The sequence below is a fragment of the Bradyrhizobium sp. AZCC 1719 genome, from assembly GCF_036924525.1.
Classification (GTDB): domain Bacteria; phylum Pseudomonadota; class Alphaproteobacteria; order Rhizobiales; family Xanthobacteraceae; genus Bradyrhizobium.
Genome location: NZ_JAZHRU010000001.1, coordinates 5790274 through 5899490 on the forward strand (window position 1 = coordinate 5790274; position 109217 = coordinate 5899490).

Annotated in this window: 117 protein-coding genes and 1 pseudogene (1 of these 118 running past the window's edge); 63 read left to right on the forward strand and 55 right to left on the reverse strand. The window is 63.0% G+C overall.

Translation table 11 applies throughout. The features are described 5' to 3' along the window. Positions 1-134: 134 nt before the first annotated feature. On the reverse strand, positions 135-884 hold the full coding sequence (locus tag V1292_RS27350) for an SDR family oxidoreductase (protein WP_334375717.1): 750 nt from the start codon (positions 882-884) through the stop codon (positions 135-137). A 160-nt stretch (positions 885-1044) separates the two neighbouring features. Between V1292_RS27350 and V1292_RS27355 the strand changes: the two genes are divergently transcribed. After that, entirely contained in the window at positions 1045-3126 is a 2082-nt protein-coding gene (locus V1292_RS27355) for a methyl-accepting chemotaxis protein (protein WP_334375718.1), read from the forward strand. Positions 3127-3282: 156 nt separating this feature from the next. Continuing rightward, positions 3283-4263 (forward strand): glycerophosphodiester phosphodiesterase family protein, encoded by a 981-nt coding sequence (locus tag V1292_RS27360; protein ID WP_334375719.1) that lies wholly within the window; start codon positions 3283-3285, stop codon positions 4261-4263. Between the two features lie 3 nt (positions 4264-4266). Here the strand turns inward: V1292_RS27360 and V1292_RS27365 are convergent, their stop codons facing one another. Continuing rightward, positions 4267-5889, reverse strand: coding sequence for an ABC-F family ATP-binding cassette domain-containing protein (locus V1292_RS27365; protein ID WP_334375720.1), 1623 nt, complete (start codon positions 5887-5889; stop codon positions 4267-4269). Positions 5890-6149: 260 nt separating this feature from the next. Here V1292_RS27365 and V1292_RS27370 point away from each other — a divergent pair, with 260 nt between their 5' ends. The 5 genes from V1292_RS27370 to V1292_RS27390 all read left to right on the forward strand — a co-directional run bounded on the left by V1292_RS27370 (position 6150) and on the right by V1292_RS27390 (position 7849). Next, complete coding sequence (locus tag V1292_RS27370) at positions 6150-6599, forward strand: DUF2267 domain-containing protein (RefSeq protein ID WP_028346376.1); 450 nt, start codon at positions 6150-6152, stop codon at positions 6597-6599. Positions 6600-6696: 97 nt separating this feature from the next. Continuing rightward, on the forward strand, positions 6697-6879 hold the full coding sequence (locus tag V1292_RS27375) for a hypothetical protein (protein ID WP_065729655.1): 183 nt from the start codon (positions 6697-6699) through the stop codon (positions 6877-6879). A 15-nt stretch (positions 6880-6894) separates the two neighbouring features. Then, entirely contained in the window at positions 6895-7119 is a 225-nt protein-coding gene (locus tag V1292_RS27380) for a hypothetical protein (RefSeq protein ID WP_334368622.1), read from the forward strand. Next, the gene (locus V1292_RS27385) at positions 7116-7613 is read left to right on the forward strand and encodes a hypothetical protein (RefSeq protein WP_334375721.1); all 498 of its coding nucleotides are present in this window, start codon (positions 7116-7118) and stop codon (positions 7611-7613) included. Before V1292_RS27380 ends, V1292_RS27385 begins: the two co-directional genes overlap by 4 nt. A gap of 11 nt (positions 7614-7624) precedes the next feature. Next, complete coding sequence (locus V1292_RS27390) at positions 7625-7849, forward strand: hypothetical protein (RefSeq protein ID WP_334375722.1); 225 nt, start codon at positions 7625-7627, stop codon at positions 7847-7849. A 33-nt stretch (positions 7850-7882) separates the two neighbouring features. Here the strand turns inward: V1292_RS27390 and V1292_RS27395 are convergent, their stop codons facing one another. The 3 genes from V1292_RS27395 to V1292_RS27405 form a co-directional block, all read right to left on the reverse strand. Then, positions 7883-8260, reverse strand: coding sequence for a response regulator transcription factor (locus V1292_RS27395; RefSeq protein WP_334375723.1), 378 nt, complete (start codon positions 8258-8260; stop codon positions 7883-7885). Next, positions 8257-9156 (reverse strand): S1C family serine protease, encoded by a 900-nt coding sequence (locus V1292_RS27400; protein ID WP_334375724.1) that lies wholly within the window; start codon positions 9154-9156, stop codon positions 8257-8259. Before V1292_RS27400 ends, V1292_RS27395 begins: the two co-directional genes overlap by 4 nt. A gap of 117 nt (positions 9157-9273) precedes the next feature. Next, positions 9274-9444, reverse strand: coding sequence for a hypothetical protein (locus V1292_RS27405; protein ID WP_197427489.1), 171 nt, complete (start codon positions 9442-9444; stop codon positions 9274-9276). A gap of 170 nt (positions 9445-9614) precedes the next feature. Between V1292_RS27405 and V1292_RS27410 the strand changes: the two genes are divergently transcribed. Together V1292_RS27410 and V1292_RS27415 are read left to right on the forward strand one after the other, a co-directional pair. Next, entirely contained in the window at positions 9615-10841 is a 1227-nt protein-coding gene (locus V1292_RS27410; RefSeq protein WP_334375725.1) for a TonB-dependent receptor domain-containing protein, read from the forward strand. Positions 10842-10893: 52 nt separating this feature from the next. After that, positions 10894-11997, forward strand: a complete 1104-nt coding sequence (locus V1292_RS27415) for a PepSY-associated TM helix domain-containing protein (RefSeq protein WP_334375726.1) — start codon at positions 10894-10896, stop codon at positions 11995-11997. A gap of 188 nt (positions 11998-12185) precedes the next feature. Here the strand turns inward: V1292_RS27415 and V1292_RS27420 are convergent, their stop codons facing one another. Next, positions 12186-12890 carry a GrlR family regulatory protein gene (locus tag V1292_RS27420; RefSeq protein WP_334375727.1) on the reverse strand — a complete coding sequence of 235 codons (705 nt, stop codon included), beginning with the start codon at positions 12888-12890 and terminating at the stop codon, positions 12186-12188. Positions 12891-12972: 82 nt separating this feature from the next. After that, positions 12973-13122, reverse strand: a complete 150-nt coding sequence (locus V1292_RS27425; protein ID WP_141686549.1) for a hypothetical protein — start codon at positions 13120-13122, stop codon at positions 12973-12975. A 137-nt stretch (positions 13123-13259) separates the two neighbouring features. On the opposite strand from V1292_RS27425, the gene V1292_RS27430 reads away from it, so the two are divergent. Next, complete coding sequence (locus V1292_RS27430) at positions 13260-13703, forward strand: DMT family transporter (protein ID WP_334375728.1); 444 nt, start codon at positions 13260-13262, stop codon at positions 13701-13703. A gap of 3 nt (positions 13704-13706) precedes the next feature. Here V1292_RS27430 and V1292_RS27435 read toward each other — a convergent pair whose 3' ends face one another. The 3 genes from V1292_RS27435 to V1292_RS27445 all read right to left on the reverse strand — a co-directional run bounded on the left by V1292_RS27435 (position 13707) and on the right by V1292_RS27445 (position 16328). Then, positions 13707-14393 (reverse strand): substrate-binding domain-containing protein, encoded by a 687-nt coding sequence (locus tag V1292_RS27435; RefSeq protein WP_334375729.1) that lies wholly within the window; start codon positions 14391-14393, stop codon positions 13707-13709. Positions 14394-14399: 6 nt separating this feature from the next. Continuing rightward, the gene (locus V1292_RS27440) at positions 14400-15104 is read right to left on the reverse strand and encodes a GrlR family regulatory protein (protein WP_334377180.1); all 705 of its coding nucleotides are present in this window, start codon (positions 15102-15104) and stop codon (positions 14400-14402) included. 186 nt (positions 15105-15290) lie between these two features. Then, positions 15291-16328, reverse strand: coding sequence for a glutamine synthetase beta-grasp domain-containing protein (locus V1292_RS27445; RefSeq protein ID WP_247511477.1), 1038 nt, complete (start codon positions 16326-16328; stop codon positions 15291-15293). A 566-nt stretch (positions 16329-16894) separates the two neighbouring features. On the opposite strand from V1292_RS27445, the gene V1292_RS27450 reads away from it, so the two are divergent. Beyond that, the gene (locus tag V1292_RS27450; protein WP_334375730.1) at positions 16895-17098 is read left to right on the forward strand and encodes a DUF2735 domain-containing protein; all 204 of its coding nucleotides are present in this window, start codon (positions 16895-16897) and stop codon (positions 17096-17098) included. 93 nt (positions 17099-17191) lie between these two features. On the opposite strand, the gene V1292_RS27455 is transcribed toward V1292_RS27450, so the two are convergent. Then, positions 17192-17509, reverse strand: coding sequence for an MliC family protein (locus V1292_RS27455; protein WP_334375731.1), 318 nt, complete (start codon positions 17507-17509; stop codon positions 17192-17194). Positions 17510-17595: 86 nt separating this feature from the next. On the opposite strand from V1292_RS27455, the gene V1292_RS27460 reads away from it, so the two are divergent. After that, complete coding sequence (locus V1292_RS27460; protein WP_334377181.1) at positions 17596-18342, forward strand: tyrosine-protein phosphatase; 747 nt, start codon at positions 17596-17598, stop codon at positions 18340-18342. Between the two features lie 111 nt (positions 18343-18453). Here V1292_RS27460 and V1292_RS27465 read toward each other — a convergent pair whose 3' ends face one another. Next, positions 18454-19134, reverse strand: a complete 681-nt coding sequence (locus tag V1292_RS27465; protein ID WP_334375732.1) for a hypothetical protein — start codon at positions 19132-19134, stop codon at positions 18454-18456. A 70-nt stretch (positions 19135-19204) separates the two neighbouring features. Further along, positions 19205-19405 carry a hypothetical protein gene (locus V1292_RS27470; RefSeq protein WP_028346392.1) on the reverse strand — a complete coding sequence of 67 codons (201 nt, stop codon included), beginning with the start codon at positions 19403-19405 and terminating at the stop codon, positions 19205-19207. 255 nt (positions 19406-19660) lie between these two features. Here V1292_RS27470 and fabG point away from each other — a divergent pair. Continuing rightward, positions 19661-20342 (forward strand): annotated as a pseudogene (gene fabG, locus V1292_RS27475) (3-oxoacyl-ACP reductase FabG). Here fabG and V1292_RS27480 read toward each other — a convergent pair. Continuing rightward, the gene (locus tag V1292_RS27480) at positions 20339-21049 is read right to left on the reverse strand and encodes a GrlR family regulatory protein (RefSeq protein ID WP_334375733.1); all 711 of its coding nucleotides are present in this window, start codon (positions 21047-21049) and stop codon (positions 20339-20341) included. The pseudogene fabG and the gene V1292_RS27480 sit on opposite strands and share 4 nt — an antisense overlap. Positions 21050-21244: 195 nt before the next feature. Here V1292_RS27480 and V1292_RS27485 point away from each other — a divergent pair, with 195 nt between their 5' ends. Then, positions 21245-21928: a DUF2161 domain-containing phosphodiesterase gene (locus tag V1292_RS27485; RefSeq protein ID WP_334375734.1), complete on the forward strand. Its 684-nt coding sequence runs from the start codon at positions 21245-21247 to the stop codon at positions 21926-21928. A 143-nt stretch (positions 21929-22071) separates the two neighbouring features. Further along, positions 22072-22374, forward strand: coding sequence for a hypothetical protein (locus tag V1292_RS27490; protein WP_334375735.1), 303 nt, complete (start codon positions 22072-22074; stop codon positions 22372-22374). Positions 22375-22452: 78 nt separating this feature from the next. On the opposite strand, the gene V1292_RS27495 is transcribed toward V1292_RS27490, so the two are convergent. Further along, positions 22453-23085: a GNAT family N-acetyltransferase gene (locus tag V1292_RS27495; protein ID WP_334377182.1), complete on the reverse strand. Its 633-nt coding sequence runs from the start codon at positions 23083-23085 to the stop codon at positions 22453-22455. A 258-nt stretch (positions 23086-23343) separates the two neighbouring features. Here V1292_RS27495 and V1292_RS27500 point away from each other — a divergent pair, with 258 nt between their 5' ends. From V1292_RS27500 to V1292_RS27510, 3 genes are all read left to right on the forward strand, one after another. After that, positions 23344-24294 carry a helix-turn-helix domain-containing protein gene (locus tag V1292_RS27500; protein WP_334375736.1) on the forward strand — a complete coding sequence of 317 codons (951 nt, stop codon included), beginning with the start codon at positions 23344-23346 and terminating at the stop codon, positions 24292-24294. Between the two features lie 168 nt (positions 24295-24462). Beyond that, entirely contained in the window at positions 24463-25476 is a 1014-nt protein-coding gene (locus tag V1292_RS27505) for a carbon-nitrogen hydrolase family protein (RefSeq protein WP_334375737.1), read from the forward strand. A gap of 31 nt (positions 25477-25507) precedes the next feature. Next, positions 25508-26557: a phenylacetaldoxime dehydratase family protein gene (locus tag V1292_RS27510; RefSeq protein ID WP_334375738.1), complete on the forward strand. Its 1050-nt coding sequence runs from the start codon at positions 25508-25510 to the stop codon at positions 26555-26557. 2 nt (positions 26558-26559) lie between these two features. Here the strand turns inward: V1292_RS27510 and V1292_RS27515 are convergent, their stop codons facing one another. Continuing rightward, entirely contained in the window at positions 26560-26958 is a 399-nt protein-coding gene (locus V1292_RS27515) for a PaaI family thioesterase (protein ID WP_334375739.1), read from the reverse strand. Between the two features lie 124 nt (positions 26959-27082). Here V1292_RS27515 and V1292_RS27520 point away from each other — a divergent pair, with 124 nt between their 5' ends. Continuing rightward, on the forward strand, positions 27083-27874 hold the full coding sequence (locus V1292_RS27520) for a cobalamin-binding protein (protein WP_334377183.1): 792 nt from the start codon (positions 27083-27085) through the stop codon (positions 27872-27874). 105 nt (positions 27875-27979) lie between these two features. Here V1292_RS27520 and V1292_RS27525 read toward each other — a convergent pair whose 3' ends face one another. Beyond that, on the reverse strand, positions 27980-29257 hold the full coding sequence (locus V1292_RS27525; RefSeq protein WP_334375740.1) for an ArgE/DapE family deacylase: 1278 nt from the start codon (positions 29255-29257) through the stop codon (positions 27980-27982). Between the two features lie 57 nt (positions 29258-29314). Then, complete coding sequence (locus V1292_RS27530) at positions 29315-30040, reverse strand: pyridoxamine 5'-phosphate oxidase family protein (protein WP_334375741.1); 726 nt, start codon at positions 30038-30040, stop codon at positions 29315-29317. Positions 30041-30115: 75 nt separating this feature from the next. Here V1292_RS27530 and pdxR point away from each other — a divergent pair, with 75 nt between their 5' ends. Next, positions 30116-31621, forward strand: a complete 1506-nt coding sequence (gene pdxR, locus V1292_RS27535) for a MocR-like pyridoxine biosynthesis transcription factor PdxR (protein WP_334375742.1) — start codon at positions 30116-30118, stop codon at positions 31619-31621. A gap of 87 nt (positions 31622-31708) precedes the next feature. After that, positions 31709-31969 carry a DUF6719 family protein gene (locus V1292_RS27540; RefSeq protein ID WP_334375743.1) on the forward strand — a complete coding sequence of 87 codons (261 nt, stop codon included), beginning with the start codon at positions 31709-31711 and terminating at the stop codon, positions 31967-31969. Positions 31970-32087: 118 nt separating this feature from the next. On the opposite strand, the gene V1292_RS27545 is transcribed toward V1292_RS27540, so the two are convergent. The 3 genes from V1292_RS27545 to V1292_RS27555 all read right to left on the reverse strand — a co-directional run bounded on the left by V1292_RS27545 (position 32088) and on the right by V1292_RS27555 (position 33283). Beyond that, on the reverse strand, positions 32088-32537 hold the full coding sequence (locus tag V1292_RS27545) for a nuclear transport factor 2 family protein (RefSeq protein WP_082637720.1): 450 nt from the start codon (positions 32535-32537) through the stop codon (positions 32088-32090). A 141-nt stretch (positions 32538-32678) separates the two neighbouring features. Further along, positions 32679-33077, reverse strand: coding sequence for a hypothetical protein (locus V1292_RS27550; RefSeq protein WP_334375744.1), 399 nt, complete (start codon positions 33075-33077; stop codon positions 32679-32681). Between the two features lie 44 nt (positions 33078-33121). Further along, complete coding sequence (locus V1292_RS27555) at positions 33122-33283, reverse strand: hypothetical protein (RefSeq protein WP_334375745.1); 162 nt, start codon at positions 33281-33283, stop codon at positions 33122-33124. A gap of 383 nt (positions 33284-33666) precedes the next feature. On the opposite strand from V1292_RS27555, the gene V1292_RS27560 reads away from it, so the two are divergent. Beyond that, positions 33667-33960, forward strand: coding sequence for a hypothetical protein (locus V1292_RS27560; RefSeq protein WP_334375746.1), 294 nt, complete (start codon positions 33667-33669; stop codon positions 33958-33960). Positions 33961-34011: 51 nt separating this feature from the next. On the opposite strand, the gene V1292_RS27565 is transcribed toward V1292_RS27560, so the two are convergent. Next, positions 34012-34560 (reverse strand): CreA family protein, encoded by a 549-nt coding sequence (locus V1292_RS27565; protein WP_334375747.1) that lies wholly within the window; start codon positions 34558-34560, stop codon positions 34012-34014. A 321-nt stretch (positions 34561-34881) separates the two neighbouring features. Between V1292_RS27565 and V1292_RS27570 the strand changes: the two genes are divergently transcribed. The 7 genes from V1292_RS27570 (at position 34882) to V1292_RS27600 (ending at position 42021) form a co-directional block, all read left to right on the forward strand. Further along, positions 34882-36357, forward strand: coding sequence for a L,D-transpeptidase (locus V1292_RS27570; RefSeq protein WP_334375748.1), 1476 nt, complete (start codon positions 34882-34884; stop codon positions 36355-36357). A 72-nt stretch (positions 36358-36429) separates the two neighbouring features. Continuing rightward, entirely contained in the window at positions 36430-37002 is a 573-nt protein-coding gene (locus V1292_RS27575; protein WP_334375749.1) for a glutathione peroxidase, read from the forward strand. 158 nt (positions 37003-37160) lie between these two features. Beyond that, a complete protein-coding gene (locus V1292_RS27580) occupies positions 37161-38108 on the forward strand; it encodes a polysaccharide deacetylase family protein (RefSeq protein ID WP_334375750.1) in 948 nt (315 codons plus the stop codon). A gap of 68 nt (positions 38109-38176) precedes the next feature. After that, complete coding sequence (locus V1292_RS27585; protein WP_334377184.1) at positions 38177-38686, forward strand: dihydrofolate reductase; 510 nt, start codon at positions 38177-38179, stop codon at positions 38684-38686. Positions 38687-38916: 230 nt separating this feature from the next. After that, complete coding sequence (locus V1292_RS27590) at positions 38917-39939, forward strand: TRAP transporter substrate-binding protein (RefSeq protein WP_334375751.1); 1023 nt, start codon at positions 38917-38919, stop codon at positions 39937-39939. Between the two features lie 73 nt (positions 39940-40012). Further along, positions 40013-40606, forward strand: a complete 594-nt coding sequence (locus V1292_RS27595; protein WP_334375752.1) for a TRAP transporter small permease subunit — start codon at positions 40013-40015, stop codon at positions 40604-40606. Further along, a complete protein-coding gene (locus V1292_RS27600; protein WP_334375753.1) occupies positions 40603-42021 on the forward strand; it encodes a TRAP transporter large permease in 1419 nt (472 codons plus the stop codon). Before V1292_RS27595 ends, V1292_RS27600 begins: the two co-directional genes overlap by 4 nt. A 6-nt stretch (positions 42022-42027) precedes the next feature. On the opposite strand, the gene V1292_RS27605 is transcribed toward V1292_RS27600, so the two are convergent. After that, positions 42028-42480 carry a DoxX family protein gene (locus tag V1292_RS27605; RefSeq protein ID WP_334368560.1) on the reverse strand — a complete coding sequence of 151 codons (453 nt, stop codon included), beginning with the start codon at positions 42478-42480 and terminating at the stop codon, positions 42028-42030. A 290-nt stretch (positions 42481-42770) separates the two neighbouring features. After that, positions 42771-45080, reverse strand: coding sequence for an NADP-dependent malic enzyme (locus V1292_RS27610; protein ID WP_334375754.1), 2310 nt, complete (start codon positions 45078-45080; stop codon positions 42771-42773). 255 nt (positions 45081-45335) lie between these two features. On the opposite strand from V1292_RS27610, the gene V1292_RS27615 reads away from it, so the two are divergent. Then, positions 45336-47315, forward strand: a complete 1980-nt coding sequence (locus tag V1292_RS27615; protein WP_334375755.1) for a hypothetical protein — start codon at positions 45336-45338, stop codon at positions 47313-47315. 7 nt (positions 47316-47322) lie between these two features. On the opposite strand, the gene aspS is transcribed toward V1292_RS27615, so the two are convergent. Beyond that, the gene (aspS, locus tag V1292_RS27620; RefSeq protein ID WP_334375756.1) at positions 47323-49098 is read right to left on the reverse strand and encodes an aspartate--tRNA ligase; all 1776 of its coding nucleotides are present in this window, start codon (positions 49096-49098) and stop codon (positions 47323-47325) included. A gap of 192 nt (positions 49099-49290) precedes the next feature. Between aspS and V1292_RS27625 the strand changes: the two genes are divergently transcribed. The 5 genes from V1292_RS27625 to rnd all read left to right on the forward strand — a co-directional run bounded on the left by V1292_RS27625 (position 49291) and on the right by rnd (position 53305). Then, positions 49291-50763, forward strand: a complete 1473-nt coding sequence (locus V1292_RS27625) for a protein adenylyltransferase SelO (RefSeq protein WP_334375757.1) — start codon at positions 49291-49293, stop codon at positions 50761-50763. An 86-nt stretch (positions 50764-50849) separates the two neighbouring features. Next, positions 50850-51071, forward strand: a complete 222-nt coding sequence (locus V1292_RS27630) for a DUF433 domain-containing protein (protein ID WP_334375758.1) — start codon at positions 50850-50852, stop codon at positions 51069-51071. Positions 51072-51073: 2 nt separating this feature from the next. After that, a complete protein-coding gene (locus tag V1292_RS27635; protein ID WP_334375759.1) occupies positions 51074-51424 on the forward strand; it encodes a DUF5615 family PIN-like protein in 351 nt (116 codons plus the stop codon). 344 nt (positions 51425-51768) lie between these two features. Further along, complete coding sequence (locus V1292_RS27640; protein WP_334375760.1) at positions 51769-51930, forward strand: hypothetical protein; 162 nt, start codon at positions 51769-51771, stop codon at positions 51928-51930. Positions 51931-52156: 226 nt separating this feature from the next. Then, complete coding sequence (gene rnd / locus V1292_RS27645) at positions 52157-53305, forward strand: ribonuclease D (RefSeq protein ID WP_334368552.1); 1149 nt, start codon at positions 52157-52159, stop codon at positions 53303-53305. A gap of 168 nt (positions 53306-53473) precedes the next feature. Here the strand turns inward: rnd and V1292_RS27650 are convergent, their stop codons facing one another. Continuing rightward, positions 53474-54505 carry an AraC family transcriptional regulator gene (locus V1292_RS27650; RefSeq protein WP_334375761.1) on the reverse strand — a complete coding sequence of 344 codons (1032 nt, stop codon included), beginning with the start codon at positions 54503-54505 and terminating at the stop codon, positions 53474-53476. Between the two features lie 236 nt (positions 54506-54741). Here V1292_RS27650 and V1292_RS27655 point away from each other — a divergent pair, with 236 nt between their 5' ends. Together V1292_RS27655 and V1292_RS27660 are read left to right on the forward strand one after the other, a co-directional pair. Then, positions 54742-55326, forward strand: a complete 585-nt coding sequence (locus tag V1292_RS27655) for a carboxymuconolactone decarboxylase family protein (protein WP_334375762.1) — start codon at positions 54742-54744, stop codon at positions 55324-55326. Between the two features lie 50 nt (positions 55327-55376). Next, on the forward strand, positions 55377-55772 hold the full coding sequence (locus V1292_RS27660) for a rhodanese-like domain-containing protein (RefSeq protein WP_334375763.1): 396 nt from the start codon (positions 55377-55379) through the stop codon (positions 55770-55772). Between the two features lie 104 nt (positions 55773-55876). Here the strand turns inward: V1292_RS27660 and V1292_RS27665 are convergent, their stop codons facing one another. Next, on the reverse strand, positions 55877-57022 hold the full coding sequence (locus V1292_RS27665; RefSeq protein ID WP_334375764.1) for an autotransporter outer membrane beta-barrel domain-containing protein: 1146 nt from the start codon (positions 57020-57022) through the stop codon (positions 55877-55879). Between the two features lie 360 nt (positions 57023-57382). Here V1292_RS27665 and V1292_RS27670 point away from each other — a divergent pair, with 360 nt between their 5' ends. Then, the gene (locus V1292_RS27670; RefSeq protein WP_334377185.1) at positions 57383-57586 is read left to right on the forward strand and encodes a cold-shock protein; all 204 of its coding nucleotides are present in this window, start codon (positions 57383-57385) and stop codon (positions 57584-57586) included. 64 nt (positions 57587-57650) lie between these two features. Here the strand turns inward: V1292_RS27670 and V1292_RS27675 are convergent, their stop codons facing one another. From V1292_RS27675 to purM, 3 genes are all read right to left on the reverse strand, one after another. Beyond that, entirely contained in the window at positions 57651-58382 is a 732-nt protein-coding gene (locus V1292_RS27675; protein ID WP_334375765.1) for a glutathione S-transferase family protein, read from the reverse strand. 68 nt (positions 58383-58450) lie between these two features. Then, positions 58451-59104: a phosphoribosylglycinamide formyltransferase gene (purN, locus tag V1292_RS27680; RefSeq protein ID WP_334375766.1), complete on the reverse strand. Its 654-nt coding sequence runs from the start codon at positions 59102-59104 to the stop codon at positions 58451-58453. Next, positions 59101-60174 carry a phosphoribosylformylglycinamidine cyclo-ligase gene (gene purM / locus V1292_RS27685; protein ID WP_334375767.1) on the reverse strand — a complete coding sequence of 358 codons (1074 nt, stop codon included), beginning with the start codon at positions 60172-60174 and terminating at the stop codon, positions 59101-59103. Before purM ends, purN begins: the two co-directional genes overlap by 4 nt. Positions 60175-60323: 149 nt before the next feature. Between purM and V1292_RS27690 the strand changes: the two genes are divergently transcribed. The 4 genes from V1292_RS27690 to ppx all read left to right on the forward strand — a co-directional run bounded on the left by V1292_RS27690 (position 60324) and on the right by ppx (position 65501). After that, a complete protein-coding gene (locus tag V1292_RS27690; RefSeq protein ID WP_028346428.1) occupies positions 60324-60866 on the forward strand; it encodes a CDP-alcohol phosphatidyltransferase family protein in 543 nt (180 codons plus the stop codon). 97 nt (positions 60867-60963) lie between these two features. Beyond that, on the forward strand, positions 60964-61641 hold the full coding sequence (locus tag V1292_RS27695) for a chromosomal replication initiator DnaA (protein ID WP_334375768.1): 678 nt from the start codon (positions 60964-60966) through the stop codon (positions 61639-61641). A 146-nt stretch (positions 61642-61787) separates the two neighbouring features. Further along, positions 61788-63986, forward strand: a complete 2199-nt coding sequence (locus tag V1292_RS27700; protein WP_334375769.1) for an RNA degradosome polyphosphate kinase — start codon at positions 61788-61790, stop codon at positions 63984-63986. Positions 63987-63998: 12 nt separating this feature from the next. Next, complete coding sequence (ppx, locus tag V1292_RS27705) at positions 63999-65501, forward strand: exopolyphosphatase (protein ID WP_334375770.1); 1503 nt, start codon at positions 63999-64001, stop codon at positions 65499-65501. Positions 65502-65590: 89 nt separating this feature from the next. Here ppx and V1292_RS27710 read toward each other — a convergent pair whose 3' ends face one another. From V1292_RS27710 to V1292_RS27730, 5 genes are all read right to left on the reverse strand, one after another. After that, positions 65591-67015, reverse strand: coding sequence for a TRAP transporter large permease (locus V1292_RS27710; protein ID WP_334375771.1), 1425 nt, complete (start codon positions 67013-67015; stop codon positions 65591-65593). After that, a complete protein-coding gene (locus tag V1292_RS27715; RefSeq protein WP_334375772.1) occupies positions 67012-67575 on the reverse strand; it encodes a TRAP transporter small permease subunit in 564 nt (187 codons plus the stop codon). The genes V1292_RS27710 and V1292_RS27715 overlap by 4 nt, the downstream gene beginning before the upstream one ends. Before the next feature lie 104 nt (positions 67576-67679). Next, complete coding sequence (locus V1292_RS27720) at positions 67680-68786, reverse strand: TRAP transporter substrate-binding protein (protein ID WP_334375773.1); 1107 nt, start codon at positions 68784-68786, stop codon at positions 67680-67682. A 229-nt stretch (positions 68787-69015) separates the two neighbouring features. After that, positions 69016-69969 (reverse strand): alpha/beta fold hydrolase, encoded by a 954-nt coding sequence (locus V1292_RS27725; protein WP_334375774.1) that lies wholly within the window; start codon positions 69967-69969, stop codon positions 69016-69018. Positions 69970-69990: 21 nt separating this feature from the next. Then, a complete protein-coding gene (locus tag V1292_RS27730) occupies positions 69991-70203 on the reverse strand; it encodes a hypothetical protein (protein WP_334375775.1) in 213 nt (70 codons plus the stop codon). Between the two features lie 254 nt (positions 70204-70457). Here V1292_RS27730 and V1292_RS27735 point away from each other — a divergent pair, with 254 nt between their 5' ends. Further along, the gene (locus tag V1292_RS27735) at positions 70458-72566 is read left to right on the forward strand and encodes a methyl-accepting chemotaxis protein (RefSeq protein WP_334375776.1); all 2109 of its coding nucleotides are present in this window, start codon (positions 70458-70460) and stop codon (positions 72564-72566) included. A 5-nt stretch (positions 72567-72571) separates the two neighbouring features. Here the strand turns inward: V1292_RS27735 and V1292_RS27740 are convergent, their stop codons facing one another. Then, positions 72572-73183, reverse strand: a complete 612-nt coding sequence (locus tag V1292_RS27740; RefSeq protein WP_057846461.1) for a class I SAM-dependent methyltransferase — start codon at positions 73181-73183, stop codon at positions 72572-72574. 201 nt (positions 73184-73384) lie between these two features. Here V1292_RS27740 and V1292_RS27745 point away from each other — a divergent pair, with 201 nt between their 5' ends. Continuing rightward, positions 73385-74014 (forward strand): cation transporter, encoded by a 630-nt coding sequence (locus V1292_RS27745; RefSeq protein WP_334375777.1) that lies wholly within the window; start codon positions 73385-73387, stop codon positions 74012-74014. A gap of 140 nt (positions 74015-74154) precedes the next feature. Here the strand turns inward: V1292_RS27745 and V1292_RS27750 are convergent, their stop codons facing one another. The 5 genes from V1292_RS27750 to V1292_RS27770 form a co-directional block, all read right to left on the reverse strand. Next, positions 74155-74856, reverse strand: a complete 702-nt coding sequence (locus V1292_RS27750; protein WP_334375778.1) for a c-type cytochrome — start codon at positions 74854-74856, stop codon at positions 74155-74157. 50 nt (positions 74857-74906) lie between these two features. Then, the gene (locus tag V1292_RS27755) at positions 74907-78098 is read right to left on the reverse strand and encodes an efflux RND transporter permease subunit (RefSeq protein ID WP_334375779.1); all 3192 of its coding nucleotides are present in this window, start codon (positions 78096-78098) and stop codon (positions 74907-74909) included. After that, on the reverse strand, positions 78095-79498 hold the full coding sequence (locus V1292_RS27760) for an efflux RND transporter periplasmic adaptor subunit (protein WP_334375780.1): 1404 nt from the start codon (positions 79496-79498) through the stop codon (positions 78095-78097). The genes V1292_RS27755 and V1292_RS27760 overlap by 4 nt, the downstream gene beginning before the upstream one ends. After that, the gene (locus V1292_RS27765; RefSeq protein ID WP_334377186.1) at positions 79495-79902 is read right to left on the reverse strand and encodes a FixH family protein; all 408 of its coding nucleotides are present in this window, start codon (positions 79900-79902) and stop codon (positions 79495-79497) included. Before V1292_RS27765 ends, V1292_RS27760 begins: the two co-directional genes overlap by 4 nt. A 77-nt stretch (positions 79903-79979) precedes the next feature. Then, positions 79980-80498 carry a hypothetical protein gene (locus tag V1292_RS27770; protein WP_334375781.1) on the reverse strand — a complete coding sequence of 173 codons (519 nt, stop codon included), beginning with the start codon at positions 80496-80498 and terminating at the stop codon, positions 79980-79982. Between the two features lie 70 nt (positions 80499-80568). Between V1292_RS27770 and V1292_RS27775 the strand changes: the two genes are divergently transcribed. Next, positions 80569-80973: a four-helix bundle copper-binding protein gene (locus V1292_RS27775; RefSeq protein WP_334375782.1), complete on the forward strand. Its 405-nt coding sequence runs from the start codon at positions 80569-80571 to the stop codon at positions 80971-80973. 109 nt (positions 80974-81082) lie between these two features. Here the strand turns inward: V1292_RS27775 and V1292_RS27780 are convergent, their stop codons facing one another. Further along, positions 81083-81718, reverse strand: a complete 636-nt coding sequence (locus V1292_RS27780; RefSeq protein ID WP_334375783.1) for a class I SAM-dependent methyltransferase — start codon at positions 81716-81718, stop codon at positions 81083-81085. A gap of 282 nt (positions 81719-82000) precedes the next feature. Between V1292_RS27780 and V1292_RS27785 the strand changes: the two genes are divergently transcribed. From V1292_RS27785 to V1292_RS27805, 5 genes are read left to right on the forward strand one after another with little or no spacing between them, the layout of a single operon-like run. Next, positions 82001-82324 carry an ArsR/SmtB family transcription factor gene (locus V1292_RS27785; RefSeq protein WP_028346443.1) on the forward strand — a complete coding sequence of 108 codons (324 nt, stop codon included), beginning with the start codon at positions 82001-82003 and terminating at the stop codon, positions 82322-82324. Next, positions 82321-82752: an SRPBCC family protein gene (locus tag V1292_RS27790; protein WP_334375784.1), complete on the forward strand. Its 432-nt coding sequence runs from the start codon at positions 82321-82323 to the stop codon at positions 82750-82752. The genes V1292_RS27785 and V1292_RS27790 overlap by 4 nt, the downstream gene beginning before the upstream one ends. 53 nt (positions 82753-82805) lie before the next feature. Continuing rightward, positions 82806-83012, forward strand: coding sequence for a hypothetical protein (locus tag V1292_RS27795; RefSeq protein ID WP_334368511.1), 207 nt, complete (start codon positions 82806-82808; stop codon positions 83010-83012). A gap of 25 nt (positions 83013-83037) precedes the next feature. Then, on the forward strand, positions 83038-83508 hold the full coding sequence (locus tag V1292_RS27800; protein ID WP_334375785.1) for a DUF1801 domain-containing protein: 471 nt from the start codon (positions 83038-83040) through the stop codon (positions 83506-83508). 16 nt (positions 83509-83524) lie between these two features. Then, positions 83525-83983, forward strand: a complete 459-nt coding sequence (locus V1292_RS27805) for a DUF1801 domain-containing protein (RefSeq protein WP_334375786.1) — start codon at positions 83525-83527, stop codon at positions 83981-83983. 21 nt (positions 83984-84004) lie between these two features. Here V1292_RS27805 and V1292_RS27810 read toward each other — a convergent pair whose 3' ends face one another. Beyond that, the gene (locus V1292_RS27810; protein ID WP_334375787.1) at positions 84005-84220 is read right to left on the reverse strand and encodes a hypothetical protein; all 216 of its coding nucleotides are present in this window, start codon (positions 84218-84220) and stop codon (positions 84005-84007) included. A 126-nt stretch (positions 84221-84346) separates the two neighbouring features. On the opposite strand from V1292_RS27810, the gene V1292_RS27815 reads away from it, so the two are divergent. Beyond that, entirely contained in the window at positions 84347-84598 is a 252-nt protein-coding gene (locus tag V1292_RS27815; protein ID WP_334375788.1) for a hypothetical protein, read from the forward strand. Next, positions 84591-84953 carry a hypothetical protein gene (locus V1292_RS27820; protein WP_334375789.1) on the forward strand — a complete coding sequence of 121 codons (363 nt, stop codon included), beginning with the start codon at positions 84591-84593 and terminating at the stop codon, positions 84951-84953. The genes V1292_RS27815 and V1292_RS27820 overlap by 8 nt, the downstream gene beginning before the upstream one ends. Before the next feature lie 69 nt (positions 84954-85022). Here V1292_RS27820 and V1292_RS27825 read toward each other — a convergent pair whose 3' ends face one another. The 3 genes from V1292_RS27825 to V1292_RS27835 all read right to left on the reverse strand — a co-directional run bounded on the left by V1292_RS27825 (position 85023) and on the right by V1292_RS27835 (position 88268). Beyond that, a complete protein-coding gene (locus tag V1292_RS27825) occupies positions 85023-86018 on the reverse strand; it encodes a Bug family tripartite tricarboxylate transporter substrate binding protein (RefSeq protein WP_334375790.1) in 996 nt (331 codons plus the stop codon). A gap of 79 nt (positions 86019-86097) precedes the next feature. After that, complete coding sequence (locus tag V1292_RS27830) at positions 86098-87315, reverse strand: CaiB/BaiF CoA transferase family protein (protein ID WP_334375791.1); 1218 nt, start codon at positions 87313-87315, stop codon at positions 86098-86100. Beyond that, complete coding sequence (locus V1292_RS27835) at positions 87312-88268, reverse strand: hydroxymethylglutaryl-CoA lyase (RefSeq protein ID WP_334375792.1); 957 nt, start codon at positions 88266-88268, stop codon at positions 87312-87314. Before V1292_RS27835 ends, V1292_RS27830 begins: the two co-directional genes overlap by 4 nt. Positions 88269-88391: 123 nt before the next feature. Between V1292_RS27835 and V1292_RS27840 the strand changes: the two genes are divergently transcribed. Continuing rightward, the gene (locus V1292_RS27840) at positions 88392-89348 is read left to right on the forward strand and encodes a LysR family transcriptional regulator (RefSeq protein WP_334375793.1); all 957 of its coding nucleotides are present in this window, start codon (positions 88392-88394) and stop codon (positions 89346-89348) included. A 34-nt stretch (positions 89349-89382) separates the two neighbouring features. Here V1292_RS27840 and V1292_RS27845 read toward each other — a convergent pair whose 3' ends face one another. The 6 genes from V1292_RS27845 to ndk all read right to left on the reverse strand — a co-directional run bounded on the left by V1292_RS27845 (position 89383) and on the right by ndk (position 94681). Continuing rightward, the gene (locus V1292_RS27845) at positions 89383-89799 is read right to left on the reverse strand and encodes a GFA family protein (protein ID WP_334375794.1); all 417 of its coding nucleotides are present in this window, start codon (positions 89797-89799) and stop codon (positions 89383-89385) included. 40 nt (positions 89800-89839) lie between these two features. Further along, positions 89840-90304: an SRPBCC family protein gene (locus V1292_RS27850; RefSeq protein WP_334375795.1), complete on the reverse strand. Its 465-nt coding sequence runs from the start codon at positions 90302-90304 to the stop codon at positions 89840-89842. Between the two features lie 2 nt (positions 90305-90306). Then, positions 90307-90621: an ArsR/SmtB family transcription factor gene (locus tag V1292_RS27855; protein ID WP_334375796.1), complete on the reverse strand. Its 315-nt coding sequence runs from the start codon at positions 90619-90621 to the stop codon at positions 90307-90309. Positions 90622-90739: 118 nt separating this feature from the next. After that, entirely contained in the window at positions 90740-93088 is a 2349-nt protein-coding gene (locus V1292_RS27860; protein WP_334375797.1) for a xanthine dehydrogenase family protein molybdopterin-binding subunit, read from the reverse strand. 270 nt (positions 93089-93358) lie between these two features. After that, positions 93359-94195 carry a TerC family protein gene (locus V1292_RS27865; RefSeq protein WP_334375798.1) on the reverse strand — a complete coding sequence of 279 codons (837 nt, stop codon included), beginning with the start codon at positions 94193-94195 and terminating at the stop codon, positions 93359-93361. Positions 94196-94258: 63 nt separating this feature from the next. Then, positions 94259-94681 (reverse strand): nucleoside-diphosphate kinase, encoded by a 423-nt coding sequence (ndk, locus tag V1292_RS27870; protein ID WP_334375799.1) that lies wholly within the window; start codon positions 94679-94681, stop codon positions 94259-94261. A gap of 327 nt (positions 94682-95008) precedes the next feature. Between ndk and V1292_RS27875 the strand changes: the two genes are divergently transcribed. The 3 genes from V1292_RS27875 to V1292_RS27885 all read left to right on the forward strand — a co-directional run bounded on the left by V1292_RS27875 (position 95009) and on the right by V1292_RS27885 (position 97609). Beyond that, positions 95009-95284, forward strand: a complete 276-nt coding sequence (locus V1292_RS27875) for a sulfur globule protein precursor (RefSeq protein WP_334368489.1) — start codon at positions 95009-95011, stop codon at positions 95282-95284. Positions 95285-95503: 219 nt separating this feature from the next. After that, positions 95504-95677: a hypothetical protein gene (locus tag V1292_RS27880; RefSeq protein WP_334375800.1), complete on the forward strand. Its 174-nt coding sequence runs from the start codon at positions 95504-95506 to the stop codon at positions 95675-95677. Positions 95678-95746: 69 nt separating this feature from the next. Then, positions 95747-97609, forward strand: coding sequence for an ABC-F family ATP-binding cassette domain-containing protein (locus tag V1292_RS27885; protein WP_334375801.1), 1863 nt, complete (start codon positions 95747-95749; stop codon positions 97607-97609). A gap of 222 nt (positions 97610-97831) precedes the next feature. Here the strand turns inward: V1292_RS27885 and V1292_RS27890 are convergent, their stop codons facing one another. From V1292_RS27890 to V1292_RS27900, 3 genes are all read right to left on the reverse strand, one after another. Beyond that, complete coding sequence (locus tag V1292_RS27890; RefSeq protein ID WP_334375802.1) at positions 97832-98368, reverse strand: hypothetical protein; 537 nt, start codon at positions 98366-98368, stop codon at positions 97832-97834. A gap of 123 nt (positions 98369-98491) precedes the next feature. Beyond that, positions 98492-98944 carry a DNA polymerase III subunit chi gene (locus V1292_RS27895; protein ID WP_334375803.1) on the reverse strand — a complete coding sequence of 151 codons (453 nt, stop codon included), beginning with the start codon at positions 98942-98944 and terminating at the stop codon, positions 98492-98494. A gap of 14 nt (positions 98945-98958) precedes the next feature. Then, the gene (locus V1292_RS27900; RefSeq protein ID WP_334375804.1) at positions 98959-100461 is read right to left on the reverse strand and encodes a leucyl aminopeptidase; all 1503 of its coding nucleotides are present in this window, start codon (positions 100459-100461) and stop codon (positions 98959-98961) included. A 349-nt stretch (positions 100462-100810) separates the two neighbouring features. On the opposite strand from V1292_RS27900, the gene lptF reads away from it, so the two are divergent. The 7 genes from lptF to V1292_RS27935 all read left to right on the forward strand — a co-directional run. Further along, a complete protein-coding gene (gene lptF, locus V1292_RS27905; RefSeq protein ID WP_334375805.1) occupies positions 100811-101980 on the forward strand; it encodes an LPS export ABC transporter permease LptF in 1170 nt (389 codons plus the stop codon). Next, the gene (gene lptG / locus V1292_RS27910) at positions 101977-103074 is read left to right on the forward strand and encodes an LPS export ABC transporter permease LptG (protein WP_334375806.1); all 1098 of its coding nucleotides are present in this window, start codon (positions 101977-101979) and stop codon (positions 103072-103074) included. The genes lptF and lptG overlap by 4 nt, the downstream gene beginning before the upstream one ends. 98 nt (positions 103075-103172) lie before the next feature. Continuing rightward, positions 103173-105569, forward strand: a complete 2397-nt coding sequence (locus V1292_RS27915) for an LPS-assembly protein LptD (RefSeq protein ID WP_334377187.1) — start codon at positions 103173-103175, stop codon at positions 105567-105569. A gap of 72 nt (positions 105570-105641) precedes the next feature. Then, the gene (locus V1292_RS27920; RefSeq protein ID WP_334377188.1) at positions 105642-106583 is read left to right on the forward strand and encodes a SurA N-terminal domain-containing protein; all 942 of its coding nucleotides are present in this window, start codon (positions 105642-105644) and stop codon (positions 106581-106583) included. A gap of 3 nt (positions 106584-106586) precedes the next feature. Next, positions 106587-107591, forward strand: coding sequence for a 4-hydroxythreonine-4-phosphate dehydrogenase PdxA (pdxA, locus tag V1292_RS27925; protein ID WP_334375807.1), 1005 nt, complete (start codon positions 106587-106589; stop codon positions 107589-107591). Beyond that, positions 107588-108445 (forward strand): 16S rRNA (adenine(1518)-N(6)/adenine(1519)-N(6))-dimethyltransferase RsmA, encoded by an 858-nt coding sequence (rsmA, locus tag V1292_RS27930; protein ID WP_334375808.1) that lies wholly within the window; start codon positions 107588-107590, stop codon positions 108443-108445. The genes pdxA and rsmA overlap by 4 nt, the downstream gene beginning before the upstream one ends. Positions 108446-108480: 35 nt before the next feature. Further along, a protein-coding gene (locus V1292_RS27935) for an alcohol dehydrogenase (RefSeq protein WP_334375809.1) crosses the window boundary here: on the forward strand, positions 108481-109217 show its 5' portion. It continues 322 nt past the right edge of the window; the window shows 737 of its 1059 coding nt (coding positions 1-737); it begins with the start codon at positions 108481-108483; its stop codon lies off the right edge, out of view.

Sequence of the window (109217 nt, forward strand, 5' to 3'; positions counted from 1 at the left end):
GTCGCGAGATCGTTGTCACATATTCCGTTGTCGTCACCCGCGAAGGCGGGTGACCCAGTATTCCAGAGACAGCAGTGATAGAACCGACAGGCCGCGGCGTACTGGATACCCCGCCTTCGCGGGGGATGACGATCTCACGTAGCCGCCCCACTCAGCCAATCGTCGAAACGCGTCGGCATGATCCGCGCGCCGTCGTCCGGCACCAGCGTGCGCAACGCGAGTGGCGCGCCGAAATATGGCACGTCCACGCCTGCCACGATCTTGCTGGCATCGCCCTGCTTGCGGAGCCAGCGGCCGACGAAATCCGCGAGCGGCGCCGCTTCGGGACCCGCGACCTCGCATATGCCGTTGGCAGGCTCGCCAAGCGTCACGTCGGCCAGCGCTTCCGCGACCTCGTCGGACAACAACGGCTGCATCAACTGGCTGGAAACGTGAACCTCGCCGTCCCTGCGCCCGGAATCCGCGATCGCGCCGACGAATTCGAAGAACTGGGTAGCGCGCAGGATCGTGTAGGCCAGCCCGGAATTTTCGATCAGCCGCTCCTGCGCCAGCTTGGCGCGGAAATACCCGCTGCTCTCGAGCCGGTCGGTGCCGACGATCGACAGCGCAATGCAGTGCCGCACACCGGCCTGTTTCGCCGCCGCAATCAGGTTGCGTGTTCCGCTCTCGAAGAAGTGCAGCACCGCCTTGTCCTCGAACGAGGGCGAATTCGAGACGTCGACGACAATGTCGGCTCCCACGAGCGCCGGTTGCAGCCCCTCCCCGGTCACGGCGTTGATCCCCCTGCTCGGGGACGCCTGCAGCACCTCATGACCGCGCGAGGCGAGCAACGGGGCCAATTTCGAACCGATCAGACCTGTACCGCCGATAATGACGATCTTCATTTCCTCGCTCCTTGTCGCTAAGGCCGCGGCACCACCCGCCATCGCCAAGACCAACTGGAACGGGCCGGCGTGACACGTGCAACCGTAACCCTGGATTAATTTGCACCACCTATACTGGCAGTCCGCACATCCGTTACCAGCGCAAATGGCCTAAAATCCCATGAAAATCGGTACCCTCCTCACCGCTGCCATCGTTTCGCTTTCCGCCGTCGGCGGCGGGCTCGCCGTCTATGTGGCGGTTTCGAAGTACCAGACCATGGACAAGGTCTCGGTCGCGCAGACCCGGCTGGAGGTGGTGCGCGCGGTCGGCGACATCCCGCGCTACATGAATCCCGAGCGCGGCTTTGCCACCAACATCATGTTCGGACCTCCTGCCGTGGATCCGAAACTGCTCACCGAACTCGACAAATATCGCAAGAACACCGATGGGGCGCGCGACAAGATGAACCGGGTCAAGGCGACCCTGGCGGGCGCGATCGAAGACAGTGCTGCCGTCGGAAGCAGCATCGATGCCCTGAATACCCAGTTCGCCGCGCTGCGCGCAGCCATCGACAAGGCCCTCACCGGTCCGCCGGAAGCCCGCCGCGATGCGGCCAAAAAAATCGTCTCCGACAACTCCGTCTTCAACAAGGCTGTCACGACGCTGCTCGACGAGCAGGTGCGCAAGATCGCGCTGCTCGACGGCACGGCCTACCGGCAGGCAAGCTACGCCAATATCGCCTGGACGCTACGCGACGTCGGTGGTCTCAACTCCAGCCTGCACAAGAATCTCATCGGTGCCAACCGGGTAGCCACTGAAGCCGAGAAGATGGAGATCAGCCGCTCGCAGGGGCGAAACGATCAGATTTTGATGTCGCTGCAGGAATTGCGCGGCAATCCCTCTACGCCGGCCAATGTGGCCGCGGCGCTCGACAAGATGAACGCGGCCTATGTCGATCGCTTCGGCAAAGAGCTGAAGCTCGTCAAGGATGGCGCCATCAGCGGCAAATATGAACATGATATGGAGACCTACTACGCAGAGACGCAACTCGGTCTTGCGTCCATCATCACGGTCCGCGACGCGTTCTACGACAACGCTGAACAGGTGCTCGGTGAGGCCTATTCCTCCGCGAGCTTCAGCTTCCTGATCGCGCTGGCGGGCCTGATCGCGGTTGTCGCCGCCAGCGCTACGCTGATCGTGATGGTGCGCCGCCGCGTCTGTAAGCCGATCGTCGACCTCACCGCCACCATGTCGCGGCTGGCCAGCGGCGACGTATCCGGTGAAATCGCCGGCGCCGGCCGCGGCGACGAGATCGGCGCGATGGCGTCAGCCGTGCGCGTCTTCAAGGACAGCATGATCGAGGCGGAACGTCTTGCCGCCGAGAAGGCCGCCGAGAACGACGGCAAGATGCGCCGCGCCCAGGTGCTCGACGAACTCACCCGCGTGTTCGAAGCCAAGGTCACCGAACTCGTGGGCGGACTTTCGGCCGCCTCGTCCGTCATGGAAGACACCGCGCAGTCGATGTCGTCGACGGCGACCGCCACCAACCGCCAGGCGGCGATCGTCGCCGCTGCTTCCGAGCAGACCTCGGCTAACGTGCAGACGGTTGCCAGCGCCACCGAAGAATTGACCTCCTCGATCTCCGAGATCGGCCGCCAGGTCGCGCAATCGACCGAAATCGCCGCCCGCGCCGTCGATAATGCGCGGCGCACCGGCGAGACCGCCCGCTCGCTTGCTGAGGGCGCGCAGAAGATCGGCGACGTCGTGACACTGATCCAGAGCATTGCCGCGCAGACCAACCTCTTGGCGCTGAACGCGACCATCGAAGCCGCGCGCGCCGGCGATGCCGGCCGTGGCTTTGCGGTCGTCGCTTCCGAAGTCAAATCGCTGGCCGGCCAGACTGCCAAGGCGACCACCGAAATCTCCGAGCAGATCGCGTCCATTCAGGCGGCGAGCGATCAGACCGTGACGGCGATCCAGAACGTCGCGAACGTGATCGCCGAGATCGACCAGATCGGAACCGCGATTGCCGCCGCGATCGAGGAACAGGGCTCCGCGACCAAGGAAATCTCCCGCAGCGTGCAGGAAGCCGCGCGCGGCACCCAGGAGGTCAATTCCAACATCACCGGCGTCCAGAAGGCCGCCGACGATACCGGCGCTGCCGCCAATCAGGTGCTCGGCGCGGCCGAGCAATTGTCCTCGCAGTCCAAGGATCTCGCCGGGCAGGTCAACCGCTTCCTCTCGGAGGTGCGGGCGGCGTAAATTCGCTCGTCAGTCCGCAAAGCCGACATAGCGGACGAAATCGCTGTTGGCTTCGGCGCGATGCGCAACGCATGCGTTTCGCGCCTCTCCGATCCGCCGCCGCAAATCGACCAGAAATTGTGTCTAGCCACTGCGCCTCGCACGTGGGGGCAGGACTTGAACAAGAAACTGAAATATGCGGCGGCGGCGATCGCCGTCTTTGGCGCAGCCATATACCTCAACAACACCAATCATCTCGCCGCCCATCAGGAGGGCAAGCCCGTCCTGCTCGCGCATCGCGGCATTGCCCAGCGCTTCGATGAGCGCGAGTTGAAGAACGATACCTGCACGGCGGCGCGAATGCTGCCGTCAAGCCATCAGTATCTGGAGAACACGATCGTATCGATGCGAGCCAGCATTGCGGCCGGCGCCGATGTCGTCGAGCTCGACGTTCACCCGACAACCGACGGCGAATTCGCCGTGTTTCACGACTGGACGCTGGATTGCCGCACCGACGGGCGCGGCGTCACGCGCGAACACTCCATGGCCTATTTGAAGAAGCTCGATATCGGCCATGGCTATACAGCCGATGGTGGCAAGACCTTTCCGTTTCGCGGCAAGGGCATCGGCCTGATGCCGACGCTCGCCGAAGTGCTGGCGGCCTTTCCGCAACAGCGGCTGCTGATCAACGTCAAGAGCCGCGACCCGTCCGAGGGGGAGAAGCTGGCGGCCGTGCTGGACAAGCTCCCCGCCGAACGCCGGGCGCAGATCATGGTCTATGGCGGCGACGAGCCGGTCGAGATCGTGCGCCAGCGCCTTCCAAATGTCCGGACGATCTCGCGCGCCACGATCAAGAGCTGCCTGCTCGGCTATATCGGTTATGGCTGGAGCGGCGTGGTGCCGAAAGCCTGCCACAACGCGATGGTGATGGTGCCGATCAACGTCGCCCCATGGCTCTGGGGCTGGCCGGACCACTTCCTCAGCCGCATGAGGGCGGCCAATAGCGAGGTCTTCGTGCTCGGCCCCTATCGGGGCGGCGAGTTTTCGACCGGAATCGATACGCCGGAGCAGTTCACGCGGCTGCCGCAAAACTATTCAGGCGGCATCTGGACCAACGAGATCGAGGCCATCGCCCCACTCGCGGGCAAGCGGAAATAGCCGCTAGCTCCGCAAGCCCGGCGCCTCGTGCCCGGTGCGCGCGACATATTCGGTGTAACCGCCGCCAAATTGGTGGATGCCCTCCGGCGTCAGCTCGAGCACGCGGTTGGAGAGCGCCGCGAGGAAATGCCGGTCGTGGGACACGAACAGCATGGTACCCTCGAACTCGGACAGCGCATTGATCAGCATTTCCTTGGTCGCGAGGTCCAGGTGGTTGGTCGGCTCGTCCAGCACCAGGAAATTCGGCGGATCGTAGAGCATTTTTGCCATCACCAGCCGCGCCTTCTCGCCGCCCGAGAGCACGCGGCACTTCTTCTCGACGTCGTCGCCAGAGAAACCAAAGCAGCCCGCGAGCGCGCGCAGCGAACCTTGTCCCGCCTGCGGAAAGGAATCTTCCAGCCATTCGAACACCGTGCGTTCACCGTCGAGCAGGTCCATGGCGTGCTGGGCAAAGTAGCCCATCTTGACGCTACCGCCGATCGCCACCGTGCCATCGTCGGGTTCGGCCGAGCCCGCCACCAGCTTCAGCAGCGTCGACTTGCCGGCGCCGTTGACGCCCATCACGCACCACCGCTCCTTGCGGCGGATCATGAAATCGAGGCCCTGATAGATGGTGCGGCTGCCATAGCCCTTGTGGACGCTCTTCAGGCTGACGACATCCTCGCCCGAGCGCGGCGCCGGCAGGAACTCGAACGCCACCGTCTGCCGCCGCTTCGGCGGCTCGACGCGCTCGATCTTGTCGAGCTTTTTCACCCGGCTCTGCACCTGCGCCGCATGCGAAGCACGCGCCTTGAAGCGCTCGATGAACTTGATCTCCTTCGCCAGCATCGCCTGCTGGCGTTCGAATTGCGCCTGCTGCTGCTTTTCGTTCAGCGCGCGCTGCTGCTCGTAGAATTCGTAATTGCCGGAATATGTCGTGAGCGTCCCGCCGTCGATCTCGACGACCTTGTTGATGATACGGTTGATGAACTCGCGGTCATGCGAGGTCATCAACAGCGCGCCCTCGTATCCCTTCAGGAACTGCTCGAGCCAGATCAGGCTCTCGAGGTCGAGATGGTTGCTGGGCTCGTCCAGCAGCATCACGTCAGGCCGCATCAGCAGGATGCGCGCCAACGCGACCCGCATCTTCCAGCCGCCGGAAAGCGCACCGACGTCGCCCTCCATCATCTCCTGGCTGAAGCCCAAGCCCGACAACGCCTCGCGGGCGCGGCCGTCAAGCGCATAGCCGTCGAGCTCTTCGAAGCGGTGCTGCACCTCGCCGTAGCGCGCGATGATATCTTCCATCTCGTTGGCGCGATCCGGATCGGCCATCGCGGCCTCGAGCTCCCTGAGCTCGTTTGCCACGACGCTGACAGGCCCGGCGCCGTCCATCACCTCGGCCACGGCGCTGCGGCCCGACATCTCGCCGACGTCCTGGCTGAAATAGCCGATAGTAATCCCCCGATCGAGCGAGACCTGGCCCTCGTCGGGTAGTTCCTGGCCCGAGATCATCCGGAAAAGCGTGGTCTTGCCCGCGCCGTTCGGGCCGACGAGGCCGATCTTCTCGCCCTTCTGAAGGGCTGCGGAGGCTTCGATGAAGAGGATCTGGTGGCCGACTTGCTTGCTGACGTTATCGAGACGGATCATTGGGCCCTGAAGGGAGGAAATCGCTGTGGCCGCTGCTTAGGACATCTAGCGTGCTTGTGGAAGCGGTTCCGAAATATTCCCGCCCAGCGAGCCACGCTACCTGACAGTGTTTTGGATCGTTTCTGCAACTGTCTCCCGGGAGTCTTGTCCAGGTGGCCGAATGAGCTTGCCTTTGGGCAGTTAAACCTTCCAGCGCTGCGAACCGATCTGTACCAGCATCGTTAGCCCGTCATCTCCAATTGAACCGACGGAGAGTTCCCATGAGCGCAACAGGTCTCGAAGTATTCGACAGAACGCTCCAGATCACCAACACGTGGCTGGACGAAGTGATGACAAACCTGCCGCGCGATCGCAAGCTGGCGTGGCATATTCTGGGATCGGTATTGCGAACCATCCGCGACCGGGTTCCGGTCAATCTTGCCGCACATCTCGGCGCGCAGCTTCCACTGCTGGTGCGCGGCACCTATTACGACCAATGGCGACCGAGTGAAACGCCGAAGGCGTGGCGATCGGCAGACGAGTTTCTCTCCATCGTCTCGGCAGAACTTAGTTCGCAGAAACCGGTCGATTCCAAAGATGCAGCGCAGGCGGTGTTCCGCGTTCTGAACCATCATGTCGATCCCAATCAGGTCGAGAAGGTGCGCCACGCGCTTCCGGAAGACGTTCAGGCGTTGTGGCCCCGTAACAACCGGGTTTCATCGGCGGCCTGATGCGGCATCTGATCGCGGTTCCGAAGATCGACAAGAACCCTGATGTTCGCTGGGCGTTGTCCTGCAGCTCAAAAACAATCAACAACGGGAGCGAGCAATGACCAGACCTCCGCCCGTGCCGCAGGACAATCAAAGCCACAAGGGTACCGGCGATCCGAAATCCGGCAACGCCCATGAAGTTCGGAAGGGCCGTGGCCACGTTGAAAATCCCCGTGAGCAGGGGCAACAGGGCAACACCGCTCAAAACACGACTCATCAGGGCTATCAGCAGGATCGCTGATCAGGAGCGAGCACCATGTCGACTTCAACGAAGACGCGCGCGAGCATTCGCCAGGGCGGCCCGGGCGCTTCCCATGAGAACGCCAAGGCGCCGCTTCACGTCGAAAAGCCGCCCGCCGATGATCCGCAGCGCCGGCATAGCAAGGTGTCCGGCGGCGGCGGCGAACATGACACCCACCACACTCACGAGCCAGAGCGAAAGGGCGGCGGCACCCACCCCGCATCGAAGGACGCGTCATGAGCACCAAGCATGTGAAACTGAACCGACCGACTAACGTCGATCTTGTTCGCAATCCGCTGATCGGTGGCTCGAAGGGAACATCGATGGCGCAGGTAACGTCCGACGAGCTTGAGGAATTCGAGGGCGCCAATACCTTCGAGGGCGACATCGAGAATGATACGAATCCTCAGGGTGGTATCACTAAGGCAGAGGTTCGCAACCGCCGCCGCGGACCACCGCAAAACGACCGGGACAGCGGTCCGCGGAGAATGCCGCTGCAGGGAAAGAAGACGCACGAGCAGCAACTGCGCATCCTGGAAAGCAAGCCCGATGTGCCCGACGCGAGACAGATGGAGGAGATCGCGCAGACCCCGCACCCTGGCGGCGCCAAAACAGCGAAGCGCGAAGCACGCCAATCGGAATTTCCGGTAAGCCGCGGCGGACTCAACCAGGAAAGCCAGCACAACAAGCACAATCGTCCGGGCCAGTCCGGCCACAAGCCTCAAAAGCCATAGGGGATAGTACTATGACACGTGGAGCACACGGAGACGGCAAGCATCTCGGCCCTGGCGCGAAGGGCAAAGGCGCCGGGACGGGCGCCATGACTGACGTGCAGAACGATCTGATCGGCGACAACGCGGTGCTTTCCAACCGCGACAAGGCCGAGCATTCGCGCAATCGCGGCCAGGACAGCAAATGGTCCCAAACCGAGCAGCTGAAAGACCACGCCGCAAACAAGGGCCGCGGATAAGGCGCGAGATTGTCGGTCGACCACGCGCGGAGATCACAGGTTGATCACGCCAAGTCGCGCGGCATGTGCCACAGCATCGGTGCGGCCGGTGGCATCAAGTTTGTCAAGCAGCGAAGCTACGTGGAATTTGGCGGTATGCACGGATATTCCGAGCTGGCGCGCAATGGTTTTGTTGGATGCGCCTTCGGCCATCAGGACAAGCACGTCGCGCTCGCGTGGCGTGAGATCGACATCGGACGCGTCGACGGCCGTCGGCGCGTCGCGTGATATGAGCGTGACCGTTGCTGCCTCTCCGGGCGCCGCCAGACGAAGCCCGGACACGACGCCGAGCAGAGATGCGAGCCGGTCCGCCAGCACCGGATCGGCGATCTCGATAGCTACCACAATGACCGGCGAGGCCGCTTCGCTCACGGCTCTGGCCTTTCACCGATCGTGAGCTTGACTTGCAGCGGTTGGCCGGCGCGGCGAATTGTAATGTCGACGACGGAGCCGATACTGTCGGGCCCAAGCGATCGTATCAGCGAGCGCGTGCCGGTCAGCTTCTCGTTATTCCAGCCGACGATCACGTCGCCTTGCAGGATACCAGCAGCGGCCGCGGGACCTGACTTGTCGACACTCATCACCATCGCTCCGACGCCATCGTCGAGCTTGATCGGCTGCAATCCAACCCCGAGATAGCCCCGCGCAATCCGGCCATGGGTTTCAAGCCTTCCCGCGATCCGGTCGATCGTTGCGCCGGGAATCACAAGAATGCGTCGCACCCCCTGGACTGCCATGCCAATCGCTTCGCCGGAACCATTGACGGCAAGTCCCCCCTCGTGATTGCTGCGCAGCCGAACGTCGAGCTCGATCCTGGCATCGATCTCACCGCCACGAAGGCTGCGCCAGCGACCCCCGACCAGCGAGACGACGCCGAGCGCCGCAGTGGGAACGCCATGCTCGGCAGCGACCACGACCATCAGCGAGCCCAGATCCGGAACAACAGGCGAGAACGCGACGGAGGCAGTATTAGGGATGGTCTTACCGGCATCACTCTTGGTATCGAGCCGCAGCAGCGCGATGTCGGTGGTGTGATCGCGTCCTGCGATCTTGGCCGACTGCGTCGTTCCGTCGGCAAGTTTGACTGAGACTTCGCCTTCTTCGGCCAGCGCTTCATCCGCCGTCACGATCAGGCCTGGTTTCCAGATGAAGCCGGAGGCCCGCGAGCGGTGCGAATGCACCGAGACGATCGCGGACTTTGTCCGGGCGACGACATCGGCAAGGGAGGAGGACAACGACGGAAGGATAGCTGCAGTCGGGTCGGGCATGACAGAACTCCTGGATCGGTTGAATCCAATCTGGGAGTTCAGATTGCGTTCGGGAACTAGCCTGGTGGGCAGGCCGCGGGAGTTTTTCGCCTCGAACGCGGACGTTCCCGCTTCGCACTATGCCGTGTGTCCGGGATCGATGTGCTTTGGCGTCTTCTTCTCCCGTTGAGGCGTCATCCTCGCAGGATCGGGGGCGCCAGGCACGCCGCGCGGTCCGAGTTGTTCTCGCTGAATATCGTCTTCCGACTTCTCGGGTTCGACGCCATTGGGCTCGCGATTTCGGGTCATGGCTGAACGGGTTCTCCTTCGAACATCAGCTCACGCTGTTAATGCCTCAGCAGAACACCTGTTCCTATTCCTGATCTGGCGCACGCCGTGGAACCAGCATTGCAGCGTGTTCCCGTGTCACAGCTTCCGAGTGTTGATGCTGCATCAATCAATTTTTCGGGGAACAGGAGATGATCGGCTACCAGTTCGAGCGCAATCTCTCCGACGACGTGACTTTCCGGCAGAATGCTCGCTTCGGCCATGTTGACGTGACGCTCTCGACGCTGTTCGGCCTCGGTTACGTCAACGGGGACCCGTCTACAGCTACGTTGGCGCGCGGCAACTTCCTCACACGCGGCATTGCCAATCAGGGCAATCTCGACAGCCAGCTTGAATACCGCTTCAACACCGGCATCCTCAGACATACCGCGTTGTTCGGCCTCGATCTCAAGCATTACCAGATCGATGATTGGCAAGGCTTTGGCGGCGCTAGACCGCTCAACCTTTTGAACCCGGTCTACACGCCAACCGCGCGCTTCAATGGCGCCCCCTACCAGGATGCGAGGTTGACCCAGAAGCAGCTCGGCTTCTATGCGCAGGATCAGATCAAGCTCGATCGCTTTACGCTGGTGCTGAGCGGCCGCAATTATTGGGTTGAAACGGACAACGCGAACCATATCGGCCCCAGCCAGAGCCGCGAGGACAGCAAGTTCAGCGGCCGCGCCGGACTGATCTACAATTTCGATTTCGGCCTTGCGCCCTACGTTTCCTATGCGACCAGCTACAATCCGATCATTGGCCAAAATGCCGGCCAGTTGCTGTTGCCGGAGACTGGTCAACAAACCGAGGTCGGCTTCAAATTCCAGCCGATCGGCTTCAATGGTCACTTCGGTTTCGCATGGTTCGACTTGAAGCGTCAGAACGCGCTGACGACCGATCCGACTAATGTATTCCTGCCGACCCAAAACGGCGAGGTCACCTCGCGCGGCTTCGAGCTCGAGGCCGTCGCCAATCCGCTTCCCGGACTCAAATTGGTCGGTGCGTTCACGACCTACGATCTTTTCATCAGTAAGGATCTGAATCCGGCTCTGATTGGAAAAGCTCCCACCGCCACGCCGCAGACACTGACCTCGGGCTGGATTGATTACACCTTCCAGAACGGTCCGTTGACCGGTTTCGGCCTCGGCGGCGGCGTGCGCTATATCGGCGGCTCCTTTGCCGACAACATCAATACGATGCCGGTCCCCTCCGTCGTACTCGGCGACGTCACCGTTCACTACGAATGGCAGAACTGGCGCGCCGCGCTCAACGTTATCAACGTCGCCGACACAATTTACGTCGCGAATTGTTCGTCGGTGAACGCCTGCTTCTACGGCGATCGGCGCCGTGCGACGACGAGCCTATCATACAAGTGGTAGGAGCGATCGAAGGGAGGCAGCCCTGAAAGCCAGAACGGTTCGTATCTGGTCGGTGGTCCATACCTGGAGCAGCCTGATATCGACGCTGTTCCTGCTGCTGCTGTGCGTCACCGGCCTGCCGCTGATCTTCCATCATGAGATCGACGAGCTGCTTGGCTACGATCCGAAGCCCGAGATCGCACAGCCGGGCGCGGTGAAACGGAGCATCGACGAGATCGCCCGCACGGCGCTCGCGAACGATCCCGGTCGCGTCCTGCAATATATCTTGTGGGACAAGGACGAACCGAACAACGTGATCGCCTTCACCAACAACAAGGTCGACGGCGATCCGGATGCCGCAACGCTCAGGGCGTATGATGCATACACCGCCAAGCCGCTCGGCTCGGTCGGTGGCGGCCCGATGCTGATCTTCCTGAAGCTGCACGTCGATATGTTTGCGGGCCAGCCCGGCAAGCTGTTCCTGGGCGCCATGGGATTCCTGTTCCTGGTCGCCATCGTCTCCGGCGTCGTGCTATACTGGCCGTTTACGCGCCGTCTGAGCTTCGGCACCCTCAGGGACAAGTCGCGCCGCATTGCCTGGTTCGACTGGCACAACCTTCTGGGCGCGGTGACCATCGCATGGGCGCTGGTGGTCGGCGCCACCGGCGTCATCAACACGCTTGCGGAAGTGATGCTGAGCCAGTGGAAAGCCAACGAGCTCACTGATATGGTCAAACCCTATGCCGGCAAGCCGCCGCCGGTCCATCTCGCCTCGCTTGATGTAGCGCTTGAGAATGCGCGTAAGGCCGCGCCGGACATGAACGTCTCCTTCGTTGCCTTCCCCGGCACGCCGTTCACGAGCTCGCATCATTTCGCGGTGTTCATGCGCGGCGACACGCCGCTGACGTCGCGGCTGCTGAAGCCGGTGCTGCTGGATGGCGAAACCGGCGAAGTTTCCGACGCGCGCGATCTTCCGGTCTATCTCAAGGCGCTGCTCGTGTCGCAGCCGCTGCACTTCGGTGATTATGGCGGCATGCCGCTGAAAATCATCTGGGCGCTGCTCGACATCATGACCATCGTCGTCATCAGCAGCGGGCTCTTTCTGTGGGTCGTCAAACGCCGCAAGCACCGCAGCCACGCGATAGCGAGGCAGCCTTCCCTGCAGCCGTCGCGATGACCGCCGCCCGCAAATCGCGATCCAGCGGCAATTGGTGGACCGTATACGGCGGCCCGCTGCTGATCGGCGTGCTGTCGGTCGCGGGGCTATTAAGCGCGCTATTGTCCGAGGGACCCGGCCGCTATTTTTCCTGGCTCGCGCTCGGCGCGCCCGTCGCGCTCACCGTGTGGTTTTTCGCCCGACGGAGACTAAGCGGGCCGCATCAGCTTGAGCGTGGCGGCGAGCCGCAGGCTGCGCTTCCCGGCCAGCGCAATGGCTTCGAGCTGTGCGCCGGCCTCGTCGCAGGTACCGGTAAAGCCGATGCCTACCTCATGGCCGCCGAACACAGGGTTTTCACCTTTCGCCGGCGTGTGCTCCTGGTTGAGGATCTCGCCCTTCCAGCGGCCGTCGGCCGAGGAGTAGGAGCCGAGGTAATAGAAAAAAGCGTCGCCGCCGAGGATGCGGCCGTCCAGCAGCAGCATGACGCCCGACAGACCCGCGTCGATACCGTCAAGCGCGCGAAGCTGGAGGGAATAGAGCCCGTTGACGATACCGCCCTGCCCGACGGACCCGACCGGTGGCAGCGCCTCGTCGTCGAGCCGCGTCAGGTCGGCCCAGAACAAGGCGCCCGGCCGCGGCGCGGCGCTGCCTTCAAAACGAATCTTATTGCCCATCAGCCTGCCGCGCACGCTGATGGCGGCAACATCGGTGTCCATCAGCGGCTTGTAGTGCGGGTCGTCATTATGGCGCTGGGTGATGACCTCGCCGATGATTTCCTCGCCGCTTTCTCGATAGGTGCCGAGATGGGCAAAGGCCGAATTGCCGCCCAACATCTTGCCATCATGCATGCACATGATGCTGCGGCCGAACGCGTCGTTCACGCCGTACTCGACTTTGTAGAGTCCGTTCAGCAAGGAAGGTGTCCTGCACTATCGAATCGTCCGCCGGGCTTAGCACCGCCGCCGCGATGGAACCAGCGCGCGTTTTATCGCAGTTTCAATGCCGTTTGAAATACTGCACGGCGCGCTCGTGCTTTTCCGCCGCCGCACGCGATTTGAAGGTTCCGAGGTTACGGCGCTTGCCGGTTTTCGGATTGATTTTGCGGGAATAGAGCCGGTATTCGCCCGATTGCAGTTTTCGGATCATGGCCAGCACCGCTTTCTTGCGCGCCCCGTCCGCAATAATGACGCCACGGGTCCCCTTGTTCCGCTCCGGCTATTCGCGTTGTCTGGCCTTGCAATGCCGGGATCGTTTGGCCGGCGTGGAATGAACGGGGGGATCACGTGCAACATTTCTTCCTCTATTTTCTTGCGCTCGGCGCTGGCGTCAGCGTCGCGACCCAGCAGGTGCTCAATGGCAGTCTGCGCACGGCGCTGGGCTCGCCGGCCTGGGCGGGGCTGATCAGCTATGCGGGCGGCCTCATCACCATGATCGTCGCGGTGATCGCGCTCGGCGAACGCGTGCCGTCCTGGAAAGCAATGGTCGATGTGCCGTGGTATGCGTGGTCCGGCGGCGTGTTCGGCGCTGCCTTCATCCTGCTGGCGATCTTGCTGTTACCCTCGCTCGGCGCAGCGACGCTGTTTGCGCTGGTCATTGCCGGCCAGGTGCTCGCCGCAGTGACGCTCGACCATTTCGGCGCGTTTGGGCTGACGCCGCATCCCGTCAGCGCCGCGCGGCTCGCAGGCGCAGTGCTGTTGATCGCCGGTGTCGTCTTGATCCGGGATTGAAATTCAGGGCTCGAGCCCGCTCTCGCGCAACGCCGGCGCGGCCGCAGGCGACGCAAGAAATCGCAGCAGCCGGTCCGCCTCATCCGGCTTGTTGCTCGCTACCATACGCCCGGCGGAAAACACCGCGGGCGTTTGCAAGTCGCGTGGAATGGCTCCAACCACCTCGATGCCGCCGACCTGCTTCAACTCGCTGATCTGCTGGACGGCGAGATCGGCCTCGCCTGTCACCAGCTTCTCAGCGGTAAAACCCTGCGGGATGATCTGCGCCCTCGCATTGACCTCGGAGGCAATGCCGAGTTGCTCGATCAGTTTTGCAAACAGAATGCCGCTGGCGCCGAGCCGCGAATAGGCCACCGAGCGCGCGCCGAGTAACGCCGCGCGCAGCGCCGTCTCGGTCGCGATATCGGGATGGGCTGCCCCGGCCTTCACGGCGATGCCGACGAAGGAGCGGGCCAGGTCCACGCAAGTCTCCGTGACCACCCGCCCCTCGCGCACGACTTCGTCCAGCCCCTCGCGGGTCAGGATGACGACGTCCGCGGCCTCGCCCGCGCGCAGCCGGTCCAACAGCGCCAGCGTGGGCGCGAAATCGGCATCGATGCGTGCGCCGCTGGCTGCCTGATACTGGCCGGCCAGGCTTTGCATGGCGCCCTTCAACGCCAGCGTCGAAAGCATCCGCATGGTATCAGCCATCGGCTGCTATACCCGGCGCATCAGTCTGAGCACCGCGGTCATGCGAAGGCTGCGCTTGCCGGCGAGCGCGGTCGCCTCCAAGAGCGCGCCTTGCTCGTCGCAGGAGCCGGAAAAGCCGATACCGACTTCATGGCCGCCGAAGATGGGGTTCTCGCCCATGGCGGGCGTGTGCTCCTGATTGAGAATCTGGCCTTTCCAGCGGCCGTTCTCCGAGGTGTACGTGCCGAGATAGTAGAAGGATGCGTCGCCGCCGAGGATGCGCCCGTCATTGAGCAGCATTACGCCGGTCAGGCCGCCCTCGACGCCGTCGAGCAGGCGAACGTGGATGGAATAGAGGCCGTTGACGATGCCGCCCACGCCGACGCTGCCGGCGATCGGGATGGCCTCCTGCTCGATCGGCGTCATCACCGACTGGAACGCCACGCCGGGCAACTCCTTCAAGCCCCCTTCGAAGCGGTACAGATTGCCGTCTGCCCTGCCCTTCGCCAGCAAGGTGGCATCATCGGTGCCGGCCATCGCGCGGTAATTCGGGTCCGGGTTGTGGCGCACGGTCTGGATCACGATGTCGACGCCATCGTCCCGTTTTTCGTAACTGCCGATATGGGCAAAGGCCGAATTGCCGCCCAGCATCTTGCCGCCGCGCGCATACATCACGCTGCGGCCGACCGCCGCGCCAAGCTGAAACCTGACTTTGTAAAATCCCTCAAACAATGCCGTCACCCCGGCAAACCCGGCTAATTGTCTAGCGCGGTTCATCACGCAGGGAAACGGCCTTGAACGGACGTATTTGAGTCAACCTTTCGAGGCGCGGTGTCATCAAAACGCAATGATCCGCCAAGGCGATGCCCTGGCGGATCAGCTTTGCAACCCGGAAAGCCGGATTGTATCGTCGGTCTCTTAAGCCGCGGCCGCCTTGGCGCCGGTCGGGACTTCCGCGATCGTCTTCAGGATCTGGGACGCGATCTGGTAGGGGTCGCCCTGCGAGTTCGGGCGGCGGTCTTCCAGATAGCCCTTGTAGCCATTGTTGACGAAGGAGTGCGGAACGCGGATCGAGGCGCCGCGGTCAGCCACGCCGTAGCTGAACTTGTTCCAGGGCGCGGTCTCGTGCTTGCCGGTCAGGCGCTTGTCGTTGTCCGGCCCGTAGACGGCAATGTGGTCCATGAGATTCTTCTCAAAGGCAGCCATCAGCTTCTCGAAGTATTCCTTGCCACCAACTTCGCGCATGTACTTGGTCGAGAAGTTGGCGTGCATGCCCGAGCCGTTCCAGTCGGTATCGCCGAGCGGCTTGCAGTGGAATTCGATGTCGATGCCGTAGCTCTCGGTCAGGCGCAGCATCAGGTAGCGAGCCATCCACATCTGGTCGGCAGCGGTCTTGGAGCCCTTGCCGAAGATCTGGAATTCCCACTGGCCCTTCGCCACTTCGGCGTTGATGCCTTCGTGGTTGATGCCGGCGGCGAGGCAGAGGTTGAGATGCTCTTCCACGATCTTGCGGGCGACATCGCCAACGTTCTTGTAGCCAACGCCGGTGTAATACGGGCCCTGCGGACCCGGATAACCGTCCGAGGGGAAGCCGAGCGGACGGCCGTCCTTGTAGAAGAAATATTCCTGCTCGAAGCCGAACCAGGCGCCTTCATCGTCGAGGATGGTTGCGCGCTTGTTCGAGGGGTGCGGGGTCTTGCCATCGGGCATCATGACTTCGCACATCACCAGCGCGCCGTTTTCCCGCGCAGCATCCGGATAGACGGCGACCGGCTTCAGCACGCAATCGGAGCTGTGGCCTTCGGCCTGCATGGTGGACGAGCCGTCGAAACCCCACAGCGGAAGCTGTTCGAGCGTCGGGAACTTGTCGAATTCCTTGATCTGCGTTTTGCCGCGCAGATTCGGCGTCGGCGTATAGCCGTCGAGCCAAATATACTCGAGCTTGTACTTGGTCATTGAGCCTCTCTTGAGTTGCTATGAAATGCGGAAGACCGAAACCTTGAATTCTGGATTTTGACGCCCAGCCCCTGGAGGTCTCCGCATACGTGTACCCGGCCACGTCAGGCCACTTCTCACTAAGCACGTAACGTGCCAATCGCTGCAGTGCGGCATCGGCGTTGCACAGCTCGCGCCGGCGATGGCCTAAAATAGAAGCTGCGACATAGGAGCGCGGCAGGGCACCAGATCGGGCGGTCCGGCGATGGGCTTGCGAACTGAATCCAGCCTATTTTTCCGGCATTTTCCCTTCGCTGCCGCTAGGCGCTCAAAGGTGCGGCATCCTTTTGAGGTCCCCGCGTCGGACGCCAACTCACCCGAGCAACCATCCCGCCGGCCCACGCGTTGGTCATGCAAATGCTGCCTCGCAGAATGCACCGCCAAAACTGCCTACGAAATAGACAAAACCTGCCGATCTGTTGGTCACTTGCACCTGCCCAGGGCACCGACAATATCGCCTTATGTAACCAGTAGAGAACGAGTCGGGCGCACCATGGAGGCTCGCGCTTCGACAAAAGGAGACTGCAATGATGAATCCGAGTTTGAATCACGGGTCAGCCACGATCTACCAATTCCCAGCCGGGGGCCGGGCGGCTCTCGGGGGACGTCGCTATGGCGAGACCAAAGCCGTGACCGAGTTTGCGGCCCAGCCGGTCAACCTCGCGGATTGCTGCGATAGCTGGTACCACGCCGCGGCGATCGAGGACGCCAAGACCGAGCGGGATCACTGATGCTTGGGAGGTGTTTGGCAGGGACGCGCCGGACAAACGAGGCGCGGACGGAGAACTAGAAAAGGGTCGGAACGAAATCGTTTCGGCCCTTTTTCACGTCTGCTCGCACGTCGTGGTCCGCCGTCTGGCGTGCTTGAGTGTGGTGATGCCAGCTTTGGTGATCCGCAGGGTCACGCCCTTCCCCTGGTAACGCGCCCCTGACAAGACCCAACGCTTGGGCAGCGTCACCGCCTTGCCGTCGAGTTGTAGATGGGCACGCTTGTCGTATTGAAAAAATCCAACCGTGAATTGCGACCCGTCGGCGCAACGATAATTCTGGAAGCTGGACTGCGCCGATGCCTGTGACGGTATAGTTGCAACCGCGGCGAAGCCTAGCGCCGCGCCAAAAATCGTGATGTTCCGCCGATTCATGCTTCGCCCTCTTGCGAGTTCAGTATAGACGAGACGGGGCCGAACGACACCCGTCCCTTACTTTCCGTCCGAACCCTTGCTGCATGATGTCAGATTCCCCTGCCCGCCATCTCAATCTTGCCGGCGCCAGCAATTTTCGCGATCTCGGCGGCTATCCCACAAGCGACGGCCGGACCGTACGCTGGCGGCAGATTTTTCGTTCCAACCATCTTGGCCATCTCACCGAAGGCGATGTCTCCGTCCTGCGGGAGCTGGGCGTCCGCAGCGCGTTCGATTTTCGCGGCGCCGAGGAGCGCACCGCAGCGCTGTGCGGCATGCCGGAAATCACTGTTCATTCGCTGCCGGTCGAGCCGACAGTGGTCGCGGCGCTGCGCGCGATCGCCGCTGCTGGCACGCCACTATCGACGGACCACGCCGTCGAGGTGATGCGCGACTCCTATCGCAGCTATGTACAGAAGAACACGCAGCACTTCCGGAGCTTGTTTGCCCATCTCTTGGAAGACCGCGCGCCGCTGGTGATCCATTGCACCGCCGGCAAGGACCGCACCGGCTTCGCGTGCGCGCTGATCCTGCATACGCTCGGCGTTTCCGAGGACACTATCTCGGAAGACTATCTGCTGACCAACCGCTTCTACCGCAGGGACCCCAACCACAGCAGCGACCTGCCCGAGGAGGTCAAACAGGTGCTGGGCTCGGTGCAGGCATCGTTCCTCGCCGCCGCCTTCGAGGCCATCGACGCCGACTATGGCGATCTCGAAACCTATCTCCGCGATGGTCTGGGTCTCGGCAAAGCCGAGCGCGCCCATCTCGAAGCACGCTATCTGCAGCGCTGATTCAATAGCGTCTTCAAGCGACGTGGATTCCGGTTCGCGTGAAGAAAACGCGTCCAAACAAAAAATTAGGGCCCGGTTCTGATTCAATCAGAACCGGGCCCTAATCCGCCTTCACCTCACCCGCTGCATCGACACGACCTGCGCGGATAGCTTGCCGCCTCTCGCCCTGACGTTGACCTGCACCTTGTAGTCGTTGCTGGTTTCGCCCTTGGGCACATAGAGCATCGCGGTAAAGCGCACGCGACCGCGCGCATCGAGTGTCACCGGCAGATCCTCATGCACTCGGAAGGAATTACCCTGGCGATTTCGCGGCGGCAGCCTGGCCGTCATCACAGGTTCGACCAGCGCACGCAGATCGAGCTTGGTCGCCGTTGCACCATCAATCCGGTAATAGGCAAAGGAATCGCTTTCCCAGCGGCTGTTCGCGACCTCGATGACGGCCTGGCTGTCCGGTGACCAGGCCGCAATCAGTTCGTAGCGGTTCGCCCGCATCTCGCCTGTCTCCCAATGGGTGCCGCCGAGTGTCGCAAGCACCGCGCCATCGGTGACACGGATCAGGACGTTTTCGACGTCGTTGGGACTATCCTGGCCGGACGGCAGCCCCTGCGCGGTTCGCCAGGCGAACGCGTACCCCTTCGAGGGCGAGGTGGTGTCGGCGAAGACACGCATCGCAGCTTTCCCTTCGCCGCAAACGAGGCCGCCGTGTTGATCGGCGACGCAGCCTTGCGCATGCGCGGCGACCACCGACTGCAATGCGAAGAGAGCGAGTGGAAATGCGAGAGCGTAGCGCATGCGCGATCCTATCCGCCACGCGCAAATCATAAAGCAGACCGTGGCGGCTGGAAAGCCGCGCGCTATCGGCTCAGGCCGCCGCTTCCATTTCCAGTTCGGCGTCGAGATCGGCGATGACGTCCTCGAACGCCGAGATTGCCTGCTGGATCGCTGCGATCTGCATCAATTCCCAGCTCGAGACCGGACCGCTGCGATTCTGCAGCGCTACAACCAGGTCGCGCCGCTGCTCCTTAAGCTGAACAAGCGGTAAACCATGATCCGGCAAACCCATGACAAATCCCCCTGCCTTCTTGTTGGAGCCCTGTTGTACCGAATGGATTCTGCAAACGGCTTACAGAACTCCGGCAAATTTTATCGATTTAGCCCGATCCCTTGGCCTCCGTTCTACGCAGTCCGTCACCTCCGGCCAGACGTGGGCCGCGACAATTTGGGCCGTCGAGACTAACGGTCATGCAGAAATTCGCCGCATTGGGATTGAAAATCTCCTGTTAAGGTGCGCTCCCTCATCCGCATGCGGAGGCCCTTCATGGACGGAAAAGTCATTGTCGTGACGGGCGCGCTGGGTGCGCTCGGCCGGGTGGTCGTGGACGAAGCGCTGGCGCAGGGCGCCCGGATTGCAAGTGTCGATCACGCCCCGACGCAAGTCCCCGCCACGGCGGATCTGTTCGAAATCGGCGGCGTCGACCTCACCGATGCCGCGGTAGCCAAAAAGGCCATCGACGCTGCCGCCGCGCATTTCGGCAAGCTTGATGCGCTGATCAACATCGCCGGCGGCTTTAGCCTTCGAGACGGTGGCGGAGGGCGATCCGAAGACCTGGCAACGGATGTATGCGCTCAACGTCATGACCGCGCTCAACGCCTCGCGCGCGGCGATCCCGCATCTCGCTGCATCGGGCGCGGGCCGCATCGTCAATATCGGCGCGATGGGCGCGCTACAGGCAGGCAGTGGCATGGGCGCCTACGCCGCCTCAAAAGCTGGCGTGCACCGCCTCACCGAGGCGCTCGCCGCCGAGCTCAAGGGCAAGATCACGGTCAATGCCGTGCTGCCGTCGATCATCGACACCGCAGCCAACCGCGCCAGCATGCCGAAAGCCGATTTCACCAAATGGGTGACGCCGAAGGAACTGGCCGACGTGATCCTGTTCCTCGCCAGCGACGCCGCAAGCGCCGTCACTGGCGCGCTGCTGCCGGTGAATGGGCGGGTTTAGTCCTCGACCTCCACCAGCTTTCGCAGCACCGCCTTGAAGCGAATGCTGCGCTTGCCGGCGAGCGCGGTGGCTTCGCCTTGCGCACCGTCGCGGTCATACGTACCGGAAAAGCCGATGCCGACTTCGTGGCCGCCGAACACCGGCCGTTCGCCCTGGGCCGGGGTATGCTCGCGGTTAACGAGTTCGCCCTTCCATCTGCCGTTCGCCGACGTGTACGCACCGACATAGTCGAAGAACGCGTCGCCGCCCCTGATGCGGCCGTCCTGCAGCATCATGACACCGGTGTTGCCGGCATCGATCCCGTCGAGCATACGGATGTGGATGGAATACAATCCATTGCCGATCCCGTCAGGGCCGACCGCACCGGGCGGCGGCGCGTCGGTATCATCGATCGGGCTCAGAACGGTCGTGAAATGGATGCCGGGCAAGGCCGCGCTGCTGCCCTCAAAATGAAACTCCTCGCCGCGGGGCACGCCCGTGAAGTTCATCACGGCATCTTCCACTTCGAACATCGGAACATATTTGGGATCGTGATAATGGCGCGACATCGTAACCTCGCAAGAGACGATGCCATCGGCTTCGGTGAAGTGACCGACAAAGGAAGAGCCGGAATCGCCGCCGTACAGCCTGCCGCCCGATGTCGCAAACATCACGCCACTGCCCGTGCCGCGCGCCGTGGTGAAGCGGAACTTGTATAGCCCTTGCAACGCGCCTACTCGCTGTGGGAGCGGCAAATGCCTGCTGGCCCGCGAACGATCGATTCGCAGGTTCCCTCAAATTGCCGCTGGCCTTGTCCCCGCTCCGACAATAGCCGCTCCGGGGCTATCCGATCAAACGCTTTGCCGGAATTGAGCTAGGCTCGGCGTGTTGAGTCGCGGCAGCCAGCGCCGCCGGAGCCTGCCTTGGAAACCGCACTTTATCTTCCCGTCAAACGCTTCCTCGAAAAGCTCGGCTTCACCGTCAAGGGCGAGGTCGGCGGCTGCGATCTTGTGGCGCTGAGTGGCGACGATCCGCCGGTCGTGGTGATCGGCGAACTGAAGCTCTCCTTCAACCTGGAACTGATCCTGCAGGCGGTCGATCGCGCCGGCGCTGCCGACGAGGTCTGGCTTGCGGCTAAATTATCCGCCCGCGGCAAAGGCCGCGAGAGCGACGCGCGGTATCGCAACCTCTGCCGCCGGCTCGGCTTCGGCATGCTCGCTGTGACCAATACCGGCGATGTGGAAGTGCTCGTCAAGCCGCCGACATCAGCGCCCCGCCGCGATCCCAAAAAGCGCTCGCGGCTGATCGCGGAGCACCAGAAGCGCAAGGGCGATCCCGTCATGGGTGGATCGACGCGCGCGCCGATCATGACGGCGTACCGTCAGCAGGCGCTGGCCTGTGCCTCCGCGCTGTCGGGCGGGCCGCGGCGCGTCAGGGATTTGCGGGCGGAGATTCCCGATGCCGGAAAAATCCTCTTGCATAACGTTTATGGCTGGTTCGATCGCGCCGAGCGCGGCATCTACGTGCTGACTGATGCCGGCCATGCTGCGCTGAAGCGCTGGCCGCAACCGCCGCTGGATCTTTCTGCCGGCAATCCTTCGCCATGATGGCAAGCACGGTGACACCGAACCATACAGCGCTACCGGACTTGAAAGATTTTAGACGCATGGCTGTATTGCCGAGCGAAATTCATATTGCAATGCAACATTAGGGCACCTAGGTATCTCCGCAATCAAATGCGAGGCGCCTTATGAGCGAAGACTGGAACACGAAATACGGCACACGACGCGTTAGGCGGGATCCGCCGACGCTGGAGGAGGCAATCTTCGCCGCGGTCGGGATCACCGATGATCAGCAGCAGCAGGCGGAAATCGCCGCCGCGCTGATGGGCCTGCCCTATGAGGAAGTGCTGGCTGAAGTGAAGAAAACCGGCCGTGCGATGGCGCGATCGGCCACCCGCGTCATCGCGGGCGAGCAAGGCGCACAGCGATCGGTTGTGGTCGAGCGCCGCGTCGTCAGGCGTTTTGGCAATGATAAGCGTACCGGCACCTGAACAGCCGCAATTAGCTGAACTGCACAGAGAATTGCCCAAGGCTTTGGGCAATTCTCGAGATTGAACGTACGGATCGGCTTAGGACGCCCCCCACTCTGACGGGGCGGTCCCGGCCATGCGAAGCAGCATTCGCCGATAAGCGCGGTTGAAGGCTACGGCTGCCCGCGTCGCATTCAGCACGCTCTCGATCCAGGACGTCGCAAGTTCGGCCTGATCATACTTCGTCAGATCGATCGTGCCGGTGGATTCGCCGTGGCGGAATACAAGCTGCGCGCCGAACTTGCTGGCGAGCGCTCGCATCGCGTCGTTCTGCGCGCCGGTGGTGATCCGCAGGCTCTTATAGCCCTTGGCGCGTGCTTCCTTGATCAGCTTGCGGAACAGGATGCTGCCGACGCCGCGACGCCGCACGGAGGTCTCGACGCTGAAGGCGATTTCGGGAAGCGAATCCGGTGACTGATCCGGCGGATGCAGCTCCGCCGCTCCGCGAACCACGCCGTTTTCAAAGAAGGCGATGATCGTCGTGCCGTCATTGGCGCATTTCTCGGCGTAGCGCTCGATGAAGCTGTCATCCATGAAGCCATGGAAGCGGTCACGGCGGCTGGTTCGGTCGAGCCGCAGCAGGTGATCGCGCAATAGCGGCAGTTCTTCCTGCTGGCTCAGCGTGCGCACGCTGCTATCGGCAAGCGCAGCCGCAATAACGGTGAGGTACATAGTCCAAAACTCCTCTGAGAAACCCTCGAGGAGGCGTCGAATCCCTAGACCACCCATATTGTGCGGCGCAGCATCAAATTCAAGACCGGATTGCACCGTATACTGACTTAAATAACAGCAATGTTTGCAGTGATTTAGCCAACCCGCCATTAACCAATTGTTAAGGTTCGTGGCCCGGCGCAAAGTGGGCATGGAGCTTGCTTATTTTGGATAAGCCAAGCCCAAGCAACGCACCCGGATGGTTCGTGGAGACCCATTGTGGCTGTCGTGCTCGACACCAGATCTTGCCTTCCGGAGCGCCGGCTTGCGGTGTGGCAGGACATCGTGTGCGACACTTTCGTCGGGCTCGACTGCAAATCGGACCTGCGCGGCGCGTTTTGGGGCTCGGTGTCGCAATCCAGAATCGGACAAATCGCGCTCACGCAGGTCGATTCCACGGCACAGCGGGTATTCCGCACGCCGTCGCGGATAGCCCGCGCCAGCGAAGATTTCGTGCTGATGGCGCTGGGCAACAACGGCGTGAACGGCGTGTTCCAGGATGGCCGCGAGGCTGTCGTCTCCGCCGGACAATTCGTCATTTACGACACCACCCGCCCCTACGAGTTGCGGTTCGACGACAGCTTTTCGCAGACCATCTTCCAGATGCCGCGCAAACTGCTGCAACAGCGCGTCGGCTCGTTCGATAGTCTGACCGCGACGACGTTTTCAGGTGATCGTCCGCTCGAACGGCTGACATATGATTTCGCGCGCAATGTGAGCAAGACGATCGAGCTGGTTGATCCCGCCACCGCAACGCGCCTGCTCGACCAGGCGCTCGACCTGCTGGCGATGACGCTTGCCGACCGGCTGCATGGCCGCTTGCCGGAGCAGTCGGCCCACCGGTCGGCGCTGCTCTATCGCCTCAAGAACCATATCCTGACGCATCTTTCCGATCCCGAACTGTCGCTGCCGCGCGCTGCAGCCGCAGTCGGAATCTCGCCGCGTTATGCCAGCGATCTGATGGCCGCCGAACAGTCCTCGTTCCGCAGCTACGTGCAGGCGCAACGGCTGGAGCGCTGCAAGCGTGATCTTGCCGATTCCGCCTACCAGGCGCGGCACATCGGCGAGATCGCCTTCGCCTGGGGCTTTAACGACCTCGCCCATTTCAGCCGCATCTTCAAGCAGCGCTTCGGCATCTCGCCGCGCGAATGGCGCGAGCAGCCGGGCTAGCAACGTCTTTCGACCGGCGCTCCTTTCGCGCCACGGGAGTCCGACGTTCTCCCGACCATCTGCCGGTTTAGACAAGTTTTCGTTCCGCCGCGGACAAGCGGTGCGCAATGCCACGGCTGTAGGCTTGGCATCAGCGAATGTCAGTTGTCGATGCGGGAGGACGATGCGATGGGTCTGGTTCATCAGAAATACAAGGTGGCGGTGGTTCAGGCGGCGCCGGTTTTTCTTGATCTCGATGCGACCGTCGACAAGACTATCAACCTGATCGAGGAAGCTTCCGCCAACGGCGCGAAACTGATCGCGTTTCCCGAAACCTTCATTCCCGGCTATCCGTGGCAGATCTGGCTCGGCGCGCCTGCTTGGGCGATCGGCCGCGGTTTTGTGCAGCGCTACTTCGATAACTCGCTCGCCTTCGACAGCCCGCAGGCGGAAAAGATTCGCAATGCGGTGAAGCGCGCGAAACTAACCGCCGTGCTCGGGCTGTCCGAACGCGACGGCGGCAGCCTCTATATCGCGCAATGGCTGATCGGCCCGGATGGCGAAACCATCGCCAAGCGGCGGAAACTTCGTCCGACCCATGCCGAACGCACCGTGTTCGGTGAAGGCGACGGCAGCGATCTCGCCGTCCACGACCGCGCCGACGTCGGACGGCTCGGTGCCTTGTGCTGCTGGGAGCATCTGCAGCCGTTGTCGAAATACGCGATGTACGCCCAGAACGAACAGGTCCATGTCGGCGCCTGGCCGAGTTTTTCGCTGTACGATCCGTTCGCGCATGCGCTCGGCCATGAGGTCAACAATGCCGCCAGCAAGGTCTATGCGGTCGAAGGCTCGTGCTTCTTCCTCGGCCCCTGCGCGGTCGTCTCGCAGGCCATGATCGACGAGCTCTGCGACTCTCCCGAAAAACATGCCTTCCTGCATGCCGGCGGCGGCCACGCCGTGATCTACGGGCCGGACGGCAGTTCGCTGGCCGAGAAACTCCCGCCGGACCAGGAAGGTATTCTGTACGCCGACATCGACCTCGGCATGATTGGGGTAGCGAAGAACGCTGCCGATCCGGCCGGGCATTATTCGCGGCCCGACGTCACGCGGCTGCTGCTCAACAATAAGCGCGCCAACCGCGTCGAGCATTTCTCGCTTCCCGTCGATGCCGAGGTCATGAGCGAAATCAGGCTGCAGGCCTGACGCGCTTCTTTTTCCGAGAAGGAGCAGGCCCATGGAATCCGCAATCCCTGCGCATCTGCAAACCGCGCGAACGCGCCACCGCCGCGTCGGCGACGATTATGCGCCGCCCTACCCGTCCTTCGTGGCGCGGCACAAGCCAAGCGTGACGCGGGTGGTGATGGCCTATTTCGGCATCCAATCCCGCGGCGCGCTCCCGGTAGTCACGGAGCAGGCGTTGGCCCGGCTCGCTGCGGATTTCGCAAGCACCGATGGCCCGTCCCATTGGGACCGCGCGAGCTATATCGACGAGGCCGGTTTCACCAATCTTGTAACCGTGGCCTATTGGGACGAGCGGCAGAAATTCGATCGCTGGTTTCCACCCGCGCGCGAGCGCTGGACCGGCGAGCAGCGGACCAATAACGGGTTCGGTACCTTCATCGAGGCGCTTTACCCGTCCGTCGAGGGCTATGAGACGCTGTTCTCTTCGCTCGGAAGGCCCGAAGGCGTCGCCGTTCTCGCCGACGGCATGAGCGGCGAGGTGTTGGAGCACGCCTATTGGGGCGGCATGCGCGATCGTATCCCGTTGTCCCAAACCAGCGAGATGGCGCCCTCAGGTTCCGCGCGAGCCATTCGCGACGGCGCGCGTATCCGGATCATCCCGCATGACAATGTCTGCCTGATCCGGTCGGGCCAGGATTGGGGCGATACCGAAGCCGCCGAGCGCAAGATGTACCTCGGCGATGTCGAGCCGGTGCTGCGCGAAGGCATGGATTTCCTCCGTGACCAGGGACGTTCGATCGGCTGCTACGCCAACCGTTACATGACGGTTGTCGGCCCCGATGGCGCGACAACCGAAAAGTCCTACGGCATGAGCTGGTGGAAGAGCCTGTCGGCGCTGGAACGCTGGGCTGAATCGCATCCGACCCATGTCAGGATTTTCGGCGCTGCCATGAAGTACCTGTCGACCCTTGGACCGGCCGCAAAACTGCGGCTGTACCACGAGGTCACTGTCGCCCGCGCCGACGAACAGCTTTTCGAATATGTGGATTGTCATCCGCAAACCGGAATGCTGAACGCCGTGCAAACGGTGGAGACGGCCTGACGCTACAGCACCATCTGGGTTTGCGTGACGACCGCAATCAGCCTGCCGTCCTCGGTCTCCAGCCGGGTCTGCCAGACCTGGGTGCGGCGCCCCCGATGCACCGGCGTTGCGGTGGCGATCACGGTCGAGCCTTCCTTGGCGCCGCCGATAAAATTGGTCTTGCTCTCGATCGTGGTGGTGCCCTTGGCATCCTCAGGCAGATTGATGAAGGTCGCGGCAGCGCCGACTGAATCCGCAAGGGCCATGATCGCGCCGCCGTGAATCGTATTCCGCAGCGTGCAGAGGTCCGGCCGCACCAGCATCCTGGCGACCACACGATCCATTCCGGCTTCCGTGAAGGTTACCCCCTTCAGTTCCGCAAACGGCATCTTCATCGACTGGATCTTTTCGAGCGGCGTCATTCGTCCTCCGGCTTTTCTTTGAAGTAATTTCCTGGACAGAATGGAGGCCGCCGGTAAATCAGGCAATGACCTCCGAGGTAATGGCTGCCGTGACATGGCGCGCGAAATTCGGCATACCGTCGGCATGCGCCAGTTCCCGCCCCGCCGGATCGTCTGTCTGACCGAGGAGACCGTGGAGACGCTGTACCTGCTCGGCGAGCAGGACCGCATCGTCGGCGTCTCCGGCTATGCGGTGCGGCCGCCGGGCGTCCGTCGCGAGAAGCCGCGGGTCTCGGCCTTCATATCGGCGGACATTCCAAAGATTCTGGCGCTTGAGCCCGACCTCGTGCTCGCCTTTTCCGATCTGCAGGCAAACATCGTTGCCGACCTCGTGCGCGCGGGCGTCGCCGTCCATGTCTTCAACCAGCGCGACATTGCGGGCATCCTCGCGATGATCCGCACGCTGGGCGCCATCGTCGGTGCGGCGGAGCGCGCGGATCAACTCGCGCGCGGCTTTGAAGAGCGTCTCGCGCGGGTCGCCGCGACGCCCCGGCCCGCACCGAAGTCCAAAGTCTATTTCGAGGAGTGGGACGATCCGCTGATCTCCGGCATCGGCTGGGTTTCCGAACTCATCGAGATCGCCGGCGGCGAGGACGCGCTGCCGAAGCTGCGGTTTCAGCAGGCGGCCAAGGACCGGATCATTTCGCCTGATACGGTGCGTAACGCCGCGCCCGACGTGATCCTCGCGTCCTGGTGCGGCAAGAAGGTCGTGCCTGAGCGTATCCGGCAACGTCCGGGCTGGGGCGAGATTCCTGCCGTGCGCAACAACCGCATTGTCGAGATCAAGTCGACGATCATCCTGCAGCCGGGACCGGCGGCGCTGACGGATGGGCTCGATGCAATCGTGAAGGCGTTGTGGGATTGGCCGAATTTGTAGGGTGGGCAAAGGCGCATAGCGCCGTGCCCACCATTCTAGCGCCGGGAAAAGTGATGGTGGGCACGCTTCGCTTTGCCCACCCTACGGCAGCTCGCGTTGAGGAGATCACACCTTCTCCACCCCACACCATTCCGCAATGAACAGCGCCGTCGCTTTCGTCGACTTCCGCAGCGAGTCCAGCTCGACATATTCGTTGAAGCCGTGCATCGCGGCGCCCTTCGCGCCGAAGCAGAGGCTCGGGATGTTGTAATTCAACCCATAGAACCGCGTATCGGTCAGCGCGGTGAACGCGCGGTCCGGCACCACGCCGCCATAGACGGCGTCGAACGCTTTTGCGAAGGCGGCTTCCGGCTCGGCCGAGTTCGTCAGTTCATAACCCTCCGACAAAAAGCCCGACCACTCGACCTGCGGCGGGTTGTTGGAGAGGAAACGATGATCCCGCGCCGCCGCCGACACGCAGGCCAAAATCTCCTTCTGGCATTCGGCGATCGACCAGCCCGGCAGAACCGCGATGCGACAATCGACGTCGCACCAGGCCGGCACGCTGGAGGCCCAGTCGCCGCCCTTGATGATGCCGGGGTTGAAGTTGAGCGGATGCGCGACCGCCTTGAAGTGGCGGTCCGCCTTGGCGCGCTCGTTCCAGTCGGCCTCAAGCTTCTGCAGCGCGTGGATCAGATGATACGCCGCCATGATCGCGTTGGCGCCGGCGCCGGCCTCGAACACGTGCACCGGGAAGCCGCGCACCTTCAGGCGAAACCAGATCACGCCGACCTGTGAGCGCACCATGGCCTCGCCCGTCGGCTCCGGGATGAAGCAGGCGTCCGCGCGATAACCGCGCTGCAAGGTCGAGAGCGCGCCGACGCCGGTCGACTCCTCCTCGATCACGGATTGAAAATGGATGCGCGCCGTCGGCTTCAGCCCTGCGGCCTTGATCGCATCCAACGCATACAGCGCGCTGATGGTGCCGGATTTCATGTCGCAAGCGCCGCGGCCGTACATCTTGCCGTCCTTGATGGCAGGCGAGAACGGCGGCGTCTCCCACATGTCGAGGGGTCCTGCCGGCACCACGTCGCAATGGCCCTGCAGGATCAGCGATTTGCCGGCGTTGTTGGAGGGCCTATAGGTGCCGACCACCGTGCGCGCCTTGGAAAAATCATGCTCGATCGGGCCGAAGCCGCGCAGATCCTTCAAATCCTCGACGTCGATACGCCAATCGTCGACCTCGTAGCCACGTTGGCGCAGGAGATCGCCGATCATGTCCTGGCACGGTCCTTCGGCGCCGCGGGTCGAGGGAATCGCAACGAAATCCTTCGTCGTCGCCAGTTGCGCATCAAAGCCGGCGTCGACGGCGTCGAGGATTCTTTGTTGCGTATCGGTCGTCATGCGGCAGCTCCAGTAAAGGAATTCCAGGAAGGCGGGAGTGCGCACCCTACCCCGATCTCAGCCGCCGGCGTAATGCGCAAAATGCGCATCCCGCAATGCATCTTCGAGCAGGCGGCCTTCAGAATAGCCGCTCAGCGAGGCCGGTCGCTCGACGCCGTCGAGAAGCCGCGGACAGGGTTCCGGCCGGCCCAGCACCGTGCGCACCGGAATACGCTCGGCATAAACAGGCAGTTCGTAGTCCTCATCGTCGTCGGCGACCCCCTTCGACCTGATCTTGGCGGACGCCTGCTCGATTTCCATTGCGACGACCGACGTCGCCCTGATCTCCTGCGCCGTGCTTTGCCTTAACGTCGCAGTCCGATCGGGAAAGAACCGGTCGACCATGGCGACGAGCGCGCGCTCCTTCTCCACCGGATCGGTGACGAGATAGGCGGTGCCGAATGCCATCACGGCGCGGTAATCCGCCGAATGGTTGAAGCCGCAGCGGGCCAGCACCAGGCTGTCGAGATGCGCAACCGTGAGGCAGACCCTCTCGCCCTCGGACTGGTTTCGCAGCATGCGGCTGGCGCTGCTGCCATGCCAGTACAGCCTGCTTCCCTCCCGCCAGAAGAACGTCGGCGTGCAATAGGGCTGGCCGTCGATCACATAGGAGACGTGGCACAGCATCGAGGCGTCGAGCAGGCCGTGCACCGTGGCGTGGTCGTAGAAGCCGCGATCATGACGGCGCTTCACCTGATTGCGCGGCGATAGCGGATACACATCGGCGGTCACGGCTTCGGTCACGGCAGCTCCTCATGGGATCGGGTGCAATCGTTGAGAGTTGTATCGGCGAATTTGGTCTGCGATAGTGCCAATTGCATGCGAAAAATTCCGACCAATTCCCCGCCGGCGCGACGCAAGGCCGAGCTCGCGCTCGATCTCTCCGGCCCTCACGTGACGCCGGGCGCCTCGGCCCCGCACCGGCTCTATCAGGCGCTGTGCCACGCCATCACGGGCGGAATTGCAAAGCCCGGCGAGCCGCTGCCGCCATCACGCACGCTGGCCAAGCAGACCGGTTTCCGCCGTAACGCCGTCACCTCGGCCTATGAGCGGCTGATCGCGGACGGATTTGCGGTAGCCACCGTCGGTTCCGGCACTTTCGTCGCCGCGCGCATTCCCGCCCGCGTCCATGACGCTCGCAGGACGAAGATCGCGATCGAGCCGCCGCAGCAAGGCCCGCTCGCGCTCGGCTGCACGCACATCGACGAACGGGCGCTGCAGCGCTTCCGGGCGTTTGCCGGCCGGCGCATGCGCGCCTTCGGCACCGAACACCTGCAGTACGGCGACCCCAGGGGCAGCCGCGAACTCCGCGCCGCGATCGCCGATCATTTGCTGTCGGCGCGTGGGCTGCGCTGCGATCCCGACCAGATCATGCTGACGTCGGGAACGCAGCATAGCTTACGGATCGTGCTGGGCGCGATCCTCGAGCCCGGCGATCAGATCTGGTGCGAAGACCCCGGCTATCCCGCCGCACGAAGGGCGATCGAGCATTGCGGCCTGCGCCCCATCTCTGTGCCGGTCGACGCTTCAGGCCTGATCGTGACCAGGGGCCGGGCCCTCGCTCCTTCGGCTGGCGCGGCCTATGTGACACCGTCGCACCAATTTCCCCTCGGCGTGCAGATGTCGATGCCGCGGCGGCTCGAATTGCTCGACTGGGCCAGGGATGCGGATGCTTTCGTCATCGAGGACGACTACGACAGCGAATTCCGATACGACGGCGCGCCGCTGCTGTCGCTCGCCGGCATCGATCATCTCTCGCGCGTCATCTACATGGGCACGTTTGCAAAGACGTTGTTCCCCGGGTTGCGCATCGGCTACTGCGCGCTACCCGAGCGGCTCGTCGGGCCGGTGACGACAGCCCGCGCCGCGCTCGACCGCTTTCCCGGCACGCTGCTCGAAGGTGCGGTCGCAGACATGCTGAATTCCGGCGCGTTCGCGGCCAACCTGCGCCGGGTGCGCGGGATCTATCGCGAAGCGCGCGACGTGCTGGCTTCGACCCTCTCGGCGGCATCGCAGGGAAAGCTCTCGGTGCCGGTGCCCTCGCAGGGCCTGCATCTGGTCGCGCGGTTCGATCCATCGGCCGATCCCCGTATCGCCGCGCAGGCCAAGGCCGAGGCCGGCGTCGCAGGTTGGCTACTGGCGGAGACTTATTTCCGCGCACGCCCGCTTCCAGGCTTCGTCCTCGGCTTTGCCGGCCACAAGCTGCCACAACTGATCGCGTCGGCCGAGCGACTCGCGAAATCATCGCTGGCCGCCTTGCAGGCAAACGGCAAGCCGAACAAGGCTGGAACTGGCAAGGTCAAACGGCTGAAGGCCGTGACGTGACCACTAACGCCGGCCGGCACCCTATCAGAATCGCGGCCGCGTCACTAAGCTCGATGCTCAAATCAACTTCACGAGCCGAAATACCCGATGCCCGGCAATCGCAACGTCTCGTACCTCGTCATCGGTGCATTGATCGCAGGCGTGCTCGGCTATGCAACGACGGCCCTCGCTCAGACGGTCTCGCGCGAGCAGGACATTATCGACCTGCGGCTCGGCCAGCGCGTCCTCGTCGACGACGGATCGTGTCCGACGGGACAAATCAAGGAAGTCCAGGGCTCGCAAATGACGACGTCAGGCGTACTCCGCACGCGCAAGTGCATTCCGCGGCTGGGGACCAAAAAGCGCTAGCGGCGATCGCGCCGGCCTAGGGCCTTTTCGGTTCTGATTGAATCAGAACCGGGCTCTAGGTTTTTGTTTTGACGCGTTTTCTTGACGCGAACCGGTGTCCACTTCGCTGGAAAACGCTCTAGAACATGCCGTTGGTGTTGGCGGCCTTCTCGGGAATTTCCTGCACGACATCCCAGTGCTCGACGATCTTGCCGTTCTCCAGCCTGAAAATGTCGACGATGGCGCGGCCGCGCGTGCCTTTCTCGCGCACGCTGTGGACGTGGACGATCACGTAGTCGCCATCGGCAAAAGCGCGCTTGATCTCGCTGCGGGAGTCCGGAAATTTCTCGCGTAGGAAACCGAGGAAGGCCTTGAAGCCCTCGATGCCATCCGGCGCCGTCGGATTGTGCTGAATATAATGCGGCCCGAAAAACTTCGCCGCGGCATCAAAGTCCTTCCGGTTGAGAGCCGCATCGTAGAATTCGAGCACGGCCTTCTTGTTGGCTTCCTGTGTCGCAGCGTCGGCGGCGACCGCCGGAGATATGGCCAGCGACAATAGGCCGATCAGGCCGACAAAAAGAGATTTCATGACGGCTCCTTTGCGCAATCGGTCTCGATACGGAGCCCAACCTACCAGCTTCCGTATCGGTCGACGACCCCGCGCCACAGCGCATCGCGTTCGCGCGGTAGGATTAAGGGGCGCTGCGGAGAATATTTTGAGGAGCCGCGCTTACTGGTTCGTCGCCGGTTCGAACATGCATTGCAGCGTCGGCTTGGCGATCTTGGTGAAGGTCGGGCCGATCAGGGATTGCTTTGATGCCGGCACCCATGCGGTCTCGATCGTCGGCACGCCGGTCTCGCTGATGCCGCGCAGCAGCGCTTCGCGCAGGTCGGCATCTTCCACAGTCGCGGCGGCGTAGTCGTGCAGGCAGCCGCAAACGCTCTCGGGATGCGCCCAGCGTCCGACCATATGGGGCGCGCAGAGCCGCACGAACTCGCCGCGCGGATCGGGCACTTTGAACAGGGAACGGAACGAGGTCTGCGGCGGCTGAAACTGGACTTGAGCCTGCGCCGCGCCGCTGAGAAGAAGAGACACAAAGATTACAGCAGAACAGATGCGTACGAACATACCGAGCCTTTATCGGCGATCTCTTTGCAAAGGATCCGCTACGCTCAGTTTGCGGCCACGACCATCGGTAGCGGCGCCGGGGCCGCAACCGGCGATCCATTATAGGCGAAGGTGCCGACCCCCGGCAGGCCCTGATCCGAAGAACCAGCCATCGAGGGACCAACCAGAATGACGGCCAAGGCGAGGATGAAGCTGATGGTCCGCATCTGACTGTCTCCGGTTATCAGTGGCCGGCGGTGCCTGCCGTCTCGTTGGCCACCTGATAACTATCGGCTGTTTCCAGACATCTGCGCCCAAAACGAAAAATGGTTTCGTCGCGCAGGAGAATTGTTTCGTCGGCCCTGTCGGACGAAACAATAGCGGGAAAAATCCAATGAATTCAGCCGGGACGCTGGTACTTGAGATGCTCAGGCTGAACTCCGCAAGCTCGCCATTGCGGCCACTTTGGCCCTCGTCCAATGGACGAGAACCGCCTCGCTCGCTGACAGATCGGATGAACCGAAGCTTCGGTCCGGCCGACTCAGCGAATGCCACGCAACCTTCCGCGTGCCTGTGCGTTGTGACCCTTCCTCAACAAAGGACAGCAGTCGTGGGCAATGGCAACAGTGCAACCCCGACCCGCAAACCCGGCCAGCCGGTGGGTGAAAATTTGTCTGGAAGTAGCGGCTCCGAACAGCGGATCGATCCTTCCCTGAAGACAGAGCGCCACGGAAAAGCCTCAGAGCATCCGGTGAGCCTTTGTGGTGCGATGTCGCAACAAGGCGGCGAATTTCGCGGCAATGTCTCTGCGCCGCAGAAATTCGTGCATCTGGTCGGCTGCCGCGACCGCAAGGTCGCGCCGGGCCAGGAGGCCCGCCAATATTCCAATCCGCTCAAGCGGTAAGCTTGATGCCCTCATCCGGGATACGATCTCGGATCCCGACCGGTATCGGACTTACTGGAAGAATTCACCGCATTTCTGAACGGCTGCTTCAGTGGCGCCCCAAGGCATGATCGGCACTGAGGAGGTGGAGTTTTTGGGTGAACCTTCGATCAGTTTGTCCGAATAGACCATGTAGACCAGCACATTGCGTTTGGCGTCGCAGCCGCGAACGATCTGCATCTTCTTGAAGAACAGCGAGCGGCGCTGGCGGAACATGTCGTCGCCCTGGTCCATCTTGTGCTTGAACTTGACCGGGCCGATCTGACGGCACGCCAGCGAGATATCCGAGACTTCCTCGGCAAGGCCGAGCCAGCCCTTGAAGCCGCCCTTTTCCGGCACCGTGAAGTGACAGGCCACCCCCTCGACCTCGGGGTCATCGACTGCGTAGGTCGCGAGCTTGTCGTTGGGGCTAAGCCATTTGAAGACCGTCGAGCGGCGGAAGATCAGATCGGGCTCGTCCGCGGCCGACGCCGGTGCCGCCTGCCACAATGTCAGCGCCAACATCACCAAGGCCAGAATTTCCCACTTCTTGTCACGCTTAACGATGGCCTTGGATGTCATTGATATCTCCGAGGAAGGGCTCGCCGCCTATGTAGTGCCGGAAAGCCGGACAGGAAGGCCGCTAGCGGACTTGGAGGCCTCAGTACCGCCTTATGGATGGCGTCAGATTGAGCGGGACAGCGTTTAACGGAATGTGAGGCTTTTTTGCTACGATCGGGGCGAAAAGCGCTGAAATTATAAGGCCTACGCTGGTGAACGCTTTTCGCCTCTGCGACAACAAACGGATTGGCAAGACGGTAGATTCGAGTATCTGGATTTAGGATCATGCGCGTGAGCGGGCATCGGTTTTTCAGCGCGAGTACTGCGGGCGCGACTATTTCGATGCAGCGATTTTGGCAGATTGCGATGTTGACCGCGGCCGGCTCCGTTGCCGCCGTTTCCCAGGCGGATGCCGCCACGATGTTTTACTGGCAGGATTCCGACCCCGGCTATTATCGGCCGATGCCGATGGTGCAGCCGCGAAAACCGAAGGTACGGCGGCCGTCAGCCAAGACCGAGGCGGCCATCAAGGAAACCAACGCCAAACCGCAGGGGCCGCTGATCATCGCGGTCTCGATCGATCAGCAGAAGGTCCGCGTCTACGACGCCAATGGATTGTTCGCCGAAAGCCCGGTGTCGACGGGCGTGAAGGGGCATCCGACCCCGATGGGCGTATTCAGCATCATCCAGAAACACAAGATGCACCGCTCCAATATCTATAGCGGCGCGCCGATGCCTTACATGCAGCGCATCACCTGGTCGGGGATTGCCCTGCATGCCGGCGTGCTGCCGGGCTATCCGGCGTCGCATGGCTGCATTCGCATGCCAACGGCCTTTGCCATGAAGATGTGGAACTGGACCCGGATGGGCGCGCGCGTCATCATCACGCCTGGCCAGATCACGCCTGCCAGTTTCTCGCACCCGTTGCTGGTGACGCAGAAAGTGGCCCCGCAACCGCTCATCGCCGACGATCCCACGACCGATGCGCCCGCGGTAAAGGGCGACAAGGGCGCGGACGCAGGCGATGCGGAGCCAAGCCTCGAGCTCCGATCGACCGTCGGCCACGCGGCGCCGCTGCGCGAACAGACCCACACGGCGGATGCCGGCAGCACTCGGCCGACGAGCGCCGTCGTGACCATGTCCGACGCAACGCCTGTCAGTGATACATCGAGCGCGGAGGCAAAGGCGGACGCGCCGAAATCAGAGCCAGCTATCTCGGCAGCCGATGAGACCACGAAGGCGATCGTTGATACACCGGCTGCGTCGGTTGTTGCGCCTGAGGTCAAGAAGGATACCGCGCGTCTGCCCGGCGCGGACAAGGGTCCCAGGGCCGAACCGCCCAGGCGTCCCGGCCTGATCGCGGTGTTCGTCAGCCGCAAGGATTCCAAGCTGTACGTCCGCGAGAGCTTCAAGCCGCAGTTCGATTTGCCGGTGACGATTGCGCCGAGCGACCGGCCGCTTGGCACCCATGTGTTCACCGTCGCGGCTGACAAGAACGATCCCAACCTGTTGCGCTGGTCGGTGGTCTCGCTGCCGGTCATGGCGCGCAACGCTGCGCGGATCGATAACACCGAGCCTGCTGCGCGGCGCGGCAGGATGCCCGGCGCAGCGCTTGCCGAGGTAAAACTGCTGCCAGCGGCGAACAGTCCGGCCGAGGCGCTGGACCGCATCGCCGTCGCTCCCGAGGCGATTGCGCGGATCGCCGAGATGCTGACCACCGGCAGTTCGATCGTGGTGTCCGATCACGGCATCAACACGGGCGGCGAAACCGGCGAAGGCACCGACTTCATCGTCCCGCTGCGCATGGTCCAGCCATAACGGCTTGTTGAGGCGCGAGGGCCCGCGCATTGCGCTATGCTTCGGTCGCTAAACCGCAGCCCGAGGCTTTTCATGATGGACCGCAGGAGCGTGATATCAGCGGTGATGGCCGCGATCGCAGGCATGGCCTCGAGCAGGCAATCCCTGGCGCAGGCCGCCATGAGTCGAATCACGGCTTACGCGTTTTCGTTTCCGGGACTGGCCGGCGGCGACATCAGGCTCTCCGAATTTGCCGGCCGGCCGATCCTGATCGTCAACACCGCTTCGCTCTGCGGCTTCACCCCGCAATATGGCGGCCTGCAGGAATTGTGGACCGAGTTCGGTGGCCGCGGCCTGATGATCGTCGGCGTTCCCTCCAATGATTTCGGCGGCCAGGAGCCGGGCGGCGCGACCGAAATCACCGCGACGGCGCAGAACCACCACGTCACCTTCCCGATCGCCGCGAAAGCAGTCGTTAGGGGACCGAACGCGCATCCGTTCTACAAATGGGCGGCAGAGGCGCGACCGAAGGAAGTTCCACGCTGGAACTTCCACAAATACCTGATCGGCCGCGACGGCTATATCGCCGACGTCTTCCCGGAATCCATCGAACCCGTAGATACACGGGTCAAAACCGCGGTCGCGCGGGCATTGGCTGCTTCCTGAATTAACCGCCTCGGGGACAAAACCCGTTGCGTGTGATGGCAACGGTTGCAATGGCGCGCCTGCTCCAACTAGGCTACTGTGCGTCGGGGGAATGGAGGCAGACCGGACGATGGCGACGCCACCGACCGGGTGCGGGATTCGAACTTGGGGAAAGCAAGATGCGTATTGGGGCGGGGGTGATCTTTGCCGGCGCGGTTTCGCTGTTGGCATCAAGCGCGGCGTGGTCGCAGGTTCCACCAGCCAAGGGCGTGACCGCGCCTCAGGCAGCAGCGGCACCAGTTCCCGCTCCGCCGCCAGCGCCCGTCTCGACCCGTCCGCCCTGCAACAATCCGAACGCGCTCGGCATCGGCCGCACCGTCGAGATCGACACGACCGGCGGTCCCGGCTTCGGCTTCGAGCATTTCAAGGAGCTCGACTTCCTTCGCGACAAGGAGGTGGTGCTGACCTTTGACGACGGCCCGTGGCCGGTGAATACGCCTGCGGTCCTGAAGACGCTCGCGGAGGAATGCACCACCGGCATCTTCTTCCCGATCGGCAAGCACGCCACCTACTATCCCGAGATCCTCAGGCAGGTGATGGCGGCCGGCCATTCGATCGGATCGCACACCTGGTCGCATGCCGCGCTCGTCAACAAGAAGCTGAACGAGCAGCAGCGCAAGGACGAAATCGAAAAAGGCTTCAGCGCCGTGAAATGGGCACTCGGCGGCAAGGCGCCGGCGCCGTTCTTCCGCTTCCCCGCGCTGCAGCACCCGCCGGAGATGGTGACCTATCTCGGCGACCGCAACATCGGGATTTTCTCCTGCGACCTCGATTCCTTCGACTTCAAGGCGAGCAAGGCGCAGACGATCATCGACACCGTGATGCGCAAGGTCGAGAAGAACGGCAAAGGCATCATCCTGATGCACGACTTCCAGAAGCACACCGCCGAAGCCCTGCCCGAGCTTCTGAAGAAGCTGAAGGCCGGCGGCTACAAGGTGGTGGCGATGCGCGCCAAGACGCCGGTGCAGACCATCGCCCAGTATGACGAGGACATCGTCAAGGATCTGAAGCTGCCGACCGTGAGCTCGCGCCCGGTTTCCAGCGTCGTCCAGACGATCTCGGAATAGTAGCGGCGCGACGCAGGCCCGTGCCGGCGCTACGCATCGAAGGCTACGTCATCGTCTCCGCGGATGGCATGCTGGCGGATGCCCGCAACGTCATGCCGGACGAATTGAAGTTCGAGGGCGACAAGGCGTTTTTCACCGCCGCCCTCGACCGCGCCGACCTGATCCTGCACGGCCGCAATTCCTATGAGGATCAGCCGAATTCGCCGCGGCGCAAGCGGGTCATCCTGACGCGAAAGGTCGAAGCGATTGCTCCCGACCCGTCCAATCCGAAAGCTACGCTGTGGAATCCTGCGGGCGCTTCGTTCGAAGCCGCCTGCCGTCATGCAGGCGTGGATACCGGCACCGTCGCCGTGATCGGCGGCCCCAGCGTGTTCGGCATGTTCATGGACCGCTACGACGTGTTCTGGCTCTCGCAAGCGCCGCATGTCCGGCTACCTGGCGGCGAACCCTGCTTCCCCGGAGTCCCCGCCCGTTCGCCGCAGGAAATCCTCGCCGCGCACGGACTGCGCGCCGGTGAGCCGCAGACGCTTGATGCAGCGCATGAGGTGACCGTCACGCCGTGGCGACGCGGCGCGTAGGCGTCATCCTTTCGTCCAATCAATCCCGCCGTAAGCCAACCCGTGGCCAGAGATCGCTTGACAGCGCGCGGGCGCGGTTCCAACCTGAAAAGAAAAAGAAAAACAAACGTCATCATCGGGAGGACCACGACATGTTGAGGCGCGCTTCAACTATGCTTGCAGCGGTGACTCTTGGGTTCGTCACTGCTTTGACCGGGCCGGTTCAGGCCCAAACCACCGAAAAGCCGTTAGTGCTGAAGGGTCAATCGACCCACCCCGCATCCTCGAACTTCCATCTCATCTTCAAGCTTTGGGCCGAGACCGTCGAAAAGATGACGGCCGGACGCCTCAAGATCGAGACGCTGCCGGCGGGAGCGATCGTGCCCCCGTTCGAGGTATTCGACGCCACTTCCAAGAACGTTCTCGATGTCGGCATGGGGCCGTTCGGCTACATCCTCGGCCGCAACACCGCGACGATACCGATGTCGCATGGTCCGCTGTACGGCATGGACGGCTCGGACTACTGGGCCTGGTACTATGACGGCGGCGGCATGAAGCTGCTCGACGAATTTTATCGCGACGTCCTCAAGCTCAACGTCGTCGGCTTCCCGATCCCGACCGATTACCCGCAGGGAATGGGCTGGTTCAAGAAGGAGATCAACAGCCTCAGCGATCTCAAGGGCCTGAAGTACCGGATTTACGGCATCGGCGCGGAGACCTACGGCAGGCTCGGCGTATCGGTCGTCACGATTCCCGGCGGCGAAATCGTGCCCGCGATGGAGCGTGGCGTGATCGAGGGCGCTGAATGGATCAACTGCGAGGAAGACAAGAAGCTCGGCCTGCATCAGGTGGCCAAGCACTACTACACGCCGGGCATGCACGAGCCCGTCACCGGTGGCCAGTTGATGATCAACGGTGACGTCTGGAAGAAGCTCACACCTGATCTGCAGGAGATCATCAAGGTGGCGAGCGTCTATGCCACGACGCAACGTAACTTCGCGTTTAATCGCGAGACGGCGCATGCTTGCCAGGACCTGATCAAGGCGGGCGTTCAGATGCATCGTACGCCCGACGAGATCCTGAGGAACTTCCTCGACGAGTGGGAGAAGATCCAGACCGAGCACGCGGCAAAGAACCCCTTCTACAAGAAGGTGATCGACAGCCAGAAGGCCTATGCCGAACAGATCGTGCCGTTCAAGCTCTCCTGGTTCCCGCCGTACAATTTCGCCGGCGAGTACTACTGGAAGAACAAGATCTACCTGACCAAGAAGTGATCTCTCTTCGCATCTAGCGGAGCTGCTGGCGTCCACACTATCGGACGCCAGCACGGTCTCAAGAGGAGCGATCATGTCATCGGACACCGGCAGCACTTCGGTCCCGGGCAATCAGGGCAGCGAATTCCCGCGCGCGTTCTACACGATCATTCGCGTGATCGACGGCTTTACGGATGCGACCGGCAAACTCATCGCCCTGACGATGCTGTTCCTCGTGGTGACGATCTCCTACGAGGTCGTGATGCGCTACGGGTTCGGGGCGCCGACCGTTTGGGTCTATGAATCAAGCTTCATGGCCAATGGCGCGGCCTTCATGCTCGGCACCGGCTATGCGCTGCTGAAAGGCGCGCACGTCCGCACCGACATCTATTGGGAGAACTACTCGGAGCGGAAAAAGGGCGTCGTCGACCTGATCTCCTACCTCGTGTTTTTCTATCCGGCCATGATCACCTTCATGCTGATCAGCATCGACGATACCTGGCACTCCTATGAGACCGGCGAACGATCGCAGGAAAGCGTGTGGCGCGCGATCATGTGGCCGTTCCGCGCCACGATTCCGCTGGCCGCCCTTCTTCTCATGATCCAGGGCATCTCCGAAGTACTGAAGTGCTGGTACCAGGTCCAGTTCGGTCGCGAGTTCGAACACAAGGAAAAAATCGAAGTATGACCGGACTAGAGATCCTCGGACTTGTCATGCTCCTGGTAATGCTGGGGGCGATCTTCATCGGCCTGCCGATCAGCTTCACGCTGCTGTTCCTGGCGCTGTCGTTCGGCTACGTCGGCATGGGCGAGCGCGTGTTCAATCTCGCCTACCTGCAGACCATAGGCCTGATGAAGCAGGACGAACTGGTCGCGGTGCCGATGTTCATCCTGATGGGGTTCGTCTGCGACCAGGCCGGACTGATGGAACGGCTGTTCAAGGCGTTCCGCGACCTGTTTGCGCCGATCAATGGCGCGCTCTACGTGGTCGTCATCCTCACGGCGACGCTGTTCGGGATCGCCGCGGGCACCGTCGGCGCAACCGTCGCGCTGCTCGGCATCATGGCGGGGCCGATGATGATTCGTGCAGGCTACGACGTGCGGATGTCGGCCGGCGCCATTGCCGCCGGCGGCACGCTCGGCATCTTGATCCCGCCGTCGGTGATGCTGGTTGTGATGGCGCCCGTACTCGACATCTCGATCATCGATCTCTATGCGGCGGCGTTCGGTCCGGGCTTCCTGCTGTCCGCGATGTTCATCGCCTATACCTTGATCCGTTGTTACTTCAATCCGAAGCTCGGCCCGCCGGTGCCGGTCGAGGACCGGCCCGATTCGGTGCGGATCGTGCTGTGGGAGTGCCTGGTCGGCCTGGTGCCGGTGACCGTCCTGACGATCCTGACCCTCGGCGCCATCCTCGCCGGTATCACGACCGCCGCGGAAGCAGCGGCGTTCGGCGCACTGGGGTCGATCCTCCTCGTCATTGCCTACGGCCGGTTCACATGGCGCGGGCTGCTGGATGCTTGCTATGCCACACTGGCAACGACCAGCATGGTGCTGTTGCTTGCCGTCGCCTCCAACGTATTCGGCGCCGTCTTCTCATGGCTCGGTACCGCGACCTGGATGACCAAGGCCTTGCTGGCCTCGCCGTTGCCGCCCTGGGGCACGATGTCTCTGCTCCTGACCCTGATATTCCTGCTTGGCTGGCCGTTCGAATGGCCCGCCATCGTCTTCATCTTCCTGCCGATGCTGGCGCCAGTGGCGAAGGGCCTCGGCTACGACATGGTCTGGTTTGGCTGCATCGTCGCGGTCGTGTTGCAGACGGCGTTCCTCTCTCCGCCCGTTGCCATGTCTGCCTACTATCTCAAGCAGGTCGTCAAGGAATGGAACCTGCGGCTGATCTACCGCGGCATGGCCGACTTCATGGTGCTGCAGGTCGCTTGCGTGGCCCTGGTGCTGATCTTCCCGGCGATCGCGATGTGGTTCCCGCAATGGCTGCAGGCGCGCAGGCTAGCAGCGCGCACCGCGCAGATCGAACACGTCGCGCCGCCGCAGAATGCGGCCGCAGCGCTCGATGGTCCGCGCTTTGCGATCCGGAATTTCTGACCGGGTTTAGATGTCCCCGTAGGCCGGCTCGTTCGGCCGCGGACCCTTGCCGTAGCCCGCGATCATGAACAGGGCACCGATGATCGACAGGTTTTTAAGGGCCTCGATCAGCGTCTTGGCATTTTCGGGCGCCGGCTGATTCCAGAAATCGTGGAAGTAGAAGGTCGTGGCGAGCACGAAGAAGATCAGGAGGATTGCGAAGAAGCGCGCGGCGAAATTGACCGCGATCATCAGGCCGGCGAGGATCTCAAAGCCGCCGACGCCGACCGCCAGCAATTGCGGCATCGGCATTCCCGCCATGGTTTCGAGCTGCGAGGTATAGGGCGCAAGCAGCGCCGGAATCGTCACCTTGGATGCGATGAAGTCTGCCGTCTGCTGTATCGCGAAAAGCTTGGTCGCTCCCGTGTACATGAAGAGCACGGCGAACAGGACTCGCCCGAAGGTAACTAACGCTGGCATGGGATCGGCCTCACTGAATGGCATGCAAAGGTTGCAGGCGGCGCGAAACGATTATGGGCGTTTCGTCTCCGCTTTTCAAACGCTCAAATCGAAACCACCCGCGCAGGAGCCTGCGCGTGCCCTCAACCAGACATTCCTATAGAAGCAGAACCAAGGCGCTTTCTTGATCATCGTGGCTTTGCGCAAAAGCCGGCCCCCGGACTTGGTCCAGAGCCGGCTTCGGTTCACACGAAGAAAGCGCGTCAGAACAAAAGGCTAAATCCCGATTTTGATTCAATCTGAACCGGGCTCTACCCGAACAAGGTTGGCTGCTGGCGGCCGGCGCGCTCCTGGGCTTCGACGGCGGCGACCGCCGTCATGTTGAGGACGCCGCGCGCCGTCACCCCCGGGGTGAGGATGTGCGCCGGGCGCGCCGGGCCGATCAGGATCGGACCAACGGGAAGCGCATCCGCCAGCGTCTTGATCATCTGGTAGGCGACGTTGGCGGTGTCGAGGTTCGGCATGATCAGGATGTTGGCATCGCCTTCCAGGTTGGAATGCGGCAGCACGAGCTTTCGCGCGGCAGCCGAGAGCGCGGTATCGCCCTGCATCTCGCCGTCGGCCTCGAGCTCCGGATGCTTTTCCTTCAACAGCGTGGTGGCACGGCGCATCTTGCGCGAGGATTCCGTATCATAACTGCCGAAGTCGGAATGTGACACGAAGGCGACGCGTGGCTTCATGTTGAACCGCTGGACGTGGGTTGCCGCCAGCGACGCCACCTCCGCCAGCTCCTCGGCGCTCGGATTCGGACGCACCTGGGTGTCGGCAATGAAATAGGAACCCTTGGTGGTGATCATCATCGCCAGCGCCGCGAAATCGCTGACGCCGGGCAGGAAGCCGATGATCTCGCGAACATGGCGCAGATGGCTCATATAGCGGCCTTCGACGCCGCAGATCATGGCGTCAGCCTCGCCGCGCACCACTGCGAGCGCGGCGATTACGGTGTTGTTGGTGCGAACCACGGTGCGCGCAGCCTCGGGCGTGACGCCGCGCCTTCCAGCCACGTCGATATAGGTCTGCACGTAGGAGCGGTAGCGCGGATCGTCTTCCGGGTTGACGAGGTCAAAATCCTGCCCGGCCTTGATCGAGAGACCGAACCGCTTGATCCTGGCTTCGACCACGGAGGGCCGCCCGACCAGGATCGGCCGCGCCAGCTTCTCTTCCAGCACGACCTGCGTCGCGCGCAGCACGCGCTGGTCCTCGCCCTCGGCATAGATCACGCGGACCGGCTGGGTCTTGGCCTTGGCGAACACCGGCTTCATGACGAGACCGGAGCGGAAGGCGAAGCGTTCCAGGAGCGCGGTATATTCCTCGAAATTCGTGATCGGGCGCGTCGCCACGCCGGATTCCATCGCGGCTCGCGCCACTGCCGGCGCGATGCGCAGGATCAGCCGCGGATCGAACGGGCTCGGGATCAACGAGCCCGGGCCAAAACCTTGCGTCTCGCCGCTGTCAAAGCCCTGCGCCACCGCATCCGACGGCGGATCGCGCGCGAGCTGCGCGATGGCGTCGACGGCGGCATGTTTCATTTCCTCGTTGATCCCGGTGGCGCCGACGTCGAGCGCGCCGCGGAAGATGAACGGAAAGCACAGGACGTTGTTCACCTGGTTCGGGAAGTCGGAACGCCCGGTGCAGATCATCGCGTCGGGGCGCGCCTTCCGGGCTTCGTCCGGCATGATCTCCGGGACTGGATTGGCCAACGCCATCACCAGCGGCTGGTCCGCCATCGACTTTACCATGTCAGGCGTCAGCACATTGGGCGCGGACAGCCCTAAGAAAATATCCGCGCCGCCGATCACGTCCGCCAGCACGCGCGCACTGGTTTTTTGCGCATAGACCGCCTTCCAGCGGTCCATCAGCGTGTTGCGCCCCTCATGCACGACGCCGTCGATGTCGCAGACCCAGATGTTCTTGCGCTGTGCGCCCATCGACACCAGCAGATTGAGGCACGCGATCGCCGCAGCACCGGCGCCGGAGCAGACGATCTTCACATCGGGCAATTTCTTGCCGTTCAACAACAGCCCGTTGACGATGGCGGCTCCCACAATGATGGCTGTGCCATGCTGGTCGTCGTGGAACACCGGGATCTTCATGCGCTCCTTGAGCTGCGCCTCGATCTCAAAACATTCCGGTCCCTTGATGTCCTCGAGATTGATGCCGCCGAAGGTCGGCTCCAGCGCCGCCACCGTTTCGACCACGCGCTCGATGGTGTCGGCGGCGATCTCGATGTCGAACACGTCGATCCCGGCGAATTTCTTGAACAGGACCGCCTTGCCTTCCATCACGGGCTTGGAGGCCAGGGGACCGATGTTGCCGAGCCCTAATACCGCGGTACCGTTGGAGACCACGGCGACCAGATTGGCGCGGGAGGTCAGCGACGCCGCTTCGGCCGGATTGTTGGCGATCTCGGTGCAGGCCGCCGCCACGCCCGGCGAATAGGCCAGCGCGAGGTCGCGCTGGTTGGCGAGCGGCTTGGTCGCCTGTATTTCGAGTTTACCGGGCCGCGGCAGCCGATGATACGCCAGCGCCGCAGAACGCAGATCTTCAGAATAGGACGACATGTAGGCTCCCGCGTTTCCGGTCCCGAACTCTTGTCTTATTGATACTTCCAGATCAGGGTCAGTTTTCCGGCAAAATGAGGGGGATGTGAAGCACGGGCGACCACTTGGATGCAACATCCGAGAACGCCGCCGTCAACAGGGGCTCATCGACGAAGCGCGGCAAATCCGGTAGCATATTCGTCTCCCTACCCCATCCCCTTGGCCGACAATGTGGCAAATTTGCCCCCTGCAACGTCGGCGACCGGAGCACAACTAATGGTAAAGATACTGCTGGGTCTGGTCGCCGCGGTCGTGATCGCGGTGGGCGGCTTCTTCGGCTTCGAGTACTACACCCAGCATCGAATCAAGGGCGAGGTCGAGGCCGCGTTCGAGCAGATCAGAGCCAGCGGCGGCAAGGCCAGCCACGGCAAGGTGTCGTTCGACCTGAAGAGCCGCACGCTCAGGATTGACGATATCGCGACTGAATCGGCAACGCAGCCGCCGGTGCGCGTGAAGATTGCCAGCGTCACAGCCTCTGGGCTCGGCCAGCCGGACGCGGGCCGCTTCTCGGCCGACACCCTCGAAGCGTCGGATATGGAAATCAGCGGCGGCATCTCCGGTCCGACGGACGGGAAAGTCACATATAAAATGCCACGCTTCGTTATGAAGGACTATTCCGGCCCCGCGAACATCCAGCTCCCATCAGCCTCGGCATCCATCATCGACGCCTATCGATCCAGCTTGCAGCAATTTGCCGCGATGTCGGCGACGTCCATCTCGGCGCCGAGCATGACAGGGACGATCAACGTCGGCACCAAAATGTCGGGAGAGTTCGCCTATTCAGGCATGACGTTCAAGGACATCAAGGCCGGCAAGATCGCCGCGATGGACGTCGAGCGGGCAGGCTTCACCGTCAACACGCAACAGGCGGGCAAGCCCGACAAGATGACCGGCGAAATCACAAACCTCGCTGCGCGCGACTTCGACGCCGGCGCGATCGCCGCCATCCTGGATCCGCAAAAGAACAGTGAAGATCGCTATATCCGAGCCTACGGCAAGATGACGGCCGGTCCCTACACCATTACGTCAGCGCAAGGGGTTCGCATGCGCATCGACGCGATGATGGTCGACGAAGTCGCTGTACGCCCGTCGCGGCTGCAACTTCCGACTATGCTTGCGACCATACAGGCGGCCGGAACCGCTCAACCTTCGCCCACGCAAGCACGCGAACTGATCGAGCGAGCGGCCGCGATCTACGAGGGCATGCGTATTGGAACGACCGAGATGCGCGGCCTTTCGGCCGAAACACCGCAAGGCCCGTTCAAGCTCTCGGCGATCAGGTTCAATCTGGAAGACGGCAAGGTCGGCGAATTTGCGGTCGAAGGGCTTGATATGAACACGCCGAAAGGCCCCTTCAAGCTAGGACGCTTCGCGCTCAAGTCGCTCGATGTCGCGAACTTCATGCGGGTCTCGGCGCAGTTTGCAAATCCAGCGCAGGCACCTTCACCCGAATTGATCGCGGGGCTGTTTCCCCTCATCCAGGGCGTTGAGGTCAAGAGCGTCACAGCACCGTTCAAGAACACCGGCAGGTTCGTCAACCTCGACAGTTTCGATGTGAACTGGGGACAATTTGTCGGCCCGATTCCGAGCAAGGTGCGCGTGACCGCGAAGATGACGACGCCCATCGACGCGAGCGATCCGTCCATGCGGCAGCTTGTGGCGACTGGTCTGGATGCGCTTTCGGCCGATGGCGATATCGGCGCGGAATGGACCGGGGCATCCCGCAGCTTCGTCGTGGACGCCCCGAAATTGGAAATCGGCGGAATGATGAAAGCATCCGCGCGGATTACGCTCGCCAATGTGCCGCGGGAGGTATTTTCGGTCAACCCGGCTCAGGCCATGGGCGCGGCGGCGCAGATCGAGGCCGGCGCGATCGAATTCACGCTGCATGACCTCGGCAGCGTCGATCGCGGGATGGCCCAATATGCCCGCGCCCTGAATGTCAATCGCGAGACCGCTCGCCGCAGCTTCGCCGACGAAATCAGGGCCGCCGGCAAAGAAACTGCGGCGGCCAATCCCGACGCTGTAGCCGCAGCGGAGGCGCTGGCCCGCTTTATCGAGAGCCCGGGGCAAACGCTGATCATCAAGCTCACGCCGATCGGCAAGGTGCCGGCGATGCAGCTGTTCCAGATGTTGAAGACCGATCCGCTGATCGCGCTGGCGCAATTTCGGATCGAGGCTTCGACGGGACTGTGAGCGAGCCCTACCCCTTATCCGGCAGGTTAAGCCGGATGTGGAGCTCGCGGAGCTGCTTGGTCGTGACCTCCGATGGCGCACCCATCAGGAGGTCCACGGCCTGCTGGTTCATCGGGAACAGCGAGATTTCGCGCAGGTTCGTGGTGCCGCACAGCAGCATTACGATGCGGTCGACGCCGGCCGCCATGCCGCCATGCGGCGGGGCGCCGTACTGGAATGCGCGATACATGCCGCCGAAACGCTCGACGACGTCCTTCTCGCCATAGCCCGCGATCTCGAACGCCTTCACCATGGCTTCCGGCTTGTGGTTGCGGATGCCGCCCGAGGCGATCTCGTAGCCGTTGCAGGTGATGTCGTACTGGAACGCCTTGATGGTCAGCGGGTCCTGCCCGTTGAGCGCGTCCAGTCCACCTTGCGGCATCGAGAACGGGTTGTGCGAGAAGTCGACCTTCTTGTCTTCCTCGTTGTACTCGTACATCGGGAAGTCGACGATCCAGGCGAGTTCGAACTTGTCCTTGTCGATCAGGTTCAATTCCTCGGCCACCTTGGTGCGGGCGAGGCCTGAGAACTTCCAGAATTTTTCCGGATCGCCAGCGACGAAGAAGGCGGCATCGCCCTCCTTCAGGCCGAGCTGGTCGCGGATTGCCGCCGTCCGTTCCGCGCCGATGTTGTTGGCGAGCGGACCCGCGCCCTCGCCGCCCTCGCGCCACATGATGTAGCCGAGGCCGGGCTGGCCTTCGCCCTGCGCCCACGAGTTCATGCGGTCGCAGAACGCGCGACTTCCGCCGGTGGGCCCGGGGATCGCCCAGACCTGGTTCTTGGGATCTTCCAGCATCCGCGCGAACACCTTGAAGCCGGAGCCGCGGAAGTGTTCGGAGACGTCCTGCATCTGAATCGGGTTGCGCAGGTCCGGCTTGTCGGTGCCGTATTTGCGCAGGGCTTCCGCAAACGGAATCCGCGGCCACCCCTTGGTCACCGGCTTGCCCTTGGCAAACTCCTCGAACACACCGGTGACAACCGGCTCCATCGCCGCAAACACGTCCTCCTGCGTGACGAAGCTCATCTCGACATCGAGCTGATAGAACTCGCCCGGCAGGCGGTCGGCGCGTGGGTCCTCGTCGCGGAAGCACGGCGCGATCTGGAAGTAGCGGTCGAAGCCCGACATCATCAGGAGCTGCTTGTACTGCTGCGGCGCCTGCGGCAGCGCATAGAACTTGCCGGGATGGATGCGCGACGGCACCAGGAAGTCGCGCGCGCCCTCCGGGGATGACGCCGTCAGGATCGGGGTCTGGAACTCGAAGAACCCCTGTTCCTTCATACGCCGGCGCATCGAATCCACGATCGCGCCGCGCGTCATGATGTTCTGGTGCAGCTTCTCGCGACGGAGGTCGAGGAAGCGGTATTTGAGCCTGATGTCCTCAGGATATTCCTGCTCGCCGAATACCGGCAGCGGCAGCTCGCCGGCAGGTCCCAGCACCTCGATCTCGCTGACGTAAACTTCGACCTTGCCGGTCGGCAGTTCCGGGTTGTCGGTCCCCTCGGGACGGCGGCGCACCTTGCCGTCGATCCGCACCACCCATTCCGAGCGGAACTTTTCCACTTCCTTGAACGCCGGCGAGTCCGGGTCGGCGACGCATTGGGTGATGCCATAATGGTCGCGCAAATCGATGAACAGCACGCCGCCATGGTCGCGGATGCGATGGCACCAGCCGGAAAGACGAGCGATCTGCCCGATGTCGCTCTCACGGAGCGCGCCGCATGTATGTGACCGGTAGCGATGCATGGAAGTCCCAAAAAACAGATGTCGGAGGTTGAGAATCGGGGGCCAAAGCCAGTCCGAAGTTGCGGAGGGTTTACCCGACGCAGCCGGGGGCGGCAACCAATGGCGGGGCTGTTTTCGGCTCAAAAGCGGCCATTTCGGCAGGCCGGCATCCGGGCCGTTTGCCTATTCCGGGGCTGCGCCTATCTTTAGGTCATGACTATTCATTTCCCGTTCCAGAACACCTATTCGGCCCTGCCGGCGAACTTTTTCGCGCGCGTGGCGCCGACGCCGGTGGCCGCCCCCCGACTGGTCAAGCTGAACCGGGCCTTGGCCGTCCAGCTCGGGCTTGATCCCGACATGCTGGAGAGCCCGGAAGGCGCCGAAATCCTTGCCGGAAAGCGCGTGCCTGAGGGCGCCGATCCGATCGCCATGGCCTATGCCGGCCACCAGTTCGGCCAGTTCGTGCCCCAGCTCGGCGACGGCCGCGCCATCCTGCTCGGCGAGGTCATCGACAAGGACGGCGTCCGCCGCGACATCCAGCTCAAGGGCAGCGGGCCTACGCCATTTTCGCGCCGGGGTGACGGCCGCGCCGCGCTCGGGCCGGTCTTGCGCGAATACATCGTCAGCGAGGCGATGTATGCCCTCGGCATCCCCACCACCCGCTCGCTCGCCGCCGTGACGTCAGGTGAGGGTGTGATGCGCGAGACCATGCTGCCCGGCGCGGTTCTCACGCGTGTCGCCGCAAGCCATGTCCGCGTCGGCACCTTCCAGTTCTTCGCCGCGCGCGGCGATACCGACGCCGTGCGGGCGCTCGCCGACCACGTCATCGCGCGGCACTATCCCGATGTCGCGAAGGCCGAGCGTCCCTATCACGCGTTGCTCGAAGGCGTCGTCGCCCGGCAGGCCGATCTCATCGCGCGCTGGCTTCTGGTCGGCTTCATCCACGGCGTGATGAACACCGACAACACCTCGATCTCCGGCGAGACCATCGACTACGGCCCCTGCGCCTTCATGGACGAATACAACCCCGCGCAGGTGTTCTCGTCGATCGACGAGATGGGTCGCTACGCCTATGCCAACCAGCCGCGCATCGCGCTGTGGAATCTGACGCGGCTCGCCGAATGCCTGCTGCGGTTGTTTTCCGACGACCAGGACAAGGCGATCGAACAGGCGCAAATGATCTTGGGCGAGTTCGCCGAGAAATTCACGGCCGCCTATCAAGCCGGATTGCGCAAGAAGATCGGCCTGTTCACCGAACGCGACGGCGACGAAGCCTTGATCCAGGATCTGCTTGACACCATGGCGAAGAACACCGCCGACTTCACCCTCACCTTCCGCCGTCTTTCCGACGCCGCCGGCGATGGCGCCGACGACAAGGTCAGGGATCAGTTCACCGACCCCGCCGCGTACGACGAGTGGGCCGCGCGCTGGCGCCAGCGCCTCGCCGACGAGCCGCAATCCGCCGCCGAGTGCCAGGCCGCGATGCGCGCGGTCAATCCGGCCTTCATCCCGCGCAACCACCGCGTTGAAGCTGTGATCGCGGCGGCCGTGAACAACGACTACACACCGTTCGAAGAATTGCTGAAGGTGCTGTCGAAGCCGTACGAGGATCAGCCGGATTTCGCGGCCTATGCCGATCCGCCGCTGCCGGATCAGCGCGTGCTGCGGACGTTCTGCGGGACGTGAAGGCAGCGACGCTCCTGCGCACTGACAAACTGCGAAACCTCTGCTATTGTTGGATAAGGGCGACCCAAGCTGGGTCCGAGAGTGTCATGAACCACGAGCGCATCGAATCGAACCCGAAGATCATGGACGGCAAGCCGGTTATTCGGGGCACGCGCATCCCGGTAGAACTGGTTTTACGCAAGCTCGGCGCCGGAATGGCTGTTGAGGCAATCCTTGCAGATCACCCACGGCTGACTGATGCAGATATCCGAGCGGCACAGGCGTTTGCGGCCGATTATCTTGCCGACGAAGACATCGTCTACGGCTGAAAGTGCGCTGGCTCGCAGACGAATGCGTCGCGGCAGCCTTGGTCGCTTTTCTGCGCGCATCCGGGCACGACGTGCTTTATGTTGCCGAAGCCGCCGCAGGCTTGAGCGATACTGATGTCATGGCGCTTGCGCGGCACGAGAAGCGCATCCTACTCACAGAGGACAAGGATTTCGGCGATCTTGTCTTCCGACGCCAACAGGCAGTCCCCGGTGTCGTCTTGATGCGGATCGACTTTGAAGAGCCGGAACTGAAGAAGACAAGATTGATCTCCGCAATCGAACGATACGGCGAGGGGCTTTTTGGCCGCTACGTGGTGGTCGAAGATCGTCGCCTTCGGTCTCGACCACTGTGACGCAGGCTCGCTGCCGTTAACCCAACTATTTAAGTACCCATCCACCATCAGCTCACATACATCTCTCCCGGTTCCATGAATTAAGAAATGGTCAACGGGCTCCCCGCAACTCTATTGGTTTATTAGGGAGAATTGCCGTGGACGCCTTTGCATTCGCATTCATGGGAATGGTGTTGATTGCGCTGTGTCTCGCCGTGCTCTCGATCCCGTCGGGCCGTCGGCGGTCGCGGCAGGTCCGCTACGAATAGCGTTCCCAACAGTGCGATCACCGGCGTGATAGCCTGACGGCCCTGCGCGATATGCATTATGCGTATAATCGCGAACTCAACCAGGGATTGATCATCATGATCAAGACGACTTCCCTGTCGACTACACAACATGATTGGGCCCAGACCGCCGCCAAGCGCACCCATCGAACAGCCGAGGCAACGTCCGTGGTCATCGAGGCGGTGGAGCGCGCTGAAATGGACCCCGAATCCGTTACGCTCGACGAACTGCTGAAGTGAAACGACCGCGTGGCGCTGCCCGATCCAAAAGCATTTTGGTCTCATGAGGCAGGAGTGGCCGCACCCCAGCACTGGCGCCCCGAATCACGAACTGCACCATTCTGCCCGCCAAAACGACGCAAAAAAGCCGTGCTCAGGCTCAAATGCAGGGCTCAAATCCTCCGCGACACCCTTGACATATCAGCGTTTTCGGCAGAACGCCTGTCCGACGCGTCATGGATTGTTCATGGATCTGATTACCACCACTTCCGACCTCGCCGCCGCCTGCTCCCGGCTCGCCCAACACAAGGTCATCACGGTCGACACCGAGTTCCTGCGGGAGACGACCTACTACCCCCTGCTCTGCGTCGTGCAGATGGCAAGCGCGGACGAAGCCGTCGTGATCGACACGCTGGCGCCCGGCATCGACCTCAAGCCGTTCTTTGACCTGATGGGTAACGAGGCGGTGCTGAAGGTATTTCACGCTGCCCGCCAGGACATCGAGATCGTCTGGCACCAATCCGGCACCATTCCGCACCCGATCTTCGACACGCAGGTCGCGGCGATGGTGCTGGGCTATGGCGACAGCATCGCCTATGACCAGCTCGTCGAGCGCGTCACGGGCCACCGGCCAGACAAGACCCACCGTTTCACCGACTGGTCGCGCCGGCCGCTGACGCCGGAGCAGATGCATTACGCGATCTCCGACGTCACCCATTTGCGCGACGTCTTTGCCGCCCTCGACGCCGATTTGAAGAAGCGCGGCCGCAGCGACTGGGTCAGCGAGGAGATGGAAGTCCTTACCTCGCCAAGGACCTACGATTTCCACCCGGAGCGCGCCTGGGAGCGGCTGAAGACGCGGGTGCGCAAGCCGAAGGAGCTTGCCGTGCTGATGGAAGTCGCGGCCTGGCGCGAGCAGGAAGCGCAAAGCCGCGACGTGCCGCGCTCACGCGTGCTGAAGGACGATGCAGTCGGCGACATCGCCACCCACGCCCCGACCTCGCTCGAGCGCCTTGCCGGCCTGCGCTCGTTGCCGAAAGGCTTTGACCGCTCCAAATGGGGCAGCGACATCATCGCCGCCGTGCAGCGCGGCCTCGCCCGCGATCACGCCACCTTGCCGAAGATCGAAAAACCGCGCGGCGGTTCGAATGGCGCCGCGACCGTCGAGCTCCTGAAGGTGCTGCTGCGGATGACGTCGGAGCGCCACGCCGTCGCCAGCAAGGTGATCGCGACCGTCGACGATCTCGATCAGATCGCCGCCGACGATCACGCCGACGTCGCTGCCCTGCACGGCTGGCGCCGCGAATTGTTCGGCGAAGCGGCGCTGGCGCTGAAGCACGGCAGGTTGGCGCTCGCGATCGAAAAAGGCAGGGTCGTCCGGGTCGATCGGACGTAAGTAACAACTTCCGAGAACGTTCCCCGGATTCTGCTCAAGTAAGCCGCCAGGTGGGCGCTTCCCGATCCGAAGCGTCAACCGGCGGCACGATCGGCATCGAGATTCCGAGACCGCACTTCTGCGGCTGTGCACCGCGCCATCCTTCGATCGAGTCGCGGCACGCCTGCCTCATGCACTGGCCTGCGACAGCCCCTTGCTCTGCCGCCATGTGCCGGGAGGCGCGCCGACGAGGCGGCTGAAGGCGCGGTTAAAGGCGGCTTCGGATTCATAGCCGACACGGGAAGCGATCTCGGCAAGGCTGAGGCTGCTATCACGAAGCAGTCGCCTGGCGAGGTGCATCCGCCATCCGGCCAGATAGGTCATCGGTGCCTCGCCGACCAGCTCGACGAAGCGTTTGCCCAGCGCAGCGCGCGAGATCGCCGCGCAGTCTGCCAGTTCCTCGACGGTCCAGGGCCGCGCCGGCTCGGCGTGAAGCAGCTTCAGCGCCCGGCCGACATGGGGATCGTTGAGGCCCGCCAGCCAGCCGCGACGCCCCTCGGCGACATGGATCAGCTGCCAGCGCACGACCCCCATGAAGAGCAGTTCGGACAAGCGCGCGAGCATGGCGCGGTTTCCGGGACCTGGCTGCATCGCTTCGGCGATGAGCTGACCGGTCGCAGCCTGCCACCAGCCGGCCTCCTGATCGAGCGTGACCGGCTCCGCATAGCGCGCGGTATCGGAGAATGCGTCGAGGATGACCTTGTCGTAGCGCAGGCGGACGCAAATGAATGCCGGCATCGCATCGAGCAGCGGCCCGAACCGTTGGTCGGAATGCAGGTAGCCGCACACAAAGCGCGTCTCCTCCCCGCCCCCGCCATGCTTCACCCAGGTGATCTGCTCGGCCGACGCCCTGGGGAAGATGCTGGCGATCGAGACGGGAGAAAGCCCCGGGTCGCTGGTCATGACGTGCTGATCGCCGCGCGGAAACACCAGAACGTCGCCGGCCTCAACCCTGATCGGTTCGAGCTTGCCGCATGTGATCCAGCAGCCGGCGTTCATTGCCAGATGAAACAGCGTGATCGCTTCCGCGCCCGGCATCAACCGCGAAGCCAGCAAGTCCGGTGGGGAGGTCACGACCGACCATGGCCGCGTAAACTCGGCATTGAAATGAATGGCGCCCGACACACGGATGACGCGCAGAACCTCGGACAAGACGTCCATTTGGCCTCCAGGGCTGGATCACTAAACGGCGCGTAGCGTCTCGGCAAAGAAACTGAGCGCCCCAATCATTGTGTCAACTCCGGCCCGGCCTTAGTTCACCGTCCGGTTCGGTTGAAGCGAGCTTTCCCGGCCCGCCCGATGCGGTCGATCGGGCCATAGCCGGTCCGTCGCGGCAGAACCGGCCGAATTTTATGCGGCACTGGCCGCGGAAATTGTTTCACGAACGGAGATTTTGGATGTTTCTCAAGACGGTTGACGAAACTGAGGCGACAGGCCGCATCGCCGAGCTCTACGCAGCGCAGAAAGCCCAGAGCGGCTTCGTAATGTCCGCGACGCGCTGCTGGTCCGCGCGGCCGGATCTTCTGCCGATCTACCAGGAGTTCGCCGACAAGATCCGCACCGGCTTCTCGCTAAGTCCGCGCGACTGGCGGCTGATCACATTCGTCGCCGCAAAGCAGGTGCCGTCCACCTACTGCTCGCACGTCTACGGCAAGCAGCTTCTCGCTGACCTCGGCTCGAAGGAAGCGGTTATGGCCGTGCGACGCAACTTCGCCTCGGCACGACTAAGCGAACGGGACGTCGAAATGCTGCGCTATGCCGAGACGGTCGCAAGCGACGCGTCCCGCGTGACGGTGAAAGACATCGAGCGGCTGCGGGCGGTGGGCTTCACCGACGTCCAGATCTGCGACATCGCGCTCTGCGCCGCGTTCCGCTGTTTCGTCGCGCGGTTCTTCGATGCGGTCGGCGCCGGCCCGGAGCCGGCCTTCATCGACGCAGACGCCGATTTTCGCAAGGCGATGACGGTCGGCCGAGCGATCTGATGAAGAGATTTTTTCAACCCAGGACTTTCAACCGAGAAGAGGAGTCGATTATGACCACCAGCGTCAAACAGTTGATGGAAGCCGCCAACGCAGCGGTGCCGCGCATCACGCCCGCGCAGGCCAAGGAAATGATTGCGGAAGGAAGCACCCTCGTCGTCGACGTGCGTGACGCGCCGGAAGTGGAGAAGAGCGGCAAGGTCCCGGGAGCCATCCATGTCTCCCGCGGCATGCTGGAGTTCCGCGCCGATCCCGAGACGCCCTACCACGACAAGAATTTTGCCAAGGACAAGACGGTCATCCTCTATTGCGCGTCCGGTGGACGATCCGCGCTTGGCGGCAAGGTGCTCAAGGATATGGGGTACCCCAATGTCTACAATCTCGGCGCCTTCAAGGACTGGGCCGAGAGCGGCGGGGCGATCGATAAGCCGATAGAGCCTGACATGTGACAATCGTAATCGTCATCACTTGAACGAGCACAAAATATCCGGGCCGCCGCCAGAGTGGCGGGCCCGGCCATGCATGGCGCGGTGGGCCGAACTCGTACAGTTCGCTACCACTTCAACTCAAGCCCCACCGTGCCCTGATGCGACTGCATCGCGGCGCGGAGCTTGGTGTCGTAATTGACGTAGAGCCGTGCGGTATTGGTCAGGCTCAGCGAGGCCGAGGCGCCGGCGTCGGCGCCATACCGGCTCTCGCCGATGCCCTGCAGCGTGAGGCTTTGGGCGCCAAGGGTGACAGTGATGTCGGAGAAATTCTGCACGGCATTGTCGACGAACTTGCCGTAACCCGACAGGTCGAAAATCTTGCCGTCGAAGATCCAGTAATGGCCGATCTCCGCGCCGATCAGCAGCCGCGCGCGCTCCACGGTGGCCCCCGTTGCCGCCACGGGATCGAGGCCGCCGATCTCCTGCAGCGATCCGGTCCGGGCGCGGACATATTCGAACGCGGCCTTGGGCACGACGCGGCCCTGGTCCTTGGACCAGTAATAGCTGATCTCGCTCAACACGCCGTCGAGCCGCGCATTGTATCCGGCGGTCGCAATCCCGAGCCCCGTGTCTCGGCGCGAATTGATGTTGCCAAAGCCGTGCACGACTGCGCTGGCCCAGGTCCATGGCCCGCTGTCGACGGAGGCCGTGAAACCGAGCTGAGTCAGGTCGATGGTGGCCGATTGCAGCGCCAGCGGAATATCGATCGCGGAGCGGCTCTGGTCGACCGAGAAGCCGATATTGACGCCCGGCATCACCCGCGCCCCAATGCCGGCCACGCCGCCCCAGGTCTTTCTGCTGTCGCCGACGAAATCGCCGACCGCGCCGTTCTTGGTCCAGTTGCCGTAGCCTTCGAACCAGGTCCGGTAGCGCGGCGCTTCCATGCTCTCGGAGGCGCCTCCCCCGCCCGGATTGGTCCGCTGCAGGCGGTTGAAGCCATTGCTCGACTGATTGCCCAGCCGTTCCAGGAAATTGCTGCCGAGATTGGTCAGTGTCGTGCCCGATGAGACCGTCGAATTGATCATGGTCGGGGTCGGGCTAGGCGTCGGCGAAGGCGTGGGCGTCGGGGTGGGTGTAGGCGTGGGCGTAGGCGATTGCGCGTGGGCGGCGGACATGACGGTGATGAGCGCGAAGGCAATCGCGGCCAGACATGCAAGCGCGTGCCCGGTTCCGATTTTCCATGCTCGCGAAGGCCGCCGTGAGCCGCGCATGCAGTCCATTCCAGAGGGCGAAAGCGCCAGCCCGAAAAATGCGCAAATGCCGATAAACCGTAACGATTTGCCCCTAGTTCACTCAAACGGTCAATCGGCGCGCTGCCGAATACGCGCCATTGTGGTTCGGCTGCCACAGCCCGCGACACCAGGACGGTTTGCGGGGAGCGCGCCAGAACCTTGCGAACGCCCAAATTTCGTGTTGCAATCCCAAGCGCAATCGGATTCAGGCCGTTCGACTGTGCGTTTCGCGAGCAGGAAATCTAGCAGCTACCGGGAAGCCCGTTTGTGGCGTGGCACGTGGAAAACGTGGCCGCGTCTTTTTTATATCTAGACCAAACTTGGAGACAGGCGATGGCGATGCACAAGGGCAACGTCAAGTGGTTCAACCCCACCAAGGGGTATGGGTTCATCAAGCCGGCGGTCGGCGAGAAGGACGTGTTCGTCCACATCTCGGCCGTCGAGCGTGCGGGACTCACCACTCTCAACGAGAACCAGCACGTCGAGTACGACCTTGTCGAAAACCGCGGCAAGACGTCCGCGGAAAACCTCAAGGTCACGTAGACTTCGTCCACGCAAATTGCCCCCGGCCCCGCCGGGGGATTTTGTTTGCGCCCTGCCCTGGAATTCAGGCCGCCGCCTCGCAGCCGGCGATCTCGCTGAGCTCCGGATAAAATCGCGCGGTCATCCGGCCGACATAGCGCCGCAGGTTGGCATGGCTTGCGGCCGCCCGCTGCAAATCCGACTCGAACAGCGGACAAATCGCACTGACCGCGAAGGCGAATATCGTGGCGTCGATGCCGGCGGGCTCCCTGCCCATGAAAAACGGCTTGTCGCCGAGATAGGCCGCCATCGCATCGATCGAGCGGATCCCGATCGCGGTGATCTCGTCTTTGGAATGACGGCCGATTCCCTGGCCGTGCAACGTCTTGCGCAGGCGGCGGCGGATCATCGCAGCGACGACCGGCCGGACCGGCGCCGGCACGCCCTTGAAGAAATTGATGGGACCTTTGCGAAAATTATCATCGATCATCCAACGGAAGTAGACGCTGGCCCAGTAGAGATTGTCCTCCGCCATCTTCTCGAAGGCCCAGGCGATGGCGAGCTGCTCGGCGCTGAGTCCCTGGTCGAAATCGATGCCGTATTTCTTTTCGAGATGCCAGCGGATCAGCGTGGAATCGCCGAGCAACTGGCCGTCGTCCTCGATGTAGGGAATCTTGCCCTTGGGCGCCTTCGAAAAGCTCATCGGCGCTTTTCTGAACGGCAGTTTCGACATCCGTAGCAAGGTCTCGGCCTTGGTCACGAACGGGCTTGCGTCGGGAAGGCCGAAATTGGGCCCGGAGCCATAGAGCGTGATCATGGAAACCTCGATGGATTTAGCGGAGCGCGGTCGCCGCGCTCGTTCGCGCACACACCTTGCGGATTATATCAGATCGTCCGCGGCGAAATCAGGGTGCCATCGCGGTCGGCCCCGTCGGCGACCTTGCAGATGTCGCCTTCGAGGCGAAGCTTTCCGCTCGCAAGCAAACGCAGCGCCTCGGGGTAGATGCGATGCTCGATGCCGAGAATACGCTGCGACAACGTCTCTGACGTATCGTCGTCGGCCACCGTCACCGCACCCTGCATCACGATCGGGCCGGCGTCGGTTTCGGGAATCACGAAATGCACGGTCGCGCCGGAGATCTTGACCCCGGCCGCAAGCGCCTGCCCGTGCGGATCGAGACCCGGAAAGGATGGCAGCAGCGCGGGATGGATGTTGAGCATTTTTCCGTACCAGCGCTGCACGAATTCGGCGGTGAACAGCCGCATGAATCCGCCGAGGCAGATCAGTTCGACCTGCTTTTCATCCAGCGCCCGCTGCAGAACGGCCTCAAAGCCCGCGCGGTCCTTGCCGAACGGCTTGCTCTCGACGACCAGTGTCGGGATGCCGCTCGCGGCTGCCTTCTCCAGCCCAGCCGCATCGGCCCGGTTGGAAATGACGGCGACGATTTCGGCCGGAAAATCCGCAGCCTTCGCTGCATCGATCAGCGCGGCCATGTTCGACCCGCGCCCCGAGATCAGAATGGCGACCCGGCGCTTCATTGCGCGAGATCGAGATGGCCGTTGTAGGCCACGCGATGTTCGGTCGCAGCCGGGATCACTTCGCCGAGCACGGCGACGGTCTCGCCGCTTTCAGTCAGGATCTCCGTCACCTTCTCGGCCGCATCCGGCTTGACGATGGCGACCATGCCGATGCCGCAGTTGAAGGTGCGCAGCATTTCGAGTTCGGCGATGCCGCCCTGCTCCGCCAGCCATTTGAACACCGGCAGCACCGGCAGCCGCGCCAGATCGATGCCGACGCCGAGGTGCTTTGGCAGCACACGTGGGATGTTGTCGGTGAAGCCGCCGCCGGTGATATGGGCAAGCCCCTTGATCGCGCCGGTTTCGCGGATCGCGCGCAGGCAGGATTTCACATAGAGCCGCGTCGGCGTCAGCAGCGCGCCGCCCAGCGTCATGACCGGCGAGAACGGCGCCGGGGCATCGAAGGAGACCCTCGATTGCGCGACGATCTTGCGGACCAGCGAAAAGCCGTTGGAGTGAACGCCGGATGAGGCCAATCCGATCACGGCGTCGCCCACGGCAATGTCCGCGGTCGGCAACAGCGTGCCGCGCTCGGCAGCCCCGACCGCAAAGCCTGCGAGGTCATAATCGCCGTCCTTGTAGAGGCCCGGCATCTCTGCGGTCTCGCCGCCGATCAGGGCGCAGCCGGACTCCCGGCAGCCCTCGGCGACGCCGGCCACGATGGCCGCCGCGGCGTCGGGGTCCAACTTGCCGCAGGCGAAATAGTCGAGGAAGAACAACGGTTCCGCGCCCTGCACGACAAGGTCATTGACCGACATCGCCACCAGGTCGATGCCGATACCGCCATGCAGGCCGGTCTCGATCGCGATCTTGACCTTGGTGCCCACGCCGTCAGTCGCCGCCACCAGCACCGGGTCCTTGAAACCCGCCGCCTTGAGGTCGAACAAGCCGCCAAAACCGCCGATTTCGGCATCGGCGCCGGCCCGGGCGGTGGCGCGCACCATCGGCTTGATGAGATCGACCAGGCGGTTGCCCGCATCGATATCGACGCCTGAATCCGCGTAAGTCAGCCCGTTTTTGCGGTCGTTCATGCCCAAATTCCAGTATGATGACGGCTGGTTACGAGGAATTCCGCGATCCTGCAATGGCTCGCAAGCGCCAGGCCGATATACTATGTAGATAAGAGCCGGCTGTACCCGCCAGGGGCCGGATTTAGGCCGGGAGCCGGGAAGCGACCGAGTTGAGCATTCCAAATATCATTACGCTGGGGCGCATCATTCTTGTGCCGGTCATCGTCTGGGCGATCGTTTCCAGCCAGATGGAAATCGCGTTTGCGATTTTCGTCATTGCCGGGGTCAGCGACGCCGTCGATGGCTTTCTCGCCAAGCGCTTCAACATGTCGAGTGAACTGGGCGCCCTGCTCGACCCGCTTGCCGACAAGGCACTTCTGGTGTCCATCTTCGTGGCGCTCGGCATCTGGGGCGCGGTGCCGCGCTGGCTCGTCATCCTCGTGGTGTCGCGCGACATCATGATTGTCACGGCCGTGATCGTGTCATGGCTGTTCGACAAGCCGATCCCGATGAAGCCCCTGATGGTGTCGAAGCTCAACACGGTGGCGCAGGTGGCGTTCGCGGCGCTGGTGCTGGCGTCGCTCGGTTTCAACTTCAAGCCGGCGCCTTATGACGTGATCCTGATGGGTTTTGTTACGGTTTTTACTTTGGTTTCCGTCTCGCTCTATCTTGTCGAGTGGGTGCGGCACATGAGCACGATCGAAGCGCGCTAGCTTGTTCGTTGCTTCGACGCATTTTCTTCACACGAACCGGTGGCGATTTAGCTTGAAGGCGCTATGAAGGCCGCGATATCCCGGCCTGGAGATTTGCGTGGTAGTTCGCGTTCAACCCCGTCAGCTAGCCTTTGCGCTGCCGCATGCGGAGAGCCTGACGCGCGACAATTTCCTCGAGGGTCCGGCCAATGAAGCCGCGCTCGCGCTGGTCGAAAGCTGGCCGGACTGGCCGAACCGCATCATGCTGCTGGCGGGGCCGGAGGGCTCCGGCAAGAGCCATCTCGCCGCGATCTGGGCCGAACAGGCGGGCGCGCGCTCGATCTCGGCGCACGCGCTTGACGCTGCTGCCGTCCCCGGCGCGCTCGCCACCGGAGCACTGGTGGTCGAGGATCTGAGGCCGGCCGACTTCGACGAACGCGCCTTGTTTCACCTCCTGAACCTGGCGCGCGAGGACGGGGCCTTCGTCCTGATCACGGGACGCGTTCCACCGGCGGCGTTCGAGATCGAACTGCGCGATCTCCGGTCGCGGCTGCGCGCCGCCCCCCTCGTGTCGCTGTTGCCGCCGGATGACCTGCTGTTTCGTGGCCTGATCGTCAAATTCTGCGCGGACCGCCAATTGAGCATCGACGAGACGGTGGTGAGCTACCTCGCCACCCGAATCGAGCGCTCCTATGCCGCCGCCCGCCAGGCGGTCGAGCTCCTGGATACCGAGGCGCTGCGGCTCGGCCGGCCGGTCACCCGGGCACTGGCCGCGGAACTCTTGCGCAGCGCCTGATCGGGCAGCTCCTGCTGCGTCCTGCCGCCTTGACGCCGGCTCTGCGCGGAACGTCAATGTCATTGAAACGTCATCGGCGTATCACATGCTGGCGGCCGCATTCCCTTAAAGTCGGCCCTGCCTCGCTCGCGATGGATCAAAGCCTTATGGAATTGGTACAAGCCGTTGAAATAAAAGAAAAAGAGCCGATTGCCGAGGCTCTGCCCACGATCGTCACGAGCCCGGAGCGATTCATCAATCGGGAACTATCCTGGCTGCATTTCAACCGCCGGGTGCTCGAGGAATCGGTCAATCCGGGCCATCCATTGCTGGAACGGGTGCGATTCCTGTCGATTTCAGCCAATAACCTTGATGAATTCTTCATGGTTCGCGTCGCCGGCATCAAGGCGCAGGTCCGCGAAGGCATCGCTGAACGCAGCCCCGATGGCCTGACGCCGTCCGAGCAGCTCACTCTCATCAACAGGACGGTTTCGGAACTCGCTTCCGACCAGCAGGCTATCTGGCGCGATCTGCGGACCGCCCTGTCGGATGCCGGCATCAAGCTCGTCGATGGTCACGACTTCACCAAGGCGGAGCGCGGCTGGCTCGAGGATCACTTCCTCCACAACATTTTCCCGCTGCTGACGCCGCTGGCGATCGATCCCGCGCACCCGTTCCCGTTCATCCCGAGCCTCGGCTTCACCATCGCGCTGCAATTGTTGCGAACGTCCGATGGCAAGGCGATGAACGCGCTGATCCGCATGCCCGGCAAGATCGACCGCTTCATCCGGATGCCGGCGACCAAGGACGGCGCGGTGCACCTGATCCCGCTGGAGCAAGCCACGGGCATGTTCATCGGCCGGCTGTTCCCCGGCTACACCGTCAAGGGCCAGGGCGCTTTCCGCATTATCAGGGACTCCGAACTCGAAATCGAAGAAGAGGCCGAAGATCTGGTCCGCCTGTTCGAGACCGCGCTGAAGCGGCGGCGGCGCGGTTCGGTGATCCGCCTCGAGATGGAAGACAAAATGCCGGAAGCGCTGCGCACCTTCGTGCAGCAGGCGCTTTCCGCCGCCGACGACGAGGTGTTTCTGGTCGATGGCGTGCTGGCGATGAACGAGCTCTCGCAGCTCACGCGGCTCGACCGGCCCGACCTCGAATTCATGCCCTATGTGCCGCGCCATCCCGAGCGGGTGCGCGACCATGGCGGCGACATCTTCGCCGCGATCCGGCAAAAGGACCTGGTCGTCCATCACCCCTACGAATCCTTCGACGTCGTCGTGCAATTCCTGCAGCAAGCCCTCCGCGACCCCGACGTCGTTGCCATCAAGCAGACGCTCTACCGCACCTCGAGCAATTCGCCGATTGTGCGGGCGCTCGCCGAGGCCGCGGAAGCCGGCAAGTCGGTGACCGCGCTGATCGAGCTGAAAGCGCGGTTCGACGAGGAAGCCAACATCCGCTGGGCGCGCGACCTCGAACGCGCCGGCGTGCAGGTCGTATACGGCTTTCTCGAACTGAAGACGCACGCCAAGCTGTCGATGGTGGTGCGGCGCGAGGGCGGCAGCCTGACGACCTATGTGCATACCGGCACCGGCAATTATCATCCGGTCACCGCGCGCATCTATACCGACCTTTCCTATTTCACGTCGGACCCGATCATCGGCCGCGACGCGGCGCGGGTATTCAACTACATCACCGGCTATGCGGAGCCGAGCGACATCGAGCGGATGGCGGTGTCGCCGTTGACACTACGCAAGCGCATCATCGAACACATCAAGGGCGAGACCAATCACGTAAGGCACGGCAAGCCGGGCGCGATCTGGATGAAGATGAATTCGCTAGTCGACCCCGACATCATCGACGCGCTCTACGAGGCCTCACAGGCCGGCGTGTCGATCGAACTGGTGGTGCGCGGCATCTGCTGCCTGCGGCCTGGCGTACCCGGGCTATCGGACAATATCCGCGTCAAATCGGTGATCGGCCGCTTCCTGGAGCACGGCCGAATCTATTGCTTTGGTATGGGGCAAGGGCTGCCCGGCCCGAAGGCGGCTGTGTATATCTCGTCCGCCGACATGATGCCGCGAAACCTCGACCGCCGCGTCGAAGTCCTCTGTCCATTGCAAAATCCCACGGTACATCAGCAGGTTCTCGAACAGATCATGGTCGCGAATCTGAAGGATACTGAGCAGAGCTGGCAATTGTTGCCGGATGGGTCTTCAACGCGTATGAAGGCCGCGAAAGGCGAAGAGCCGTTCAACCTGCATAACTATTTCATGACGAATCCGAGCCTGTCTGGACGTGGAAAGTCTCTCAAGGAATCTTCGCCGCGCCGCCTCACGCGTCGTACCGAGCGTCAGCAATCGTCATAAGGGAGCGCCGCTGTGAAGCGGCCGCGCAAGCGCGCTTCCAGCGTCGCCGTCATCGACATCGGTTCGAACTCGGTTCGTCTCGTCGTCTATGAGACGATGGCGCGCAGCCTCGTCACCATCTTCAACGAGAAGGCGCTGTGCGGGCTCGGCCGCGAGGTGCAGAGCACCGGCCTGTTGGCCGAGGATGCGGTCACCAAGGCGCTGACGGCGCTACGGCGATTTCGCGCGCTGTGTCGTATCCAGCAGGTGGAGCGCGTCTTCGCCATCGCCACGGCCGCCTGCCGCGACGCCAAGAACGGTCCCGACTTCATTGCCAAAGCGGAGCGCATCTGCGGCGCGCCGATTCAGATCCTGTCCGGTCCGCGCGAGGCAAAACTGTCCGCACTCGGCGTCATCTCGGGCATCCACAATCCCGATGGCATCGTCGGCGATCTCGGCGGCGGTTCGCTTGAACTGATCGATGTGGAGAAAAACCGGGTCCACAGCGGCGTCACGCTGCCGCTAGGAAGCCTGGCGCTACAGGATCTCTCGGAGAAATCCTTGAAGCGTGCCGAGCGCATCGTTCGCGACGATCTGTCCGGCGTCGCCCAGCTCAAGGCCGGCCATGGCCGCACCTTCTATGCGGTCGGCGGCACCTGGCGCGCGCTCGCACGTATTCACATCGTCCAGAGCGGCTATCCGCTACGCGTGATGCATGGCTATTCATTACCTGCCGCCGACGCGCTCGATTTCGCCCGCCGCCTGCGTCGGCTGGCGGCCGCCAACATGCTCGCGGACATCGAAGTGGTTGCGGACGCCCGGCGTCCGCTCCTGACTTATGCGGCGCTGGTGCTCGAATACATCATCCGCGTCGGCCGGCCGAAGACGATCGTGTTTTCCACCTTTGGCGTCCGCGAAGGCCTGCTCTACGAGATGCTGCCGCCGCAGGAGCGCGCCAAGGACGGCTTCATCTGCGCAGCCCAAACCCTGAACGGACTGTTGTCGCGCTCCTCACGCCACGCCGAGGAACTGGTCGCATGGACCGATCGGCTGGTGCGGGTCGTGAAGCTCCGCGAGACCGAGGAGGACCGCCGGCTCCGCCACGCCGCCTGCCTGCTTTCCGATATCGGATGGCGCGTGCACCCCGACCACCGCGGCGAGGAAACGCTGAGCCTGATCACCAACGGCAATTTCGGCTCGATCAGCCATCAAGGCCGCGCCTTTGTCGCACTGTCGGTGTTCTACCGCTATGCGGGCTTGAGCGAAGAGAACGAGCCGCCGGAGCGCGTCCGCGGGCTGGTGCCGCCGGCGCTGGATGAGCGTGCGCGCATTCTCGGCGCGGCGTTCCGCGTCGCGCATCTGATAACGGCGGCACGCACCGGCGTGTTACCCGCAACGCATTTCCGCACCAACGGCCGCAAGCTGATGCTGGTGTTTGAGCATCGCATGGTCGATCTCGTCGCCGACCGCGTCGGCAGCCGCTTCAAGCAACTGGCACGGCTCGTCGGGCGCGCCGGCTCGATCGTGCGAAAGTAAGACGGAAAGGCAGCGTTCACAACGCGCCTTCCGTTTGTCGCCCTTTCCGCCACAGCCTGCTTTTTGGAGCCGGCACGCACAACACCCGGCTACTTCTTTTTTGGTGTCGACCAGTCTTCGTCTTCCAGGGACGGTGCCCGCCTCTGCTGCTCCAGGATTTTCTTGTACTCCTCGGGAATCACCTGACTGCGCGACGCCTCGTGCAGCGTGTGCGGGAACCAGGTCGCAATGCCGGGGAAGGCAATCATCAGCCCAACGCAGATCACCTGCAGGATCATGAACTGGAACATGCCGGCGTAAATCGTCGCGAGGCTCCAGCCCTTGACCACCTGCTTGAGATAGTACGCTGACATAGCGACCGGCGGCGACAGAAAGGCGGTCTGCAGCACCACCGCGACCAGCGCGCCGAACCATATGAGATCGATGCCCATGCCCTTCACGACGGGATAGAAGATCGGCAGGAACACCAGGATGATGGCTGGCCATTCGAACGGCCAACCCAGCAGGAAAATGAGCACGAGCACGACGATCAGCATGAGGCTGGGCGGCAACTGGAGGCCGAGCATCGTCTCGGTGATCCAGTTCGCCGAGCCGAGGCGAGCGAACACCGCACCGAAAATATTCGACGTGACCGCGAGCAGCAGCACCATGCTCGACGTCGCCATCGTCGAGATCAGCGCGCGCTGCAGTCCGCCGAGCGAGAACCTGCCATAGGCGATGGACAGGATCAGGGCGCCGACGCTGCCGATCCCGGCAGCCTCCGTCGGTGTCGCAAGCCCCCCGATGATCGAGCCGAGCGTCGCCGTGATGAGCCCGAGCAGGGGCAGCGTGCCGATGATCACCTCGCGCGCAATGTACCACGCAGAATAGATCCGCTCGTCCATTGGCACCGGCGGCCCGAGTTTGGGGTTCAAGAAGGCGCGGACCATCAAATAGGTGATGTAGAGACTGGCCAGCAGGAAGCCCGGCCCGAAGGCTGCCGCATAGAGATCGGCGACCGAGACCCCGAGCACCGGCCCCATCACGATCAGCATCACCGACGGGGGAATGAGAATGCCGAGCGTGCCGCCCGCGGTGATGGTGCCCGCCGAAAGCTTGGGGTCATAGCCCGCCTTGTTCATGATCGGCGAGGCCATGATGCCAAGGACGGTGACGGCTGCGCCGACGATGCCCGTCGCCATCGCGAACACGGTCGAGGTCAGGATCACGACGAGGAAGAGCGCGCCGCGCACCGGCGCAAGCAGCATGCGGAACGCCGTAAAAAGGCGCTCCATGAGGCCCGCCTGCTCGGTGATGAAGCCCATGAAGATGAACAGCGGCACGGCGGCCAGCAGCTCCTCCTTCATCATGCCGATGGTCTGGAAGTAGCCTAGTTCGAAGACCGTCCCGCCCATGCCCCAGTAGCCGAACGAAAAGGCGAGAAACAGCAATGTGAACGAGATCGGCACGCCGATGAAGATCGCTCCAAGCAGGACCAGAAGCATGATGAGGCCGATGAGCGCTTCTGCGGTCATATCTCGACCTTCTCCTTGTGCTCAAGTTCGACACCGGTGCGCATCATGTAGATGCTCTTGATCAACTCGGACACGCCCTGGATGAGCAGCAGGAAGCAGGCGAGCGGCACGACGAACTTGAACGGCCACAGCACGGGTCGCCATGGTGTCTGGTCCGAGGTCTCGTTGATCTGAAAGGCGTAGTGAAATTCGTTCCAGCTAATCAGCAACAGCATGATCAGGCTCGGGAAGAAGAAGACGATATAGGAGATCGTATCGATCCAGCCCTTCCTGCGGACGGAGAACTTCTCCCAGAAGAAGTCGGTGCGTATATGAGCGCCCTTGTGCAGCGCGTAAGCAGCGCCGAGCATGAACAGCGAGCCGTAGAGCATGTAGGTTGCGTCGTAGGCCCAAATGGTCGGCGCGTTGAACAAATAGCGCGCTGTAACCTCGTAGGCGACGGCCAGAACAAGCGGCACCGACAGCCACGAGATGACCGTGCCGGTCCGGTCGGTGAAGCCATCGATGACCCGGATTGCTGCCAGCAGCGCCGGCGACTGTCTGTCAGTTATCTCAGCCATCCCTCCCCTTCCCGCCGACGTCGGTGCGGCGCGCCTTGCGGCGCGACGCGGGCCGGCTGCGCGTGAATGGGGGCGGCCGAAACCGGCCGCCCCCGGACGAAGCCCTATTTCTCGACGGGGAAGTAGTAGTTCGCCATGAAGGAGTATGGCGGGAAATAGGACCGCTTGTACGGCACCACGGCGCTGGCATAGGCCTTCTGCGAATCGTGCACCTTCTTGAAGAACGGGTTCTTGGCGCTCTCGGCCGCCGCGATCTCGTCCCACTTCTTGATGAAGGTCAGCAGGATCTCGGTCGGCGTGCGCAGGATCTGTACGCCGTGCTTCTCCTGCATCTCTTTCAGCGCATCGGCGTTCTGGCGCTGCCATTTGGTCCACCAGACGAGGAATGTTTCGTTCGCCGCCGACTTGATGATCTCCTGCTGCTGAGCGCTGAGCTCCTTCCACACATCGCCGTTGATCACGATTTCGCCGACCGTCACGTTCTCATGCAGGCCAGGCGAATAGTGGTACTTCCAGACGTTGTGGAAGCCGAGCTGCATGTCCTCGATGCCGCCGACCCATTCCGCGCAATCGATCACGCCGCGCTGAGCGGACGGAATGATCTCGCCGCCCGGCATGTTGACCACCGTGAAGCCGAGCGCCTGCCACACTTCGCCGGCCATGCCGGTCTGGCGGCACTTCATGCCCTTCATGTCCTCGACCGTCTGGATCGGCTTCTTGAACCAGCCGAACGCCTGCGGTCCTGCAGGCAGGATGGGGAACACGACGACGTTGAGCTTGAGCTCCTTCTGATAGAACTCGTTGTACAGATCGAGGCCACCGCCGTGATAGAACCAGCCCATCACGTCCATGTAGTCCATGCCGAACGTGCCGCCGGGACCGCCGGTGAAAAGGATTGCGGTCTTGTTCTTGCCGGTCCAGTAGCCGGCCCACGCATGCGCTCCGTCGAGCACCTTCTTGTTGGTCGCGTCCAGTACTTCGAACGCCGGCACGACCTGGCCGGCGGGCATCGCCTCGATCTTCAGCGCGCCGGCCGATAGTTTGTTCACCCGCTCGGCGAAGTAGGTGAAGTTGTCATAGAGCGTAAGCGACGCCGGCCATGTGGCCTGCATCTTCAGCACCTTCGTCTGCGCCATGACTGTAGTGGTGGATCCGACGAACGCCGATGCGATCAGGGCAACGGCGACCAATCCCAGAAACAAGCGTTTCATGAGCAATCTCCTCCCTTGGACGACGTGACCTTGGCGATCGATTTTCTTCGTTTCTTCTAAGTCGCCTTGCCTTGAAACCACGTCTGCCACCATCCTGCCACCATCGCGGCAAGTTGTCATCTTGCTTTCTGACCGCAGCAAGGGCCGGCAGACTGCTGCACCGTAGCTGTACTCTTGCGCGGAATCGTGCCGATGGATCTAACGGTGCTTGTTGCACCGCACGACCGCGCTACAGCCCGCGCACGAACGCCTCGAGCGCCGCGTTAGTCGCCTCTGGCGCCTCCTGCTGCACCCAATGTCCGATACCGGGGATGATGGTGGAGCCGCGGAAATCGGAGCAGGCAACTCCGGGGTCGGCGTAAAGATCCACGCCCGGGACGAAGGCGCGCACGGGGTCACGCTCGCCGGCGATGAAGGCCGATGGCTGCGCAATACTGCGTCCGCTCAATTCGGCCAGCTCGGCAAAGTCGAGTATCTGTGCGCGGTAGCGGTTGAGTGGACTGCGAAAGCCGCCGGCCCGAAACGCATCGACATAGACCGCCAGATCGGTCTCACTCATCCAGCCTGGAAAGGGCTGCGGATCGACGAGCCCATCCAGCAGCCGTGCCTCCGCCGGCTTCGGCTCGAGCCACTTGTTGTGAGGCGCGGCCCCGGACAGTGCAAAATACACCTTGCGCAGGGCACCGGCGATGTCCGTCTCCAGTTCGGCCTCCGCCACGCCCTCTTGCTGGAAATAAATCTGGTAGAAGAAGCGTCCCTTGTAGATGGATCGCGCAAGTTCGATGAAAGGCACGGGTCCGCGCGGACGGAACGGCACGCTCAGGCCAGCCACCGCCCTGATTTTGTCGGGGTGAAGCAGTGCCGTGTGCCACACGATGGGCGCGCCCCAGTCGTGGCCGAACAGAACGGCCGGGCCATCTCCCATATGCTCGATCACAGCAACGACATCAGAGGCGAGATGACGTAGCGTGTATGCCGTGATCTCTCTCGGCTTCGAGCTCCGTCCGTAGCCGCGCACGTCAAGCGCGGCTACCCGAAACCCCCCTGCCGCAAAGTGCGCGATCTGGTGCCGCCAGGAGTACCCGAGCTCCGGGAATCCATGTACGCAGACAATCAGCGGGCCCGAGCCGCTGACGGCCACGTTGAGCTTGATCGCTCCGTTCGTCACGGTGACAAAGTCCATCACGGTCACCCACATTGCCCGTCATATTAGTGACATCACGCGCGCCGCGAGCGCTGGCTCACGCAGCGCAGCCTGCGGCTTGAGGAGCTGCGAGACTGCTACGGTCAGCCGGTGCACCTCGGGATCCTGCGCGGCGAGCTTGGTCAAAGCCATACCAAAGTCACGTGCCAGGCGCTTCATGGGGGCATCTTCCGTCAACAACCGGTCCAGGATCACGGCTTCCTCCGCTGCCACGCTCATACCCTGGCCGAACACTGGATTGAAGCGACAGAGGGCATCGCCCGTACGCGCGGCATGCTGCCAACCCCGTCCGCGCCTGCAACTTGAGGGACGTGGCTCGTCCGAACGAATATCAGAAAATGCCGAAAAGACTTTCAAGACAGTACGTTGGCATTACAACCCAGCGCTCCAATTAGCGGCTTGGTAACGGCCGGCTGGTAGTAAGAAAGAGGCCGTCATCAAGGGGCCGCCAGCCGGAAGGTATCCCCATGCATTCGAAGCGCGAGGCCCTTTCGGGCACGTTCACCGTCAAGACCACCCTCGCCGTGATCGTCGGGGTGCTCGCGGTGCTGGTTCTGATCTCCTGCGCCATTACCGGCGCAGATGCCTGGCGCAGCTACACGGCCGCCGTCCGCGTTGCCGAGGTGAATGCGAACGCCGATCACCTGCTCAAGGGACTGGAGAACATTCAGCTTGAACGCGGTCAGACCAATACGGCGCTGCAAGCGCCTGCCCCGGCAAATGCTCAGACTGGCGAAGTGATCCAGAAGCGCCGTTCGCAGGGCGATGCCGTGCTGGCCCCGGCGCTCCGGCAGATTGCCGCCACCGCGACGCCGGAAGGCAAGAAGCTGATTGCCGACGTCGAGCAGGCCTATGAACGCGTCAGGCAGCTCCGCCGCAGCGCAGATTCCGCCCTTCAAATCCCGAAGGAGCAGCGCGATGCCGAACTGCTCAAATCCTGGTACCCGGCCGTCTCGGACCTCCTGACCCGGATTCAATCGCTCTGGACCATTGCCTCGCGCGAAATCAGCAGGGAAGATGCCATTGTCGGCGAGCTGACGATGGTCAAGCAGAGCGCTTTCCTGATGCGCGAATATGCCGGCCGCGAACGCGCCGTTCACGCCGGCAATATCTCGGCCGGCCGCGCGCTATCGACCGAGCAGCAGCGTGACATCGCCAATTGGCGCGGGCAGGTGCAGTCGAACTGGCAGACGATACGCGATCTAACCGCCGCAGCGGCGTCGCCGCTTGTCTCTGCCGTTGCCGCCGCCGAGCAAAACTTCCTCGGCAATTTCAAGGTTCAAACCGATACAATCTACAAGGCAGGCATCGCGGGCGCCGGCTATTCGATGACGGTCCAGCAATGGTACGACGCGTCGAACCCTGCACTGGAATCCATCGTCCGGATCAAGGATGCCGCGGTCGAAGTCACCAATGTCCACGCGACGGCCAAGGCTGCGGCGGCAAGAACCCAACTCATTCTCGTCGCCCTCGTCACGCTGCTCGGTATCGTTGTCGGCATGGGGTCGATCTGGGTGCTGTCCCGGCGCGTGATCCGCCCCTTGACCGCCATGACGGCCGCCATGCAGCGCCTTGCCGGCGGCGATCTGTCGATCGACATCCCTGCGCTGGCGCGGGCTGATGAAGTTGGCGAGATGGCGCGATCGGTCGCGGTCTTCCGCGACAATGCCGTCAGAGCGAACGCCCTGGCTACCGAACAGCGAGCGGAACAACAGAAGAAAGAGCAACGTCAACAGGTGATGGAGACGCTGACTTCAGGCTTCGACCAGAGCGCCAGCCGCGTGCTCGATGCCGTCGCGACATCGATCGTCGAAATGCGCGCCACCGCCGAAAGGATGGCAGCGGTCGCAACCGAGAATACCAACAAGGCCTCGGCCGTGGCGTCGGGCGCGCGGGAAACGTCGAGCAACGTGCAGACGGTGGCCACCGCCACGGAGGAACTGTCCGCCTCCGTCACCGAAATCAGCCGGCAGGTCAGCCAGTCGGCGGCGATCGCGGCAAAGGCCGTGCAGGAAGCACAGGGAACCAACGCCGAAATTCAGGGCCTTGCGGCGATGGCGCAGCGGATCGGCGACATCGTCAAGCTGATCAACAACATCGCCTCGCAGACCAATCTGCTGGCGCTCAATGCCACCATCGAAGCGGCGCGTGCCGGCGACAGCGGCAGGGGCTTTGCCGTCGTCGCGGCCGAGGTGAAGAGCCTGGCCGAGCAGACGTCAAAAGCCACCGAGGAGATCGCCTCCCAGATATCCGCGATCCAGGGAGCCACGCAGAAATCCGTCGTCTCGATCGAGGCCATCGGCAAGACCATCGGCGAAATCAGCGAGATCGCAACAACCATCGCCTCTGCCATCGAGCAACAGGGCGCGGCGACCCAGGAGATCGCGCGCAATGTGCAACAGGCTGCGGCCGGCACCCAGGAAGTGTCCGCCAATGTCGGCGGCGTCACCGAGGGCGCGGCAGCCACTGGCGCAGCGGCAAGCCAGGTCGAGACCGCCGCCGGCAATCTGTCGCGGCAGTCGCAGCAGTTGCGCGAGCAGGTCGACGCGTTTCTTGGTCAGGTGCGCGCGGCATAGCCTGGCTAGTTCGGCCGGGCGCTGCCTTCATACATGAAGGTCATCGCCTTGGGTCCTGGCATATAGCCGGTCTCCACCCGATCAATCCTGAATCCTGCCGCTTCGATCATCGTGCTGATCGGTCGATTGAGGTGACAGCCGCCGCTGATGCATTTCCAGGCCGGCGTCAGCCAGTCCTGCCACCGTCTCACATTCTTGTCCGGCGCCATGCCGTGTTCCACGAACAACAGCTTGCCGCCAGGGCGAAGCACGCGCCGCATTTCGGTGAGCGCCATGGCGGCATCCGGAATGCTGCACAAGGTCCAGGTCGTCACCACCGTATCGACGCTGCGATCATCGAGTGGAATGGCCTCCGCCGAAGCCTCGATGAAGTTGACCGGCGTACCCGGATGCAGAGCATCGCGGGCCATTGCGATGAGCTTCGGGGCCGGCTCCAGCGCCAAGAGCTCCCTCACCGGCGGCCGATAGAACGGCAAGTTCCGGCCCGAACCGATCCCGATCTCGAGCACACGACCCTCGGCCGCGCCGATCACCCGCTCGCGATATGGCCGAAGCTGCTTGTTGCGCATCGCGAGATCGCAAACCCGCGGCAGGATAATGTCGTTGTAGAAGCCCATGCCTCGTCTCCATCAGTTCTGCTCGCGAGTCCCATCAGGCCGGCGCGCATAGCTCGGAACCGATGATGGATTTCACGGAGCTTGTCAGGATCGCGATTGACCAATGAATATGCAACGCAACGCTCGCACTGCTCCAGGGTCGACTGTCGCTTTCCTGGTGACGCAATTGTGTAACACGAACTTGCGTCCTACTTTCCGTGGATGGCCGATGCTTGTTGCACACCTCCGCCCCTGAACTTGGACCGGAACCGCGGCAATCCGGCTTATCGCCGGGTTCTTTGGGTGGTCCTTGGCATCAATGCCGCCATGTTCCTCACCGAGATCGGCGTAGGCTTGGCGGCGGGATCGGCTTCGCTCCAGGCCGACGCGCTCGATTTTCTCGGCGACGCGGGAAACTATGCGATCAGCCTCTTTGTGGTTGGGATGGCACTGCGCTATCGCGCATCAGCGGCGCTTGCCAAGGGTGCCACTATGGGAGCCTTCGGCCTTTGGGTAATTGCCATGGCCATCTGGCACGCCGCACACGGGACGCTGCCGAGTGCATTCACCATGGGTGCGGTCGGAGTCATGGCCCTTGCAGCCAATGTTGCGTCATTCGGACTCTTATGGGCCTATCGCAACGGCGACGCCAACATGCGCTCGGCCTGGATCTGCACCCGTAACGATGTTCTAGGCAATCTCGCCGTGCTGCTGGCCGCGCTCGGCGTGTTTGGCACCGGTACCGGTTGGCCGGATGTGATTGTTGCTTCGTGCATGGCCGGACTTGCGCTTCAAGGCGCATTCGTGGTGGTCCGCCAATCCGCTGGTGAATTGAAGGCTCAACCAGCGTAGAAAGCGGCAGTGCAGTGTCTGTCCTTCGCTCAGACGGCGGCGACCTCGGAAAATGCTGCGAGTTACCAGCGCAACAGTCGGCCCAAACACCGCGCCCCGCCAACGTGCACAACGCAATCGTCCACCCGGTCGGTTACAGTCTAGCAGCGGCGCTCGACGAAGTTCATGATTTCTTCCGGCGCCGAAAAGATCACGGCTGCCCGATCACCCATCATTCCTGCGCCCAAGAGAGCCGGCGCATCCTTCTCGGGCCCATCCTTACTGGTATCCGTCCTGAAGCGGAGGTTGCGCTCCCAGAAGGCGCGTGTCTTGCCGTCGGCTGTGGTGACACGATAGGTGTCGCGGCAATAACCGATGGTTTTGACCTGAATGCCCGGTTCAAGCGCCTTTAGATTTGGATCGGCGCCGCCACCCATCATGCCTCCCATGCCGCCCCTCTGGTCTTGTTGCGCGGTTTGGCTCCGCGCCGCGCCGGGTTTGGTGGCTTCTTTCAGAAACGCCAGGAGGTCTGCCCGGGCCGGAGGTTCCTTGATTCCTGCAAATGTCATCTCGTTGCCAGGAACGAGATGCTGCGGATCGGTCAGCCATTGATCGAGCGTTCGGTCATCCCACGTCAGTCCGGACGATTTCAACGCATCGGAAAAGCGCTCGAAGCTTGGCAGCGTACCGGCCTTGCGTCCCCATAGTTCAGCAAGGCTCGGTCCCGTCATGTTGCGATCGCGCTCCAGCGAATGGCATGCTGCGCAGGCCCTGAAATTACGTTCGCCGCGAGCAGCATTGCCTTGTTGCGCATGGAGAGAAGAGAAGCTGAGAACAGCCATAAGGGCCGAAGCAGCCGCCAACCTGAAACTCGGCATCGTGCCGGAGATCGCTGCGTAAGTCATGGTTCACCTCATTCGGCTGGCTCCACAACGCGTGAGACCTTCTTCGATGGCTTTGCAATCGCCGCGACTGACTTGCCGCTTTCGGGATCGCCGGGCAATCCAAAGCCCTTGACGATGCCGAAGACCGCCGGGATCACGATCAGCGTCAGCAATGTCGAGGAGATCATGCCGCCGATCATCGGCACCGCAATGCGCTGCATGATCTCCGACCCGGTGCCGGTGCTCCACATGATCGGGAGCAGGCCTGCCATGATGGCCACCACCGTCATAATCTTTGGCCGCACGCGTTCGACCGCGCCCTCCATGATGGCGGCATAGAGATCGTTGCGCGTCAGCGCCTGGCCCTGAGCCTGACGTAGCTTCGTGATCTCGGCCAGCGCCTGATTGAGATAGATCAGCATGACGACGCCGGTCTCGGCGGCGACCCCGGCGAGTGCGATGAAACCGACCGCAACCGCAACCGAGAGGTTGAAGCCGAGCCACCACATCAGCCACAGCCCGCCAACCAGCGCGAACGGCAGCGACAGCATGACGATCATGGTCTCGGTTACCGAGCGGAAGTTGAGATAGAGCAGGAGGAAAATGGTGAGCAGCGTCACCGGTACGACGATCTTGAGCCGCGCGATCGCACGCTCCAGATATTCATATTGGCCGCTCCAGACGACGTGATAGCCGGGCGGGAACTCAATGCTCGCCTGCACCGCGCGTTGCGCCTCGGCGACGTAGCCGCCAAGGTCGCGGTCGCGGATGTCGACATAGATGTAGGTCGCCAGTTGTCCGTTCTCGGTCCGGATCGAGCTTGGCCCGCGCGCCGGCGTAACGCTGGCGACCTCGCCGAGCGGGACCGCCCCGCCGGCCGGCATCGGCACCAGGATGTCGCTTGCGATCGCCTTTGGATTGTCGCGGAGATCGCGTGGGTAGCGCATGTTTACGGAGAAGCGCTGGCGGCCCTCCACGGTCGTGGTCACGGTCTGGCCGCCGAGCGCGGTCGCGATGGTGTCCTGCACGTCCTGCACCATGATGCCGTAGCGCGCCAGCGCTTCACGGTTCGGCGTGATCTCGAGGTAGTAGCCTCCGAGACCGCGCTCGGCATAGGCTGAGGACGTGCCCGGGACGGCTTTGAGCACCTGTTCGATCTGTTTGGCGACCGTTTCGATCCCGGCGAGATCGGTGCCCATGACCTTCACGCCAATCGGCGTGCGGATGCCGGTCGAGAGCATGTCGATGCGCGCCTTGATTGGCATGGTCCAGGCGTTGGAAACGCCCGGAAATTGCAGCGCCTTGTCCATCTCGGCGATCAGGCCGTCAATCGTCATGCCGTTGCGCCACTGCTCCTTCGGCTTGAGGTTGACCACCGTCTCGAACATTTCGGACGGCGCCGGATCGGTCGCGGTCGCCGCCCGTCCAGCCTTGCCGTAGACCGAGGCGACCTCGGGAAACGATCGGATGATCCGGTCTTGCGTCTGCATCAGTTCGGACGCCTTCGTCACCGAGATCCCCGGCAGGGTTGTCGGCATGTAGAGCAGCGAGCCCTCGTTGAGGTTTGGCATGAACTCGGTGCCGAGCTGGCGCGCCGGCCAGATAGAGGCAGCGAGCACGCCAAGCGCAAGCAGGACGACCAGCGTCTTGGCACGCAGCACGGTCTTGATCACGGGTCTATAAACCCAGATCAGGAAGCGGTTGATCGGGTTCTTGTGCTCAGGGACGATCTTGCCGCGAACGAAGATCACCATCAGTGCCGGCACCAGCGTGATGGATAGCAATGCTGCCGCCGCCATCGCAAAGGTCTTGGTGAAGGCGAGCGGACTGAACAGCCGGCCCTCCTGCGATTCCAGCGTGAAGATCGGCATAAAGGACACGGTGATGATCAAGAGGCTGAAGAACAACGCAGGGCCGACCTCGGTAGCCGCCTCGATCAGGATTGCGACGCGCGATTTGCCCGGCTCGGCGCGCTCGAGATGCTTGTGCGCATTCTCGATCATGACGATCGCTGCATCGATCATGGCGCCGATGGCGATCGCGATGCCGCCGAGACTCATGATGTTGGAGCCTAAGCCCAGAAGCTTCATCGCGCCGAACGCCATCAGCACGCCGACCGGCAGCATCAGGATCGCGACCAACGCGCTACGGACATGCAGCAGGAAGACGATGCACACCAGCGCGACGACGATGCTTTCCTCGACCAGCGTATGCTTCAACGTATCGATCGCGGCATAGATCAGGTTGGAGCGATCGTAGACCGGCACGATCTCGACCGATTTCGGCAGGCTGGACGCGATCTCCGCAAAGCGCTTCTTGACGTTCTCGATGACATTGAGCGCATTCACGCCGAAGCGCTGCAGCACAATGCCGCTCGCTACCTCGCCCTCGCCGTTGAGCTCTGCGATGCCGCGCCTCTCGTCGGGGCCAAGCTCGACGCGCGCAACGTCGCGCAACAGCACCGGCGTTCCGTTGTCGGTCTTCAGCACGATGTTGCCGAGATCATTGATGCTCTTCAGGTACCCCTTCCCGCGGATCACGTATTCGAATTCCGAAAGCTCGACGGTGCGGCCGCCCACATCGGCATTGGAGGCGCGGATCGCCTCGCGCATCTTCTGCATGGTGATGCTGCGATCGCGCATCCGCTGCGGGTCGAGTATCACGTTATACTGCTTGACGAAGCCGCCGACGCTCGCGACCTCGGCCACGCCCTCGGCCTTCGCTAGCGCGAATTTCAGGTTCCAGGCCTGGATCGCGCGGGTGTCCGCGAGATTCAGTTCCTTGGACATCACCGCATATTGGTACACCCACCCCACCCCGGTCGCGTCGGGACCGATGGTCGGCGTGACGCCGGACGGCAATCGCGAAGCGGCGCCATTGAGAAACTCCAGCACCCGCGAGCGCGCCCAGTAGATGTCGGTGCCGTCCTCGAAGATGACGTAGACGAAGGAGACGCCGAAGAAGGAAAAGCCGCGCACTACCTTCGATTTCGGCACCGTCAGCATCGCGGTGGTGAGCGGATAGGTGACCTGGTCCTCGATCACCTGCGGCGCCTGCCCCGGGTACTCCGTGTAGACGATCACCTGGGTGTCGGAGAGGTCGGGAATGGCATCCAACGGCAGATGGACGAGCGCGTAGATGCCGGCCGCAGCGGCGAAGCCGCTGCCGAATAGCACCAGCAGGAGGTTACGAGCCGACCAAGCGATCAAGCGGGCGATCATGGCTGAGCTCCTTCGGCAAAGCCCTTCAGCGCCGCCTTCAGATTACTTTCGGCATCGATCAGGAAATTGGCCGAGATGACGACGGGCTCGCCGTCCTTCAGCCCGCTGCGGATTTCGACCAGTCCGTCTCCCCGACGGCCGATCTTGACGTCACGAGGCTCGAATCGGCCCTCGCCTTTGTCGACCAGAACGACCTGGCGCGCTCCTGTATCGAGCACCGAGCTGTCGGGAACGGCCAAAACAGGCTCCGCGCCGCCAATCTCGACGTCCGCGTCCACATACATGTCCGGCAGCAATGCGAGGTCGGGATTTGCGAGTTCGATCCGAACACGGGCTGTCCGTGTCTCGCGGTTGACCTGGGGATAAATGACCGAGATCTTTCCGGAGAAGTCCCGCCCCGGGAAGCTGCGCGCGCGCACGGTTACCCCTTGTCCGACCGCAAGCGAGCCGAGATCGCGCTCGGCTATGTCAATTATCGCCCAGACCACCGAGGTATCCGCGACGCGGAAGAGCACGTCGCCCGGTTGAGCTCGCATACCCTGGACGGCGTTGCGCTCCAGCACGATGCCGTCCCGTGGGGCCGACCAGGCGACAGTCACCGGGACGACCCGCGTTCTCTCGACCTCGCTGATTACCGCTTCGGGCACGTCAAGGTTCATCAACCGCTGCCGTGAACCGCGTCCGTAGGACGGTTCGCCCGCCGTAGTCTTGGACGTCAATGTCGTCACGTACTCGGCGGCCGCACTGGAAACTGCCGGACTGTAGACCTGCATCAGCGGCTGCCCCTTCTTGACAAAGGTGCCAGTCGTAACGTCGGCGACCGATTGCAAGTAGGTTTCCGCGCGCATCGCGATGACTGAGACTCGACGCTCGTCGAGTTGGATCGTGCCTGGCGCCCGCACGACCGTCCGGATCGGGCGAGCGGCCGCCGGCTCCGATTTGACACCGGTGCGCTGGATCTTTCCCGGCGAGACCTTGACCGATCCGTCGTCGCTGTCCTCGCCCTCATAGACGGGGATGTAATCCATCCCCATCGAATCCTTCTTGGGCGTCGGCGAAACATCCGGCAGGCCCATCGGGTTGCGGTAATACTTGATCTTGCGGTCGGTGGGCGGAGCCGCCGCACTTTCCTGCGGCGGATCGTCAAAACTGATGTCGGCGCCCCGGGGAACGGCGCGGTAATCGCGGCCATCGGGCGTCTTCTTCGGCGTCAGCGAGTAGAACGGCTTGCCGTCCGGATCCTGATAGTAGATCGCGGCACCCGCCGGTTCGCTCGCCTGGGCCATGACGTGGGCATGCTTGGCCTCTCCGCTCGGCCAGAGATAGGGACGCGCGAGGACGCCGGCGATCACGGCAGCCGTAGCGGCGGCAGCGATCGCAACCTGGACTGACCGGTTCATTTGTCGGCCTGAATGACGAGCTTGTTGTCGACCGTGCCGGTTTCGCCCTGCACTTTTGCGCCGAGCGACAACTGCCAGCGGCCGGCCATGCTGAAATCGGCCTTGAAGCGGTAGGTGCCCGGCTCCGATCCCGGCAGGGGCGTAAGCTCGCTCACCATCTCTTGCATCGCATCCGGCGCCATATCGAGACGCGTCGCAAAGATCACCGCGTCCGGAACGGCCTTGCCCGTCGTGTTATCGATGAGCTTGACGGCAATGATCTTGTCGCGACCGGTCTTCACCGCCGGTTCGACGAGCTTGAACTCGTAATTCCTGATATCGGCGAGCGCGGCGGTCGCGGCGCATGTCAGGGCAGCGCCGGTCAGCGCAACCCGCAGGCCGCGCGAAAACTGAATAGCCTTCATCATGGTATCCTCGATCTGCTGGTCAGCCGCCATGGCGGCATGGCGCGGACGCCACAAAGCGCCGCGAGACTTCGGCGTTACGCCGAAAGGACCAGGGACCGGGGAGGTTTTGGCGGGGGTGAATACCCTAGGCTGTCTACTTCCGGATCGCTGCCGGGCAGCAGCGTGCGAAGGGTGACGGGCTGGATTTCGGCAATGCCGGCCGGCAGCAGCGCCTGCAACGTCGTCGATACGCAAAGCGCCATCAACGGGCACTGGTCGCAATCGATCGGCGCCGATTTCTCCGGGCAGCACGGCATGTCGTCGGACATGGCCGCGTCATCGGACATCGCCTTCATGGCCATTGGTGCCATGCCGCCCGTATTCGCCCGCGCGGAGAGCGGGGCGACAACGAGGCCGACGATCACAAAAATCGCCAGCAGCCGGCAAAGGTGAATTGAGTATTTCACGGGTCCAGTTTCGCACATCCCGGCCCCTGATGGGAAGCGGAGTTCCATCACGAAACCGCGGGCTTCGTTAACGTATGCCAGCGGATGACGATCGCATTGCGATGAATCAACCCCTTCCCAATTCATATGGCCGGCTGCCCAGAACATTTTTCAAGGCCGCGACTTGAGCTAGCGACCGCCCCCCGGCGGTGGTCTGTCCTCAGCAAGGAGCCCAGCCATGTACGCCCGCGAAATGATTGGCACTCACCCGGCCGTCCAAGGCCAGATCAGCGACGCCCTGATCCGTTGCATCGAGGAATGCTACTCCTGCGCCCAGACCTGCACCTCCTGCGCCGACGCCTGCCTGTCGGAGCGCATGGTACAGGAGCTGACCCAGTGCATCCGCCTGGACCAGGATTGCGCCGACATCTGCAATATCACCGGCCGCATCATGACCCGCCGAACGGGTTTCGACGACGAAGTGATGCGCCGCATGCTCAGCGTCTGCGCCGCCGCCTGCCGACTTTGCGCGGAGGAATGCCAGCGGCACGCAGCCATGCACGAACATTGCCGGATCTGCGCGGAAAGCTGCCGCCGATGCATGGAAGCTTGCCAGGAGGTCTCACGCGGCATGGCGCATTAAGAGCGTTTTCCAGCGAAGTGGACACCGGTTCGCGTCAAGAAAACGCGTCAAAACAAAAACCTAGAGCCCGGTTCTGATTCAATCAGAACCGGGCTCTAGCGCGCGGCGATCAGCCCTCGCGCCGGAACACGCTGAACTGAAAAGCCTGCCGGGCCTGCCACGGCGTAGCGTGCTCATGCCGCTGCGTATGGACCAGCTTGAACGCGGCGCCGAGCGTCCGTCCGAGACTCTCGCTGTCGTAGCGCGCGACCGGCAGGCCGCTGCACTTTTCAGGGCCGTCGAGCGCAAAAGTCGCGATGATGGCGTGCCCGCCGATCTTCAGGCCCCGCTTGAGGCGCGCAATGTAGGCGGCGCGATCGCCCGCGTCGGTGAGAAAGTGGAACGCTGCCCGATCGTGCCAGATGTCGTAGGGCTTCACCGGCTCCCAGGTCGTCGCATCCGCGACGATCCAGCTAACTCGCCCGGCGCTGGCGCCAAGGTGGCTCTCCAGGCGGCGCTTGGCAGCGGCCAACGCCGCGGCAGAAAGATCGAGCACGGTGACATCCTCAAATCCCTGCTCGACGAGACCGTCGACCAGCCGCGAGGCGCCGCCGCCAATGTCGATGATGGCCGACTTGTGCGCCACCCCCGTCTGCACGATCAGGTCGAGCGAAGGAGCCGGGATTTGCTGAAACCAGCTAACCTCGTTCTCGCCCTTTGTCGTGTAGACGTTCTCCCAATGGGCCTGGCGGCCGGCATATCCCATAGGACCTCCCCTCGCTGTATATGTCGTTGAATATCTGGTCATCCTATCGTCCTCGACAACGAGGAGCGACCATGCCGTCGGCGCTCGCACCCGCAGCTCGACTTCGCAAGATCAAGATAATGCATAACCTGCACGGCATGCATTCAGCGGTAGCTTACTGACGTCAAATTGCAGCGCTTGAGGGCGCGCCAAAAGACGCCACCTGTTCCCCATTCCCCCACTTGACTGACACATATCCCGACGGTTATGTACCATCCATAATCCGCGAGTTATCTATTTCGAATGCCCAACGCTCATGATGTGCTGTTCAGGACACTCGCCGACCCGAGCCGTCGGGCGATCTTCGAGCGGCTGTGCCGCGAAGGAGAGCAAACGGTCGGGGCGCTGACGGCCCGGGCCGGGATCTCGCAGCCGGCCGTCTCGAAGCATCTTGGCGTTCTGAAACAGGCGGGGCTGGTGCGCGACCGCCACGAAGGCCGCCAGACGCACTACAGCGCGCAGCTCGGCGCCCTCGCCCCGCTGATCGACTGGACAAGCGAGATGGCCGGGTTCTGGCAGAGGCGGTTCGACGATCTCGAAGACCTGCTGAAACGGATGGACCAATGACAAATACCGCCCCCGAAACGCGCACCGTCGTCGTCGAACGCGAAATGTCGCATCCGCCGGAAAAGCTCTGGCGCGCGCTCACGCAACCCCACTTGATGGAGGAGTGGCTGATGAAGAACGACTTCAAGCCCGTCGTGGGTCACCATTTCAATCTTCGCGGCGATTGGGGTGGCGTGCTGGACTGCGAGGTCCTTGCCATCGAGCCGAACAAGGCGCTGTCGTACACCTGGAATTTCAAGCACGACGATGCGGCTTTCAATCTAGAAAGTGTCGTGACTTTCACGCTGACGCCAACGCCCACAGGCACCCTCCTGCGCATGGAGCAGAGCGGTTTCCGGCCGGATCAGAAGCAGGCCTATGGCGGCGCCCACGCTGGATGGCAGCAATTCTTCGCCAAACTGGAAGAGCTCGTGGCGCGGACGGATTGAACCGCCGCGTCACGCTCCGGCTCGTCTGCAAAAGTCTGCAAAAGGAGGGCTCATTGAACTGGAACACGTGGATTCGGCAGATTCACCGCTGGCTGTCGATTGCCTTCATGGTGACCGTCGTCGCCAATTTCATTGCCATGGGACTGGGGGAGCCTTCCCCGTGGGTGGTATACTCCCCATTGCCGCCGCTCTTTTTACTGATGTTCACCGGCCTGTACATGTTCGTGCTGCCCTACGCCGCCAAATGGCGCAGTGGCTGACGTACCGGCGACAGGAGCGAACACAATGGCGCAAACGACGTCGAGAAGGCCGGCGAAGATCGCAAAGAAGACCACCGCCAAGCAGGCTACCGCAAAGCCCGTCCTGCTCTCAGGCGGCAATCCTCAGATCGCAAAGGGATACGGCGATGCCCCCGTGCAGGCCTACATCGCGGCCATGCCGGGCTGGAAACGCGACCTTGGTCGCCAGCTCGACGCGCTGATCGTGCGCACCGTTCCCGGTGTGCACAAGGCGGTCAAATGGAACACGCCCTTTTATGGCGTCGAGGATCAGGGCGGCTGGTTCCTCGCCTTCCATTGCTTCACGAAGTACGTCAAGGTGACCTTCTTCCGCGGCACATCGCTCCACCCTGTCCCGCCCGGGGAGTCCAAGCACAAGGAAGTGCGCTATCTCGACATCTATGAGGACGGACTTGACGAAGCCCAACTCGCCGCTTGGATAAGGCAAGCCAGCCAATTGCCCGGCGAACGATTGTGAGCCAATGACAACAGCCATGAAGAAGGCAACAATGAAGAAGAGCGGCGCGAGCGACGCAAAAGGCGGAAGCTCTCCCTCTCGGCACATCGATGCGCGAATCAAGGAGCTGGGCGATTGGCGCGGCGAGATGCTCGCGCGTATCAGAAGCATCATCAAGCAGGCCGATCCCGAAGTGATCGAGGAGTGGAAGTGGCGCGGCGTTCCGGTGTGGGAGCACGACGGCATCATCTGCACCGGTGAGACCTACAAGGCGGTCGTGAAGATGACCTTCGCCAAGGGCGCCTCGCTGGAGGACCCCACAGATCTCTTCAACTCCAGCTTGGAGGGCAACACCCGGCGCGCCATCGATTTCCATGAAGGCGACAAGATCGACGAAAAGGCATTGAAGGCGCTCATTCGCGAGGCCGTGGCGCTGAATACGAAGCGAGCGGCCGCACGACCCGCCAGCGCTCGGAAGAAATCAAAGAGCGCTTGAGCAAACGGAGGCGGCTAGCTCTCACCGGCGATGAAGCTGCAGTTCCAGCAATGCGAGCCGTTGCAGGACAACCGGGTCACGCTCTCCGCTGTGAGCGGCGCGCAGGATCGCTTCCGCGATCACTTGAACGTAGTGGGAATGGACGGGCTCCGGGAGCGTCGCGACGGCGGCGTCAAGCGCCTGCTCCATCACCGAGATGACCTCGGGCGGGAACGACGCGTTTGCAAAATCCTTCATGGCCGGCGGCTAAAAGAAAGCGGTCGCCGATGCGCCATGTAAACGGGACTGCATCGGCAGCCGCTCGAGTTCATGTGTCTATCCCTGACACAGATTGCATAATTTTCCCGAGATTGAATCGTTCCAATGACGCGAACAGAATCGCTGCGTCCGATCGACCCAAGCGCGGCTGGACCAGCGCTGGACAGCCGCCACCGCACGATCGGACGCTTAACGTTCCAGCGCCGGAACGCAGTCACCGCCGCGCGGCGCATGCTTGCGATCGAGCAAGAACAGCGGCGCGCTGTGCGGCTGTCCGCCTCTCTGCCGGATATGGAACGAATCGAAAAAAGCCGGCTTGATTCCCCGTTCTGCAGTCCGGGAGTTGTTGATGCGTAACGCCGGCTCGGGTCCGTCGATCGTGCCACACGTTAATGAGCACGACGTCTATATCGTCGAGCATGTCTCCCTGGAACACGGCCGGGTCTGGGCAGAAGTCAGTTCTGAGAGCCCGGGATTTGAGCCGGTTGTAATGGACCTGCTCACCGGCCAGTACACTAATCCGATCCGGGTGGTTGCTTTCAATCCCGCCGAGGGATGGTGTCGTGACGCCTCGGCAGATGTCGCGCACGAGCTGCGGCGACATTGCGACCTCCAGCTACGCGACATTCCGTTTTTCCTGCAGGATTTTGTCGATCGCTACGAGGGCCGCTATCAGGACGTCCAGTTGCCGCTGCCGATGCGGCTGTACTAGCTATAGCCGAACGACGCGGAAGCCATCGCCGTTCTCCTCATAGCTCCGCACGTTGCGGCACTCCTGAGCTCACTCGGCGGTGATGCCGAGCGCGCGGACGAGCTCACCTCGCGCTTGATAGTCGACCCCGATCTGGCGCTTGAAATCATCGGGCGTGCCGCCGACGGCGACCATGCCCTGCTTGTCCAGCCATGCGCGCATCGTGTCAGTGGCAAGCACCGCATTCACTTCCTTGTTCAAGGCCGCGATGACAGGCGCCGGGGTCTTCTTCGGCAGCATGAAGCCGATATAGCTGATGATCTTGAACCCCTCGAAGGTTTCGCTGATGGCGGGAACGTTGGGCAGCAACGGGAAGCGCTTCTCCGACGTGACGCCGAGCAGCTTGATCTTGCCGGCCGCAGCCAGCGGCTCCACCGCCGTGGGTGCGCCGAACAGCAGCGGGATCTGCCCACCCAGGAGATCATTCACAGACGCCGCCGTTCCCTTGTAGGGAATGTGGGTCATGGTGAAGCCGCCGTATTTCTGCAGCATCTCGCCGGCGAGGCGGTGCGGCGTCGAGCTGCCGGAGCTGCCGAAACTCAGATTCTGTGTTTTCTGCTTGCCCAAAGCGACCAACTCGGCCACCGAATTCGCCGGCACATTGTTGGCCGCGGCAAGCAGGAGCGGCGACCACGCGACGTTGACGACCGGCTCCATCGCGGTAGAAAGATCGAAATGGTTGCTGGTGGCGAGGTGCGGATCGATGGTGACCATCGCATCCGTCACCATCAGGATCGTGTATCCGTCAGGCTCGGCGCGCGCCGCCGCCTGCGCCGCGATCATGCCGTTGGCGCCCGTCTTGTTCTCGATGACGACGGATGTTTTGAGGTTCTCGCCGAGTTGCTTGCCGATGGTCCGGGCCAGCGCGTCGGCCTGTCCGCCCGCGGAATAGCCAACCAGCATGGTGATCGCCCGCGACGGGTATGGCTGCGCCGTGGCGTTCGAAGCCATCGCAAGCAGCGCCACCGCGACGACCGCCATGCCGAGAATGCGTGCCTTCGCTCGAAACAGTCTGTCGGAAATCATGTTCGCCTCCTCCCTGACTATTGGCGTTATGAAGGCGGTCGAACCGCTCTTTTCATTGTTCGCTTCGTGTTGTTCGCTTCTATGCAGGCACGCTTACAACCGCGCCCAGCACGCCGGCCGAGCGCAGATCGGCAATCTCGTCCGCCGAATATCCGGCCGCCTGCAAGATTTCGTCAGCATGTTCGCCGACGCGCGGCGGCTGGCGCTCGAGGCCCGGCCGTTCGCGCACATCGCCGAACTCGACTGGCAGCGCCGGAATTCCGACCAGCGGTCCGCCGCCGAAAGCCGATACGGCGGTCGCAAGCAGGCCGCCATTGGCAAGCAGGTGCGGATCGGTCGACAATTCGTCGGGCCGCCCCACGCGCGAATAGGCGACCCGCGCCGCCTCGCATTTTTCAAGGATTTCGTGCAGCGGCAGTTTCGTGATCCGCCGCTCCAGTTCGGGGAGCATCCACTCGCGCGCCTCGCAACGATTGGCGTTGCCGACGAGCCTCGGATCATCGCGCCAGTCATCGAAGCCGAACGCGTCGCAGAAGCGTTGCCAGTGTCCGTCCGACGTGCAGCCGATGAAGACCTGGCCGCCGTCGGAAGCGGTGAAAACGTCATAGACGCCCCAGGCGTTTTTCCGCGCCGGCATCGGCGGCATCGGCCCGCCGGTGACCGCGCTGCCGACGACGACCGCGCCGAGCATGAAGGTTGCGCTTTCAAACAGCGAACTCGCGACCTTCTGCCCCACGCCGGTGACGTCGCGCTCGCGCAGCGCGGCCAGCGCGGCTACCACGCCGAACACGCCGCCGAGAATGTCGATGACCGGCGCGCCCGCGCGCAGCGGCCGCCCCGGCGGGCCGGTCATATAGGCCAGCCCGGACTGCATCTGCACAACTTCATCGAGCGCGCCGCGGCTCTCGTACGGCCCCTTCAGAAATCCTTTCATCGAGAGGTACACAAGACGTGGGTTGATCCGGCGCAGATCCTCCCAACTGCACTTCAGCCGCTCGATCGTTCCCGGGCCAAAATTTTCCAGCACAACATCAGCGTCCTTCACCAGCCGATGCACGACCGCCTGTCCCTCGGGCCGCTTCAGGTCGATCGCGATCGAACGCTTGTTGCGGTTGTAGGTCGCGAAAAAGCCCGCGGCGAAACCCGGCAACCGCCGCGTCGGATCGCCGTCGGCCGGCTCGATCTTCACGACGTCGGCGCCGAGATCGGCAAACAGGACACCCGCGCAAGGCCCCATGATGGTGTGACCGAAGTCGAGCACCTTCAGCCCCGCAAGCGGTCTGGACGAAGTCGTCATGCAGCCGGTCTCCTGAATGCGGCAAGCGTCCCCGATCGCAGCGCCGCGCTCGGCAGCCGATGTCCGACGATCCGCTCGGCAAGCCGCCCGGCCTCGATCAGCGCCTCGATATTCAAGCCGGTGGAGATGCCCATCTCCTCGCACAACAACGCGAGCTCTTCGGTGGCGATGTTGCCCGGCGCACCGGGTTGGCCGGCAAACGGACAGCCGCCGAGCCCTGCCACCGCCGCATCGAAAGCCGTGACCCCGAGCCGCAGCCCCTCATAGGCGCAGGCGATGCCCTGCCCGCGCGTGTCGTGAAGGTGAAGCGCGATCCGCAAGCCGTCCCAGCGGTCACGAACGGCGCCGACGGCGGCCGCGACCCGCTTCGGCGTGGCCCAGCCCATGGAATCCGCCAACGCAACGTCGCGCACCTCGATGTCCGCTTCGCGCGCGATGGCGAGCGCGTCCGCAACTGTCGCGACGACCTCTGCCGGCGAAACGTCGCCTGCAAAGTTGCAGCCGAACGCGGCCATGACGATGATTTTCGCAATCGGCACGCCGGCTTCCCGATGCACACGCACGTACTTGCGCATGGCTTCGACCTGTCCGGCACGGTCGCGGTTGAGATTCCTGATCGCGAACGGCTCGGATGCGCTCAGCGAGATGAACCCGGCAAGGGTGAGCTTGTGCTTGAACGCAAGCGCGCGCTGCAGCCCATTCTCGTTGAACCACAGGGCCGAGTATTCGACGCCTTCCCGCGGGGTGAACCCTTCAATAACGGCCTCGGCGTCGGCCCAACCCGGGACGTGCTTGGGATTGACGAAGGAGGCGATCTGGATCCGGCGAAGCCCGCATGCGGAGAGCGCGTCGATCAGCGCGATCTTGTCGGCGGTCGCGATCGGGCCCGGCTCGATCTGAAAGCCTTCGCGGGGCCCCTCCTCGCTGATGACGACGCTATCAGGCAGGTCCATGCGCCGACGCTCCTCCGGGTCGTCCTTGTTGATTGCGGGCGAGCTTGCCGTGCGCGACGGTATCTGACAAATATAATATGAAGATGATTACGTTCTAATAATTCGATGGCAAGGAGCGGCTCGATGGCGCTTGGATTGCGGCAGCTTCGCTATTTCATCGCCATCGCCGACGCCGGCGTGCTGTCGCGGGCTGCGGAGGCGCTCAACGTCGCCCAGTCGGCGCTGAGCCATCACGTCGCCGCGCTCGAAACAGACCTGGGCGTCAAGCTGCTGGAGCGCAGGCCGCGCGGGATCGCGCTGACCGCGGCTGGCCGGCGGCTTTACGAGCACGCCAGCGCCGTGCTGTCGGCGCTCGGCAAGGCAGAAGAGAATGTGAGAACTTTCAATGAGGCCGCGACCGGTCCGGTTTGCCTCGGCCTCAGCCATACCGCGATCTCCATGGTCGCGCTCGACGTCATGAAGGCGGTGCGAAAAAATTCCCCAGGCGTACACCTGACGGTCGTCGAGGCGCTGTCGCCGGCGCTGATCGAACGCGTCTTCTCAGGGACAGTCGATCTCGCACTCACCTATAATCCGCCCCGGGATGCCCGCCTGGACGTCGAGTGGCTGCAGGACGAAGACCTTTATCTCGTCGGACATCCGAGCCTGATCGGCAAATCTTCCAGTCCGATCGCCTTCTCCGCCATTCCGCAACGAAGCGTGGTTGGACTGACGCCGATGCCGGCTTCGCGGGCCATCATCCAAACCCAGGTTCTGCGCAATCAGATCACGCCGAGCGAAACGCTCGAAGTCGATTCGCTGTCGGCATTGCGAATGGCGCTCGAGGCTGGATTAGGATGCGCGATCCTCTCCCGCGCAACCGTTCTCGCCGATTTGGCGGCGGAGAAATATCACGCACGCCGCATCATCGATCCGCCGCTGACGCGTTCGCTGGCCCTCGTCGCGCTTGCCGACCGGCCGCAGACCAAGGCCTTTCTCGAGGTACGCAAGACAATGGTCGAGGTGGTCCGCTCAGCGGTCAGCGCGGGGCGATGGCCAGCGAAGGGAAACGGCCGACGGAGCAAGCGCGCCGCGATCTAGGTTCAGGCATTTCGTTCGCCTCTCCCCCGCGAAATTATCCGGGCGGCATTCGCTCGAACTTCTGCAACGAAGGATCCATCCTGTCCCACGCATGGCCGCGGACGCCGTACGTGATTAGTTGCGGATTGAATTGGCTTGGGTCGTCCAGGCTGGCCGCGTGGACCGCTATCGGTTCCGGATTGGCGACGAATGTCAGGTAGACCGGCGTCCCACAGGTCGGGCAGAAGGCGTGGACCTTTTCATTCCCATTGTCGCCCGCCACCCGCCATTCGTTCGCTTCGCCGGTAATTGTCACCTCGGCTCGCCGGGGGAAGACCAGGTAGGATCCATGGCCCGTGCCGCTTCGTTTCTGGCAATCGCGGCATTGGCAGTGGCTCTCGACGAGCGGTTCGCTGCTCGTCTCAAAACGGATCGCGCCGCACGCACACCCGCCGATAAAGGCCTTGGTCATGGTCATTCTCCCGCTTCTGATTGATTGACACGGCGAAGGATCAGGCCGATTTCGGCTTGGCGAAAACGTCGAGGCCGTGGCCGGTTTCCAGCAAGGATTTCAGGCTGGCGAGCACGACCGGCCAACCTTTCTTGATCCCGTTCGCCATCCCGCTGCCGGCTGCGAGTTCGTCATGGGTGACCGTCAGCCGGACCATGTCCTCGTATTCCTCGGTCTCGAACGTCACCCGGCTATAGGCGGAAGGATCGGAGGCCTGCGACGCATTCGCCCAGGTGATGACGAGACGGGTCGGCGGCGAGACTTCGATGACCTTGCCGACGAGTTCGACGCTCCGCTGATCATTGGCGCGGACGTGCTCCCATTTCGACCCGGGATTCCAGTCAGAGACGTTCTCGTGGCCCCAGTAGCGCCTTGCGATGTCGGGCTTCGTGATGGCCTCGAACACCTTTTCCGGCGTCGAGCGAATATAGGTCACGTAGACAAAGCTGGTCGTCTCTTTGGTCATTGCTATTCTCCTTCGAGTTCTTTCTTCAGATCGTGCAGCAGGCTGAGCCGCTGTCGTTCGAATTTTCGAACCCACCGTTCGTAGACCTCATGAAGCGGCACAGGGTTGATGAAATGCAGCTTTTCCCGGCCGCGCCTGACCGTGCTCACCAGATTGGCCGCCTCCAGGATTTCGAGGTGTTGCGTGGCGGATTGCCGGGCCATCTCCAGGTTTTCGCAAAGCTGACCGAGCGTCTGCCCGTTCTTTTCACAGAGAAGATCAAGCAGCTTTCTGCGTGTCGGGTCGCCCAGCGCTTTGAAAACCTTGTCGGCCTGCATCGATCTCACTCTATGAGGAACATAATATGCAGGTAAACACCTGCATGTCAACCAACAGCCAAGCCCGTCCAGCAAAGTCATTCGTCACCTTGCTGTGATTAGGGGCGGACGATCAGCACTATTGATCGGCGGACGTCGTGTCCGTGCGCTGACGCGATCGCGCTTGTGCCGCCTGGATCGCGTGCCAGATGCGCGAAGGCGTTGCGGGCATGTCGAGATGACGCACGCCGAGCGGCGCGAGCGCGTTCATCACGGCGTTCATGATGGTGGCAGGTGCCGCGATGGCGCCGGCCTGACCGCTTCCCTTGACGCCGAGCCGGTTGGCACGGCTTGGAAAATCAGGCGTGAGATCGCCCTCGAACGCGGGAAGATCGCCTGCGCGCGGCAGCGCATAATCCATCAGCGAGCCCGACAGAATCTGTCCTGTCTCCGCATCGAACAGCGCGTGCTCGAACAGCGCCTGCCCAATGCCTTGCACCACGCCGCCATGCACCTGCCCCAGCGTCTGGCGGGGATCGAGCAGGCGGCCATAATCATCAAAGATGACGTAGCGGTCGAGCCTCACCTCGCCGGTCTCGGGGTCGATCTCGACCTCGGCGACATGGCAGCCGTTGGGAAAAGTGTAGCGGTCGCACAGATGAGTCGCCCTTTGTGGCAGGCCGGGCGCGACATCGTCGCCGGCTAGCTGATAGGAAGCGCGCGCCACCTCATCGAGGCTGATCTCCTGCCCGGTCGCAGCCACGCGCAACTGGCCTGCTTCATACTGAACCGCATCCACGCCGGCCTGCAGCAGGCGCGCGGCAAGCCGCCGCGCATTCTCGATCAGGCCTTCCGCCGCCATCAACAGCGCGGTGCCGCCCTGATGCATCGAGCGCGCCCCGCCATGGCCGCCGCCGGAATCGAGATCGTCCGTATCGCCCTGCCGAAACCGGAAGCGCTCCAGCGGCAAGCCGAGCGCGTCGGCCGCGATCTGCGCATAGGTGGTCTCATGGCCCTGGCCACTGGAATGCGTGCCGACCTTCAGGTCGATCAGGCCATCCTCACCGAACTGCACTTCCGCCACTTCATTGGGCCCTCCGCGCGCGGTCTCGAGAAAGCAGGCAAGCCCGAGGCCGCGCAGCCGGCTCAGCTTGCGTGAAATTCTCTGGCGCGCCTTGAAGCCTTCCGCGGCAGTGGCGGCGTGATCGATGGCGTGGGCAAAGCTGCCCTGCTCGACCGAAAGTCCCATCGCGCTGCTGTAAGGGAAGCGACGCATGATGTTCTTGCGCCGCAGCTTCAGCGCATCCATCCCGAGCTGGTGGGCCGCGATATCGATGCAGCGCTCGATCAGATAATTTGCCTCGGGCTTGCCGGCGCCGCGATAGGCATCGACTGGCGTCGTATTAGTGAACACGCCCTTGGTCTCGAATGCGATCAGCGGGATGTCGTAGACGCCGCCCATCGCGCTTGCCATCGCCATGGTCGGCACGGCCGGCGCCACCGTCGAGACATAGGCGCCGAGATTGGCGAACACCTTGGTGTCGAGCGCCAGGAAGCGGCCATCGCGATCGAGCGCCAGGCGGGCCCGGACGATGCTGTCGCGGCCATGCGCGGAGCCGGTAAAATCCTCGCTGCGATCGCCGATCCACGTGACGGGACGGCCGAGGCGGCGCGCCGCCCACAGCACCAGCACCCATTCCGGATAGAGCACGTTCTTCATCCCGAAGCCGCCGCCGACATCGGGAATGCTGACGCGAAGTTTTTCTCTGCCGATGCGAAAGACACGGTCGGCGAGCAGGTCGCGAATGGCGTGCGCGCCGGCGGCCGAGGCGGTCAGGTGCAGCCGGCCGCTCGCGGCATCGAACTGCCCTATCGCGCCGCGTGTCTCCAGCGGCGCGGCGACGACGCGGTTGTTGACCAGCTCGCATTCCACGACGTGGGCGGCGGCGCGGATTGCCGCTTCCACCGGGCCGATCTCGCCGCGGTTGAACTGGAACGCGATGTTGCCCGTAGCCTCCGGCCAGATCGACGGGGCCCCCGGCAGAATCGCCGCTGTGATCGCGACGACCGGCGGCAGCGGCTCATAGTCGACGATGACGGCCTCGGCGGCATCGCGCGCGGCTTCGGCGGTTTCCGCAACCACGAACGCGACCGGCTCGCCGACATGGCGCACCACGCCGCGCGCCAGCGCGTGATAGGGCGGCACCACGAGCGGCGTGGTCATCGGGATGCTGGTCACCGCGCACGGCAATGGGCCGATATCGTCGGATGCCAATTCGGCTCCCGTGAGCACGGCCGCGACGCCAGGCGTCCTGCGCGCCGCCTCGACGCCGATCGCGGTGATGCGCGCATGCGCATGCGGCGAGCGAACGACGACGCCATGAAGCACGTCGGGCGCCACGAGATCAGCGACGTAGCGCCCGCGTCCCTGCACGAAGCGCGCGTCTTCAAGGCGGTCGAGGCTGCGCCCCAATAACGGTTCGGTCATGTGAAGCTGTATGGAATTAGGCAGCGACAAAGGCAATCGGAAGCCCTCGTCATCCCGCCCGGCATCGGTCCAAATTAAAAATCGTCAATGAAATCAAGGCAATCTGTCAGGACCATTGCGTGAAAACGCCGCGCGCTCCGGCGCGACCGCAATGACGACCGCCTGCTTACGGGCTACCGGGTGCACCGTGCACCCGGCAGCCTTCTGTTCTCATCTGATACAATGACCGTGCCGATCTCGCGAGCCATGCCGCGAGACCGCCAGTCTTGCCTACGCCGTCGCCGAGTGCTCCGCGCCCTGCAGCCTGCGCTTGCGCCAGACCGATCCTGCCAGCAGCACCACGGCGATGCCGATGAGTCCAAGGATCACCTCGCCGCCATGGCCGCCATTGGCGAACTGCGGCGCCATGCCGATCGATTTGAGGACCCCATCGAGGCCGACGCCGACCGGGCCGTTGAAGAATGCGTGCAGAGACGGTTGCAGCGCCGGGTCTGTCGCCATCACCTCGCCCGCGACCCAGCCCAGCAAGCCTGCACCGGCCCATACCAGCGCGGGAAGACGCGTCAGCAACGCCATGATCAGCGCAGCACCCGCGACGATCAGGGGAACGCTGATGGCAAGGCCGATGACGAGCAGCGGAATGCTGCCGTTGGCGGCCGCGGCGACCGCGATGACGTTGTCGAGACTCATGACGATGTCGGCGATAGCCACGATCTGCACCGCTGCCCAAAGATGCGCAGCCGCGTCGACGTCGCCCTCGTCCTCGTGTTCAGGCACCAGAAGCTTTGCCGCGATGAAGAGCAGCGCCAGGCCGCCGACCAGCTTGAGGAATGGCAGCCCCATCAGCGTCACGACGATGCCGGTGAAGATGATGCGCAGCAGCACGGCAACGCCGGCGCCAAGAATCATGCCCCAGAACTTCTGGCGCGGCGGCAAGCTGCGGCAGGCCATCGCGATGACAAGCGCGTTGTCACCCGACAGCAGGATGTTGATCCACATGATCTTGCCCAGCGCGACCCAGAAGGCCGGTGTCTGCATCTCGGCGTGGAATTGGGTGAAGAACGCAGAAATCGTCGCAGGATCGAAGATTTGCAAGAACCAGTTCACAGCGTTTCCCCCCAGGCCTCTTCAGCCGTTGCGCGCGGCTACCACGGCCGCTCTTTCAATCGATTAGCCGACGATTTCGTTACCGGAAAAGAACTGCGCGATTTCGATCGCGGCGGTCTCCGACGCGTCCGAACCATGCACCGAGTTCTCGCCGATCGACTTCGCATGGACCTTGCGGATCGTACCTTCCGCCGCCTTCGACGGATCGGTGGCCCCCATGACGTCGCGGTATTTGGCGATAGCGCCCTCGCCTTCCAGCACCTGCACGACGACCGGGCCGGAGGTCATGAAGTCGACCAGTTCGCCGAAGAATGGACGCGCCTTGTGAACGGCATAGAAGGTTTCCGCCTGTTCGCGGGTCATGCGAATGCGCTTCTGGGCGACGATCCGCAAGCCGGCCTTCTCGATCAACGCGTTGACAGCGCCGGTCAGATTACGCGCGGTCGCGTCCGGCTTGATGATCGAGAAAGTGCGTTCAATCGCCATTGTTTACCGTCCTTCAAAGCACGCTGATTGGAGAGTTGCGGGGGCTTATATCGGCGCCACCTCGCGACGGCAAGCGACCCGGTGACGCGCCTGCCCACCATTTTGGCCGCCTTTTCGTGCGGCACGTCACCCCGCAGGGGCAAAGATTACCGCAATTTCAGGGAGGTGAACCCACTCTGTAACCTGCGTCACGCCGCCATTCAGCTTCGCAGCCGTAAACTTTCCGACGATCGGACACCGGGTGCGCATCCGCGAGGCCCGGGGCGTCACGGGAGGCGATCTCACCGATGGCGCGCATTTTCGCGCCTGAACCTTGAGGAGACGATCATGTTACGCAAACTCTCGCTCGTTGCAGTGGCCGCAGCTTCGCTGGGCGCGGCTGCGCTGGCGCCGACATCGGCCTCGGCCCACGGCTGGCGTCACGGCTGGCACCATCATCACCACCATCACGGCTGGCATCATCGCCATCACGGCTGGGGCTGGGGCCCGCGCGTCGTCATCGGCGGCCCGGCCTATTTCGGTGGCTATGGCGGCTGTTACGTGCGGCGTCTGGTTCCGACCCCCTGGGGCCCGCGCTGGCGGCTGGTGAACCGCTGCTACTGAGCTGATTTGAGCTTCTCCCTGACTGACGCCCCGGCCGCCGCGCCGGGGCTTTTTTGTGCGGAAGCGAACAGCCAGTGGTGATTCGACCAAACCACTTGCACGCGAACGCATGGGGCTCTGCACGGGAAACAAATTTCGCGGTTGTGACTTGATCTATCATCATTGTTATCACTCAAGCCTTGCGAACGCCGCGAGGTGGAACTCGCGAAGAGACCGCCGATGGATGGCCGAATCATTAGAGATTTCGAACAACTCGATCACAAGACGTGCGTATCGATCTGCGACGCCATCGGCGAACGGCTTCAGCAAAACTTGCGCCCCCAAACTGAACTCCCACCGCGTCTACGAGAACTCGTCGACGAGCTGCGCCGCCGCGACAACGAGTTGCATTGAGGGCCGATGGGTAGCTGATCTTACCGATAAATGAGTTGCGTTTGGCACCGGCTCCGGTGACAACGCCGCATGCTTTCCATCACAGATATTTCGATCCGGATTGCCGGGCGCCTCCTGATCGACGACAGCTCGGTGCAGATCGTGCCGGGTGCTCGCGTCGGTTTTGTCGGACGCAACGGCGTCGGCAAATCGACGCTGTTTCATGCGATCCGGGGCGACCTGCCGACCGAGTCCGGCAGCATTACGCTACCGCCGCGCTGGCGCGTCGGCAGCCTGGCGCAGGAGGCGCCGGACGGCCCGGAGAGTCTCATCAATGTCGTACTGAAGGCCGATCTGGAGCGCGATGCGCTGCTCCGTGAGGCCGAAACTGCCACCGATCCGCACCGCATCGCCGAAATCCAGACCCGGCTGGTCGACATCGACGCGCACTCCGCGCCAGCGCGCGCCGCGGCAATCCTGAGCGGCCTCGGATTTTCCGCCGCGGATCAGGCGCGGCCATGCTCGGAATTCTCCGGGGGCTGGCGCATGCGGGTGGCGCTGGCGGCGACGCTGTTCTCGGCGCCGGATTTGCTGCTGCTGGACGAACCGACCAACTATCTCGACCTCGAAGGCACGCTGTGGCTGGAAGACCATCTTGCGAACTATCCACGCACCGTCATCGTCATCAGCCACGACCGTGACCTGCTCGACACTTCGGTCGACCAGATCCTGCACCTCGATCGCGGCAAGCTGACGCTCTACAAGGGGACCTACTCCTCCTTCGAGGAACAGCGCGCCATGCGCGAAATGCTGGACGCCAAGCACGCCAAGCGCCAGGCCGACGAGCGCAAGCGGCTGCAGGCCTTCGTCGATCGCTTCAAGGCAAAAGCCTCGAAAGCCCGACAGGCACAATCCCGCGTCAAGATGCTGGAACGGATGAAGCCGGTTACTGCGCTGGTGACCCAGGATGTGCATGAAATCACCTTCCCGACGCCGGAGAAGATGCTGTCGCCGCCGATCATCGCCGTCGACGACGTCTCGGTCGGCTACGACGTGAAAAAGCCGGTGCTCAACCGCGTCACGCTGCGCGTCGACACCGACGACCGCATCGCCCTGCTCGGCTCCAACGGCAACGGCAAATCGACGCTGGTCAAGCTGTTGGCCAACAAGCTGCAACCTTTCTCGGGCCGGATCACACGGGCGGAAAAGCTCTCGGTCGGCTATTTCGCGCAGCATCAGGTCGACGAGCTCAACCTCGATGCCTCGCCCTACGATCATGTCCGCAGGCTGATGCCCGATGCGCCGGAAACCAAGGTGCGCGGGCGCACCGGCGCGATCGGATTTTCCGGAAAGGCCGGCGATACCCTGGTCAAGAGCCTTTCGGGCGGCGAGAAGGCGCGGCTGCTGCTCGGGCTCGCCACCTTCTTCGGCCCGAACATGATCATCCTCGACGAGCCGACCAACCACCTCGACATCGACAGCCGCGCGGCGCTGGCCGAAGCGATCAACGATTTCCCCGGCGCCGTCATCATGGTCTCGCACGACCGCTATTTGATCGAAGCCTGCGCCGATCAATTGTGGGTTGTCGCCAACAAGACGGTAACGACCTACGACGGCGACCTCGACGATTACAGGCGAATGGTATTGTCGATCGGGGATAAGCGCGAGCGCGGCAGCGAGCGTGTCAGGGAAAGCGTGAAGCCCGAGCGCGCCAGGAGCGAAAGGCGAACGCCGCTGAAGCAGCGGATCGTCGAAGCCGAGGCCGAAATCGAGCGCATCAGCGGCATCATCGCCAAGATCGACACTGCGCTTGCCTTGCCGGATCTGTTCACGCGCGATCCCAAGCAGGCCGCCCAGCTCAGCAAGGCGCGCGCCGGCGCCGAAAGCGCGCTGCGCCGCGCCGAGGAAGACTGGCTGGAAGCCAGTTCGCAATTTGACGAAGCGACGGGCTAGCTAAACCATGATGGAATTAGATTTGATTGCGACCGCGACGAAGGTGCGCTCCCTCTCCCGCTTGCGGGGGAGGGTTGGGGTGGGGGTGTCTCCGCGGGCGATACTACCCGAGTGGAGAGAGCCCCCACCCGGCGCTTTGCGCCGACCTCCCCCGCAAGCGGGAGAGGTAAAGGGCGTCTGCGGCTAAACTCATCTAACCAAAAAACATCGTCGTCGGCGAATTTACGCCGCCGGCTTCTTCTTCGGCTTGGCGCCCCTTGCCGGCGCCGCCGGCTCCGGTGCACGCTCGATCGACGTCAGGCGTCCGGCGGTGAAGGTGTAGATGCCGGCCCGCTGGCCGCGCGAATAGCTGACGACCGCCACGCGATCGCCGCGCGGGTTGTTGGAAAGGCCGACATTGTCGGGCGCACCGATGCCGCGCACGACGTCGCATTCGGTATGGCCCAGCGCCACCGTTCCCGTCGTCGATGGAGGCGGGCCGCCTGCAGCGCCATTCGCCAGCGCATTGGCGTCGGTGCCCGGCGCTGCCATTCCGGGACAAGCGCCGTCGGCACTGACGAGTTCATCCGGCGTCACCGCTTTGGTCGGGGTGAGCGGAGGCGTTTCGATCGAGACGTTGCGGATGAACACGCGTCCGGAGCGCGAAAACCAGTCCGCATCCTTCGACAGCAGGTCTGCTCCGCCCGAGCAGCCCGCAAGCGCGGGTCCGAGCAGCAACAACGTCAGCAGTGGCTTTCGATCGATTGTTCCGCGTCGCACGCTAAACCCCAGGCCCCCACCCTTACTGTAACCATTTGTCCGACCATCACTTTGCGGCACGACCATGGCTGCCCGCAAGGTCCGGCGCAGAAACCGCTGATTATCATTAATTCCTGTGGATCGCTATTGCCGCCGCTGCCACCGGCCCCGCTCGTCGGCCTGCCAGTAGGTCACCTCGAATCCCCGCGCCTTGCAATCGGCCCAGGCCCCGCGTGCAGCCGTTAGCGCATCGGCATCGTCGCCGTTGAAGACCAGCACCACCCGCTCGTAGCTGTCGCAGTCGGCCGGCAACGCCGCGTTGTCGATCAGGAACCTGACATTGGCCCCGTTCGGATTGTTCTCCTCGATCGAGAGAATGATGGGCTGGTCGTGGGCATCGCCGGCGCGCCATGTGGCGTGCGGCAGGAACGAATCGTCGCTGTAGGTCCACAAATGCGCATCGAGCGCCTCGGTGCGCTCCGGCGAAGTCGATTGCACGACCACGCGCCAGCCTCGCTCGAGCGATTTTTCCAACAGCGGCGGCAATACGCTTTCGAGCGACATGGCCTGCAAATGGTAGAACAGGACTTCCGTCATCGCCTGCAACCGAACTATTTCGTGGCTTCGTAATATTCCGCGACCAGCCGGTCCAGCAGGCGAACGCCGTAGCCGGATCCCCAACTGTGGTTGATGTCGGTTTTCGGCGCGCCCATCGCGGTTCCCGCGACGTCGAGATGCGCCCACGGCGTGTTGTCGACGAATCGTTGCAGGAACTGTGCGGCGGTGATCGAGCCGCCGTGGCGCCCGCCGGTATTCTTCATGTCGGCAAACTGCGAATCGATCAGCTTGTCGTATTCAGGACCAAGCGGCATGCGCCAGACGCGCTCACCGGTTTCATTTCCGATCTTGCTCAGCCGTTCCGCCAGTTCGTCATTGTTGGAGAACATGCCGGAATACTCGGTTCCGAGCGCGACCATGATCGCGCCGGTGAGCGTTGCGAGATCGACCATGAATTTGGGTTTGAATTTCTTCGCCACGTGCCAGAGCACGTCGGCCAATACGAGCCGGCCTTCGGCATCAGTGTTGATGATTTCGATGGTCTGCCCTGACATCGAGGTGACGATATCGCCGGGGCGCTGGGCGTTGCCGTCGGGCATGTTCTCGACCAGGCCGATGGCGCCGACCGCGTTGACCTTCGCTTTGCGTGCCGCCAGCGCATGCATCAGCCCGACCACGCAGGCCGCGCCTCCCATGTCGCCCTTCATGTCCTCCATGCTGGCGGCGCCCTTGATGGAGATGCCGCCGGTATCGAAGCAGACGCCCTTGCCGACGAAAGCAACGGGCTGATCGCCCTTCTTGCCGCCGTTCCAGCGCATGATCACGGTGCGGCCGGGCTGGGTCGAGCCCTGTGCGACGCCGAGCAAGGCGCCCATGCCGAGCTTCTTCATCGCCTTGACGTCGAGCACCTCGACATCGACGCCGAGCTTCTTGAGCTGGCTCGCACGGCGCGCGAATTCCACGGGGTAGAGTACGTTCGGCGGTTCGTTGACGAGTTCGCGCGCAATGATCACGCCGTCGACGACATGGGACGCGGTCGCGAGCGCCTTTCGCGCGGCGGCGACATCGTCAACGGCAATCGAAATGTCGGCGCGAAGCGCGCCGTTCTCGCCGTCCTTCTTCTTGGTCTTGTAGCGGTCGAACTTATACGCGCGCAGCCGGATGCCCGACGCGATCGCGGCGGCCGAATCGGGCTGCATCGCCCCCTCAGGCAGTTCGGCGATCACGGTGACCGCTGTGCTGGCGGTGTTGAGCCTGCCCGCCGTCACCCCGCCGAACTTGAGGAAATCCTTCTCCTTGATATCGGCCGGCTTGCCGACACCAACGACGATCAGGCGCTCTGCCTTGATTCCATCCGGCGCCGGGATGTCGAGCGTCGATCCGCTCTTGCCCTTGAACTGATTGACCGCCGCCGCCCGCTTGACCGTATCGGCAGACTTCCCCAGCGCCTTCCGCGTCGCCTCGCCGAACTTCAATGCCTCGTCGCAAAACACCACGAGAACGGCGCGGGGGGCAGCGGAAAAAGCGACAAAGCCGACCTTGACGGCGTCGGTCATAGGTAAATCCTCCAGAATTCAGGGCTGTCTTGCGCGGCCAGAATCGGTCCGCATTATGGAATGTTCTCTTCGGTAACGGCCCAAATCGCTCGGGACCTGATGTTTTCGGCACTATGGCCTGTCTGCCGCGCCACTGCCAAGCGCCGCAGTGGCTGGAACGCCACATGAGGCGAATTATTAACCGTGTCGAGGGGACGCCACGGCCCGGCCATTTTGTTGACGGATCAAAGGGATGGTAGTGAGAATGTAGACGGCTGACGATTGGCGGCCCGACCAATGGGGAACCCTCAAACAGGGATTGGTCGGAAGCCGCCCTTTGGGCGTGCAAGGGTGGGATCGTGCGGTAACGATGGGGTCGATCGACAGGTACATTTTCCGCACGACGCTCGCGTCGTTTGCACTGGTCCTGGTCAGCCTCACCGGCGTGATCTGGATTACGCAGGCGTTGCGCGGCATCGACCTGATGACCAGCCAGGGCCAGACCATCATCACCTTTCTCGGCATCACCAGCCTGGTGATTCCGGCGCTGGTTTTGATCATCGCCCCGATCGCGTTGATGATCGCGATCTCCCACACGCTGAACAAGCTCGCCACCGATTCTGAAATCATCGTGATGAACGCCGCCGGCTTCTCGCCTTTCCGGCTGTTCCGCCCATTTTTCTATGCCACCTGCGTGGTGGCGCTGATGGTTGCCTTCATCGGCTCCTATCTCGCGCCCGACGGCATGCGCCGGATCAAGCAATGGGATGCCGAAATCACGGCCGACGTGCTGACCAATATCCTGCAGCCCGGCCGCTTCGCCCAGCTCGACCAGAACCTGACGATTCGGATTCGCGAGCGCCAGCCGGGCGGCGTGCTCGCCGGCATTTTCGTCGACGACCGCCGCGATCCCAAGGAGCGTGTCACCATCATCGCCAACCACGGCACGGTACTGAAGAACGAGAACGGCTCCTATCTGGTGCTCGAAGACGGCAATCTCGAACGTTTCGAGACGGGAAAGCGCGATCCGGCCTTTGTGGCGTTCGTTCGTTACGCTTTCGACATGTCGAAATTCTCCAATCGCGGCCGCGACGTCGCACTGGGGATTCGCGAACGCTATCTTTGGGAGCTGATCTCGCCATCGGGGGACGATCCGGTTTTCAAGCAGCTTTCCGGGCAGTTTCACGCCGAGCTGCATGACCGCTTCCTGGCGCCGGTCTATCCCTTCGCCTTCGCAGTGCTGACGTTTGCCTTCCTCGGCACGCCGCGCACCACGCGCCAGAGCCGCAATTTTTCGATCGGCGGGTCGATCCTGGCGGTGTTTGGCCTGCGCATGGCGGGATTCGCCTGCTCGGTAATGACGGTGAAGACGCCAAGCATGGCTCTCGTGCAGTATTCGATGCTGTTCGGCGCGATCGGCGTCGGGCTGTGGATGATCATCGGCGGCATCGTGGTGGAGCCGCCGGCCGCGCTGATGGAGGCCATCAACAGGTCGAACGCACGCCTCGCTCGGCTCTTTGGACGGCCCGCCACCGCATGAGCATGATGACCAACACGCTCGGGCGATACTTTGCCGGCCGCTTCCTGATCTCGGCTGTGGGCGTGTTTGCGAGCATTTTCGTGCTGCTCGTGCTGGTCGATTACATCGAAATGGTCCGCAAGACCTCCGGGCTGGTATCCGCATCGGCGATCACGGTGGCGCAGACGTCGCTGTATCGGGTGCCGCAACTGCTCGAAAAGCTGATGCCGTTCTGCGTCTTGATCGGCGCGATGACCTGCTATCTCGCGCTATCGCGGCGGCTTGAGCTGGTGGTGGCACGCGCGGCCGGCGTATCCGCCTGGCAGTTCATTTCACCGGCACTGGCAAGCTCGATCATCCTCGGCACCCTGGCAACGGTTGCCTACAACCCGATGTCGGCGAACCTGCGCGAACTGTCCAAGCGGATGGAGGCCGAACTGTTCGGCTCGGCGCCCGGCGGCGGCATTCAGGATGCATCCGGCTTCTGGCTCAACCAGATCAACAGCGACGGCCAGTCGATCATCAATGCGGCGCGCAGCGAGCAGCAGGGTGTCCGGCTGACGGGGCTGACCGTGTTCCGGTTCGATACCGATCTCCAGTTCAAGGAGCGAATCGAGGCGCGCGAAGCCTCACTCGAAGAGGGCCGCTGGGCCTTCAAATCGGTACGTCGATACTCCCTGGATAAACCTCCGGTTGATCAGGAGACCTATTACCTCTCAACCACCCTGACCCCGGCCCAGGTTCGCAACAGTTTCTCGACCCCCGAAACCGTGTCTTTTTGGCAACTGCCCGGCTATATCCGCTCTTCCGAAAGCTCCGGCTTCGCGACCGCAGGCTACCGTCTGCAGTACCATAAGCTCATCGCACAGCCATTTTTGCTGGCTGCAATGGTGATGTTGGCGGCTTCCGTCAGCCTTCGCTTCTTCCGGATGGGCGGCGTGCAAAAGATGGTTTTAAGTGGCGTGGGCGCAGGGTTTCTGCTCTACGTTCTATCGAAAGTTACTGAGGATTTGAGCAAGGCTGAGTTGATGCATCCCATCGCTGCGGCGTGGTTGCCTGTCTGTGTGGGCGGCCTCACCGGCTTCTTAGCCTTGCTGTACCAGGAGGACGGGTAGTGGCCGTTGTCGCCGCCCGCCAGTTGAGGTCGCCTGCGTTCAGGCGGCGCACCACCGTGCGCCGCTATCGAGCCCGCTTGGCCGCCGTTGGCGTACCTATGTTTGCCTTGCTCGCCGGACTGGTTTTCGGCGGCATGATCGAGCTTGCCCTGACGGCTCCCGCCGCGGCGCAAAGCTTCACCTACAATCCGCGCCCGCCCAAGCCGCCGCCACGGCCCACCAACAACGACGGCAAGATGCTCGTGCAAGCCGTCGAGGTGGACTACGACTATAACAACCAGCGCGTGTCGGCGGTCGGCAACGTGCAGATGTTCTACAACGGCACCAGCGTGGAGGCCGACAAGGTCATTTACGACCAGAAGACCAAGCGGCTGCATGCAGAGGGCAACATCCGCCTGACCGATGCGGAAGGCAAAGTCACCTACGCCAACATCATGGATCTGAGCGACGACTACCGTGACGGTTTCGTCGATTCGCTGCGCGTCGATACGGCTGACGATACGCGCATGGCGGCGACGCGCGCCGACCGTTCCGCCGGCAATTACACCGTGTTCGAAAATGGCGTCTATACCGCCTGCGCGCCATGCAAGGACAATCCGAAGAAGCCGCCACTGTGGCAGGTCAAGGGTGCGCGCATCATCCACGACCAGACCGACAAGATGCTGTACTTCGAGAACGCGCAGCTCGAATTCTTCGGCGTGCCGATGGCGTATCTGCCGTATTTTTCGACGCCCGATCCGACCGTCAAGCGCAAGACGGGCTTTCTGATGCCCGCCTACAGCAACAACTCGACCTATGGCTACGCCGTCGAGACCCCGTTCTACTGGGCGATCGCGCCGGACTATGACGCGACGTTCAGTCCGCGCTTCACGACGCGGCAAGGCGTGCTGTTCCAGGGCGAATTCCGCCAGCGCCTGATCAACGGCTCGTACCAGATCCGCGGCTACGGCATCAATCAGCTCGATCCCGGCGCGTTCGCCGGCCTGCCCGGCGATCGTGACTTCCGCGGCGGCGTCGACACCAAGGGCCAGTTCGCCATCAACGACAAATGGGTCTGGGGATGGGACGGCGTCCTGCTGTCGGACTACTACTTCTTCTCTGATTATCGGCTGGCCCAATACAAGGATCCGCTGGGCTCGTTCCTGAGCCTGCCGACGGAAGCGATTTCGCAGCTCTATCTGACCGGCGTTGGCAATCGCAGCTTCTTCGATGCGCGCACGATCCATTACCTCTCCTTCTCCGGGAACCAGGACAAGGTCCCGGTGATCCATCCGGTCGTCGACTATTCCAACGTGATCAACCACCCGATCCTCGGCGGTGAGGTCAGCTACAAGACGAACTTCACCAGCCTGTCGCGCACGACCGCGGCGTTCGACCCGATCACGACGCTGGCCAACACCAACGGCCTGTGCCTCAACGCATCGGCCGATCCGCTGGCCCGGATTCCCTCGCAGTGCCTGCTGCGCGGCATGCCCGGCACCTACACGCGGCTGACGGCCGAAGCGCAGTGGCGGCGCTCGTACACCGATCCGATCGGTCAGATCTGGACGCCGTTTGCGATCATGCGCGCCGACGCCATCGACGCCTCGATCTCGAACCAGCCGGGCGTTTCGAACTTCCTGCCCGTGGGCGACACGCAGGCGGTCCGCCTGATGCCGACGGTCGGCCTCGAATATCGCTACCCCTTCATCAACGTTCAGCCCTGGGGCACCACCACGATCGAGCCGATTGCGCAGATCATCGCTCGTCCGAACGAGACCTTCGCCGGCCGGCTGCCGAACGAAGACGCGCAGAGCATGGTGTTCGACGCCAGCAACCTGTTCGCGATCGACAAGTTCTCCGGCTACGACCGCGTCGAGGGCGGCGGCCGCGCCAATGTCGGCGTGCAGGCGACCACGCAGTTCGATCGCGGCGGCAGCGTCAATGTGCTGTTCGGCCAATCCTACCAGTTGTTCGGCCTGAACTCGTTCGCCGTGGCGGACCCGACCAACACGGCGCTGAATTCCGGCCTGCAGACCACCCGCTCCGACTACGTCGCCCGCGTCAATTATTCGCCGAACCGGACCTATACGTTCAGCGTGCGCTCGCGCATGGATGAAGCAACGGCGAACGTCAATCGCTTCGAAGCCGAAGGACGCGCCTCGTTCGACCGCTGGTCGGTCAGCATGATGTATGGCAACTATGCCGCCCAGCCGGAACTCGGGTACCTGACCCGGCGCGAAGGCTTGCTCGGCAGCGCATCCATCAAGGTGGCGTCGAACTGGGTCGTTTCGGGAGCCGCTCGCTGGGATCTTGAAGCCAACAAGCTGAACCAGTACATCATCGGCGCCGGCTATGTGGACGATTGCTTCGTGCTGGCCGCCAACTACGTCACGTCCTATACCTACTCCGCCGGGACGACGCCGCCGGTGCTCAATCACGCTTTCATGGTGCAGATCGGCCTACGGACCATTGCGAATACGTCCTCGTCGTCTGGCAGCAGCGGCATTCAGTAGCGTGAGGCCCGACCTTGCCGGAGAATACTCAGCACCGCGCGGTACGAATTGGTTGATACGACTGATATGACCATGCCGACCATTACGCTCCTTCCTCGCCGATTTTGGTCCCTGATCGCCGGCGGCGCCGTTGCGCTTGCCGTTCTGGCCGGCGGCGCTTCACCGCTGCAAGCGCAGTCCGTGGCAGTGATGGTGAACGGTGAGCCCATCACCACTCTCGATATAGAGCAGCGCACCAAGCTCAACTTCCTGACCACGCGGAAGCAGATGCCGCGCAAGGAGGTGATCGAGGAACTGATCGACGAAAAGGTGAAGATCAAGGAGGGCAAGCGGTTCGGCGTCGATCCCAGCGCAAGCGATATGGATCAGGCCTATGCGGGAATGAGCCAGCGGATGCGTATCTCGCCCGAACAGTTGACCAAGTCCCTGGAGAGCCAGGGGGTCCGGCCGGAAACGCTGAAGGCCCGCCTCAAGGCCGAGATGGTCTGGGGCAGCCTGGTGCGCGGCCGTTTCAAGGAGAGCCTCCAGGTCGGCGAGAAGGACGTTGCCGACGCCGCCCAGCAAAGCGGCGAAGCGACCCAGGCCGACGCGTTCGAATACAGGCTGCAGCCAATCGTGCTGATCGTGCCGCGCGGCTCGGCGCAAAGCGCGATCGACTTGCGGCGCAAGGAGGCAGAGTCCTTGCGCGAGCGCGTGCAGAGTTGCGAGCAGGCCAACTCCTACTTCAAGTCGATGCAGAATGCCGCGATCCGCGGCATCGTCACCAAGACTTCGGCCGACATACCCGGCCCGCTTCGCGAGCTCCTGGACAAGACGCCGGTCGGTCGCCTGACCCCGCCCGAAATCACCAAACAGGGCGTCGAGATGGTGGCGTTGTGCGACCGCAAGCCGACCAAGATCGATACGCCGAAGAAGCGGGAGATCCGGGAAAAGATGTACGCGCAGAAGTACGAGGCAAAGTCGAAGGCTTACCTGGCCGACATCCGCAAAGCTGCGATGATCGAATATCGTTGATGCATGGCAAAGCCCCTCGCGCTGACATCGGGCGAACCTGCGGGCATCGGCCCCGACATCGCCCTTGAAGCGTGGCGGCGGCGCGGTGAGCTGGACCTCCCGCCGTTCTACCTGCTCGGCGATCGCGCGTTCTTCGCCGAGCGGGCGAAAATCCTGGGATTGTCGATAGACCTCGCGGACGCCGTGCCTGAGGAAGCGAGCGCGGCATTTGCGACGGCCCTGCCCGTGGTCGCAACCGGCGACATCGCGACCGCGCCCCCCGGACTGCCAGACCAGACCAGTGCGAGCGCGGCGCTTGCCTCGATTCGTCATGCGGTCGACCACGTCAGGGCCGGACGCGCCGGCGCCGTCGTCACCAACCCGATCGCCAAGAGCGTGCTCTACCGCGCCGGATTCCGCCATCCCGGCCATACCGAGTATCTCGCCGAGCTTGCCGCCGATGGCGGCCGCGTGCCGCAGCCGGTGATGATGCTGTGGTCGCCGGCGCTCGCCGTCGTTCCCGTGACCATCCATCTTTCGCTGCGCGAGGCGCTGGCCCAGCTCTCAGCCGAGCTGATCGTCACGACAGCCCGGATTGCAGTTGCGGATCTGAAAGCCCATTTCGGCCTTGCCCAGCCACGCCTTGCGATATCGGGCCTCAATCCGCATGCCGGCGAAGACGGCTCGCTCGGCAGCGAAGACATCGACATCGTAGCACCCGCCGTCGAAATGCTGCGCAAGGAAGGCATCGATGCCCGGGGCCCGCTGCCGGCGGACACCATGTTCCACGCCGCGGCGCGCAAGACCTATGACTGCGCCATCTGCATGTATCACGACCAGGCGCTGATCCCGATCAAGACCATTGCGTTCGACGACGCCGTCAACGTCACGCTCGGATTGCCCTTCATCCGCACCTCGCCGGACCACGGCACCGCCTTCGACATTGCCGGCACCGGCAAAGCCAACCCGTCGAGTCTCGCCGCGGCGTTGCGGCTCGCCGCGCGCATGGCGGCGACGAAACCTTCATGAGCGCGATCGACGATCTGCCGCCGCTGCGCGAGGTCATCCGCGAACATTCCCTGTCGGCCCGCAAATCGCTCGGTCAGAATTTTCTGCTCGACCTCAACCTCACCGCGCGGATTGCACGCGCCGCTGGCCCGCTCGAAGGCGCCACCATCATCGAGGTCGGTCCCGGCCCCGGCGGCCTGACGCGCGCGCTGCTGGCGCTCGGCGCCAAACGCGTCATCGCGGTCGAGCGCGACGAGCGCGCGCTGGCGCCGCTCGATTACATCGCCAAGCGCTATCCTGGCCGGCTGGAGATCGTTCACGCCGACGCGCAGCGCTTCGATCCCCGCCCGATGCTGGGCGGCGAGCGGGCAAAAATCGTCGCCAACCTGCCCTACAATATCGCGACCGCGCTTCTGGTGGACTGGCTCTCGATCGAGCCATGGCCGCCCTGGTACGACATGATGGTGCTGATGTTTCAGCGCGAGGTCGCCGAGCGGATCGTCGCCAAGGAGAACGACGAGGCCTACGGCCGGCTCGCGGTGCTCGCCAACTGGCGCTCGGAGACCAAAATCCTGTTCGACATTTCCCCCGCCGCGTTCGTGCCGCAGCCGAAAGTGACCTCCTCGGTGGTGCGGCTGGCGCCGCGTGAGGCACCCGAGCCGTGTGACCGCCGCGCCCTCGAACAGGTGGCGGCCGCGGCCTTCGGCCAGCGCCGCAAAATGCTGCGGCAGAGCCTCAAATCGCTCTCGGTCGATCCCGCCCGGCTGGCCGAAGCCGCGCATATCGACCCGACCAGGCGCGCCGAAACCATTCCAATCTCCGGCTTTGTTGCCATGGCCCGCGAATTGACCGATATACGAAGCATAAAAACTTAAAATGCCCCGAAGAAACTGCTCGAGGAGATGATGCCATGGCGCTGATGCGTCGCCAGTCGCTGGTCAAGTTCGATGCGCCGTTGTGCGAAACCATTGTCGACACGCCGAAGCCGCAAGGACGCGAAGTCCTCGTCCGCATCGAGCGCTGCGGTCTCTGCCATTCCGACCTGCACATCCAGGACGGCTATGCCGATCTCGGCGGCGGCAAACGGCTCGACACCACGCGCGGCATGACGCTGCCGTTCACGCTCGGGCACGAGATTGCCGGCGTCGTCGATGAAGTCGGTCCCGATGTGTCGAAAGAGCTGATCGGAAGGAAGCAGGCGGTATTCCCCTGGATCGGCTGCGGCCAGTGCCGCGACTGCGCCAATGGCGACGAAAACCTCTGCGTCAAGCAGCGCTTCCTCGGCGTCTCCATCGATGGCGGCTTTGCCACTCACGTGCTGGTACCTGACGCCAAATATCTGCTGGATTACGATCCGTTGCCGGTCAATCAGGCGGCGACGCTGATGTGCTCGGGCGTCACCGCCTATGGCGCGCTGAAGCGGCTGGTCGACCGTCCGCGGCAGCGCAACCTTTTGCTGATCGGGCTCGGCGGCGTCGGCATGATGGGGCTTTCGTTCGCGCAGGCGATGTTCAAGCAGAACATCACGGTCGCCGACCTCTCTCCTGCCGCGCGCGAGACTGCGCTGCAGAACGGCGCAGCGGTTGCCTACGATCCGGCCGAGCCCGAGGTTATCAGGCGCATCCTGAAAGAGACCGAAGGCGGCTT

What these genes read in the sequence shown, in the direction of transcription:
- V1292_RS27350 (WP_334375717.1), bottom strand. Translation starts at nt 884, where the DNA reads ATGAAGATCGTCATTATCGGCGGTACAGGTCTGATCGGTTCGAAATTG.
- V1292_RS27355 (WP_334375718.1), top strand. Translation starts at nt 1,045, where the DNA reads ATGAAAATCGGTACCCTCCTCACCGCTGCCATCGTTTCGCTTTCCGCC.
- V1292_RS27365 (WP_334375720.1), bottom strand. Translation starts at nt 5,889, where the DNA reads ATGATCCGTCTCGATAACGTCAGCAAGCAAGTCGGCCACCAGATCCTC.
- V1292_RS27370 (WP_028346376.1), top strand. Translation starts at nt 6,150, where the DNA reads ATGAGCGCAACAGGTCTCGAAGTATTCGACAGAACGCTCCAGATCACC.
- V1292_RS27375 (WP_065729655.1), top strand. Translation starts at nt 6,697, where the DNA reads ATGACCAGACCTCCGCCCGTGCCGCAGGACAATCAAAGCCACAAGGGT.
- V1292_RS27380 (WP_334368622.1), top strand. Translation starts at nt 6,895, where the DNA reads ATGTCGACTTCAACGAAGACGCGCGCGAGCATTCGCCAGGGCGGCCCG.
- V1292_RS27385 (WP_334375721.1), top strand. Translation starts at nt 7,116, where the DNA reads ATGAGCACCAAGCATGTGAAACTGAACCGACCGACTAACGTCGATCTT.
- V1292_RS27390 (WP_334375722.1), top strand. Translation starts at nt 7,625, where the DNA reads ATGACACGTGGAGCACACGGAGACGGCAAGCATCTCGGCCCTGGCGCG.
- V1292_RS27400 (WP_334375724.1), bottom strand. Translation starts at nt 9,156, where the DNA reads ATGCCCGACCCGACTGCAGCTATCCTTCCGTCGTTGTCCTCCTCCCTT.
- V1292_RS27405 (WP_197427489.1), bottom strand. Translation starts at nt 9,444, where the DNA reads ATGACCCGAAATCGCGAGCCCAATGGCGTCGAACCCGAGAAGTCGGAA.
- V1292_RS27410 (WP_334375725.1), top strand. Translation starts at nt 9,615, where the DNA reads ATGATCGGCTACCAGTTCGAGCGCAATCTCTCCGACGACGTGACTTTC.
- V1292_RS27425 (WP_141686549.1), bottom strand. Translation starts at nt 13,122, where the DNA reads ATGATCCGAAAACTGCAATCGGGCGAATACCGGCTCTATTCCCGCAAA.
- V1292_RS27435 (WP_334375729.1), bottom strand. Translation starts at nt 14,393, where the DNA reads ATGGCTGATACCATGCGGATGCTTTCGACGCTGGCGTTGAAGGGCGCC.
- V1292_RS27445 (WP_247511477.1), bottom strand. Translation starts at nt 16,328, where the DNA reads ATGACCAAGTACAAGCTCGAGTATATTTGGCTCGACGGCTATACGCCG.
- V1292_RS27450 (WP_334375730.1), top strand. Translation starts at nt 16,895, where the DNA reads ATGATGAATCCGAGTTTGAATCACGGGTCAGCCACGATCTACCAATTC.
- V1292_RS27455 (WP_334375731.1), bottom strand. Translation starts at nt 17,509, where the DNA reads ATGAATCGGCGGAACATCACGATTTTTGGCGCGGCGCTAGGCTTCGCC.
- V1292_RS27460 (WP_334377181.1), top strand. Translation starts at nt 17,596, where the DNA reads ATGTCAGATTCCCCTGCCCGCCATCTCAATCTTGCCGGCGCCAGCAAT.
- V1292_RS27465 (WP_334375732.1), bottom strand. Translation starts at nt 19,134, where the DNA reads ATGCGCTACGCTCTCGCATTTCCACTCGCTCTCTTCGCATTGCAGTCG.
- V1292_RS27470 (WP_028346392.1), bottom strand. Translation starts at nt 19,405, where the DNA reads ATGGGTTTGCCGGATCATGGTTTACCGCTTGTTCAGCTTAAGGAGCAG.
- V1292_RS27490 (WP_334375735.1), top strand. Translation starts at nt 22,072, where the DNA reads ATGAGCGAAGACTGGAACACGAAATACGGCACACGACGCGTTAGGCGG.
- V1292_RS27495 (WP_334377182.1), bottom strand. Translation starts at nt 23,085, where the DNA reads ATGTACCTCACCGTTATTGCGGCTGCGCTTGCCGATAGCAGCGTGCGC.
- V1292_RS27505 (WP_334375737.1), top strand. Translation starts at nt 24,463, where the DNA reads ATGGGTCTGGTTCATCAGAAATACAAGGTGGCGGTGGTTCAGGCGGCG.
- V1292_RS27510 (WP_334375738.1), top strand. Translation starts at nt 25,508, where the DNA reads ATGGAATCCGCAATCCCTGCGCATCTGCAAACCGCGCGAACGCGCCAC.
- V1292_RS27515 (WP_334375739.1), bottom strand. Translation starts at nt 26,958, where the DNA reads ATGACGCCGCTCGAAAAGATCCAGTCGATGAAGATGCCGTTTGCGGAA.
- V1292_RS27520 (WP_334377183.1), top strand. Translation starts at nt 27,083, where the DNA reads ATGCGCCAGTTCCCGCCCCGCCGGATCGTCTGTCTGACCGAGGAGACC.
- V1292_RS27525 (WP_334375740.1), bottom strand. Translation starts at nt 29,257, where the DNA reads ATGACGACCGATACGCAACAAAGAATCCTCGACGCCGTCGACGCCGGC.
- pdxR (WP_334375742.1), top strand. Translation starts at nt 30,116, where the DNA reads ATGCGAAAAATTCCGACCAATTCCCCGCCGGCGCGACGCAAGGCCGAG.
- V1292_RS27540 (WP_334375743.1), top strand. Translation starts at nt 31,709, where the DNA reads ATGCCCGGCAATCGCAACGTCTCGTACCTCGTCATCGGTGCATTGATC.
- V1292_RS27545 (WP_082637720.1), bottom strand. Translation starts at nt 32,537, where the DNA reads ATGAAATCTCTTTTTGTCGGCCTGATCGGCCTATTGTCGCTGGCCATA.
- V1292_RS27550 (WP_334375744.1), bottom strand. Translation starts at nt 33,077, where the DNA reads ATGTTCGTACGCATCTGTTCTGCTGTAATCTTTGTGTCTCTTCTTCTC.
- V1292_RS27555 (WP_334375745.1), bottom strand. Translation starts at nt 33,283, where the DNA reads ATGCGGACCATCAGCTTCATCCTCGCCTTGGCCGTCATTCTGGTTGGT.
- V1292_RS27565 (WP_334375747.1), bottom strand. Translation starts at nt 34,560, where the DNA reads ATGACATCCAAGGCCATCGTTAAGCGTGACAAGAAGTGGGAAATTCTG.
- V1292_RS27570 (WP_334375748.1), top strand. Translation starts at nt 34,882, where the DNA reads ATGCAGCGATTTTGGCAGATTGCGATGTTGACCGCGGCCGGCTCCGTT.
- V1292_RS27575 (WP_334375749.1), top strand. Translation starts at nt 36,430, where the DNA reads ATGATGGACCGCAGGAGCGTGATATCAGCGGTGATGGCCGCGATCGCA.
- V1292_RS27580 (WP_334375750.1), top strand. Translation starts at nt 37,161, where the DNA reads ATGCGTATTGGGGCGGGGGTGATCTTTGCCGGCGCGGTTTCGCTGTTG.
- V1292_RS27585 (WP_334377184.1), top strand. Translation starts at nt 38,177, where the DNA reads ATGCTGGCGGATGCCCGCAACGTCATGCCGGACGAATTGAAGTTCGAG.
- V1292_RS27595 (WP_334375752.1), top strand. Translation starts at nt 40,013, where the DNA reads ATGTCATCGGACACCGGCAGCACTTCGGTCCCGGGCAATCAGGGCAGC.
- V1292_RS27600 (WP_334375753.1), top strand. Translation starts at nt 40,603, where the DNA reads ATGACCGGACTAGAGATCCTCGGACTTGTCATGCTCCTGGTAATGCTG.
- V1292_RS27605 (WP_334368560.1), bottom strand. Translation starts at nt 42,480, where the DNA reads ATGCCAGCGTTAGTTACCTTCGGGCGAGTCCTGTTCGCCGTGCTCTTC.
- V1292_RS27610 (WP_334375754.1), bottom strand. Translation starts at nt 45,080, where the DNA reads ATGTCGTCCTATTCTGAAGATCTGCGTTCTGCGGCGCTGGCGTATCAT.
- V1292_RS27615 (WP_334375755.1), top strand. Translation starts at nt 45,336, where the DNA reads ATGGTAAAGATACTGCTGGGTCTGGTCGCCGCGGTCGTGATCGCGGTG.
- aspS (WP_334375756.1), bottom strand. Translation starts at nt 49,098, where the DNA reads ATGCATCGCTACCGGTCACATACATGCGGCGCGCTCCGTGAGAGCGAC.
- V1292_RS27625 (WP_334375757.1), top strand. Translation starts at nt 49,291, where the DNA reads ATGACTATTCATTTCCCGTTCCAGAACACCTATTCGGCCCTGCCGGCG.
- V1292_RS27630 (WP_334375758.1), top strand. Translation starts at nt 50,850, where the DNA reads ATGAACCACGAGCGCATCGAATCGAACCCGAAGATCATGGACGGCAAG.
- V1292_RS27640 (WP_334375760.1), top strand. Translation starts at nt 51,769, where the DNA reads ATGATCAAGACGACTTCCCTGTCGACTACACAACATGATTGGGCCCAG.
- rnd (WP_334368552.1), top strand. Translation starts at nt 52,157, where the DNA reads ATGGATCTGATTACCACCACTTCCGACCTCGCCGCCGCCTGCTCCCGG.
- V1292_RS27650 (WP_334375761.1), bottom strand. Translation starts at nt 54,505, where the DNA reads ATGGACGTCTTGTCCGAGGTTCTGCGCGTCATCCGTGTGTCGGGCGCC.
- V1292_RS27655 (WP_334375762.1), top strand. Translation starts at nt 54,742, where the DNA reads ATGTTTCTCAAGACGGTTGACGAAACTGAGGCGACAGGCCGCATCGCC.
- V1292_RS27660 (WP_334375763.1), top strand. Translation starts at nt 55,377, where the DNA reads ATGACCACCAGCGTCAAACAGTTGATGGAAGCCGCCAACGCAGCGGTG.
- V1292_RS27665 (WP_334375764.1), bottom strand. Translation starts at nt 57,022, where the DNA reads ATGCGCGGCTCACGGCGGCCTTCGCGAGCATGGAAAATCGGAACCGGG.
- V1292_RS27670 (WP_334377185.1), top strand. Translation starts at nt 57,383, where the DNA reads ATGCACAAGGGCAACGTCAAGTGGTTCAACCCCACCAAGGGGTATGGG.
- V1292_RS27675 (WP_334375765.1), bottom strand. Translation starts at nt 58,382, where the DNA reads ATGATCACGCTCTATGGCTCCGGGCCCAATTTCGGCCTTCCCGACGCA.
- purN (WP_334375766.1), bottom strand. Translation starts at nt 59,104, where the DNA reads ATGAAGCGCCGGGTCGCCATTCTGATCTCGGGGCGCGGGTCGAACATG.
- purM (WP_334375767.1), bottom strand. Translation starts at nt 60,174, where the DNA reads ATGAACGACCGCAAAAACGGGCTGACTTACGCGGATTCAGGCGTCGAT.
- V1292_RS27700 (WP_334375769.1), top strand. Translation starts at nt 61,788, where the DNA reads ATGGAATTGGTACAAGCCGTTGAAATAAAAGAAAAAGAGCCGATTGCC.
- V1292_RS27710 (WP_334375771.1), bottom strand. Translation starts at nt 67,015, where the DNA reads ATGACCGCAGAAGCGCTCATCGGCCTCATCATGCTTCTGGTCCTGCTT.
- V1292_RS27715 (WP_334375772.1), bottom strand. Translation starts at nt 67,575, where the DNA reads ATGGCTGAGATAACTGACAGACAGTCGCCGGCGCTGCTGGCAGCAATC.
- V1292_RS27720 (WP_334375773.1), bottom strand. Translation starts at nt 68,786, where the DNA reads ATGAAACGCTTGTTTCTGGGATTGGTCGCCGTTGCCCTGATCGCATCG.
- V1292_RS27725 (WP_334375774.1), bottom strand. Translation starts at nt 69,969, where the DNA reads ATGGACTTTGTCACCGTGACGAACGGAGCGATCAAGCTCAACGTGGCC.
- V1292_RS27735 (WP_334375776.1), top strand. Translation starts at nt 70,458, where the DNA reads ATGCATTCGAAGCGCGAGGCCCTTTCGGGCACGTTCACCGTCAAGACC.
- V1292_RS27740 (WP_057846461.1), bottom strand. Translation starts at nt 73,183, where the DNA reads ATGGGCTTCTACAACGACATTATCCTGCCGCGGGTTTGCGATCTCGCG.
- V1292_RS27745 (WP_334375777.1), top strand. Translation starts at nt 73,385, where the DNA reads ATGGCCGATGCTTGTTGCACACCTCCGCCCCTGAACTTGGACCGGAAC.
- V1292_RS27755 (WP_334375779.1), bottom strand. Translation starts at nt 78,098, where the DNA reads ATGATCGCCCGCTTGATCGCTTGGTCGGCTCGTAACCTCCTGCTGGTG.
- V1292_RS27760 (WP_334375780.1), bottom strand. Translation starts at nt 79,498, where the DNA reads ATGAACCGGTCAGTCCAGGTTGCGATCGCTGCCGCCGCTACGGCTGCC.
- V1292_RS27765 (WP_334377186.1), bottom strand. Translation starts at nt 79,902, where the DNA reads ATGAAGGCTATTCAGTTTTCGCGCGGCCTGCGGGTTGCGCTGACCGGC.
- V1292_RS27770 (WP_334375781.1), bottom strand. Translation starts at nt 80,498, where the DNA reads ATGTTCTGGGCAGCCGGCCATATGAATTGGGAAGGGGTTGATTCATCG.
- V1292_RS27775 (WP_334375782.1), top strand. Translation starts at nt 80,569, where the DNA reads ATGTACGCCCGCGAAATGATTGGCACTCACCCGGCCGTCCAAGGCCAG.
- V1292_RS27780 (WP_334375783.1), bottom strand. Translation starts at nt 81,718, where the DNA reads ATGGGATATGCCGGCCGCCAGGCCCATTGGGAGAACGTCTACACGACA.
- V1292_RS27785 (WP_028346443.1), top strand. Translation starts at nt 82,001, where the DNA reads ATGCCCAACGCTCATGATGTGCTGTTCAGGACACTCGCCGACCCGAGC.
- V1292_RS27790 (WP_334375784.1), top strand. Translation starts at nt 82,321, where the DNA reads ATGACAAATACCGCCCCCGAAACGCGCACCGTCGTCGTCGAACGCGAA.
- V1292_RS27800 (WP_334375785.1), top strand. Translation starts at nt 83,038, where the DNA reads ATGGCGCAAACGACGTCGAGAAGGCCGGCGAAGATCGCAAAGAAGACC.
- V1292_RS27805 (WP_334375786.1), top strand. Translation starts at nt 83,525, where the DNA reads ATGAAGAAGGCAACAATGAAGAAGAGCGGCGCGAGCGACGCAAAAGGC.
- V1292_RS27810 (WP_334375787.1), bottom strand. Translation starts at nt 84,220, where the DNA reads ATGAAGGATTTTGCAAACGCGTCGTTCCCGCCCGAGGTCATCTCGGTG.
- V1292_RS27815 (WP_334375788.1), top strand. Translation starts at nt 84,347, where the DNA reads ATGACGCGAACAGAATCGCTGCGTCCGATCGACCCAAGCGCGGCTGGA.
- V1292_RS27820 (WP_334375789.1), top strand. Translation starts at nt 84,591, where the DNA reads ATGCGTAACGCCGGCTCGGGTCCGTCGATCGTGCCACACGTTAATGAG.
- V1292_RS27825 (WP_334375790.1), bottom strand. Translation starts at nt 86,018, where the DNA reads ATGATTTCCGACAGACTGTTTCGAGCGAAGGCACGCATTCTCGGCATG.
- V1292_RS27830 (WP_334375791.1), bottom strand. Translation starts at nt 87,315, where the DNA reads ATGACGACTTCGTCCAGACCGCTTGCGGGGCTGAAGGTGCTCGACTTC.
- V1292_RS27835 (WP_334375792.1), bottom strand. Translation starts at nt 88,268, where the DNA reads ATGGACCTGCCTGATAGCGTCGTCATCAGCGAGGAGGGGCCCCGCGAA.
- V1292_RS27840 (WP_334375793.1), top strand. Translation starts at nt 88,392, where the DNA reads ATGGCGCTTGGATTGCGGCAGCTTCGCTATTTCATCGCCATCGCCGAC.
- V1292_RS27845 (WP_334375794.1), bottom strand. Translation starts at nt 89,799, where the DNA reads ATGACCAAGGCCTTTATCGGCGGGTGTGCGTGCGGCGCGATCCGTTTT.
- V1292_RS27850 (WP_334375795.1), bottom strand. Translation starts at nt 90,304, where the DNA reads ATGACCAAAGAGACGACCAGCTTTGTCTACGTGACCTATATTCGCTCG.
- V1292_RS27855 (WP_334375796.1), bottom strand. Translation starts at nt 90,621, where the DNA reads ATGCAGGCCGACAAGGTTTTCAAAGCGCTGGGCGACCCGACACGCAGA.
- V1292_RS27860 (WP_334375797.1), bottom strand. Translation starts at nt 93,088, where the DNA reads ATGACCGAACCGTTATTGGGGCGCAGCCTCGACCGCCTTGAAGACGCG.
- ndk (WP_334375799.1), bottom strand. Translation starts at nt 94,681, where the DNA reads ATGGCGATTGAACGCACTTTCTCGATCATCAAGCCGGACGCGACCGCG.
- V1292_RS27875 (WP_334368489.1), top strand. Translation starts at nt 95,009, where the DNA reads ATGTTACGCAAACTCTCGCTCGTTGCAGTGGCCGCAGCTTCGCTGGGC.
- V1292_RS27880 (WP_334375800.1), top strand. Translation starts at nt 95,504, where the DNA reads ATGGATGGCCGAATCATTAGAGATTTCGAACAACTCGATCACAAGACG.
- V1292_RS27885 (WP_334375801.1), top strand. Translation starts at nt 95,747, where the DNA reads ATGCTTTCCATCACAGATATTTCGATCCGGATTGCCGGGCGCCTCCTG.
- V1292_RS27895 (WP_334375803.1), bottom strand. Translation starts at nt 98,944, where the DNA reads ATGACGGAAGTCCTGTTCTACCATTTGCAGGCCATGTCGCTCGAAAGC.
- V1292_RS27900 (WP_334375804.1), bottom strand. Translation starts at nt 100,461, where the DNA reads ATGACCGACGCCGTCAAGGTCGGCTTTGTCGCTTTTTCCGCTGCCCCC.
- lptF (WP_334375805.1), top strand. Translation starts at nt 100,811, where the DNA reads ATGGGGTCGATCGACAGGTACATTTTCCGCACGACGCTCGCGTCGTTT.
- lptG (WP_334375806.1), top strand. Translation starts at nt 101,977, where the DNA reads ATGAGCATGATGACCAACACGCTCGGGCGATACTTTGCCGGCCGCTTC.
- V1292_RS27915 (WP_334377187.1), top strand. Translation starts at nt 103,173, where the DNA reads ATGTTTGCCTTGCTCGCCGGACTGGTTTTCGGCGGCATGATCGAGCTT.
- V1292_RS27920 (WP_334377188.1), top strand. Translation starts at nt 105,642, where the DNA reads ATGCCGACCATTACGCTCCTTCCTCGCCGATTTTGGTCCCTGATCGCC.
- pdxA (WP_334375807.1), top strand. Translation starts at nt 106,587, where the DNA reads ATGGCAAAGCCCCTCGCGCTGACATCGGGCGAACCTGCGGGCATCGGC.
- rsmA (WP_334375808.1), top strand. Translation starts at nt 107,588, where the DNA reads ATGAGCGCGATCGACGATCTGCCGCCGCTGCGCGAGGTCATCCGCGAA.